Here is a 114666-nt window from a genome sequence, read left to right as displayed (position 1 = left end):
TCGAGCGGAAATTCGATCCCGCGCGGCGCCGCGCGCGGCAGCAGCGCGAGCGCGTCGTCGCAGAAGCGGTCGCCGGGCGGAGGCGCGATCGCGAAGCGGCGCGCGCCCTCGCCGTCGACCGCCTTGCAATGGATGTATTCGACGTGCGCGGCGAGCGCGCGCGCGGCCGCAAGCGGCGCCTCGCCCGCCCATAGCCAGTTGCCGATGTCGAACGTCATGCCGACGAGCGCCGGGCGGCGCGCGTCGCGCAGCGCGGCGAACAGCGCCGTGAATTGCGCGAGCGCGCCGCCCCGCCGCAGTTGGCCGTTCTCGACCAGCACGCGGGCGCGCGCGCCGCGCGTCGCGTCGGCGAGCTCGGCCGCGTGCGGATCGGCGGCGAAGCCGCCCAACTGGAACTTGACGAAGCGCGCGCCGAGCGTGTCGGCTTGCGCGAGCGCTGCGGCGAGCGCGTCGCGGTTCAGGCCGCCGTCGTCCGCATAGAGCGTCGCGGGCGTCGAGTACACCGGCCACAGCCCGGCCGCGACGATCGCGCGGCCGAGTTCCGCCAGCGCGGGCGCGGACGCGTCGCCGCTCGACGCGAACAGCTCGCCGCGCACCTCGAAGCCGGCGGCGCCCGCGTCGGCCGCCGCGGCGACGAATGCGCGATGGCCCGCGCGGCGCACCGCATCCGCGCCGAACGCGCTCGCGACGATCACGATGTCGACCATGCTGGTTTGCCTCCTCCTCGGCCGGGGTTTCGTCGGAACACGGCAATGGAACCGGTTCCATTCGTTAATGGACGAATGGTGCGCCGAGCACCTGAAGCGAACCATAGAGGAAATCCCTAGGCACGGGCCGGCGAACCTTCGGCATCGACCGTGGGCAAACGGCGTGCCGCCGGCGCCCTCGCCGCGCTCCGCGCCGTTCGTCAGGCCGGCTCGGCCTGCGCGACGCACAGCTCGAGAAAGCGCGTCGCGACGCGCGACGGCGCCGCGCCGTGCGCAACGAGAATCGAGAAATGGCGCGTGAGCGGCTCGGGCGCGATCGACACCATCGCGAGCGCCGCGTCGTCGTGCCGCAGCGACATCGCGGACACGAAGCCGACGCCCATCCCCGCGCGCACCGCCTCCTTCACCGCCTCGACGCCCGCGATCTCGAACGCGACCGTCAGCGGCGTCGCCGCGCGCGCAAACGCGCGCTCGACGAGCTGGCGCACGCCCGAGCCCGCCTCGCGCAGCACGAGCGGATACGCGGCGAGCGCGGCGAGCGTCGCGCGCGCGCGGCCCGGCTCGCCGCGCGCGGCGAGCGGATGCGACGCCGGCACGATCGCGACGATCTCGTCCTCGCGCCATGCGTGCACCGTCGTGCCGGCCGGCAGCGCGTCGCCGGGCGGCCCTTCGATCAGCGCGATGTCGAGCGACGCGAGTGACGCAACGACGTCCGACGTGTTGCCGCTCATCGTCTGGATCGCGACGTCCGGCGCAAGCGGCTGGAACGCGGCGAGCAGATACGGCAGCAGATAGCTCGCGGGCGTCGTGCTCGCGCCGATCCGCAGCGTGCCGCGCTCGAGCCCGCGCACCGCGTCGCGGTACGCGCGCGCCTGCGCGAACGTGTCGCGCAGTTGCGTCGCATGGCGCGCGAGCGCCTCGCCGACCGGCGTGAGGCGCACGCCGCGCCCGTCGCGCTGGTATAGCGGCTCGCCGAATTCGTCCTGCAACTGGCGCAGTTGGCCGGACACCGCGGGCTGCGACAGATGCAGTGCGAGCGCCGCGCGGCTGATGTTCCGGTGCTCGGCGACTGCGGCGAACGTTATCAGTTGATCTGGGGTCATCGGCCTGAAATATCGGATTTCCGGATACTTTACACGATAAATGACGATTTTTCATATCGATATAACCAATTTAGGATTAGGCCCGTCACCACAAAAACGAACGAAGCCATGTCCACGCTTACCTCACCCCAGCTCAGCGCCGCCGCGCCGTCGATGCGCGGTCGGCTCAACGGCATCCTGTTCGTCGGCCTGTTCGCGCTCGCCGTCACGAGCGTCGCGCAACTGCCCGCCGTCGCGCATTTCGGCCTGAGCCCGCTCATCGTCGGGATCATCGCGGGCGCGCTCTACGGCAACCTGCTGCGCGACGGCATGCCCGCGAGCTGGGCGGCCGGCGTCGATTTCTCCGCGCGCAAGCTGCTGCGGATCGCCGTCGCGTTCTTCGGGCTGCGCGTGAGCCTGCAGGAAATCGCGCAGGTCGGCGTGCCGGGGCTCGCGGTGTCGGCGCTCGTCGTCGCGAGCACGCTCGCCGTCGGCACCTGGGCCGGCATCAAGCTGATGAAGCTCGACCGCGACACCGCGCTGCTGACCGCCGCCGGCAGCGCGATCTGCGGCGCGGCCGCGGTGCTCGCGTTCGAATCGACGCTGCGCTCGAAGCCGCATCAGAGCGCGATGGCGGTCGGCAGCGTCGTGCTGTTCGGCACGCTGTCGATGTTCGCGTACCCGCTCGCGTACCGCGCCGGCTGGCTGCACCTCGACGCCACGGGCCTGGGCCTCTTCTTCGGCGGCACGATCCACGAGGTCGCGCAGGTGGTGGGCGCGGCGAGCGACGTCGGCCCGGAAGTCGCGCGCGTCGCGACGATCGTCAAGATGACCCGCGTGATGCTGCTCGTGCCGGTGCTGCTCGTGCTCGGCGCGTGGCTCGCCCGCTCGGCGCGCCGCCAATCGGCGGCAACGGGCCACGGCGCGCCCCGCAGGCTCGCGGTGCCGTGGTTCGCGCTCGGCTTCCTCGGCTTCGTCGTCGTGAATTCGCTGCAGATGCTGCCCGCCGCCGCGATCGGCACGCTCAACGCGCTCGACACGTTCGCGCTGACAATGGCGATGACGGCGCTCGGCATCGAGACGCGGATGTCGCAGATCCGCGCGGCCGGGCCCCGCGCGCTGATGACGGGCTTCATCCTGTACGCGTGGCTGATCTTCGGCGGCTATGCGATCGTCGTCGCGACGGAGCGCTGGCTTGGCTGAGCCGCCGCGCGCCTCCTCGCGCCGCCGCGCCGCGTGCGCCGGGTCTGCCCCGCGCACGCGGCGCGATGCTATTCTTCCGCTCGATTTCATCCGCCGAGCCTCGTCCGTCGTGCTCTCGTTCCTGCTCAAGCTGCGCACCCGCGCGCAAACCCTGTTCCGACTTTCCGACGCGCATACGATGCTCGTGTGGTCGGTGATCGTCGGCATCGGCGGCGCGCTCGCGACGGTCGCGTTCCGCGAAGGCATCGAGCTGATCCAGCACGCGATCTCCGGCACGAGCGGCAGCTTCACCGAAATGGCGAAGCGCCTGCCGTGGCAGGTGCGGTTCTGGCTGCCCGCCGCCGGCGGCTTTCTCGCGGGCTGCGTGCTGCTCGTCGCGCAGCGCGGCGCGCGCAAGGAAAGCAAGACCGACTACATGGAAGCCGTCGCGCTCGGCGACGGCATCGTGCCGGTGCGGCAGAGCCTCTGGCGCAGCGCGTCGTCGCTGCTCACGATCGGCAGCGGCGGCTCGATCGGCCGCGAAGGCCCGATGGTGCAGCTCGCGGCGCTCGCCGCGTCGCTCGTCGGACGCTTCGCGCACTTCGATCCGCCGCGGCTGCGCCTGCTCGTCGCGTGCGGCGCGGCGGCCGGGATCACGTCCGCGTACAACGCGCCGATCGCGGGCGCGTTCTTCGTCTGCGAGATCGTGCTCGGCTCGATCGCGATGGAGAGCTTCGGGCCCGTCGTCGTCGCATCGGTGGTCGCGAACATCGTGATGCGCGAGTTCGCCGGCTACAAGCCGCCTTATCAAATGCCGGTGTTTCCGGCCGTCGCCGGCTGGGAAGTGCTGCTCTTCGTCGCGCTGGGCCTCTTGTGCGGCGCGGCCGCGCCGCAGTTCCTGCGCCTGCTCGATCTGTCGAAGACGCAGTTCAAGCGCCTGCCCGCGCCGCTGCCCGTGCGGCTCGCGGCGGGCGGCCTCGTCGTCGGCGTGATCTCGGTGTGGGTGCCCGACGTCTGGGGCAACGGCTACAGCGTCGTCAACGCGATCCTGCATGCGCCGTGGACCTGGCAGGCGCTCGTCGCGGTGCTCGTCTTCAAGCTGATCGCGACCGCCGCGACGGCGGGCTCCGGCGCGGTCGGCGGGATCTTCACGCCGACGCTCTTCGTCGGCGCGGTGGTCGGCTCGCTGTTCGGCATCGCGCTGCACGCGCTCATGCCCGGGCACGTATCCGCGTGGTACGCGTATGCGATGGTCGGCATGGGCGCGTTCCTCGCGGGCGCGACGCAGGCGCCGCTGATGGCGATCCTGATGATCTTCGAGATGACGCTGAGCTACCAGGTCGTGCTGCCGCTGATGATGTCGTGCGTCGTCGCGTACTTCGCGGCGCGCGCGCTCGGCAAGACCTCGATGTACGAGATCACGCTGCGCCGCCACCGCGACGACGAGGCGCGCACGCGCCTGCGCGCCGCGCAGATGCGTGACCTGATCCAGCCTGCCGCGACCGTCGTGCCGCTCACGGCGAGCGTGGCCGACATGACGCGCGTGTTTCTCGAATATCCGGTCAAGTACCTGTACGTGACGGATGACGCCGGGCGGTTTCGCGGCGCGGTCGCGCTGAAGGACATCACGTCCGATCTGCTCGAGAAGCGCGACACCACGCACAAGCGCGCGGCGAACTACCTGCATACGCCGTTTCCGCTCCTCACCCCCGACATGCCGATCGGCACCGCGCTCGAGCACTTCATGCAGTTCCAGGGCGAGCGGCTGCCCGTTGTCGAGCGCGTGGACGATCCGACGCTCGCGGGCGTCGTCTACAAGACGTCGCTCCTCGATGCGTATCGCCGGATGAACATGGATCTCGAACGCTGATCGATCTCGCCCGCGACAGGCGCGCCGGAAAAGCAAGCCGAACGCGGCGCGGCCGCCGTCAGTCCGGCGCGCGCCCGAGCACGACGCGCGCGAAGAAGCCGGCGAGCACCTGCTGCGTGGTATCGCCCGTCACGTGTCTCGGATCGGCCGCGTGGTACGACTGCACGCCGTCGCACAGGCTCATCAGCCCGAGCGCGAGCACGTCGGCGGGCAGCAGGAGCGGCGTGCCCACGCGGTCGGCGAACGTCAGGATGTAGTGCGTGAAGCGGTCGCGCTTTTCCTTCACGAACTCGTTGAAGCGCGCGCGGAACTTCGCGTCGCGCGTCGCCTGCAGCTTCGCTTCGCCCCACAACAGGAACGCCGGGCTGTTGCGGAAGAACTGGCTGTAATACTCGAGCGCGTGCGCCTCCATCTGCTCGCGCGTGCCGCCGCTCTCGAAGATCTTTTGCAGATCCGCTTCCGCCTCTTCGTGATCGCGCCTGAGCAGCTCGAGCAGCAGCTCGGCCTTGCCGCGAAAGTTCGAATAGAACGCGCCGCGCGTGTAGCCCGCCGCCGACGCGATGTCCTCGACGCTCGTCGCCACGTACCCCTTCTTCGTGAATGTGGCGTGCGCAGCGCTCAGCAGACGCTCGCGCGTCAAATCCTTGCTTTGTTCTCGAGTCAGGCGGATTGGCTTCATGGCCGGGAAGTCTAGCATCTTCTCGCGAATCAAAACATCTTTGCATTCAGATACAACCCCGTATTAGAATTCAGCCAAGTTTTTGTCAACAAGTCGGCAACGTGCGCGCCGATTGTTTTGCCTGTTTTGTTTTTGCCGCGCACGACGCCGGGCAAGCGCATCCGGCTTGCCGGTTTTTCCGTTTTCTCCTGTTCGAGGGGTCACCGTGAATCGTTCCGGTTCTCGCGCCGCGCTGCTGATCGGCGTCGCGCTCATCGTTGCCGCCTGTCACCGCAAGGAAGCCGCGCCGAGCGCGCCGCGCCCCGTCGTCGCGGTGCCGGCCCGGGCGGACGGCGCCGCCGCCGCCGTGTCGCTGCCCGGCGAGATCCAGCCGCGCTATGCGACGCCGCTGTCGTTCCGCATCGCCGGCAAGATCGTCGAGCGCAAGGTGCGCCTCGGCGACGCCGTGAAGCCAGGCCAGATCGTCGCACTGCTCGACACGTCCGACGTCGCGAAGAACGCGGCGAGCGCGCAGGCGCAGCTCGACGCCGCGACGCACGCGCTCACGTTCGCGCAGCAGCAGCTCGAGCGCGACCGCGCGCAGTCGCGCGAGAGCCTGATCGCGCCCGCCCAGCTCGAGCAGACCGAGAACGCCTACGCGTCCGCGCGCGCGCAGCGCGACCAGGCCGCGCAGCAGCTCGCGCTCGCGAAGAACCAGTTGCAGTACGCGACGCTCGTCGCCGATCACGCGGGCTACATCACCGCCGAGCAGGCCGACACCGGGCAGAACGTGTCCGCCGGCCAGCCGGTCTATCAGCTCGCGTGGTCGGGCGACGTCGACGTCGTCACCGACGCGCCGGAAAGCGAGCTGCCCCTCCTCACGCCGGGCCACGCGGCGCGCGTCACGCTGCCGGCGCTGCCCGGCCGCGCGTTCGACGCGCGCGTGCGCGAGATCGCGCCCGCCGCCGATCCGCAAAGCCGCACGTACCGCGTAAAGCTCACGCTCGCGCAGCCCGACGCCGCGGTGCGGCTCGGGATGACCGCGAACGTCGCGTTCTCGTCCGGCGCATCGGACAACGCGAGCGCGCAGACGCGCTTCACGCTGCCGTCCACGGCGCTCTTCCACGCGGGCAACGCGCCCGCGCTGTGGGTCGTGCGCAAGCAGGACGACACGCTCGAGCTGCGCCGCGTCGACATCGTCCGCTACAACGAGCGCACGGTGACTGTGTCGGGCGGAATCCAGCCGGGCGAGCGCGTCGTGCTGCAAGGCGTGCATACGGTGAGCGCGGGCGAGAAGGTGCGCGCGGTGCCGCCGCTGCACCCGGAGGATGTCGCGTCATGATGGCGGGCCGAGAAGAAGGCGGACGCTTCAACCTGTCCGCGTGGGCGCTGCGTCATCAGGCGCTCGTCATCTACCTGATCGCGCTCGCGACGATCGCGGGCATCCTCGCCTACTCGCGTCTCGCGCAATCGGAAGACCCGCCGTTCACGTTCCGCGTGATGGTGATCCGCACGTTCTGGCCCGGCGCGACCGCGCGCCAGGTGCAGGAGCAGGTCACCGACCGGATCGGCCGCAAGCTGCAGGAAATGCCCGCGATCGACTATCTGCGCAGCTACTCGCGGCCCGGCGAATCGCTGCTTTTCTTCGCGATGAAGGATTCGGCGCCCGTGAAGGACGTGCCGGAAACCTGGTACCAGGCGCGCAAGAAGGTGGGCGACATCTCGATGACGCTGCCGCCCGGCGTCCAGGGCCCGTTCTTCAACGACGAATTCGGCGACGTCTACACGAACATCTACACGCTCGAAGGCGACGGCTTCTCGCCCGCGCAACTGCACGACTACGCGGACCAGTTGCGCGTCGTGCTGCTGCGCGTGCCGGGCGTCGCGAAGGTCGACTACTTCGGCGACCCCGACCAGCGGATCTTCGTCGAGATCGACAACACGCGGCTTGCGCGGCTCGGGATCTCGCCGCAGCAGATCGCGCAGGCGATCAACGCGCAGAACGACGTGTCGTCGCCGGGCGTGCTCACGGCCACGCACGATCGCGTGTTCATCCGGCCGAGCGGCCAGTACGAGAGCGTCGACGCGATCGCCGACACGCTGATCCGCGTGAACGGCCGCACGTTCCGGTTGGGCGACCTCGCGACGATCAAGCGCGGCTACGACGACCCGCCCGTCACGCAGATGCGATCGAACGGCCGCGCGGTGCTCGGCATCGGCGTCACGATGCAGCCGGGCGGCGACGTGATCCGGCTCGGCAAGGCGCTCGACGCGAGCTCGAAGGCGCTGCAGGCGCAACTGCCGGCGGGCCTCAAGCTCACCGAAGTGTCGAGCATGCCGCACGCGGTGTCGCGCTCGGTCGACGACTTCCTCGAGGCGGTCGCCGAGGCGGTCGCGATCGTGCTGATCGTGAGCCTCGTGTCGCTCGGCCTGCGCACCGGGATGGTCGTCGTGATCTCGATCCCCGTCGTGCTCGCCGTCACCGCGCTCTTCATGTATCTGTTCGACATCGGGCTGCACAAGGTGTCGCTCGGCACGCTCGTGCTCGCGCTCGGCCTGCTCGTCGACGACGCGATCATCGCGGTCGAGATGATGGCCGTGAAGCTCGAACAGGGCTTCAGCCGCGCGCGCGCCGCCGCGTTCGCGTACACGAGCACCGCGTTTCCGATGCTCACGGGCACGCTCGTCACGGTGTCCGGCTTTCTGCCGATCGCGCTCGCGAAGTCGAGCACGGGCGAATACACGCGCTCGATCTTCGAGGTGTCGGCGATCGCGCTGATCGCGTCGTGGTTCGCGGCGGTCGTGCTGATCCCCCTCCTCGGCTACCACATGCTGCCCGAGCGCAAGCATCCGTCGAAACACGCCGCAGGCGGCGCGCCGCACGTGCCCGACGCCGCGCACGGCCACGAGCACGGCCACGACATCTACGACACGCGCTTCTACACGCGGCTGCGCGTGTGGATCAAGTGGTGCATCGAGCGGCGCTTCGTCGTGCTCGCGATCACGATCGCGCTGTTCGTCGTCGCGCTCGCGGGCTTCTCGCTCGTGCCGCAGCAGTTCTTCCCGAGCTCGGACCGCCCCGAGCTGCTCGTCGACCTGCGGCTGCCCGAAGGCGCGTCGTTCGACGCGACGCTCAAGCAGGCCGAGCGCTTCGAGAAGCTGATCGAGAAACGGCCGGAGATCGATCACGCGGTGAACTTCGTCGGCTCCGGCGCGCCGCGCTTCTACCTGCCGCTCGATCAGCAACTGCAATTGCCGAACTTCGCCCAGTTCGTGATCACCGCGAAATCGGTCGAGCAACGCGAGAAGCTCTCGGCCTGGCTCGCGAGCGTGCTGCGCGACCAGTTCCCGGCGGTGCGCACGCGGATCTCGCGGCTCGAGAACGGCCCGCCCGTCGGCTATCCGGTGCAGTTCCGCGTGAGCGGCGACAGCATCGCGAGCGTGCGCGCGATCTCGGAGAAGGTCGCGGCGACGATGCGCGCCGACGCGCGCGCGACCAACGTCCAGTTCGACTGGGACGAGCCCGCCGAGCGCTCGGTGCGCTTCGAGCTCGACCAGCACAAGGCGCGCGAGCTGAACGTGAGCTCGCAGGACGTCGCGAGCTTCCTCGCGATGACGCTGTCCGGCACGACGGTCACGCAATACCGCGAGCGCGACAAGCTGATCGCCGTCGATCTGCGCGCGCCGCGCGCGCAGCGCGTCGACCCGGCGAATCTCGCGAGCCTCGCGATGCCGACGCCGGGCGGCCCCGTGCCGCTCGGCTCGCTCGGGCGCTTCCACGACACGCTCGAGTACGGCGTCGTCTGGGAGCGCGACCGCCAGCCGACGATCACCGTGCAGTCCGACGTGACGGCGGGCGCGCAAGGGATCGACGTCACGCATGCGATCAACGCGAAGCTCGACGCGCTGCGCGCGCAGTTGCCCGTCGGCTACCGGATCGAGATCGGCGGCTCCGTCGAGGAAAGCGCGAAGGGCCAGACGTCGATCAACGCGCAGATGCCGCTGATGGTGATCGCCGTGCTGACGCTCCTGATGATCCAGTTGCAGAGCTTCTCGCGCGTGCTGATGGTCGTGTTGACCGCGCCGCTCGGGATGATCGGCGTCGTCGGCACGCTGCTCCTGTTCGGCAAGCCGTTCGGCTTCGTCGCGATGCTCGGCGTGATCGCGATGTTCGGGATCATCATGCGCAACTCGGTGATTCTCGTCGACCAGATCGAGCAGGACATCGCCTCCGGGCACGGCCGCTTCGACGCGATCGTCGGCGCGACCGTGCGGCGCTTCCGGCCGATCACGCTGACGGCCGCGGCCGCCGTGCTCGCGCTGATTCCGCTGTTGCGCTCGAACTTCTTCGGCCCGATGGCGACCGCGCTGATGGGCGGCATCACGAGCGCGACCGTGCTCACGCTCTTCTTCCTGCCGGCGCTCTATGCCGCGTGGTTCCGCGTGAAGCCGGACGAGCGCGATCCGGAGCCGCCCGCCACGCCTTCGGGAGCCTGACCATGCGCGTTTCGATTCCTTCGTTGCCGTCCCTGCTGCCGATCGCGGCCCGCGTCGCGCCGCGCGCGAGCGCCCTGACCGCCGCGCTCGCGCTGGCGGGCGCGACGGCCGGCTGCTCGCTGTTCGCGCCGAGCGACGCGCCGCCCGCGATGCCGTCGCCCGCGCATTACGGCGCAACGCCGCTGCCCGAGCGCACGGCCGCCGCACAAGGGGTCGCGCAGCGCTTCGACATCGGCGCGCAGCCGGTGCCCGACTGGTGGAAGCGCTACCGGTCGCCCGCGCTCGACGCACTCGTCGACGAGGGTCTGCGCAACAGCCCGACGCTCGCCGCCGCCGAAAAGAGCCTGAGCGCCGCGCGCGAGCAGTTGCGCGCGCAGATCGGCAGCTCGCTGCTGCCGTCGATCGACGCGGGCGGCCAGGCGACGCGCCAGCGCGCGCTCGGCGTGCCGACGTTCGGCCCGCAGACGGTGCTCTACAACGTGTTCGCGGGCCAGTTGCAGGCGAGCTACACGCTCGACCTGTTCGGCGCCGCGCGCTTCGCGAACCGCGCGCTGGCGAAGCGCGTCGACATGAACGCGTACCAGCTCGAATCCACGCGGCGCGCGCTCGCCGCGAACATCGTCACGGCCGCCGTCACGTCGGCCGCGCTCGCCGAGCAGGTCGCGACGACCGAGCGGCTCGTCACGCTCGCGCGCGAGCAGGCGAACGACGCGGCCGCGCGCCATCGGCTCGGCGCGGCGTCGCGCACCGACATGCTGAACGCGCAGCAGAGCGCGGCGGCGCTCGAGGCGAGCCTGCCCGCGCTGCGCCAGCAGTGGCAGACGACGCGCCACGCGCTCGCCGTGCTGCTCGGCCGCACGCCGGACGCGGCGCCCGCCGATCTCGCGCTCGCCGACATGCGGCTGCCGCAGGACGTGCCCGTCGTCGTGCCGTCGACGCTGCTGCAGACGCGGCCCGACATCCGCGCCGCCGAAGCCGGATTGCAGGCGGCCGCGGCCGAAGTCGGCGTCGCGACCGCGCAGATGTTCCCGCAACTGTCGCTGTCGGCGTCGATGGGGCACGCGGGCTTCAACTGGCCCGCGATGTTGTCGGGCGCGGGCGCGATCTGGAGCGTCGGCGCATCGCTCACGCAGCCGCTCTTCCACGGCGGCGCGCTGCTCGCGCAGCGCCGCGCGGCGCGCGCGACCTACGACGCGGCCGTCGACCAGTACAGGCAGACGGTGCTCGCCGCGTTCCAGGACGTCGCCGACAGGCTCGCCGCGCTCGACAACGACGCGGGCGCGCTCGACGCGTCGAACCGCTCGGCCGTCGCCGCGCGCGGCGCGTTCGACGACACCGCGGCGCGCGTGCGGCTCGGCGCGCTGCCGCCATCGGCCGCGCGCGCGAGCGAACAGCAGTACCGCAACGCGCGGCTCGACGAGATCCGCGCGACGGGCGCGCGGCTCGTCGATACCGCGCGGCTTTTTCAGGCGATGGGCACGCCGACCGACGACGGCAAGGACGCGAAGGACGCGGCGCGCGCGAGCGGGGCGAGCGCGCCCGGCAAGGTCGACGCGGTCGGCAAGATCCAGGCCTCGGAGACCGCCGGCGCAGCGCCGGCCATCGTCGACGCGCACGCGGCGGCGAGCGCCGAACGCGCGTTGCGCACGCAGGCCGCCGCGCGATAAGCGCGGCGGGCGCGCACCGCGTGGCCGGCCGGGCCAGGTCCGATGCACTCGCGGACTGGCGCGAAGCGCGCCCGGATGCGCGCTTCGCCATGTTTCGCGCTGCGCCGCACCGTCCCTCGTGAAATTCGCGCGCGCGCAAACGCCGCGCGCGGCGCAACCCGCGGCGCTCGCGTCGAACGGATCGAACGAATCGAACGATCAAGCGCGCCGCGCATCGCACGCGGCGGCCGCACGATTCGCCCCGCCTCCTCCGTCCACACGCTTCTTTCGCGCCGCTCCCGCGTCCGTTGCGTCCGTTGCGTCCGTTGCGCGGCCTCGGCCGCCGATTCCGCTTGACCCTCACGTAGCGTAAGGTTTCATCCTCCACGGTGCGCATGAAACGGAGGCCAAGGATGCTGCTCAAGATCGGAGAACTGGCGAAACACAGCGGACTGACGGTCCGCACGCTGCACCACTACGACGCGATCGGCCTGCTCAAACCTTCGGCGCGCGCCGACAACGGCTATCGGCTGTACGACCGCAGCGACATCGCCCGGCTCCACCAGATCCAGGCGCTGCGCCGTTTCGGCCTCGCGCTCGCCGACGTCGGCGCCTACCTGGCCCAGCCCGGCACGCCGCTCACGTCGATCGTCGCGCGGCAGATCGCGATGCTCGACCGGCAGATCGAGCAGGCGGCGCGGCTGCGCGAGCGCCTCGTGCAATTGCGGCGCGATCTCGTCGACGGTGCGCAGCCCGAGCTGGCCGACTGGCTCAACACCCTGGAGTTAATGACCGTGTACGACCATTATTTTTCCGAAGAGGAACTCGCGCGCCTGCCGATGTACCGCAACGGCCATGCACCGGCCCCGGAATGGACGGCCCTCGTCGACGACGCGCGCGCGCTGATGGACGCGGGCGTCGCGCCCGAGGACGAGCGCGTGCGCGCGCTGTCGATCCGCTGGATGACGATGCTCGTGCGCGACACGAACGGCGACCCGCGCTTCCTCGCGAAGCTGAATCTGATGCACGAGCGCGAGCCGTCGATGCAGGCGCACATCGGCATCTCGCCCGCGCTGCGCGATTACGTGCTGCGCGCGTTTGCGGAAACGAAGATGCGGATCTACGAGCGCCACCTGTCGCCCGACGAGGCCCGCTTCATGCGCGCGAACTACGGCAAGCACGCGATGGAGTGGCCGCAACTGATGGCCGACGTGCGCGATGCGATCGATGCGGGCGCGTCGCCCGCTTCGCCGGAGGGGCGCGCGCTCGCGCGGCGCTGGCGCGAGTTGTTCCGCAGCTACGCGGGCGACGATCCCGACACGCAGGCGAAGTTCATCCGGGCGCAGACGACCGACCCCGAGCTGCTGGCGGGCACATGGGCCGACGAGACGCTGCTCGACTTCATCCGCGACGCGATGCGCAATCTCGCGCAGGCGCGCTGACGGGCGGCAACAATGCGGCTTGCGGTTCCCTTCCCGCTCCTGCCGCCCCATCACACAATCATGCAAGAACGACAAATGCAAGAACGACAGGCATTCCCAAAACGGCGCATCGAACAACTGCGCCTCGTCTGGCTGCTCATTGTCGGCACCGGCTTCGTCGTGATGGCCCGCGCGATGAGCCTGCCGTTTCTCGCCATCTATCTGCACGAACGGATGAGGCTCGACGCGGCGACGATCGGCCTGCTGCTCGGCTCGGGCGCGCTCGTCGGCACGCTCGGCGGCTTCTTCGGCGGCCATCTGTCCGACGTGCTCGGCCGGCGCAAGGTGCTGACGGGCTGCCTGCTCGCATCAAGCGTGTCGTTCGCCGCGCTTCATTTCGCGGCCAATGCGTGGCAGGTCTTCGCCGTCAACCTCTTCATCAATCTCGCGAGCGCGTTCTACGAGCCGGTCTCGAAGGCGGCCCTCAGCGACAGTCTCCCGCCCGAACAGCGGCTGCGCGCGTTCGCGCGACGCTACGTGGCGATCAACGTCGGCTTCGCAATCGGGCCGCTCGCCGGCGCGTCGCTCGGCCTGCTCGACAAGTCGCCCGTGTTTCTCGTCACGGGCGCGGTCTACCTGCTGTTCTCGATCGCCATCCATGCCGCCACGGCCCGGCTCGCGCGTCGCCGTGCGCCGCACGAAGCAGCGGCGTCCGGCCTGCCGCTCGCCGTGAAGCTGCGCATCGTCGGGGCCGACCGGCGCCTCGTTCTCTTCACCGCGGGCAGCATGCTCGCGATCGCCGTGCACGGCGAAATGTCGGTCACGTTCTCGCAATACCTGATCGGCGCGTTCGACGACGGACTCGAGATGTTCGCCTGGCTGATGAGCACGAACGCGGTCACGGTCGTCGCGAGCCAGCCGCTGCTGAACCGCATCGGCGAGCGGCGCGGGCCGTTCGCGTCGCTCACGCTCGGCGCGATCCTGCTCGCGACCGGCGCGGCCGGCTTCGCGAATTCGCCGAACATGACCGCGCTCGTCGCATCGATGGTCGTCTTCACATGGGGCGAAGTGCTGCTCATTCCGTCGGAATACGCGGTCCTCGACAGCATCACGCCGGAGCCGATGCGCGGCATCTACTACGGCGCGCATTCGCTCAGCAACGTCGGCAACCTGCTCGGCCCCTGGCTAGGCGGCCTCGTGCTGCTGCATTACGGCGGCGGCGCGATGTTCTACGGCATGGGCTTCGTCGCGCTGCTCAGCCTGCTCATGTTCGTCGCCGGCGCGCGGATCGAGCCCGCGCCGCAGCGCCGGTTCGAAGTCCGGAGTCGCTGACGACGCTGACGATCCCGCCCGCCGGCTGCCCGTGTGCCGCGTCACCCCGCATCGGCGCCCGGCTCGCCTTCGAATGTCAGCAGATCGCCGGGCTGACAATCGAGATGCCGGCAGATCGCCTCGAGCGTCGCGAAACGGATGCCTTTGACCTTGCCCTGCTTGAGCAGCGACAGATTCTGCTCGGTGATGCCGACGGCCGCGGCAAGATCCTTCGAGCGGACCTTGCGGATCGCGAGCATCACGTCGAGCTTGACGATGATCGGCATGGCGCGCGCCTCAGACGAACTGCCGGTGCTCGGCGTCGAGCTCGCTCGCGTGCTGCAGGATGTGCGCGATGACCGCGATGCAGGCCGCGGTGAACAGCGCGACGACGTACGGCAGGCCGAAGCCCAGCGTGACGACGCGATGCCCGACGGGCTCGCGCATCGTCGCCCACACGCTCAGGAGCGGCTCGCACAGCACGCTCAGCACGACCCACGCGCCGACCGCGCGCCCCGTCTTGCCGAGATGGCGGGCGGCCTCGGCCGAGAAGTATTCGCGGCGCGCATACGTGCGAAACAGCTCGCGCAGATGACGCAGGCCGCTCGCGAGCGCGACGAGCGGCACGCTCGACAGCACGATGCCGCCCGCCTTCTGCCACCACGGAAACGCGGCGACGTCGGCGTTCAGGCCCGCGATCAGCGAATCGGTCAGGCCGAATCCGAGACCCGCGCCCGATTTCACCGCGTTCAGCGACGGAAACGCCCAGCACGCGGCGTTGAGCAGCATCATCGCGACGATGAAGCAGAGGGTGACGGCAGCCATCCGCTGGCTGAGACGGGCGACACGATCGGAGTGCATGGGAATTCCTCGACGATGGGGATCACGGCCCGGATTCTAGCGTTGTTTTTATCGTAAAACAATCATTAATGATTGTAGAAATTTTATTATTTGTCGCGATTCATGTATCGCATCGCAAGCGACGAGCGGCCCGGGCCGCTTTCACGCGTCCCGCGTCGCGATCCCGAGCGCGCGCAGCCGCCGGTACAGCGTGCGCTCGCTCATCCCGACGCGCTCGGCGAGCGCGCGCCGCGTGCCGCCGAACGCGCGCGCGATCCGCGCGAGCTCGTCGTCGGACAGCTTCGCCGGCGCGCCAGGCTCTGCGCCCGGCTCCGCGCACGCATCGCCCGCGCGCGCGACCTCGTCGGGCAGATGCTCGATGCGAATCACGCCGTCGTCCGCGAGCAGGCATGCGCGATCGAGCACGTTGCGCAGCTCGCGGATATTGCCCGGCCATGCATACGCTTCGAGCCGCGCGAGTGCGTCGGGCGCAACGGTGAAGCGCTGCCCGGCCACAGGCCCGAGCGCCGCGATCCGGCGCAGGATCGAATCGACGAGGAGCGGCATGTCGCCCGGCCGCTCGCGCACCGCGGGCAGCGGGATCGGATACGCGCTGATCCGGTAGTACAGGTCCGGCCGGAACCGGCCGTCGCCGATCATCGCCTTGAGCGGCTTGTGGGTCGCCGCGACGAGCCGGAAATCCGCGCGCAGCACCTCGACGCCGCCCACCCGCCGGAACGTCCCCGATTCGATGAGGCGCAGCAGCTTCACCTGCATCGACAGCGGCACGTCGCCGATTTCGTCGAGGAACAGCGTGCCGCCCTGCGCGGTCTCGACGAGGCCGGGCTTGCGCGCGGCCGCGCCGGTGAACGCACCCTTCTCGTAGCCGAACAGCTCGCTTTCGAACAGCGTCTCGGCGATCCCCGAACAATCGACGACGACGAACGGCCCCATCGCGCGCGAGCTCGCCTCGTGCAGCGCACGCGCGAACAGCTCCTTGCCCGTGCCCGATTCGCCGAGCAGCAGCACGGGCAGCATCGCCGGCGCGACCCGCTGCAGCGCGGACAGCGCCGCGTTGAACGCGTCCGAGCCGCCGACGAGCCCCTCGCCGCTCGGCTTCGCCGACGCGCTGCGCACGGTCGTCAGCCGCTCGACGTACGCGATCACCGCGCCGCGCGCATCGAAGATCGGCCGCAGCTCGACGTCGACGTGCTCGGGCCCGCGCGGCGTGTGATGGATGTGCAGCACGCGGTTCAGGCTGCGCGATTCGGCCGCCTGCTTCATCGGGCAGTGCTCGCCCGCCTGGTCGCACGGCACGTCGTAGCGATGCGACACCTGATAGCAGCGCCGCCCGACGTGCGCCTCGCCGGCGATCCCGAACTGCCGCTGATACGCGGCGTTCGCGGCGAGGACCCGGTACGACGGATCGAGCACGATCATCGGCTGCGGGTCCTGCTCGAGGTACGACACGAGCCCGCTCACGTCGGGCGGCGAGACAGGAACGATCGGGATGACGTCGTGCTGATCCATGCGTTGAGCTCCGGCTGCGCGGCCCGCGGCCACGCTGACTGCCAATTCTGCCATCGAACTGCCAATCATGGCAGCGAACCGGGACGAATACCGTCCGCGCGGCGGCGCGCAGTGCGCTGCATCGAAACAAAACACGATTTGAATCAAGTACCTGCGCCCGGCGATCGGCAATTCTGTCGGCTTGGCACGGTTCTTGTTCGAACGATCGCCATCTCGATGAATCGGCTCCAGGAGAAACCTCGTGACAACAGCGTCCACGATGACCGTCGAAGGCTTTTTCGATCCGGCGACGTGCACCATCAGCTATCTGCTGCTCGATTCCGGCAGCGGCGAATGTGCGCTGATCGACAGCGTGCTCGACTACGATCCGAAATCCGGCCGCACGCGCACCGCGAGCGCGGACCAACTGATCGCGCGCGTCGCGGCGCTCGGCGCGCGCGTGCGCTGGCTGCTCGAAACGCACGTGCATGCCGACCATCTGTCGGCCGCGCCATACCTGAAGGCGCAGATCGGCGGCGAGATCGCGATCGGGCGCCACGTGACGCGCGTGCAGGATGTGTTCGGCGCGCTGTTCAACGCGGGGCCCGCGTTCTCGCGCGACGGCCGCCAGTTCGATCGCCTGCTCGACGATGGCGACACGCTCGCGCTCGGCGCGCTCTCGATTCGCGCGATGCACACGCCGGGCCACACGCCCGCATGCATGACCTACGTCGTCGCCGAAGGGCGAGCGGCACGACATGACGCACCCCACGCGCACGAGGCGCACGAGGTGCACGAGGTGCACGAGATGGCCGCCTTCGTCGGCGACACGCTCTTCATGCCCGACTACGGCACCGCGCGCTGCGACTTCCCCGGCGGCGACGCGCGCACGCTGTACCGGTCGATCCGCAAGGTGCTGAGCCTGCCGCCCGAGGCGCGCCTGTACATGTGCCACGACTATCAGCCGAACGGCCGCGCGGTCCAGTACGCGAGCACCGTCGCCGACGAGCGGCGCGAGAACGTGCACATCCACGACGGCGTCACCGAGGACGATTTCGTCGCGATGCGCACCGTGCGCGATTCGACGCTCGACATGCCGGTGCTGATGCTGCCTTCGGTGCAGGTCAACATGCGCGCGGGACGCCTGCCCGAGCCCGAGGACAACGGCGTGCGCTACCTGAAGATCCCGCTCGACGCGATCTGAGCCTGCCCGCCCCAACGACGACACGACACATACGACACGCCAACCATGGAAATCCGCAAGCTGACCGACACGCTGTCGGTCTCTCCCCAGCTCGTCGCCGCCGATCTGCCCGCGATCGCGCAGGCCGGCTTTCTCTCGATCGTCTGCAACCGGCCGGACGGCGAAGGCCCCGACCAGCCGACCGTCGCCGAGATCGACGCGGCCGCGAAGCCGTTCGGCATCGCGGTCCACTATCTGCCCGTCGACTCGGGCAAAGTCACCGATTCGCAAGGCGAGCAGTTCGGCGCGCTGCTCGGCACGCTCGCCTCGCCCGCGCTCGCGTACTGCCGCACCGGCATGCGCTCGGCGACGCTGTGGGGGCTGTCGCAGGCGGGCCTGCGTCCGCTGAACGACATCGTCGCCACGGGCCGCGCGGCCGGCTACGACCTCGCCGCGCTCGGCCGCCGGATCATGCAGCGCAGCCAGAGCGCGGCGACGCAAACCGTCGAGGCAAGCCACGACATCGTGATCGTCGGCGCGGGCGCGGCGGGGATCGCGGTCGCGTCGAGCCTGCTCGCGCGCGAGCGCTCGCTCGACATCGCCGTCATCGATCCGGCCGACACCCATTACTACCAGCCCGGCTGGACGATGGTCGGCGCGGGCGTGTTCCAGCCGAAGACGACCGCGCGGCAGATGGCCGCCGTGCTGCCGCGCGGCGTGCACTGGATCAAGGCCGCTGTCGCCGCGTTCGAGCCCGATACGCACACGGTCGTGCTCGACGGCTGCCGGCTCGTGCGCTACCGGCAGCTCGTCGTCTGCCCGGGGCTGAAGCTCGACTGGCACGGCATCGAAGGCCTGCCCGAGACGCTCGGCAAGAACGGCGTCACGTCGAACTATCGCTACGATCTCGCGCCGTACACGTGGCAGCTCGTGCGCGCGTTCGCCGGCCGCCGCGCGCTGTTCACGCAGCCGCCGATGCCGATCAAGTGCGCGGGCGCGCCGCAAAAGGCGATGTATCTGTCGGCCGACCACTGGCGGCGCACGAAACGCCTCGACACCATCGACATCGAGTTCTTCAATGCGGGCGCGGCGCTCTTCGGCGTCGCCGATTACGTGCCGGCGCTGATGGAATACGTGAAGCGCTACGACATCGCGCTGAATTTCGGCCACAACCTGATCGCGATCGACGGCGAGCGCAAGCGCGCGACGTTCGCGCGCACGCTGCCGGAAGGCGGCGCCGAGACCGTCACGCGCGAATTCGACATGATCCACGTCGTGCCGCCGCAGAAGGCGCCCGATTTCGTGCGCGCGAGCCCGCTCGCCGACGCGGCCGGCTGGATCGACGTCGATCCGGCGACGCTGCGCCACCGGCGCCACGCGGACGTGTTCGCGCTCGGCGACGTGACGAACACGACGAACGCGAAGACCGCGGCCGCCGCGCGCAAGCAAGCGCCCGTCGTCGCGCACAACGTGCTCGCCGCGCTCGGCAAGGCCCACGGCGACGCGACCTACGACGGCTACGGCTCGTGCCCGCTGACCGTCGAGCGCGGCAAGATCGTGCTCGCCGAGTTCCTGTACGGCGGGAAGGTCGCGCCGACCTTCCCCGCATGGCTCATCGACGGCAAGCGCCCGTCACGGCTCGCGTGGCTGCTCAAGGAGCGGCTGCTGCCGCCGCTCTACTGGCAGGCGATGCTCAAGGGCCGCGAATGGCTCGCGAAGCCCGAGATCGCCGGCTGATCGCCGCCCTTCGATGACCCTCGTCCGGAACAACGAAGCATGCTGATTTCTCTGGTGCTGGGCAGCATCGTCGGCGCGGTGCTGGGATTGACGGGAGCGGGCGGCGGCATTCTCGCCGTGCCCGCGCTCGTCGTCGGAATGGGCTGGCCGATGCAGCAGGCGACGCCCGTCGCGCTCGTCGCGGTCGCGGGCAGCGCCGCGCTCGGCGCGCTCGAAGGCTTTCGGCGCGGGCTCGTGCGCTATCGCGCGGCGTTCCTGATGGCCGCGGCCGGCGTGCCGCTGACGGCGCTCGGCGTGCGCCTCGCGCACGTGCTCCCGCAGCGCGTGCTGCTCGCGCTCTTCGCGCTCGTGATGCTGATCGTCGCGGTGCGCCTGTTGCGCCACGCGCTCGCGCATGCCGCAGGCGAGCCGGCCCGCTCGCCGCTATGCGTCGGCCGCATCAACCCGGATACGGGGCGCCTCGTCTGGTCCTGGCCGGCCGGCATCGCGCTCGCGTCGACGGGCGCGCTCACGGGGCTGATGACGGGCCTGCTCGGCGTCGGCGGCGGCTTCGTGATCGTGCCGATGCTGCGCAAGTTCACGAACGTGACGATGCACGGCATCGTCGCGACGTCGCTGATGGTGATCGCGCTCGTCGGCACGGGCGGCGTGATCGCGACGATCGTGAGCGGCACGCCCGCGCCGCTCGACGTCACGTTGTGGTTCACCGTGACGACGGCGCTCGGCATGGCGGCCGGGCGCTGGGTGTCGCGCTTCGTGTCCGCGCGGCACGTGCAGATGGGCTTTGCGGCCGCGCTCGCGTGCGTCGCGGCCGGGCTGCTCGCGAAAGCGGCGCTCGGCTTCTGACGCCGCGCGCGGCGCACGCGGCGCGGCAAAAGCCGGAGCGTGCCGGCCGCGTCAGACGGCTTCGGCCATCCTCTTTCTTTCCTGACGCTGCATCACGTAGTTCGCCCCCACGACGCCGATCGTCACGGCGACGATGAAGAGCGTCGCGAGCGCGTTCATCTCCGGATTGAGGCCGAGGCGCACGCGCGAGAACACGACGAGCGGCAGCGTCGTCGAGCCGGGCCCGGACAGGAACGCGGACAGCACCAGATCGTCGATCGACAGCGTGAACGACAGCAGCCAGCCCGACACGAGCGCCTGCGAGATCAGCGGCAGCGTGATCGAGAAGAACACCCGGAACGGCGTCGCGCCGAGATCGAGCGCGGCCTCCTCGAGCGACGGGTTCAGCTCGCGCACGCGCGACTGCACGATGATCGCGACATACGAGATGCACAGCATCACATGGCCGAGCCAGATCGTGAACATCCCGCGGCCGGCGGGCCACCCGAACCACTTGCCGAGCTCGATGAACAGCAGCAGCAGCGAGATGCCCTGGATCACCTCGGGAATCACGAGCGGCGCGTTGATCATCCCGCTGTAGAGCGCGAAGCCGCGAAAGCGGCCCATCCGCGCGAGCACGAAGCCCGCCCACGTGCCGATGAACACCGACGCGAACGCGGTCATCACCGCGATCTTCAGCGAAAGCCACGCGGCCGCGATCAACTCGTCGTCCTCGACGAGCGCCGCATACCAGCGCGTCGAGAAGCCTGACCAGACGGTGACGAGCTTCGACTCGTTGAACGAATAGACGACGAGGCTCGCGATCGGGATATAGAGGAAAGCGAAGCCGATCGCGAGCATCAGCACCTGCAGATAGCGATTCGGCCTCATCGGCGGCGGCCCTCCTGCTCCTTCGCCTGGAAGTGCTGGAACATCGCCATCGGCACGAGGAGCAGCAGCACCATCGCGCAGGTCACGGCCGACGCCATCGGCCAGTCCGCGTTGTTGAAGAACTCGTTCCACATCACGCGGCCGATCATCAGCGTGTTCGCGCCGCCGAGCAGCTCCGGAATCACGTACTCGCCGACGGCCGGAATGAACACGAGCAGGCAGCCCGCGATGATCCCGTTCCTCGACAGCGGCAGCGTGATCTGCACGAACGCCTTCCACGGTTTCGCCCCGAGATCGTACGCGGCTTCGAGCAGGCGCAGGTCCATCTTCACGAGGTGTGCGTAGAGCGGCATCACGAGGAACGGCAGGTACGAATAGACCATGCCGATGTAGACGCCGACGTTCGTCCGGTACAGCTCGATCGGCGCGCTGATGAGCCCCGTCCACATCAGGAAGTTGTTCAGCAGCCCGTTGTTCTTCAGGATCCCGATCCATGCGTACACGCGGATCAGGAACGACGTCCAGAACGGCAGCATCACCGCCATCATCAGCAGGTTGCGCGTGCCCGGGTTCGAGCGCGCGATGTAGTACGCCATCGGATAGCCGATCAGCAGGCACAGCAGCGTCGTGACCGCCGCGACGACGACCGAGTTCACGTAGGTCGCGAAGTACAGGCTGTCGCTGAACAGGAACGCGTAGTGCTGCAGGTTCAGCTTGATGCCGAGCACGCCGTCGGCGAACGACGTGAGCTCCGTGTACGGCGGAATGCCGAGCTGCAGCTCGGCGAAGCTGATCTTGACGACGAGGATGAACGGCACGAGAAAGAACAGCACGAGCCAGAAGAACGGGCCCGCGATCACGGCCGTGCGGCCCGTCAGGCCGAACTTCCTGACCGGCCACGCAAAGAACGACGAAAGCGCGTTCATGACGTGAGCACCACGCCGGCGGCGGCGCTCCAGCGCACGTAGATTTCGTCGCCCCAGCCGGGCGAATCGAGATCGGCGATCGCGAGGCTCGACACGTTCGCGATCACCGTCTTCCCGGAATCGAGCTTGACGTGATACAGCGAATAGCCGCCCATGTACGCGACGTTCGTGACGACGCCGCGCCCCCAGTTGTACGCGCCGTCGGCGGGCTTGCGCGTGAGCGCGATGCGCTCCGGGCGCACCGACACCGCGACCGGCATCCCGAGCGGGCCCGTGATCCCGTGGTTCACGTACAGCCGGCACGACAGATCCGGCGATTCGATGAACACGTGATCCGGCTCGTCCTCGACGGTCACGCCCTCGAACAGGTTCGTCGAGCCGATGAACTCCGCGGAGAAGCGGCAGTTCGGATATTCGTAGACTTCGTGCGGCGTGCCGATCTGCACGATCTGGCCTTCGCTCATCACGGCGAGCCGGCCCGCCATCGTCATCGCCTCCTCCTGGTCGTGCGTGACCATGATGCAGGTGACGCCGACCTTCTCGAGGATGTTGACGAGCTCGATCTGCGTGCGCTGGCGGATCTGCTTGTCGAGCGCCGACATCGGCTCGTCGAGCAACAGCAGCTTCGGCCGCTTGACGAGCGAGCGCGCGAGCGCGACCCGCTGCTGCTGGCCGCCCGACAACTGATGCGGCTTGCGGCCCGCATAGCGGGCCATCTGCACGAGCTCGAGCGCGTCGCGCACGCGCTCCTTCAGCTCGGCCTTCGGCACGCCTTCCTGCTTGAGGCCGAATGCGACGTTCGCCTCGACCGTCATGTGCGGGAACAGCGCATACGACTGGAACATCATGTTCACGGGCCGCTTGTACGGCGGCATCTGCGCGAGGTCCTCGCCGTCGATCAGGATCTTGCCGGAGGTGATCGTCTCGAGGCCGGCGAGCATGCGCAGCAGCGTGGACTTCCCGCAGCCGGAGCTGCCGAGGAGCGCGAACAGCTCGCCCTTGCGCACGGTCAGGTCGACGTTGCGCACCGCGACGGTCTCGCCGAACTTCTTGACGACGTCGATGATCTGGACAAAGTTTTCGGCGCGCTCGTCGGCGCCCGCCTGAGGCCGATAGGACGGCGCGCCCGCCACTGCCACGCCCGACTGACTATTCATGATGTGCTGCCGTGCTCCTACGTTTGACGAACAAAGCCCCCGGGGGCACCAGGGGCTTCTCAGGTTTGCCGCGATGCTGCGCGCTTCGCGTCAGCGTCCCGATTTCAGCTCGGTCCAGAGACGCGTCTGCAGGCGCTGGATCTCGGGCGGCAGCGGCTTGAGCAGGAACAGCGTCTTCACGACGTCCGGATGCGGGTACACGGCCGGGTCGTTCGCGACGTCCGGGCGCACGTACTTGCGCGCTTGCGCGTTCGCACTCGGGTAGTAGACGGCGTTCGTGATCGCCGCGTGAACCTTCGGATCCTCGATGTAGTTGATCCACTGCAGCGCGGCGTCCTTGTTCTTCGCGTCCTTCGGGATCGCCATCACGTCGAACCACACGGGCGCGCCGCCCTTCGGCACATAGTACTCGACCCTGTACGGCTTCTTCGCCTCGAGCGCGCGGTGCTTCGCGATCACGACGTCGCCCGACCAGCCGAACGCGAAGCAGATGTCGCCGCCGACCATGTCGTTGATGTAGCCCGACGAATTGAACTGCGTGATGTACGGGCGGATCTTCTTGAGCACCTGCATCGCGGCCTGGTAGTCGGCCGGGTTCGTACTCATCGGGTCCTTGCCGATGTAGTGGAGCGTCGCCGCGAACATCTGGTCGGGCGCGTCGAGCACCGACACGCCGCACGCCTTCAGCTTCGAGATGTTCTCCGGCTTGAACAGGATGTCCCAGTTGTCGAGCGGCACCTTGCCGAGGATCTTCTGCGCCTTGTCGACGTTGTAGCCGAGGCCCGTCGTGCCGTATGCCCAGGGCACCACGTACTTGTTGCCCGGATCGGCGCCCGCGACGAGCGCCATCAGTTGCGCGTCGAGATATTTGAGGTTCGGAAGCTTCGATTTGTCGAGCGGCGCGAAGATGCCGGCCTGGATCTGCTTGCCCGCGTAGTTGCTCGTCGGCACGACGATGTCGTAGCCCGAGTTGCCGGTCAGCAGCTTCGCCTGCAGCGTGTCGTCGCTGTCGTAGTTGTCGTAGCGGACCTTGACGCCCGTCTGCTTCTCGAAGTTCGGGATCGTGTCCTTCGCAATGTAGTCCGACCAGTTATAGACGTTGAGCTGCGTATCCTTTGCCGCCGCCACCGTTGCGCCCGCGCAGAGCGCAAGTGCCGTCAACCGGCCCGCCACCTTTGCCTTCATCCCGTTCTCCCTGATCGAACCGATTCGATCGTCGTCAGCCTCGCCACTGCGGCGGCGCCTGTTTCCCGTTTCGCGCCGCCCCCTTGAAAACCCCGAAAGCTACCACTAATCCGGCCCCACCACAAAAATTTCCCGCCGTTGTCGCACAAACGGAACACATTTGCGCTTTTCAATTGCACAGCGCGGGGCCACCGCTACGCAGCGGGTGGGCGCAATTTTATCGGGTTATCGGCGCGTGTCCATCCGGGAAAAAGGCCCGCCCGGGCCGAACGGATCACCTACCCTAAATTCAGGCGGCGCCCGTTCGTCATTCCGGATAGGAGGACGCGCACCGGCCCGTCCGAACGCCGCGCCCGCCGCCCGGCCGTGCGCGGCGAACCGTTCGCCGAACCGCCATCATGAACAGTCGCCCGCTTGCCGCCCGCTGCACGCCGCCGCGCCGCCCGTCCGCCTCCGGCGGGCCGGGCGGCGGCCGCCGCTGGGCCGCGTTCGTCGGCGCGGGCGTGCTCGTCGCCGTCGGCTACATGGACCCCGGCAACTGGGCGACCGCGCTCGCGGGCGGCGCAGGCTACGGCTACGCGCTCCTCGGCATCGTGATCGCCGCGAGCCTGATGGCGATGCTGCTGCAATGGCTCGCCGCGCGGATCGGCGTCGTGTCCGGGCGCGACCTCGCGCAACTGTGCCGCGAGCGCTTCGACCCGCGCGTCACCGTGCTGCTGTGGATCGCCGCCGAGATCGCGATCATCGCGTGCGACGTCGCGGAGGTCGTCGGCGCGGCGGTCGCGCTGCAGATGCTCTTCGGCGTATCGCTGACGGCGGGCGTGCTCGTGTCGGCGGTCGGCACGCTCGCGATGCTCGCGCTCGAGCGGCGCGGCCGGCGCACGCTCGAAGCGGCGATCGCGTCACTCATCTTCTTCGTCGGCTTGTGCTTCGTGATCGAAGTCGCGCTCGCCCGTCCCGACTGGCACGCGGCGCTCGCGGGCGCCGCGCCGCCGCCGCGGCTGCTGCGCGAACCCGGCATGCTGTGGCTCTCGGCCGGCATCCTCGGCGCGACCGTGATGCCGCACAACCTTTACCTGCACTCGATGCTCGTCAAGCACCATGCGAGCGAGCGCGACGAGCAGTCGATCCGGCGCGCGCTGTTCGGCGTCAATCTCGATACGTTCGTGTCGCTCGGGTTCGCGTTCGTGATCAACGCGGCGCTTCTCATCGTCGCGGCGGCGGTGTTCCATGCGAGCGGCCACGACGACGTCACCGATCTTGCCGACGCGCACCGGCTCATCGCGCCGCTCGTCGGCAACCGCTGGGCAGGGCTGCTGTTCGCGGCCGCGCTGCTCGCGTGCGGGCTGTCGGCGACGGTGACGGGCACGCTCGCCGGCCAGGCGATCATGGAAGGCTTCCTGAAGCTCACGCTGCCGCGCTGGCAGCGCGCGCTCCTCACCCGCGCGCTCGCGATCGGCCCCGCGCTCGCCGCGGTCGGCCTGTTCGGGCAGCACGGATCGAATCAACTGCTCGTCGCGAGCCAGGTCGTGCTGAGCCTGCAATTGCCGCTCGCGATGGTTCCGCTCGTCGTATTCGCGTCGAGCCGCGCGCTGATGGGAAACTGGCGAGTCCGCGGCTTGCCGCTCGCGGCCGCGTGGGCGTGCGCCGCCGTGATCCTGCTGCTGAACGGGGCGCTCGTCTGGCAGGTCGTCGCGTCGGAGTGAGCGGAAGAAATTGGCGCACGGCTCGTGCGCCGGCAGCAGCGACGGCGGCGGCAATTTACCCAGCCATTCACCCGTTCGATTGAAAAACCGCAGCGACGCTCGCACGCATCATGCGCCTCGGCGCGCCACGCCTCCTCCTTCCGGGCCGCCCCGATCGACCGCGCCAGGCGTTTCGCGCGCATGCTTTAACATAACGGCTTGCCGCTCGCGCGGCGATCACCGAATTCCATGCTCCGATGACCTCGAATCTTCACGACAAACCCGACAGCCCCTGCATCGGCGTCTGCTCGACGCTCTTCGACGAAGTCTGCAAAGGCTGCGGTCGCACGGCGCTCGAAGTCGCGAACTGGGTGTTCATGACGGACGCCGAAAAGCAGGCGGTATGGGAGCGCATCACGCGCGAAGGCACCGCGATGCGCTTCCAGTACGACAAGCTGTAGTGCTGTCGACTCGCAACGCGCGGCGGTTGCAGAGTATGCGCATGCGCATTCGATCAGCATGCCGAAACGATCGGAGCAAAAAAAAAGGACGGCACGCATGAAGCCGTGCCGCCAACCCCAACACTTTTCGATTCCGCCGATTCCTAGAACTTCATCCCGACGCCGACGCCCACGATGAGCGGATCGATGTTCAGCCGGCCGAGCGGCTGGCCGCCGAGCGTCGCATCGGTGTGCATCCAGATCTTCTTCACGTCGACGTTGACGAACACTTTCTTCGTCACCTGCACGTCGACGCCGAACTGCAGCGCGGGACCGAAGCTGTGGTTGTTGATCCCGATCCCCTCGCCGCCCGCGTGCAGCCCGTTGTTGTAGAACAACGTATAGTTGATGCCCGCGCCGACATACGGACGCACCTTGCCGGCGTGATTGAAGTGGTACTGCAGCAGCAGCGTCGGCGGCAGCACGCCGACGCCGCCGAGATCGCCGAGCGACGACGTGATCTGATGCCGCGATGTGCCGAGGATCAGCTCGACGCCGAGGTAATCGCGAATCATGTACGTGAAGTCGAGCTCGGGGACGATCGCGTTGTTCACGCCGACGTTCAGCGCCGACAGCGTATTGCTCGTGCGCTCGTCCGGCATGATGCTGATCCCGCGAACGCGCGCGATGATGTCGCCTTGATTGATGCCCTCCCCGGGCGAAGCCGCATGCGATAGCGACGGAATCATCGCAAGACCGGCTGCGCAGGCGATAGCGGTGGTGCAAGTACGGATTGTTTGACAACGCATCATAAGGACCCCCTAAGAACAGGCTTCATTCTCCGGGGATGGTTCCCTACTTATATTGACCGACATCAAGCATCACGACAGCGAGAAAGTGGGACGGTTTGCCGCAGCCTCGGGCGCGGCGCCCGTGAGCAGCAGGTCGAGCAGATCGCGCACGCTGCGAATCGCCTGCCCGAACGGCAACGACTCGCGGCCGCGGAAGAACAGCCCGTTCGCGACGTCGCCGCGCAGCGCGGCGGCAAGACGCGTATCGATGCAGAAGTGACCGAAGCGCTCGATGCCGTCGCGCAAACCGCACACCGTCAGGCATTCGAGCGCGGACGGGCAGCGCTGCTTGAGTGCGCCGATCTTCGCGCGGATGCGCGCCTCGTGCCGCAGATAGCGCTCGAGCCACGGCGTCTTCACCGCACGCGCGGGCAGCCCCGTGACACTGACGAATTCGACGATGTCGTCCGGCTGCGCGTTCGCGAGCACGCGCTTGAAATTCGGATGCGCATCGCCCTCCTCCGTGACAGCGAACGGCGTGCCCACCTGCACGCCGTCCGCGCCTTCGGCGAGCGCCGCGCGCACCGTCTCGTGGCTGTTGATGCCGCCCGCGACGACGAGCGGAATGCGTTCGCGCTCGAGGCCGAGCGACACGAACGTCTGCCGGGTTTCGTCGATGACGCGCGCGAATTCGAAGCGCGGATCGTCCATGTCGTCGAGGCTCGTCACGCCGAGATGGCCGCCCGCATGCGCCGGATGCTCGATCACGATCGCATCGGGCACGCGCCCTTTCTTCATCCACTTCTTCAGCACGAGCGCGATGCCGCGGCTGTCCGACAGGATCGGGATCAGCGCGATATCGTGCCCCTGCGTCATGTCCGGCAGATCGAGCGGCAACCCTGCGCCCATCACGATCGCGTCCGCGCCGAATTCGCACGCGATGCGCACGTAGTCCGCGTGCGAGCGCACCGCCTTCATCACGTTGACCGCGATCATGCCGCGGCCCTCGCTCCACGTCTTCGCGCGCTGGATCTCGCGCGCGAGCGCCTCGAGATTCGCAGCCTCCATCGTCTCGCGATCGGGGTGCAGCCTGCAGCGCTCGATCAGGTCGGTATGGTGATGGCGCAAGTCGATGCTCGCGATCGTGCCGAGCGCGCCTTCGCGCGCGACGCTTCCGGCGAGCCGATGCGCGGAGATACCGACGCCCATCCCGCCCTGCACGACGGGCAACAGCGAGCGGCCGCGAATCCTGAGCAGCGGAAAGGGAATGGGACCGATCATCGCAACCTCTCGATACAGCAGAAAAAATTCGATGATCGGCGATTGCCGGCGAAACGCCTTGACCGTCATCAAGAAAAACGGCACGCGTGCGCATGGACGCGTGCCGTGTCGTCACAAAAAGAGGCGCGCTCGATGTGTGCTTATGCGTCCTTCGCGCGCGCTTCACGCGCTCGTTACGCGCCCTTCTTCGGCCGCAGTTGCATCGATTTGTATTCGAGATATTCGTCGAGCCCATACGTGCCGTTCTCGCGGCCGATCCCCGACTGCTTGAAACCGCCGAACGGCGCGGCCATGTTCCAGGCGCCGCCGTTGATGTCGACCTGCCCCGTGCGAATGCGGCGTGCGACGCGCATCGCGCGCTCGTCGCTGCCCGACCACACCGCGCCGCCGAGGCCGTACGGCGAATCGTTCGCGATCCGCACTGCATCGTCTTCGTCGCGATACGTGATGATCGACAGCACCGGGCCGAAGATTTCCTCCTGCGCGATCGTCGCGCCGGGCTCCACGCGCCCGAACACGGTCGGCTTCACGAAGAAGCCGCGCGCGATGCCTTCCGGCATGCCGAGGCCGCCCGTGACGAGCTCCGCGCCTTCGTCGATGCCGCGCCGGATATAATCCTGCACGCGCTTTTGCTGGACTGACGACGCCAGCGCGCCGAGCCGCGTCGCATCGTCGCGCGGATCGCCCGCGACATAGGTTTGCGCCGCGGCCTTCGCGAGGTCGCGCGCTTCTTCGTAGCGCGATTCCGGCACGAGCATCCGCGTGTGCGCGGAGCACGTCTGGCCTGCATTCAGATAGCACGCGGACACCGTGCCCTTCACCGCGGCCGCGAAGTCGGCGTCGTCGAGAATCACCGACGCCGACTTGCCGCCCAGCTCGAGCGCGACGCGCTTCACGCCGGCCGCGGCGAGCTCGGCGACGCGCTTGCCCGCGCGCGTCGAGCCGGTGAACGACACCATGTCGACATCGGGGTCGCTCGCGAGCGCCTCGCCGACGACGGGCCCGTAGCCGCACACGAGATTGAACACGCCGGCGGGCAGCCCCGCGTCGTGAATCGCTTCGGCGAGGATGAACGCATTGAGCGGCGCGACTTCGGACGGCTTCAGCGCGACCGTGCAGCCGGCCGCGAGCGCGGCGGCGACCTTCAGCGTGATCTGGTTGAGCGGGTAGTTCCACGGCGTGATAGCCGCGACGACGCCGACGGGCTCGCGCACGACGAGCGAATTGCCGACCTGTTCCTCGAACGCGAAGGTCTCGGCGAGCTTCGCATACGCACCCCAGTTGTAGATCGGGCCGCCGACCTGGATCGCGCGCGACAGCTTGATCGGCATGCCGACTTCGCCCGTGATCGATTGCGCGAGTTCCTCGCTGCGCGCCTTCAGGTTGTCGGTGATCCTGTGCAGATAGCGGGCGCGCTCGGCGGGCGGCGTCGCGGCCCAGTCGTCGAACGCCGCGCGCGCGGCGGCGACGGCCGCTTTCGCGTCTTCGGCGGCGCCTTCGGGAATGCGGCCGATCACGGCCTCGGTGCCGGAGTCGATCACGTCGATCGTGCCCTTGCCCGCGCTCGGGCGCCACGCGCCGCCGATGTAGAACTGTTCGCAGGTTTTCATCGCAGCCCTCTTGATCCCGGTGGAAATACGGTCATTCTACCCAGTCGAGCACATCGACCACTCGGCATCCCCCCATCGTTTCGGAGAAGGTCCAATGTGCCGGACAAACTACACTCGAAGAATTGCGTTTCGGCAGGAGACGTTTCTCGCTCCGCAACGGTTCGCAGACTCATGTCATCAAACCGATCGACGCCGCTACCGGCTTTCGGCGGCGTGCGCTGACCCGACTTCCCGCCCGCTCTGCAAATCGCCGTTTCATCGAAAGGACGTACGACCATGCCAAACTCACTCGAAACCCAGATTCGCCAGGCAATGAAAACAGGCGGCACCCTCACTATCGAATTCGATCAGGCTCTCAATCAGAAATCGCCGGGCACCTTGAATGTATTTCTTCACTCGACGAAAGGCGGCGTAAGGATAGATCTCGATTCGGGCAATCAAGGCGAACCGGCGAAAATACTGTGGCTACCGTGGAAGCAAGGCGAACTGCAAACGCTGCAACCCGGATCGATCTCGACCACGGGCATGCTGTTCTTCACCTACTACCTGACTGGTTGCAAAGTATTCGCCGCCAGCGGCGGCCCCGTCTGGCACATCGATGCGCCAGTCGAGGTCGAGCAGTTCTGGCCCAGAATGTCGAGCGACGAATGGATGGAGGATTGGGAGATCGGCACCGATCAAGCGGTTGCCTATCTTCATCGCGCGGGCCAACGCGACAACCTGTGGAATCTATCCAAGTATCTTGAAGGCCCCGCCCCGAGCACATACGGACGCGACAATCTGGGAGAGGCGGTGGTGGGTGGAATCGTCAGCGGCCCCCGGCAAATGGACCTGTACCAGTACGCCACGACATCTTCGGGCTCATCTCCCTGGAGCCGATTGGCGTACACCAATCAGCGACGCAAGCAATAGGCGGGAGCGGAGGCGGGGGGCGTTCGTCTTCGTCCGGACCGACGACGAGGCCACATCGCCGACCGAGGACGGGCCTCTTGTCGGCCCCTTCCCGCCCTGCGTCGCACGAAGCCGGATCGGATGATCGGGCGACCCGGTTTCGATCGGGCCGCCGTCACGATTTCGTTTACTGCAAACCCTTGCTCGCGAGGAAATCCTCGTAATTCCCGCCGAAGTCAGTCAGCTTGCCGTCCGTCGTCACTTCGATGATCCGGTTCGCGAGGCCGCTCACGAACTCGCGGTCGTGCGACAGCCCGACCCAATCTGATTTCCTGTAACTATATGGAGGTCAGAATGGCATCTATCGTTCAACGTGGGTACAAATGGCAGGCCAAAATCCGAGTCCAGGGCCAACCGATTCGCTCCAAAACTTTCGATACGAGAGAGGCTGCCGAGTCATGGGCGGCCGAACAAGAGGCAATCAAGCCAGTTCTCAAGCTGCCCCGCAAGGTTCGCGAGAAGCCCCCTACGCTCACCGTGGGAGACCTCTTTGCGCGGTACATCAAGGCACCTCTACCGGGCCGTCGCAATGTCGAATGGGAGAGAGGAATATGCCGCCGATTCATACGAAATGAAAAGAGGCTGTGCGCCATCCCGGCCATGAAGCTCGACAAGCCGCATTTGGTCGAATGGCGGGACCGGCGTATCGGAGAGGTTGCTCCTAGCACGGTAATCCGGGAGCTAGACGCCATTTCCGCCGTGTACCGCCTCGCAATTGACGAGTGGGCTGTGGGTCTGACGGTCAACCCAACCAAGGGACTACGCCGGCCCAAGCTCCCGCCTCCCCGTGACGTGCGGCTCGCCATAGGCGACGACGAAAAGCTGATCGCATCCGCTATCGACTACAACCGGGAGATTGCCCCAGCCATCGTTCTGGCAATTGAGACAGCCATGCGTCAGGGTGAGATAGCCAAGCTCCGCTGGGAGCACATCGACCTGGACGCCCGGACGGTTCTGCTACCTATGACCAAGAACGGGACACCCCGAAAGGTTCCTCTATCGAGCCGGGCAATCGAGGCTCTAACGTGGTGTCCTCCGCCGCATCGTGGTCGCGTGTTCAAGCTCACGCAGTCGGCCATGAAATACGCATTCAGTCGTGTACGCGAAGAGTGCGGCCTCGGGACAATCCATTTCCACGACCTACGACACGAAGCGACAAGCAGACTGTTCGAAAAGGGATTGAACGTCCTTGAGGTAGCGACAATAACCGGCCACAAGAACCTCAAGCACCTGCAGCGATACACGCACCTCCGAGCTGAAGACTTAGCGAAAAAGCTAGGCTAAATCGCCGCTTCCGTCAGGGCCCCGTACCGCTGGTTGGCAAGCGACCGGCAAGAAAAAACCCGCGTCAGCCTGAGCTGACGCGGGTTCTTGTCTGGTCGGGGCGAGAGGATTTGAACCTCTACGAACCCACGGTGGAACAAGGCTTTCTGGGTAGTGTGCCGGTCAACACCGCCATGAAAATTGACACAGTCGCACGAAGTCTAGCACGCCCCGCGTTACGGCTCTTGCCCCCGAATGAGGAGCAGTTGTCAAATCTGGTGTATCAGCAGTCGGCGGCATGATCAGGCGGCGAGCGGTTGCTGAGCCGGTGTGCTTTCGATCACCGGGGTACCATCCTTGAAGGGAATGCCCTTCATGAGCTGTTCGATCTTGTCCACGCCGCGGATACGGCGCCACGACTGTTCAGCCGATTCGATCAGCTTGAATGCCAGACCAAGGAAGGTCGCGCGCGACAGACAGTTGCGCGTACGCGTTGTGCGATGACGTACCGTCGCAAACGTCGATTCGATCGGGTTGGTCGTTCGCAGATGCTGCCAGTGTTCAGCTGGAAAGTCGTAGAACGCGAGCAACTCGTCGCGGTCCTTCGTGACCTTCTCAGCGGCCTTGGGATATTTGGCCGAATACGTCGCAACGAACTGGTTGAACGCGACGATGGCCTCGGCTCGCGTTGCCGCATTCCAGATTTCAGACAGGGCAGCCTTGGCGCGGCCGTGCTGCGATTTCGGCAGAGCGTTGAGCACGTTGCCGATCTTGTGGAACCAGCAGCGTTGTTGCCTGGTCTGCGGGAACACTTCTTCAAGCGCCGCCCACAGGCCCATCGCGCCGTCGCCAGTAGCCAGCAGCGGGCCGGCCTGCAGCCCGCGTGCCTTCAGGTCCAGCAACAGGTCACGCCACGAATCCTTCGATTCGCGATAGCCGTCGGCGAGCGCCACGCGCTCCTTGCTCCCGTCCGGCTTCACGCCGATGATCACCAGCAGGCACTGGCCATCGGAGTCTTCGCTGCGCGCGCCGGTGTGAATGCCATCAGCCCACCAGTAGACCCAGCGCGAGCCCGACAGGTCGCGTTTGTTCCATCGCTCGAACTCGTCGGCCCATTGCGCCTTCAGGCGCACCACGACATTGGGCGAGAGGCCTTTGGCTTGTTCGCCGAGCAGCACGCTGAACGCTTCGCTCATGTCGCCGGTGGAAACACCGCGCAGGTAAAGCCACGGCAGCGCCGCGCTCACCCGGGGCGACTTGCGCACGTAGGGCGGCACGATGTTCGAGTTGAACTTCACGCCCGAGCCCGAACGGTCACGCACCTTGGGCACCTGAACCGGCACGGGCCCGACTGCCGTGACGACCTCGCGTTCGGGCAGATAGCCGTTGCGCACGATCGCGCGCCGTCCGTCCAGCGTTTTCACGTTCGAATACTGCTCGAGCAATGCCGCCAATTCCGCCTCGATCGCCTGCTGGATAATCTGCCGCGCGCCCTGCTGGATCAGGTCGTCCAGACCGGGCAGGCCCTTCACTTCCGTTGCTGCTTGACTGCCGTTTGTTTCCTGCGTACGTTTCGCCATGGTGGTGGAGTTCGGTTGCTGGGTGTTACCGTGGAAAGCAACATTTTCAGCTAACCGCCACCGCCTTCTCATTTCCCGCCGACCACCCGCCGTACACCAAATTCGACATTAGCTCCCGAATGAGATTCTCCGCCATCTTCGTCGCAAGGAAGTCCGCCTGAAGCATGGGCTTGATCGCCCTTCCCCACGCTTTGCGTTCGTCCTCAGGCATCGCGATCGATGCACTGATTACGCGCCTTTTCTCCCACTCGTCGCATCGGTCAAACCACTCACGGATGGTCCGAAATTCCTCACGCGTCAGATGCCCACGCAACCCCTCCAGGGCGATCATCGACGGGTAGGTAACACTATCTTTCGCTGGCGCCTTAACGATATGGATGAGCGCAGCCTTTCGAAAATACCCTTCGCTAGAAAGAAGCTTCGCAAGTGTGGCCTGGTGCCATTCGAGTGCTCCAAAACCTGACGACAACACCAACTGAGAGTAGTGGCTGGTAATATTTTCTTTATTTTCCAGAGGAATAACGTCACTATTTTTTAGCAACATATCGACAAAATACTCCAATGAATACAAATACTCTCCACACAATATGGCAACTTTCTCCAAGAGATTAAATTTTTGCTGGACAAGACATGAGATAATTAATTTTTGGATACCCGAAAACTCCGGTATACCAGTAGCCTTGAGCACTTCAATCTCTTGCGGAATATCGATCTTCTCGAACGCATCGTACTTGTCACTGGCAGGCATAATAAATGTTCGAGCCACTCGATTGTATCCACCCGTAAGTTTTGTCACCTTCTTTATAATTGCCTCAGGAGTATCATCAGGCTGATTTACGGCGACCTCGTCGTCCTTACTGGCAAGATATAATTTTGTCTTCCCCGTATTTAGCATCAGGCCGTCTCTGAACAGACGCGTGGTAAGCAGGTTCATCCATCTTTGCGCCGTAATCAAATCAGGCGCAAAAATTCGGAAGTCATCCACGTATCGCACAAACTTTACGCCCTCATCAATCAGGTACCTATCAATATCAATGAGTGCCGCCTCAGCAACGATGCGACTGGCTGCGTTGCCGACCGGTATTCCGTAGCTGTCCTTTTTAGACCACAGTAATAGCAAGCCATTTAGCGCCGAGACGATTTGCTTATCAACACCGATACTAAGCAACGTCGATTCCACGCGATGTATATTTATCCTATCGTAAAAGGAAGCGATGTCGCATTGCACAACATACTTACAGGAGCTATCGTTAGCCAATTCCTTTACGCGTTCACGCCAATCTCCGTACCCAATATTTTTATCAAAAATCGCACCCTCATTTGGTGCAAATCGCGCCGAAAACACAATCCTTTCCGAAACCGGAATCCGCGCCCCCTCGATTTGCTTTGCAGCTTGAAGAACGATTGCGGTGTACTTCGCAAGACATAGCGGATCAATTATCGCCGCCTTCCGATAATCAAATACGTATCGATTTTTCGGCGTTAATATATACTGGACCGGCTTGAATCCCATGCCGTTTACATCACCACCCCGGACCTTTGCTCGAACCTCTGAAATTAGTTCGGCCTTATGGGCCAGGATAAGCGCGGTCTCCAAAGATTCACGCGTAATATCACTTGGACCATGTGCTGCCAAATGCTCGATACTGAGACTGCATGCGTCATCCAGGTTCATAACGTAGCGCGTATCTAGACTTATGTGGATATTCCGCGTACCGCTTGGAAGTACGGGCCTGAGGCAGCATACGGGATGCCTCCTCATTCAAGCAATAGATCGCGCCGCTTTTAACGACAAAAAAATGGCCCGCGCCAAGGCGGGCGTAATGTGAGCTTTCCGTTACGGATCAGTGCTTTAGCTGAAACCGTACAGGCGCGGCGGCTCCCGTAGCGGTGTCCACGACGGGCGAACGACACAAGGGGTATTGGTGACGCCCGCTGCGGGCAGGTATGCCCTCATCGAACAAACAGCGGCTTAGCATTGTGAGCCCTGACAGCCCAACGTTCCGCCTCTGATTCACGGAATGCCTTGGCTTTCTCCGCGCGAATCTCGGCGGCCTTGGCGTCATCGACCTGAAGACGAAACCCGTAGTGAAGCGTGTACTGGTTGTTGTTCCGGTCGTACACGGCGACCACTCCTGACGGCAGATTTTCCTGGAGTAGCTTCGCCGCCGCCTTCGGGTCCGAAGGGACTTGAACCTGCACGAGATCGCCCACGGCAGGCCCTTTCCCGACAGCGCCTGCACCGCCCGCGGCATCCGGGGCCGCCGCGTCGGTCGCGATGGGCCGCGGAGCAGTCCTGTTACGGATGGCCAAATTCTGCCCCCCGTGGATAATCAAGGGGCTGTCCATCGAGTCGTGAATCTCGGACAGGCCCGTGCGGTCCGGGCGCTTCAGCGCGAGGCCAGCAGAGTCCGGGACCAGGCCGGGAAGCGCCTTGCTGAGATTGCTCAGGTCGTCCTGCGCCGTCTTGAACGGGTCCTCCGACTGATTCGCCTTGTTCATCATCGGGAATGACGAGTAAATCGCCGTGTAGCCTTTGGTGATCGAGTACGGGTGATTGGGGTCCGCGTTGATTGGTGAGTCCGCAGCGCGGCCCTTACCTTTGAACGGGTCCGCAATGATCTTAACCGTGCCGTTCATGCCGATCGTCGCCATACGCGTGCCCTTAAACACCGTGGCCGCGTTCTCGACAGCGGTGTCCAGGTCGATCTTCCCATTGGCACGTTGAGCCATAAGCTGCTGGATAACGATGCCTTGGAACTGTTGGCGGAGGTCCGAGGACATCGAGGTCGCCGGATTCCAGATGAGGCCCTTGCGCCCCACGTCTTCCAGCATCGCCTTCCCCATCGCCTTGTTGACGGCCACATCCACGTCGGCCTGCTTCTTACCGGGAAGCAGCGGCTCCCAGTTGATGCTGCCGCCGTTACCGACCTTCTCCAGGACCTTCGAGTCCATGCCGCCATCGCGGATGGCCTTGTAGACCTGGGACACGTCGCCATTCGTCGGAGCGAGCGCCTTGACGCCCCAGTACATCCCAGATGCCTCGTCGTCCTTCCCGAGATACTGGCCGAACGCGTGATCGCCCACGATGTCGTGGATGCGGTCCATGACGCGCCAGGCCCGTGAGGCGCGGTCCGGGTCGCCCGACTTGATTGCCGATGTCAGGTCCTTCTGGATGCGCGGGGGCATCGTGCCGTCCGAGATGTCCCGGATGCCGGGGGCAGTCACCCACCCCACAAACTCCGAGCCAGCCTGGTCCGACGCGAGCGGGTCCGGGAGACCGGCATTGCCCTGCATCGACGCGGCGAGCGCCGGATACTGGCCGCTGCTTTGAAGCTTCTGGACCATGTATTTGTCGAAAGACTTCTTCACAGCCTCCGCCGGATCTACACCCCACAACGCTGCAACGGTATGGATGTTGTGTGAGCCGTTGTAGCCACGCTCGGCCAGCGACATGTAGTTGATCGTTGCCTGCTGCTTCGACGCCTCCAGCAGCCCTTGATATACGGCACCGAACTTGTCCATGCCGACGCCGTGATTGGCATCCACGCGATTCGCCTGATACACCAGGTGCGCCCAGTCTTCGGGCGTGGAGCTCGGGTTGGCCTTGAGTGCGATGGCCGCGAGGCGAACACCATCGACCTCCTGCGCAGCCTGAATCGACTTCACGGTCTGAATCTGCTGCACGGCGTCGTGGGACATCTTGTCGTAGGCAACCGGGTTACGGTCGGCCCACCCGGATTGCTCCAGGGCGTTGAGGAGTCCCAGTGCTTGCGTCTTGTTGCGGACGCTGCCCATGAAGCCGCCGATCATCTTGTCCGCGAGCGTCTGGTCCCCACGGGTCAGCGCCAACACGCGTTGCTCCAGTGTGGTAAAGCCCGCCTCGGAGAGGCCCTGCGGCGAGTTGATTTGCGCGTTCGCGCTGTTCTGAATCTCCAGCGCAGTGTTCTGCTCCTGCGTCTGCGCGACTTGCTCCGACACTTGCGCCACCATCGTCTGTGCGGCGGGCGCGAAGCGGCCAACGAGGGCGGAGTCGAAGTCTGCGTCCCCAGTGCCCGCGCCGTAGAAGTCCTTCCAGACTCCCTTGGCGACATCATCGGGCGACACGGAGCCGTCCTTGGGCATGTCGCGCAGGCGCTTACCCAGTTCCTGCTGCATCTCGAACGCCTGGTTCTGGGCGAACGATTGCTGGTACGCGTTCCAGTAGGACTCGCGATTGGCGTGTGCCTCATCGGGCGCACGGCCCGCTGCCTGGTCAGCCTGGGCCTTCTTTGCCAGCGCCTCGTTCTCGCGATGGATGTCGGCCGTGCGGGCGTGCTCCGTGGCCGCATTGACTCGCTGGAGGTCTCCCTGGAGATTCCCGAAGAAACCGCCGAAGGAGTTTGCGAGTGACTGGATCGCCGACACCTGGCCTGCCGCGTCTACGCGCGGGGTTGCTGCCTGCGCCCGTGTCGTGGTGACACTGGCGGCCGCCGAGGCATCGAGACCCGGTAGGTTGATGGGGCGAAACGATTGATTTTGCTGACCCGACATTTGGGTTCCTTGTCAGTGATCGGTGAGGAAGAATGGGAATAGAGTCGAGAGCGGATACAGCGCTCCAGACGGCCCTTTGCGGGCAGAGGATGCGAGCGGGGCTATTTTCGACGCGGCATCGGGGGACGCCCGAGTGGGCCTTAGGTGGAATCGGCGGAGGCGGCCTCGACCGTCCGTGCCTTCTTACGGCTGCGCGAGCGCGGAACCTGCCGGATGGTGTCGGGCATGAGGGAGCACGAATAGTCCATCTCGTAGCAGTCGCCTTGCTTCAGGCCCAGGAGCAATGCGCCAACGTCGTAGTCGTAGCCGTAGTAATGGTTCGCGATGCGGCGGGTGGTATCCAGCGGGGCGCGAATCTCCCCATGCTCGCCACGGGTCCACTTGCGACGGGAGATACCTTTGGCGTGGTGGAGCCAGTGCCAATCCAGGATTGCGACGCGAACGAATTGCTCGGAGTTCGCCAGCGGGACCTCCACATGGTCATCTCTGAACCGCAAGCGGCGGCCATGCGCTTCGCGCTTGATGAGGACCTCGGCCAGTGCCCCTTGCGGGGCTCCGGTTTGCGGGATGATCTCTACGCGGCGCGTGCGTCGCCTGAGCGTCTCCGGCTTCTCAGCAGCGGCCAGCGATGCCAGGGCTGCTGCCCTCTGGGCTCGTGTGAATGCAGGGCGCGGCTTATGCTTGCGCGCCTTCTTGATCGGTTGCGGGGCCATGCGCGGCTCGGCGCGGCTGATGGTCGCCAACGTCATGCAGGTACAGCGTCAGCCGGGAGCGTCGAGCCGACGACTACGGGAGAGTGGTGCCGGTAGGCGGTCTCGCCGGGTTGAGTCGAGCGCACGCCCATGTCGGCCTCGTCTACCAGCAGCATTGCAGTTACCGTGTTGGCGGCGTCGGCCAGAATGATGAAGGGATAGTCCATGTGTTCTATCGTTAGAGCGCCTTGCGACGCGGGTGGTGTTTGGATAGGCCCGTGGTATCGCGGGGCCGCTCGGGCCGTCGCGGGCGGTCCGTAGACGCGACCACGAACGGAGCTATCTCGGGCTTGGCGTCGGCAGGCAAGGCGGCCCACATGCGGCGGATGCGGTCCCGGAAGGCTCCGGGGTTGAGGTCGTAGGCTTCTTGGGTCAGACGGAACGCGTTCGAGCGCTCCGGGCCATCCGGGGATGTCATCAGGACGGCTTGGGCCAGCTTGTGCCGCTCGGCGGGTTCCTTCGGGTCCGACAGGAGCAGGTGCCGCACGGCGGCGGCGTAAGTGCTCATCGGAAGTAGCGCTCTGCCGTTTCGCGAGCTACGCGGGCCGCATACTCTGTATTGGCGGCATCATGGGCCTCCAGTTCCTCGGGTGTCATTGCCGCTCGCTTCAGGTAATAGTCCGCGCGACCACTCAGCTTGCTTTGGGTCGGCTTGGCGTCAGTCGGAGTCTGCCCACGGGCCAATGGGAAGGTAAGGTTGTGCGGGACGGTCAGCGGATCATTGACCGGGTTCCAGACAAGGGAGTCCCTAAAAGCGGCCCGCTTAAAGTCATCAATGCGCGTCGAGATAGTAAGGACGGCAACGTCGTCAAAGGGGTCTGCTTCAAGGCGCTTCGCAGCGAAGCGGATTTCCTCGGCGCGGCCCTCCAGTACAGGATTGGCGGACATCGCCTCAGCGACCTGCAGGAGCGCTGCTGCGGGGCGGGGTGAGCGTCGGGCGGCTTCGAGCTTCTCAGCGATCTCTGCTGCGCTCAGGGGCGCTTTGTTCGGCTTGTTCGTCATGGTGTCGTGTTCGGTGGGATCGATTACAGGGGAGCCGCGCTACCTTCGGGGGCCGCGACCTGATAGCCGTATTTGGCGGCAAGGTAGTCGCGAATGGCTGCGGTGTCCTCGGGACTCGGGGCGTTGTAACTGCCACTCTGGGTGCTGTTCTTCGGTTCGGCGTAGCGGATCGTCTGGACGGATTCGGCCCGCTCGGCATGGTTGAGGGACTCGGGGCCAGCGTATGCGACGCATTGGCCCTGGACGTTGCGAATAGGAACGCCTTGATGGTCGCACTCGACGTAATGGGCCAGACCCGCCTCGATGTCTGCTTGGGTCGCAGGTTGACCGGTGCGGTAGTTCAAGAAGCGGATAACGTTACTCATGGTTGATATTCCGTGTGGATGGTCGGGTTGAATGAATGGGTTGGTCGAACTAGGAGCGGTTACAGGAGTTCCTCGTTCGGGAGGTCTGGGGTGTCGTGAGTAGTCCCATGTATTGCCGGGGGCGTCATGGGAGGTCTGAGGTCGTCTCAGGTATACCGCTACTGGGAACACCAATAGAGCTATCCTTTGAGGGAGGCTCTGGGCTGCTGCATCAGTGACAACCGATGTAAGCATTACTGCCTCCACCCTCTTAGGTAATCATAGGCATGGCCCCGGCAGTCCTCACCATGTGCTGATTTATTCAGCCCCGCGACTGATACGCTGAACTGCTAAAACAGCGCGTGCATGTGATGTGCTCTGCTAGCCCCTACGAGGGCCGTGCGGGCATCTGTCTGCGCTTCTCTCGACGGATATAGATGTGAAGCATGAGATCGTGCGCCGCCATATCCTTCCCGGCTGCAAAGTCGCGATCGAATCGGGCCAGGAGGTCCGCAGGGCTCAGGTCGCTTTTGCGCACGTTGCAGACCCTGCACAAATAGGCCACGTTGCCGGGTTGATACGGCAGTGCAGTATCGACACGATCTAGATGGAGTCGCCGGAAGTCGGCGGGTGCAAATCCGCAGCAGGCGCATTGGCCGCTCTGGATCGCCTCCAGATACTCGGGGGTCAGTCCGACTACAGCACCTCGACTTCGGGCGTCGATAATGTCCCGCGCGGCCCAGTGCTTTCGTTGGTGGCGGCTGTTGTGCACTGATACACGCTCGGGATTCCTTGCCTTCCAGCGGGCAACCGATGCCCGATGCTTTTCCGGGTTGGCGGCACGATAGCGACTGTGACATCCCTTGCAACACGACCGCAATCCGTCGGGCTTCGACGCATCCCGATGAAACTCGGACCGCTCTTTAGTCAGGCCACACTTCGGACAACGTCTGGTGTCCGCCATTACTCACCGCCCCCGGCAAGACTGCGGGCTATCGCTTGCTCCCGGCGCTGCTCGGCGGCGTCGCGGACTTTTTTACGCTCCCGCTGTTCCTTGCGGAGCGCTGCGCCTGCCTGCGGGTTCGCCGCGTATCGCCTGCGCTTGTCGGTCGTCACGCACTCAATACAGCGAGCCGCGTAGCGTGAGCGGAGCTTGGGGCTAACGCTCTTGTCCTCGTAGAAGGCCGTGATCGGCAGGAGTCGCCTGCAACAGCGGCATACGCGTTGCGCAGGTGGGATGAAGTTGGTCGGTAGGTATCGCATAGTGGGTGTCGTTTCGGCAAAAATCAGAGGGCCTCAAATGCTCGCGCATGCGAGCAAACGCGCTGAAAAAGAAAAAACCCGCGCGGCGGCGGGCTTGATTGGCAGATTAGGGCCTCTACCATGTGCGGAGTTGATCGGTAACATGTGAAAAAGGCCCGCCGAAGCGAGCCTGGGGATGCGTGCGATTGGTGCGGGTTTAGGGTCTTCTACCCTGTGCTGATTTATTCCGTGAACCCGTATTGATGGGCCAGGTCCGGCGCAAACGGCGTGATCATTTCGACCACCAGCGCCTTATGGAGAATCTCATCAGAATCCGGCCGACTCGTGCGGCTCTCGATGCCCGCGAATTCCAGGATTGCCTCCTGTTGAACCACAAGGGCGGCCCCGTCGGCACGGAGGTTCCGCCGTCTCGCTTGGACGCCCTCGGCCTTCAACAGCCGCGTTGCGGTGTCCGCCGCTCGATTAAGAATGGGCACGATGTGGGCCGGGATAGCTCGTAGTGCGGCCTGACGCTTGGCACTCAATGCCGCCGCTGCGGGGCCTGCCGCATCAATCAGCTTCGCCTCCACGTCGGCGGGAATGCGGTAGGCGCGGATAGTTTGTTGCGCGTTCTCTTTCTGCATGGTCTCTGTGCCTTGTCGATAGTGGCGTTATTGCCGCTCGACGGCCGCCCCGCTCATAGCTGAATCCAGCGCGGCATACTGCGATTCCAGCGCGTCCAGTTCCTTAGCGAGGAGCAGTTGTCAAATCTGGTGTATCAGCAGTCGGCGGCATGATCAGGCGGCGAGCGGTTGCTGAGCCGGTGTGCTTTCGATCACCGGGGTACCATCCTTGAAGGGAATGCCCTTCATGAGCTGTTCGATCTTGTCCACGCCGCGGATACGGCGCCACGACTGTTCAGCCGATTCGATCAGCTTGAATGCCAGACCAAGGAAGGTCGCGCGCGACAGACAGTTGCGCGTACGCGTTGTGCGATGACGTACCGTCGCAAACGTCGATTCGATCGGGTTGGTCGTTCGCAGATGCTGCCAGTGTTCAGCTGGAAAGTCGTAGAACGCGAGCAACTCGTCGCGGTCCTTCGTGACCTTCTCAGCGGCCTTGGGATATTTGGCCGAATACGTCGCAACGAACTGGTTGAACGCGACGATGGCCTCGGCTCGCGTTGCCGCATTCCAGATTTCAGACAGGGCAGCCTTGGCGCGGCCGTGCTGCGATTTCGGCAGAGCGTTGAGCACGTTGCCGATCTTGTGGAACCAGCAGCGTTGTTGCCTGGTCTGCGGGAACACTTCTTCAAGCGCCGCCCACAGGCCCATCGCGCCGTCGCCAGTAGCCAGCAGCGGGCCGGCCTGCAGCCCGCGTGCCTTCAGGTCCAGCAACAGGTCACGCCACGAATCCTTCGATTCGCGATAGCCGTCGGCGAGCGCCACGCGCTCCTTGCTCCCGTCCGGCTTCACGCCGATGATCACCAGCAGGCACTGGCCATCGGAGTCTTCGCTGCGCGCGCCGGTGTGAATGCCATCAGCCCACCAGTAGACCCAGCGCGAGCCCGACAGGTCGCGTTTGTTCCATCGCTCGAACTCGTCGGCCCATTGCGCCTTCAGGCGCACCACGACATTGGGCGAGAGGCCTTTGGCTTGTTCGCCGAGCAGCACGCTGAACGCTTCGCTCATGTCGCCGGTGGAAACACCGCGCAGGTAAAGCCACGGCAGCGCCGCGCTCACCCGGGGCGACTTGCGCACGTAGGGCGGCACGATGTTCGAGTTGAACTTCACGCCCGAGCCCGAACGGTCACGCACCTTGGGCACCTGAACCGGCACGGGCCCGACTGCCGTGACGACCTCGCGTTCGGGCAGATAGCCGTTGCGCACGATCGCGCGCCGTCCGTCCAGCGTTTTCACGTTCGAATACTGCTCGAGCAATGCCGCCAATTCCGCCTCGATCGCCTGCTGGATAATCTGCCGCGCGCCCTGCTGGATCAGGTCGTCCAGACCGGGCAGGCCCTTCACTTCCGTTGCTGCTTGACTGCCGTTTGTTTCCTGCGTACGTTTCGCCATGGTGGTGGAGTTCGGTTGCTGGGTGTTACCGTGGAAAGCAACATTTTCAGCTAACCGCCACCGCCTTCTCATTTCCCGCCGACCACCCGCCGTACACCAAATTCGACATTAGCTCCTTAGCGAGCCTCAGCATCTGGTCTTCCAATGACGCGGCCCAATGCAGGGCAAGTTCTCCAGTTGGCATGGCTGCTATGCCACGGCGAGCGAGCGCAATGGGGGCGTCAGACACTGCCCGTTCGCTTTCGGGCTTCACGAGCCACGAATGATCGCCGTGCAATCCGGTGTGAGAAAACGCAATACGGGCGCGGATGAGTTGCGTATGCGGTCCGATCATTCGGCTGCCTCCTTGGAATTGGTGGTGCTTACGGAATTCAATGCGCGGGAAATGGTGGCAAGTCCTACGCCAAAGTGTTCCGCGAGAGATCGCACGGAGCCGCCGTGTTCCGCGTGATACGCCCGGACTTCAGCGTAATCCACGGCAGGCTTACGGCCCTTGTACTTCCCTTCAGCTTTGGCTACGGCGATCCCCCGCGCCTGCATCTCGCGCCGGTTCAGATAGTCCGCCGCGCCCTGCGCCGCCATGAACGCTAATAGCGCATCGCGAATCCCGAGCCGCAATGGGTCGGTCTCTTGCCCGTCGAACACCATATCGTTGAGCGTGCATTCAACCCGAACGCCCTTCTTCATAAGGCGCTGCATGGTCTCGGCTAGTTCGCCGTAATGCCGCGAGATGCGGTCGAGCCAGCGAACAACCAGGACCCCGCCCTTGCGAAGGTCGCGCTCCACGTGCTGCCACTGTTCGCGCTCGGCGGGCGGAACGTGATACCCACTCACCCCTTCATCTACAAACACGTCGTCTGCGGCTATGCCCTGGGCGGCTGCGTCTGCGTATTGGCTCGCGGCGGTCTGCCCGTCGAGCGTCGATACACGCCCGTAGTAGATACGTCTCATATGGTGCCTTAACTCGTTCCGTTGAAGTGGTGTTTCGAATTATCCACCGTTCCGAAAATCTGTCAACTTCAACGGAACGGAAGCGCATAGGCGTTGCGCGTTCGCTACAGGTATACCCAAACGGAACGCACCGAAACAGCGATAGAGAAAGGCCAAGGGCGTCCACGCCCTGCATCCTCACGATCCTCCTAGCCGCTCGTTGGTGACCACCAGCGCTCGGGCAAGGATTTGCATTGGGTCCTCAACGGCCTCCCGTGCGACCTCCTGCATCATGTACATCCCGTGCTTACGGATGGACGGCAGGACTTCCGACGTGACCCACTTGCGGAACTCCCGCGCTATCGGTTTGTTAGAACGCATCACGAGCGCGTAGAGGCCCGACTCGGAGATCACGGTCGTATTCTCCGGCCCCCCCCAAGGGTGTGCAAAAGTCGCACACCCTTTTCGTCAGAATCCAGCGTCCTAACTGCGCTTCCAAGATGCGCGATGCCCACGGCAATACACATGTCCTTCGCAGGGAACCACGGCTCCCCGTCGATCTCCACGACGCGGAGACTCATGTTCGGAGCCGCCCCGCACGCAGCAGGATTGCTGCATCGGGACCAGGAAGCGCCGGGGAGGGCATGGGGGGATTTTGGCTCGCGCGGCCGGGGACACCTTGTCACGCATTTCTGGGAAAAAAAACGAGGCTGCCGTCGGCGTCGGAGTACATTGCTAGTGCAACGATCCTAAAGCCGCATTACATAATGCCTACGAAGACAAGCCATAAGCGCTAAAAAATGCCAAACACGATAGAGATCAATAACTTAAAGCACATTCGCACGCTCGCTTTCGAAGTGCCCCCACCCGGCGTCCACTTGCTTTCCGGCTCGAATGGCGCAGGCAAAACATCGGTTCTAGCGTGCTTGCGAAGAATCGGTCATCCCAATGCTTTTGCGCAGCATTTCCGGCCGTCGCAGATTTCCGACGCACTCGATAGCTTTGACGGAGCGGAGATCGTTTATACGGTCAATGGCCGTCGCGTCACGTATGCTTACGCAGGCGAACGATGGGTGCCTCGTCCAAGGTCCGCTAACCGCCTGCTGCAAAATTTCGGATATCCCACGGTCATCTATGTCGGTGCAACGGCTGACCGCATCACTCCGCGACCAGAGGATTTTCGACCTGCTCGTATAAGGCCAGCCCCACAGGCGCTACGCGATGCCGCCAACGAGATACTTGAGACCGACAAATTTGACGCGCTAAAAGTCATCAATTTAACTCCCGGTGGAGGCAATCGTGCCTTTGTGCTTCAGACAAAGGCACCTCCTCAAGCTAAGTACGTATCTGAGCGAAACCTCAGCCTTGGCGAGCTTTGCGTCATGAAGCTAATCCGAAGTTTGCTGACATGCGCTAATAACTCCCTGATTCTGATCGATGAACTGGAGCTAGCTCTCCACCCGCGAGCCCAGATTGGACTTTTGCGGTATCTGCAAACGATCGCACAGGACAAGCAGTTGACAATTATTTTCTCGACACATTCGGTCAGTCTGTTGAAGCGGGTACCTCGCGACAGGATTATTTTCTTGGAAGCTGACGATGGCAACGTTTCTGCGATAAAGGGATGCTTCCCTACCTACGCTCTTGGCAATATTGCGTATGATGAAGAACGCGGCCCTGATCTCGTCATATATGTAGAAGACGAGGCGGCCTTGTATGCGACGGAAGCACTAACGCAACTCGCGATTGGCCACAGATTCAGGAACGACGAGTCTCTTTTCCCGACAGTACACGTCATTCCAATCGGCCCTTTCATGAGCGTTGTCCGCTTTCTCGATCGAAGCCGCGCCCTGCTGCCCATATCTTGTACCTCAGTTGCTCTCCTTGACCGAGATGTTAAGGACGAGACAATCGCGAATTGGGAGGCTGAACGAAATCATGTCGCGCTTGCAGAATTCCAGAGACACGAGCAAACGATCGACTATCTCCCGTGGACGCCAGAGGTAGCATTTGTTGATTTTTTGAGAAATCACAGACAAACGGCACTTAGATTAATACAACAACATTTCCATAATATTCACTTAAACTATGGCAATGCCGACATAGGCGATATTCCAGCCGCCGCAGGGAGCGAACAGCGCAATAGGTGCAAGACCGCTTTCCGGAACGTTGTTGCGCGGATTGCTGGTGCATTGCCGAATGACTCTGAGGCCGACGTTCGTAAGGCGTTGATTCGCTTGTTCGCGCAATGGTACTGGGACAATGAAAGGGCGGCGGTGCTACAGCTCATCGGACCTCACCTCGCTGCAGCGATGAGACGGCAGCAATAGGAAGATCGGCAGCCCGTCGGGAGCGAGTGAACGACTCAGTCGTTGACAGGAACAGACATTTGAACGTTCGACTGAGTAAGCGACCGATTGACGGCTCATGGCCGGACTGAGTCAGATGCCCTAACGCTGTCCGTTTGGCCTAATCTCGCCTTATACACGTCTCTTTATCGCGATGTTCACCTTGCCGATAAGCCGCGCAGCCTCGTCTAGTGCCGCTGCGCTGCGTCGAGCATCCCGCGCGGATTCTCGTAGCAACGCCGCAGCCTTTTGGAGCGCGGCGACATCAGCATCTGTTATTCGGTCGCCATGAGCACGTCCGGATGCTACAGCCGCTCGTTTGTTCGCCCATCGCCTTATGACCGTTGGACTCGCGATGTCGTCCGGTAGCTCCCCGAGCGTCTCCATGTTCGCAGCTAACCATATGGCGTCCTGCCGAATCTTGAACCCGATTTCGTCAAAACCGTGGCCCGTTACCCAAGCAGAAAAGGACTGATTCGATACGCACTTACGCTTTCCAGCCGCCAGCGCCTCACCGACTTGGACCCACCAGCGCCGGTGCGCGTCATGAGACCGCTCACGCCTTTCCCTGGCCTTGTCACCTGCTCCCCGCGATAGGGCGCGGCGTCGCGGAGCATCCTCCTTCAGGTACTCCCATGCCTCCTGCCCACGAGCGACAACGGGGTTATCCGATCTCTTTGGTTTCATCAGGATTGAACGGTCGAGCCGTTACAGCGCTGCGTACCATGCCCGTGCGAGCAATGCCCCGGCGACACTTAGAGCAGCGACCGCGAGCGGCACCCACCACGGCATGCGGGCGAGTCGCCGTGTTTCTGCGACCTGTCGTTCCGCTTCGTCCAATAGTTGCATGGTAAAAGCATCGGACCTCGCGGCGAATTCCTCAGCTTGGCGCGAGCGCATATGATTCCTCGGGCGTAATCACGTTGGTTGCGAATTCTAACGCCCTCCCGCTTCACCCGCCCCAAGTGTCTTGATCTCGTCAGCAGATATGCTGACATCCCGTGTGTCCCGGGCTTATGCTTGTGGGCACAACATCACACAACGTCACACGGGGATTACTACGATGGATATGCAGCAATTGACGGCAGCAGCGGCGTCGTTGAAAACGGCAATGGATTTCGGTAGGGCCGCACTCGAACTGAAGAGTTACAACGATATGGCTGCGAAGGTTTCTGACCTGAATAGCAAGATTCTCGACGCACAACAGTCACTGTTCGCGCACAACGTACAGTTATCGGAATTGCAAGAGGAACACAGGACGGCATTACGCGACCTCGAAGCAGCGAAGACCGCCCTAGCCGAGCGCGGCCGCTATTTACTGCACGCAGTAGCCCCGGGCCGCTTCGCATACCGAGCAGAGGCAACGGCAACCGAGCCGGAGCACTATATCTGCCAGCCGTGCTTCGACGGCCCAGATCGGCGCAAAGCTGTTTTACAGGACCACCCTCCCACGCAGCGGACGGCCGGTTATTTGTTGTGTCCGGTATGTACCGTTAATGTTCGATACGCCAACTCTACCGGTCAAGGTCAACGGTCTGTGGCTGGAGGACGGAATAGCTGGATGGCGCGGTGATCCTGGGCAAGTCGATGCGGTCGAGGGGCTAGCCTGGGTACAACAAAAAGCCCGCCGAGTACAACTTAGCGGGCCTCTTGGGTACAATTGGGTACATCAGATTGGGTACATTCGACGGTTTTACTCCTGCCCCTGGCTCGTCAGGAACTCCTCGTAATTGCCGCCGAAGTCGAACAGCGTGCCATCCGTGCGCACTTCGATGATCCGGTTCGCGAGGCCGCTCACGAATTCGCGGTCGTGCGACACGAAGATCAGCGTGCCCTCGAACTTCTCGAGCGCGATCTGCAGCGACTCGATCGACTCCATGTCCATGTGGTTGGTCGGCTCGTCCATCAGGAGCACGTTGTGGCGGCCGAGCATCAGCTTGCCCCAGATCATCCGGCCCTTCTCGCCGCCCGACAGCACCTTCACCGATTTCCTGATGTCGTCCGCCGAGAACAGCAGGCGGCCGAGCGTGCCGCGCACCATCGTTTCGTCGTCGCCGTCCTTGCGGTACTGGTCGATCCAGTCCATCAGCGTGACGTCGTTCGGGAACGCTTCGTAGGTGTCCTGCGGCATGTAGCCGACGTTCGCGTTCTCGGCCCACTTCACGGTGCCGTGCTCGAGCGCCAGGTTGCCGAGCAGCGAACGCAGCAGCGTCGTCTTGCCCGCGCCGTTCTCGCCGATGATCGCGATGCGCTCGCCCGGCTGCACCGACAGGTTGAAGTTCTCGAAGATCGTGCGCTCGTACTTCTTCGTGATCTCTTGCGCGACGACCGCGACGTTGTGCAGCTTCTTCTCGTACTCGAAGCGGATGAACGGGTTCTGGCGCGATGACGGCTTGAATTCCTCGATCTTGATCTTGTCGATCTGCTTCGCGCGGCTCGTCGCCTGGCGGGCCTTCGACTTGTTCGCCGAGAAGCGGCGCACGAAGTCCTGCAGCTCGGCGACGCGCTCCTTCGCGCGCGCGTTCGCGGCGGCCTGGCGCTCGCGCGCCTGCGCGGACGCGAGCATGTAGTCGTCGTAATTGCCCGGCCAGACCTTCAGCGTGCCGTAGTCCATGTCGGCCATGTGCGTGCACACCGAGTTCAGGAAGTGACGATCATGCGAGATGATGATCATCGTCGAATCGTAGTTGTTGAGCGTGTCCTCGAGCCAGCGGATCGAGTTGATGTCGAGGTTGTTGGTCGGCTCGTCGAGCAGCAGCACGTCCGGGTTCGAGAACAGCGCCTGCGCGAGCAGCACGCGCAGCTTCCAGCCCGGCGCGACGTCGCGCATCGGGCCATTGTGGAATTTCTCCTCGATGCCGATGCCGAGCAACAGCGCGCCCGCGCGCGCCTCGGCGTCGTAGCCGCCGTATTCGGCGAACTTCGCCTCGAGCTCGGCTGCGTGCATGTAGTCGTCGTCGGTCGCCTCCGGGTTCGCGTAGATCGCGTCGCGCTCGGTCATCGCGGCCCACATCTCGGTGTGGCCCATCATCACGACGTCGAGCACGCGCACGTCCTCGTATGCGAACTGATCCTGGCGCAGCTTGCCGAGACGAACGTTCGGCTCGAGCGCGACGTTGCCCGACGATGGCTCGAGATCGCCCCCCAGGATCTTCATGAAGGTCGACTTGCCGCAGCCGTTCGCTCCGATGAGGCCGTAGCGGTTGCCCTCCCCGAACTTGACCGAGATGTTCTCGAACAGGGGCTTGGGCCCGAATTGCATCGTGATGTTGGCGGTAGAAAGCACGGCAGATCCCGTTAAGAGATAGATCGACGGAAAACCGGGCATTTTAGCAGGAGTCGATGAATCGCTGCGCCGCATGCCCTTCGGGCCCCGAAAACGGGCGCGCCATTCGCCTGTCTTTTCATCCCGCGGCCGGCATAAATTGCCCGGCGCGCCGATCCGTCAAGCCCGCGCCCCCGTCACTTGCGCGCATTCGCCGCCTGCTGCGGCGCCTTCAATTGCGCGAACAGTTCCGGGCACGGCACGTCCTTGTTGTTGCTCGGCGCGATCAGCGGGATCAGCGCCGCGAGCGGATTCACGAGCCCGAGGCCGACCATCGCGCCCGCGCGCAACGCGAGCGCGCCCGCATCGACGCCGACGTCCGGATTCTTGAACGTCCCCTTCACGTATAGCGGCGAGCGCAGCGAGAACACGCGGAATCCCTTCGTATGCGGATGGACCTTCAGGTTCATCGACTCGTTGCGCAAGTCGATCGGGCCGTCGATGTTGATCAGCGCGTCGTCGGTATCGAACGCGAACAGCTTCGTGTCGAGCAAGCCGTTGGTCGCCACGAAATCGACGGCCGCGCAATTGATCTTCACGTCGTGGCCGCCGAACATCTTCTCGTAAAGGACGTTGGCGACGTTCAGGCCCGCCGCCTCCATCAGCAAGCGGCTGATCGCGCCGTTGGTCATCAGCATCTTCACTTCGCCGCTCGACGTCGCCGCGAGCGCGGCGGGCGAGTTGCCGGTCGCCGACAGCGCCGCATCGCCGTTGATCTCGCCGAACGCGGACTGCATGACCTTCTGCGTCGGGAACAGTTGCCTGAGCTTCAGATGCCGCGCGGCCACCGCGAAGCGCCCCTTGAGCGGCGCGGCGCCGCCGTCGAGATGCGCGGTCGTCGCGAGCGAGCCGCCCGCGACGCCGAACTTCAGCGGCTCGAGCGACAGCACGCCGTCCGTCATCACGATGTGCGTGTACAGATCGGTGATCGGCAGCGCGGCGCTCTTGATCAGCTTGCGGCCCGTGAACTTGACGTCGGCGTCGAGCGCGCGCCAGCGGTCGGTGCGGAACGTCTCGACAGGCAGCACGCGGCCGGGCGGCTGCTTCGTCGTGTCCCCGCGCTGCGCCTTGCTCGCGGCCGTGTCGGCGCCGACGATCGGCGCGAGATCGGAGAATTGCAGCAGATTCGACACGAGCTCGCCGGACAGCAGCGGCCGGGGTGCGCGCTGCTGGTACGTCAACGTGCCGCGCAGATCGCTGCCACCGACGCGGCCGTTGAAGTTCTCGTAGCGGAACGTGCTCGCGCCTCGCTTGAAATGGCCGATGAGCCGGCCTTCGGTCGCGTAGGGCGGCGTGTCGGGCAGCGTCACGCCCGTGAGCGGATACAGATGCGACATGCTCGTGCCCTGCAGCCACAGCCGCAGATCGATCGCGGCGAGATGGACCGGATCGGTGAGCGTGCCGACGATCGCGAGGCGCGTGTCGCCCGCCTTCACGTCGGCCTGCAGCGGGAACGGCCGCGATGCGTCGCGAAGCGACAGCACGCCGCCCATCTTGCCCGTGCCGGCGATCGGCACGCCCTTGTAGCGGCCCTTGACGGTCAGGCCGAATGCGTAGGTCGGACCGGCCGGCCGCTTCGCCGCGGCAGCCGCGCTTGCGCCGCTTGTGTCGTTTGTGCCGCTTGCGCTGCTTGTGCCAGGCCCGGCCGCGGTCGTCGATACAGCGGCGGCGGAGGCCGCTGCGGAAGCGGCCGCTCCGCCTGCATTCGACGCGGGCACCTTGCCGGCGGCAATCGCCGCGGCGCTGCCGCCTGACGACGACGCAGCAGTCTTCGGCGAGCCGCCCGCATTCGCCGAAACCCGATTGCCCGCCGCCTGCGCCGACGCCGCCTGGCTGCCCCCGGAAGCCTTGCCGGCCGGCGCCGCGCCATTCGCGCCATTCGCGCCATTCGCGCCATTCGCGCCGCTCGCCGCCGAAGCGCCGCCCGTTCCGGGCGCTTCGGCCGCCGACGCTGCCGACGCTGCCGACGCTGCCGACGCTGCCGACGCCTCGGACACAATCTGGGCCTTCGCCTTCGCGGTCAGTTGCGCCGCCCCCTTCTTGCCGACCCGCTGCGCCGACGCCGCTCGCGACGTTTCCTCCTGCTGCCGGAGCACGTCGCCGAGCGGGATCGGCTGGCCGAGCGTGTCGACCGCGACGCTCAGATCAGCTTTCGTGATCGCATCGCGATACGCGACCGTGCCCTTCGCGAAGCCGAAGTCGCGCAATTGCACCTTCCACGGCGACGGGCCGGAAGACTGCTTGAATTCGAAGGTCCAGTTGTTGCGGCCGTCGGCGAGGCGCTCGATGTCGAGCGCCGGATTGACGAGCTCGATCGTCGGGATCACGACCTCATGGGCGAGCAGCGGCAGCAGCGCGAGCTCGAAGCGCGCTTCGTCGAGCGTCGCGAAGTCGGGCGCCTTCGCCCAGGGCGGGTTGCCGATCACGACCTGGCGCGCCGAGAACATCGGCCACGGCACCCAGGCGCGCCAGCCGGTCTCGCCGTCGGGCCGCCGCCAGCCGACCTTGATGTCGCCGCGGATCTCGAATGGCCGGCCGATCGACGCGCTTGCCTGCTCGTTGATCCACGGTTTCGCGCGGCTCCAGTCGAACGTGAAGATGAACACGCCGACCGCCGCGGTCAAGACCGCGAAGATGCCGACGATCCACGCCGCCGTTTTGCCGAGGGTACGGGTGAGCGTCATGCCAGATTCCGTCGTTGTTCTTCCTGAACCGGCAGCGCCGCGCAGCGTGCGCGACGCTGCCACTGACAGTTATTATGGCGCACGATGCGGCGCCACCCGCCCCCATTTACCGTTTTTTGCGTTTTTTGCATTTATGACAGCCGATGCCCTGATCGAAGCCCGACAGATCACGCGACGCGACGCGGCGAGCGGCAAAACGCTCCTGGCCCCGACCGATTTCTCGCTCGCGGCGGGAGAGCGGATCGCGCTCACCGGCCCGTCGGGCTCCGGCAAGAGCGTGTTCCTGAGGGTTCTCGCGCGCCTCGATCCGATCGACGGCGGTCAATTGCTCTGGCACGGCAAGCGCGTGCCGCGCGCGGCCATCCCGCGCTACCGGCGCAGCGTCGCGTACGTTCGGCAGCGCCCCGCGACGGCCGACGGCACGGTCGAGGACCTGCTGCGCTACCCCTATTCGCTCGCGGTCTATCGCGATGCGCACTTCGACCGCGCGCGCGTCGCGCGCCTCGCCGCGCAAGCGGGCCGCGGCGACGATTTCCTGCGCAAGGCCGCGAGCGAGCTGTCGGGCGGCGAGGCGCAGATCGCCGCGCTGCTGCGCGTGCTGCAGCTCGCCCCCGACGTGCTGCTGCTCGACGAGCCGACGTCCGCCCTCGATCCCGATTCGACCCGCGCGATCGAGGCGCTCGTGGCCGCCTGGTTCGCCGCGGCGCCCGCCGCGCGCTCGTATCTGTGGATTTCGCACGACCCGGCGCAGGCGGCGCGCGTCGGCCGCCGGCGCCTGACGATGCGCGCCGGCGCGCTCGGCGATGCCGCGACGGAGAACATGCGATGAACACGCCGCTGCAAGACCTGAGCCTCGTCGACGTCGGGATCGCGGCGGCGCTCGTCGCGATCAACGGCGCGATTTCGGTCGCCCTGTCGCTCGGCCTCGGCCGCAAGCTCGCGTGGGCTGCCGCGCGCACCGTCGTGCAGTTGCTCGCGATCGGCTACGTGCTCGGCTGGGTGTTCGGCCATCCGCGCTGGTACGTCGTGCTGCCGCTCGTCGCGCTGATGACGCTGATCGCCGGCTTCGCGGGCGCCGCGCGCGGCAAGCGGGCCTACGCGGGGCAGCGCGCCGACAGCATCCTGTCGATCTGGGCGAGTAGCTGGTTCGTCGCGGCAATCGGGCTGTTCGTCGTGATCCGCATCCATCCGTGGTACGAGCCGCAATATGCGATCCCGATCCTCGGGATGATTCTCGGCAACACGCTGACAGGCGTGTCGCTCGGCATCGAGCGGATGATGGAGGAGCTGACCGCGCAGCGCGATCGCGTCGAGACGGCGCTCGCGCTCGGCGCGACGCGCTGGGAAGCGGCGCAGGACGCGGCGCGGCAGGCGGTGCGCGCCGGCATGCTGCCGACGCTCAACCAGATGGCCGTCGTCGGCGTCGTGAGCCTGCCCGGGATGATGACGGGCCAGGTGCTCGCCGGGCAGTCGCCGCTGCAGGCCGTCCGCTATCAGATCGTCATCATGTTCCTGATCGCGGCGGCGTCCGCGCTCGGCACCGTCGGCGCGGTGCTGTCGACTTATCGGCGGCTCTTCTCCGCCGAGCACCGGTTTCTGGCATCGCGGCTCGTCGAGCGGGAAAAAACCGCGAATCGCGGGTGAGACGCGCACGCCCGTGGAGTGGACCCGCTCGTCGGACGCTTGATGGTTCGTCGATTCGCGTGGGACGTAACGGCTTGGCGAGTCGGCGGACTGGCGATTGGCGCGAGCCTTGTCGCCGATCCGAGTGATCCGAGTGATTATCGAGTCGCGCGCCGACATCCGGCGTGTCATGCGGCGTGCGTGCCGCGCCGCCGCCATCCGCCACGCGAACGCCGCCGCGCCACCCCGTTACCGCTTGATCGACACCGTGATCTTCGTGCCGTCGCGCATCGCGATCGACTTCGAGCCGCCCGTCGGGACCGACAGCCATTTGACCTGGCTCACCGATACGACATTCGGGCATTGCAGCGTCTTGCCGTTCAACGTGACCTTCTTCGCGCCGTTCGGCGCGCTCGCCTGGAAGCTCAGTTGCACGTTCGCGACGCCCTTGCTGTCGACGGATGGCGCGAGCCGCACCTGCGCCTGCCGGACCATCGCGCCGTTCGCGTCGCGCGGCAGCGTGTCCGCATTCGGGCACGCGTCGGGCATCGGCACGGCGCCCGACGGCGGCACCGACTTCCAGTTGTAATCGTCGGTTTCGCCGGAGCGGATCTTGCGCGTCTCCTGCATCGTGCCGAACTGCTTCGAGTCGACCTTGACCGTGTATTGAAGCTGGCCGTCGTTGCCGCCCAGCACACTGCCCTTGATGGGCGGCGCCGCATGCGCGGCGAAAGCCGAGAGCAGCGCCGCGGCGGCGCACGACGCGACGAGCGGCGACAGAATGCGTTGACTCATGCTGACCTCTCCTTTTATGACGACGTGCTGCGCGAATCGCCGGGTTATCGATGCATGACGCAATGCCAGTCTAACGCGAAGCGGCACGCGTGGCGCCTGCCGCGCATCGGGTGTTACCCCTGCTTGCACGATCCGCGCCGAGCGTGCGTGGCGCGCGATCACGGGCTCGATACTCGCCTCGGGGCGCTCGCTTCGCGCGGCATCGCCCGGAATGGACGAGATGCATCGCGGATACGTCATGCTCGCTCGCATGCTGCCGGAACGTGAAGCCGTCGACGGCGAAGACGCCAAGCGCGCGCACGACAAATTTGATCCATCACAAATTTTCACGCCTTGTTGCTCGAACCATCGAATCGAGATGACGGCGACGTCCGGTATCAAACGCTGTCCGCACGAGAGCCGAGAGCCGGAAATCGCCAGTCGGGAATGCGCAGCGATCAGCCACGCCCCGCCCGCCACCGTCCGATCGGACACGCCCGAGTCCTCCCCCTACCGCCCGTCCGCTGGCGCTGCGTCGCAACCGGCTACAATAACGGGTTCGCCGCATCGCCTTGGTCGGCGCCGCCACCCGCTCCACCGTGACACTTCCATGACCACGAATCTCGTCGTTCAAAGCACTGCGCCGCTCTCCGACGCGCATCACAAGCCGCTCGCCGCACTCGCGCGCGGCGCGCGCGTCGTTCCGCTCGACGCGCAGTCGATCCGCATCGAGGGCGCCGACCCCGCGCAGCGCGCCGACATCGACGCATACTGCGGCGCGCACGCGCTCGACTACGCGTTCGTCGACGCGGCCCGCAAGCTTGCCGACTTCGGACTCGTCGCGATGGACATGGATTCGACGCTGATCACGATCGAGTGCATCGACGAGATCGCGGACTTCTGCGACCTGAAAGCCGAAGTCTCGGCGATCACCGAGGCGGCGATGCGCGGCGAGATCAAGGATTTCAACGAGAGCCTGACCCGCCGCGTCGCGCTGCTCGCGGGCCTCGACGCGAGCGCGCTCGAGCGCGTCTACGAAGAACGGCTACGGCTGTCGCCGGGCGCCGAGTCGATGCTTGCCGGCGTGAAAGCGGCGGGCCTGAAGACGCTGCTCGTATCGGGCGGCTTCACCTTCTTCACCGAGCGCCTGAAGGCGCGGCTCGGCCTCGACTTCGCGCACTCGAACACGCTCGAGATCGTCGACGGCAAGCTGACGGGCAGGGTCGTCGGCGAGATCGTCAACGCGGACGTGAAGGCGCGCGCGGTGCGCGATACGTGCGCGGCGCTCGGCATCGAGCCCGCACGCGCGATCGTCCTCGGCGACGGGTCGAACGATCTGAAGATGATGGCCGCCGGCGGCTTCTCGATCGCGTTTCGCGCGAAGCCGGTCGTGCGCAGCGCGGCGAGCGCCGCGTTCGATCACGTCGGCCTCGACGGATTGCTGCGGCTGTTCTGAGGCCGCGCTCAGGCTCGCCCGGCCCGCGCGCGGCGCGGCCGAAAGAACCGCCGCCGCTGTCGTCCGCCGCGGTCCGATGTCGCGCGTTACGCGAACGTTTCGGCGAATGCGCGCTCGATGTCCGCGCGCAAATCGGCTTCATCTTCGAGGCCGACATAGAAACGCACCAGCGTGCCGCGATGCGGCCACTTGCCCGTGCGCATCGACTGCACGTCGTACGGCATCGCGAGGCTGCATGCGCCGCCCCAGCTCCAGCCGATCGCGAACAGCGCGAGCGCCTCGACGAAGCGGTCGACCTGCGCGGCATCGTAGCGCTCGTCGAACACGACCGAGAACAGGCCGCCCGCGCCCGTGAAGTCCCGCATGAAGGCCTCGTGACCGGGGCAATCGGGCAGTTGCGGATGCAGCACCGCCGCGATCTCCGCACGCGTCTTCAGCCAGCGCGCAAGCGACAGCGCGCTGCGGCCGTGCGCCTCGAAACGCGCACGCATGCTCGGCAGGCCGCGCAGCACGAGCGAGCAGTCGTCGGCCGACACGCCGATGCCGAGCCGCATCCGCGCAAGCTTCAGCTTCGCGTGCAGTTCGTCGTCGGCGGTGATCGTCGCGCCCATCAGCACGTCGCTGCCGCCCGACTGATACTTCGTCAGCGCCTGCACCGAGATGTCGACGCCGTGCTCGAACGGCTTGAACGCAAGGCCCGCCGAATACGTGTTGTCGATCGCCGTGACGATCCCGCGCGAGCGCGCGACCGCCGTGATCGCCCGCACGTCGGGCACCTCCATCGTCACCGAGCCGGGCGCCTCAAGCCAGATGATGCGTGTGTTCGGCTGGATCAGATCGGCGATGCCCGCACCGATCATCGGATCGTAAAAGCGCGCAGTGATGCCGAAATCCTTCGCCAGCCATTTGCCGAAATCGCCGTTCGGCCCGTATGCGTTGTCCGGAATCAGCACGTCGTCACCTTCCTTGACGAGGCCGAAGTACACGTTCGTGATCGAGGAGAGCCCCGACGGCTGCAACAGCGCGTGCGTGCCGCCTTCGATCTCGGCGAGCCGCTGCGCGAGCGCGAGCGACGTCGGCGTGGCGTGCAACCCGTAGCGCCACTGGCCATCCTGGCGCCAGTCGAGGTTGCGCATCGTCGCGAGATCGGGGAACACGACCGTCGACGCTCGCGCGACCGGCACGACGAACGATTCGAAACCGGCGGGAATGCGATCGTCCGGCTGGACGACGCGCGTCTGGAGCGCGCGCTTGGGAATGGATGCGGTCATCACTGGGAGGGCTCGGCGCAAAACGAGCCGGAAAAGATTGGAAACCCGGCTAGCTTAGCCGGATTCCGCACGTTTGGCCCGGTACAGTCGGCGCGGCCGCGACCGTGCCGGCGAGAGGCGTCCGCGCCCGAGACCGATGCGGGAGCGGGGGCAACAGATGGGGCCGGTAAGGGGGACTGGCAAGAGGACCGGCAAGAGACCGCCGAGCCCCGGCCGCATCGCCCAAAACCGTTGAGCTACCCGGCCCGTTGAGCCGCCCGGCAAGCGCCGATCGGCGACCGGGAGACTCGGCCGCCGCGCCGACCCGCCGCGTTCGCTATTCGGCGGTCCGCAGATTGCTCACGCCGTCGATCGACTGCCCCCGGACGCCCGCCTGCGGCGCGCCTGCGGCGGCCGGCGCGGGCTGCGCGCCCGCCGCATGCGACGGCGCGGGCGCGCCGCCCGCCGGGCGCAGCGCGACGGGCAGCGGATCCGACTGATCGGCGTTCATCCGGTCGGCGGACAAGCCGCCTAACGCATCGAAGCGGCCGATCCACACGCCCGTGATGTTCGTGCCGTCGTCCGATTCTTCGATCTCGAGCGTGTCGCCGTCGCGATCGCCCGCGAGCAGGACGACCGCCCCCGTGTCGAGATACTGGCACTCGCCATGCACGCCCGGCTCGTCCGTCTTCGGCCCGAGACGCACGACGACCTGCCGGCCGCCGACCGTCCCTTCGTAGCGCGGCAGCCGCGCATACGCCGGATTCGGCTTGAGCGGCGCGGCGGGCGGCGGCGCGTCCGCCTGCGGCGCGGCGGCGGACGCCGCATCGGCCGCGCCCGCGGAAGCCGCCACGCCCTGAGAGGGAGACTGCGCGAACGCGAGCCCCGCCGCCGTCGCAAGTGCGGCGGCGAGCGCCGCGCCGCGGATTCCGGTGATCAGCTTCAACTGCGCGGCCCTCTCGTTACAGACGCTCGAACACCGCGGCGATGCCCTGCCCGCCGCCGATGCACATCGTGACGAGCGCGTAGCGCCCGCCGGTCCGTTGCAGCTCGTACAGCGCCTTCACGGTGATGAGCGCGCCCGTCGCGCCGATCGGATGGCCGAGCGAAATGCCCGAGCCGTTCGGGTTGACCTTCGCCGGATCGAAGCCGAGCTCGCTCGACACCGCGCACGCCTGCGCGGCGAACGCCTCGTTCGCCTCGATCACGTCGAGATCGGCGACCGTGATGCCCGCGCGCCCGAGCGCCTTCTTCGTCGCGGGCACGGGGCCGATGCCCATGTACGCCGGATCGACGCCCGCGTGCGCATACGAGACGAGGCGCGCGAGCGGCTTCGCGCCGCGCTGCTCGGCAACGCTGCGCTCCATCAGCACGACCGCGGCGGCAGCGTCGTTGATGCCCGATGCGTTGCCCGCCGTCACCGTGCCGTTCTCCTTGGCGAACACGGGCTTGAGCTTCGCGAAATCGTCGAGCGACGCGTCGTGGCGCACGTGCTCGTCGGCGTCGAACACGACCGTGCCTTTGCGCGATGCGATCTCGATCGGCAGGATCTGCTCCTTGAAGTAGCCGGACTTCGTCGCATGCGACGCGCGCCGATGCGATTCGACCGCGAGCGCGTCCTGCGCGTCGCGCGTGATCCCGTACTTCGCCGCGACGTTCTCGGCCGTCACGCCCATGTGAATCGACTGGAACGGATCGCTGAGCGCGCCGACCATCATGTCGACGAGCTTCGCGTCGCCCATCCGCTGGCCGAAGCGCGCGACCGGCACCGAGTACGGCGCGCGGCTCATGTTCTCCGCTCCGCCCGCGACCGCGATGTCCGCGTCGCCGAGCAGCACGCCCTGCGCGGCCGACACGATCGCCTGCAGGCCCGAGCCGCAGAGGCGGTTGAGCGTCAGCGCGGGCGCGTGCTGCGCGATGCCGCCGTTGATCGCCGCGACGCGCGCGAGATACATGTCCTTCGGCTCCGTGTGCACGACGTTGCCGAACACGACGTGGCCGACTTCGTCGCCCGACACCTGCGCGCGCGACAGCGCTTCGCGCACGACCCGCGCGCCGAGCTCGGTCGGCGCGAAGTCCTTCAGGCTGCCGCCGAAATCGCCGATCGCGGTGCGTACGCCGCTTACCACCACTACTTCGCGTTGCATCGTTGCCTCCCTCTCTTCTCTTGATGAAAACCGATCGAGCGCGCGACCGCGATCGTGCGCGTCATGCATTCGGATCAGCTCTGGATTCACGCATCGGATCACGCATCCAATAGCCGCTCGACCGCGTCACGCGACGGAATCGGCGCGACCGCGCCGAAGCCTTGCGTCGACAGCGCGGCCGCCGCGTTCGCGTAGCGCGCGGCCGAGAACGGATCGTCGCCTGCGGCGAGCCGCGCGACGAACGCGCCGCCGAAGCAGTCGCCCGCGCCTGTCGCGTCGAGCGCGTCGACGGCGAAGCCGGGCACGGCGCGCCGCTCGTCGGGCGTCGCGACATACGCGCCTTCGCGGCCGAGTTTCAGCGCGACGATGCTCGGCCCCAGGCCGAGCATCGCATCGACGATCGCGTCGCGCTCGACGAGCCCGGTGAGCGCCGTCACGTCATCCCAGCTCGGCAGGCAGACGTCCGTATGGCGCAGCGCCTCCGTCATCACCGCCCGCGCGCGCGGCAGCGGCCAAAGCTTGAGCCGCAGGTTCGTGTCGAAGCTCACGCGCGCGCCGTTCGCACGTGCGTGCCCGATCGCGGCGAACGCCGCATCGCACGCGCTCGTGCTGATCGCGAGGCTCACGCCCGACAGATGCACGAAGCGCGCGGCCGCGAGCGCGTCGAGCGGCAGATCGCGGATCGCGTAGCGGCTCGCGGCCGAGCCCGCGCGGAGATAATCGAACGCGTGGCCGTGCTCGCCGTGCGACACGAAATAGACGCCCGTCGGCGCGCTGCCGTCGATCCGCACGCACGACGTGTCAACGCGCTCGCGACGCCACAGATCGAGCAGCAACCGGCCGAAATGATCGTCGCCGACCGCGGACACGAAACCCGCGCGCGCACCCTGCCGCGCGGCGGCGATGCAGAAGTTCGACGTATCGCCGCCGAAGCCCTGCAGATAGTTCGGCTCGCCCGGCCGTGCCTGATTGAATTCGACCATCGCCTCGCCGAGCGCGAGCACGTCCAGAGACGTCGCCGGCATCGTCAGACCTCGCCCCAAAGATCGTGGCCGTCGGCGCCCGTGATCTTCACGGACACGAAATCGCCGACCTTGTACCGCTTCGACGCCTTCGTTGCCGGCTCGACGTAGACGACGCCGTCGATCTCGGGCGCGTCGGCCGCGGTGCGGCCGACGCCGCCCTCTTCGTTGACCTCGTCGATCAGCACCTTGAGCGTCTTGCCGACCTTGCGTTCGATGCGCGCGGCCGACACCTCCTCGGCGACTTCCATGAAGCGCGCGCGGCGCGCCTCGCGCATGTCGTCGGGCAGCGCGCCGTCGAGCTCGTTCGCGCTCGCACCCTCGACCGGAGAATACGCGAAGCAGCCGACGCGATCGAGCTCCGCCTCGCGAATGAAGTCGAGGAGTGTCTCGAATTGCGCTTCGGTCTCGCCCGGAAAGCCCGCGATGAACGTGCTGCGAATCGTCAGATCCGGACAGATCTCGCGCCACTTCTGCACGCGCTCGAGCACCCGCTCCGCGTTCGCCGGGCGCTTCATGCGCTTGAGCACGTCCGGGTGCGCGTGCTGGAACGGCACGTCGAGATACGGCAGCACGTGGTCCTTGAGCGGGCCTTGCGCCATCATCGGGATGATTTCGTCGACGTGCGGATACGGATACACGTAATGCAGACGCACCCACGCGCCGTACTGCGCGGCGAGCTCGCCGAGCGCGCCGACGAGCTCGGTCATCCGCGTCCTGAGCGGCCGTCCGTTCCAGAAGCCCGTGCGGTACTTGACGTCGACGCCGTACGCGCTCGTGTCCTGCGAGATCACGAGCAGTTCCTTCACGCCGGACTTGAACAGGTTCTCGGCTTCGAGCATCACCTCGGCGACGGGCCGCGACACGAGATCGCCGCGCATCGACGGAATGATGCAGAACGAGCAGCGGTGATTGCAGCCTTCGGAGATCTTCAGATACGCGTAGTGGCGCGGCGTGAGCTTGATGCCCGCGGCCGGCACGAGATCGACGAACGGATCGTGCGGCTTCGGCAGATGGCTGTGCACGACCTGCATCACTTCGCCGACCGCATGCGGGCCGGTGACGGCGAGCACCTTCGGGTGCACTTCCTCGATGAGGCCGGAGCCGCTCGCGCTCTTCTTCGCGCCGAGGCAGCCGGTGACGATCACCTTGCCGTTTTCCGCGAGCGCTTCGCCAATCGCGTCGAGGCTTTCCTGGACCGCTTCGTCGATGAAGCCGCAGGTGTTGACGACGACGAGATCCGCGCCGTCATAGGTGCCGGAGATTTCGTAGCCTTCGGCGCGCAGTTGCGTGATGATCTGCTCGGAGTCGACGAGCGCCTTTGGGCACCCGAGCGAAACCATGCCCACCTTGGGCGCGGCAAGCGGCTTACCGCGTGATTTCAATGAATTTTCCAACTATCGCTTCCATGCGTGAGGGGACGGCGTCCGGTGGCGGCACGCCTTGGGTTTGCCGGCATTTTACCCTCCGCGCGGCGACGTTTCCCCGAGGGAGCACACCGAGCGCGTCGCCCACCCGGACCGCATGCGTGACGCCGATTGCGAGCTGCTTGGTGACGAGCCTCATGAGCCGGATCGCCCCGACGTAGCACGCGCCCATCGCGCTCGTACACGGCAGACGCGCGAGGCCGGCCGACAGCTTCAGGAGACGAGTTCGCGAATGCGGCGCGTGCGTCGCAGACGAAACGGCCGCCTGCCCGTCTGCCGCGGCGGCATCACTCGGGCGCATCCCACCCCGAAAAGAAACGGCGCCTGCGCGGCGCCGTTTCCTGCATGCGATTGCGACATCCGCCCGATGACGCGCGGCAAGCCGCGGCCCCTCGGGCGATGCGCCCGCCGAGCGCAATCGATGCCGCCCCGCCGAGCCGCAAGCGGGTTCACGGAGCGACGACACATGCGGTATCGCAACGCAGCCGGGTCGCATTCCGGCCACGGTCCCGGCGAAAGACGTCGCACGACGTCGCGCGTTGCGTCTACTTTTTCTCCGGCTCGCTGCCCGGCGGCGTCGCCGGCTTGAACGGGAACGAGCTGAACATCGTCTTCGCCTGGTTCTGCATCTGCTCCTGCATCTGCACGAACATGTTCTTCGACTGCTCGATGTAGCTCGTCATCATCCCTTGCATCATCGGCGCCTGCATGTTCATGAACTGCGACCAGACTTCCGGATTCATCGCGTTGTTCTCGTACAGGTTCTTCGACTGGTCGGCAAGCTTGCTCTGGATGTCGATGAACGCCTGGATGTTCTTCTCCAGATACGCGCCCATCATCCCCTGCATCGCATGCCCGTAGAACCGGATGATCTGCGAGAGCATCGACGACGAGAACATCGGCACGCCGCCGCTCTCCTCTTCGAGAATGATCTGCAGCAGGATGCTGCGGGTCAGGTCCTCGTTGCTTTTCGCATCGATGACCTTGAAGTCCTCCTGCTCGAGCACGAGTTGCTTCACGTCGGTCAACGTAATGTAGGTGCTCGTCTCCGTATCGTACAAACGGCGGTTCGGATACTTCTTGATCAGCCGTTCGCCAGTTTTCTTTGTAGTAGTCATGTAACGCCTTTGAGCGCCTGATGCGCGCAGTGACGGCGCCCGGCGCCGCACGCGGGCGCGAGCCGCGCGCGGAACCGGGCGTTCCCGGAACATCCGACCCACACGGCCGGACGGCATGCGCCGCCCGGCCGAATGGCTCAGCCCATATGCAAGCCGCCGTTCAGCGAAAAATCGGCGCCCGTCGCGAAGCCGGACTCTTCCGACGCGAGCCACGCGACGATCGAGCCGATCTCGTCGGGCGAGCCGAGACGGCGCACCGGAATCGTCGCGACGATCTTCTCGAGCACGTCCGGACGGATCGCCTTCACCATGTCCGTGCCGATGTAGCCCGGCGACACCGTGTTGACCGTCACGCCCTTCGTCGCGACCTCCTGTGCGAGCGACATCGTGAAGCCGTGAATGCCCGCCTTCGCGGTCGAGTAGTTGGTCTGGCCGAACTGCCCTTTCTGGCCGTTCACCGACGAAATATTGATGATGCGCCCCCAGCCGCGCTCGACCATGCCGTCGATCACCTGCTTCGTGACGTTGAAGAGGCTCGTCAGGTTCGTGTCGATCACGGCCGTCCAGTCTTCGCGCGTCATCTTGCGGAACACGACGTCGCGCGTGATGCCCGCGTTGTTGACGAGCACGTCGATCTCGCCGATCTCGGCCTTCACCTTGTCGAACGCCTGCTTCGTCGAATCCCAGTCGCCGACGTTGCCTTCGGATGCGTAGAAATCGAAGCCGAGCGCCTTCTGGTTCTCGAGCCATTTCACGCGGCGCGGCGAATTCGGGCCGCAGCCCGCGACCACCCGGAAGCCGTCCTTGTGCAGGCGCTGGCAGATGCTCGTACCGATGCCGCCCATGCCGCCCGTTACGTAAGCAATTCGCTGAGACATAACCATCACTCCATTATCGTTTTGAGAAGCGCCGAGCGGCAACCTCTCCGTCGCCTGCATGCCGATCCGCCCGTTCGCCGGGCCGCGCGCCCGTCGGCGCGGCCGGCTCGGGTGCCTCCTGATTGGCGTTACGGGCGCTCGAGCGCGAGCGCGACGCCCATCCCGCCGCCGATGCAAAGCGACGCGAGGCCGCGTTTCGCATCGCGCTTGCGCATTTCGTGCAGCAGCGTGACGAGAATCCGGCAGCCCGACGCGCCGATCGGATGGCCGATCGCGATCGCGCCGCCGTTCACGTTGACCTTCGACGTGTCCCAGCCCATCTGCTTGTGGACCGCGAGCGCCTGCGCGGCGAACGCCTCGTTGATCTCCATCAGGTCGAGGTCGCCGACCGACCAGCCCGCGCGCTCGAGACAGCGGCGCGACGCCGGAACGGGGCCCATGCCCATCACGCTCGGATCGACGCCCGCGTTCGCGTAAGCCTTGATCCGCGCGAGCGGCTCGAGGCCGAGCGCCTCGGCCTTCTTCGCCGACATCACGAGCACCGCGGCCGCGCCGTCGTTGATGCCGGACGCGTTCGCGGCCGTCACCGTGCCGTCCTTCGCGAACGCGGGTTTCAGGCCCGCGAGCGCCTCGGCCGTCACGCCGTGACGCACGAACTCGTCGGTCGCGAAGCGAAGCGGCTCGCCCTTTCGCTGCGGGATCTCGATCGGCACGATCTCGTCGTCGAAGCGGCCCGCCTTCTGCGCGGCTTCCGCCTTGTTCTGCGACAGCGCCGCGAACTGGTCCTGCTCTTCGCGCGTGATCCCGTATTCCTTCGCGACGTTCTCCGCGGTGACACCCATGTGGTACTTGTTGTAGACGTCCCAAAGGCCGTCGACGATCATGCTGTCGACGAGCTTCGCGTCGCCCATCCGGAAGCCGTCGCGCGAGCCCGGCAGCACGTGCGGCGCGGCGCTCATGTTCTCCTGACCGCCCGCGACGACGATCTCCGCGTCGCCCGCGACGATCGCGTTCGCGGCGAGCATCACGGCCTTCAGGCCGGAGCCGCACACCTTGTTGATCGTCATGCCCGGCACGGCGTTCGGCAGCCCCGCCGCGATCAGCGCCTGACGTGCCGGGTTCTGGCCCGAGCCCGCCGTCAGCACCTGGCCCAGAATCACTTCGCTGATCTGCTCAGGCTTCACGCCCGCACGCGCGAGCACCGCGCGGATCACGGTCGCGCCGAGCTCGGGCGCGGCGACCTTCGCGAGCGAGCCGCCGAACTTGCCGACCGCGGTGCGCGCGGCCGATACGATCACTACGTCAGTCATTTCACTATCCTCCGAACGAACGCGGCACGGCGCGCCGCGAACCGCCCTGTTAAAAATCGGTGGCGACGCAAAGCGTGCTCCGCCTTCCGTCGTTCGTCAATCGCGTCGCATCACATACCGGCCGGGCGCGGGCTCGATCACCGGGAAGTGCGCGGAGCCGGGCTGCGTGCGCGGCTTCACCTTCTTGCCGCCGTACTGATCGAGCCACTCGATCCACACCGGCCACCAACTGCCCGGATGCTCGACGGCCGCGTCGAGCCAGTCGTTCGCCGATTCCGGCAGCGCCTTTGCATCCGCGTCGTAGCTCCAGTAGCTGCGCTTGTTCTTCGCGGGCGGGTTGATCACGCCCGCGATGTGGCCCGACGCGCCGAGCACGAACTTCAGCGGCCCCGTCAGCAGCGACGTCGATTCGTACGCGGTCTGCCACGGCACGATGTGATCCTCCCGCGAGCCGTAGATGAACGTCGGCACGTCGATCCGCGACAGATCGACGGGCTCGCCGCACACGGTGAGCGCATCCGGCTCGCGCAGCTTGTTCTCGAGATAGGTGTTCCGCAGATACCACGCGTACATCGGGCCCGGCAGGCTCGTCGAATCGCCGTTCCAGTACAGCAGATCGAACGGCGCGGGCGTGCGGCCCTTCAGGTAGTTGTCGACGACGTAGTTCCACACGAGATCGTTCGGACGCAGAAACGAAAACGTGTTCGCGAACTCGACGCCGCGCATCAAGCCCGCCGGCGCGCCGTTCTTGCCGCCGATGGTCTGCTCGCGCATCTGCACGTGCGCTTCGTCGACGAACACGTCGAGAATGCCCGTGTCGGAGAAGTCGAGCATCGCGGTGAGGAGCGTCATCGACGCGGCCGGGTGCTCGCCGCGCGCGGCGAGCACCGCGAGCGCCGTCGCAAGCATCGTGCCGCCGACGCAGAAGCCGAGCGTGTTGATCTGCTCGCGCCCGCTCACCTGCTGGACGACGTCGATCGCGGCGAGCAGGCCCTCGTCCATGTAGTCGTCCCATGTCTTGTGCGCGACCGATGCATCGGCATTGCGCCACGACACGAGGAACACCTGATGGCCGCACGACAGCGCGTGCGCGACGAGCGAGTTCTCGGGCTGCAGATCGAGGATGTAGAACTTGTTGATGCACGGCGGCACGATGAGCAGCGGCCGCTCGAAGACGGTCGGCGTCGTCGGCTTGTACTGGATCAACTGGATCAGATCGTTCTCGTAGACGACCGCGCCTTCCGACACCGCGAGATTCTCGCCGACGACGAACTGCGATTCGTCCGTCTGCGAGATCTTGCCGCGCTGCATGTCGGCGAGCAGGTTCATCATCCCGAGACGCAGGCTCTCGCCCTGCGTCTCGACGAGACTCTTCTGCGCCTCCGGATTGAGCGCGAGGAAGTTGCTCGGCGACGCGGCGGCCGTCCACTGCTGGACCGTGAAGCGGATTCGCTCGCGCGTCTTCGGATCGGTCTCGAGCGCGTCGGCGAGCTCCTGCAGATAGCGTGCGTTCAGCAGATACCAGGCGGCCGCGAATCCGTGCGCGGGCGAAGCCTTCCACGCATCCGAGCTGAAGCGCCGATCCTTCAGTTCAGGAACGGTCGGCGTCGCGACGTTCGCCTGCTGGATCAGCGCGATGCACTCGCGCGAGTAATCGGCCTGAAGCTTCTGCAGCCGCGCGGGCGGCACCGACGCGACGGGCGCGAGCCCGGCGGGCGACGCGGCCGCGCCGGACCAGTCCGGCATCGGCGGCATCTTCGGCATCGCGAACGAAAACGGCAGAGGCGTCTGGAACGCCGCGAACGGCGACTGCGCGGGTACGCCGCCCGCGGCCGCCCGGGCCGGTTCCGCGAAGCTGCGCCATGCGTCGAGCCAGGACTCGAACAACTGTTGCATGGGCTGGGCCGCCGATCCGGCTGTGTTGCGGCCCTGGGGAGTATCCGTGTGAGAGGACGTCGACGATTTTTTCGATGCTGTCATACCTGCCTTAACGGTGGTTCCTCGGTGTTTCCTCGGTATTGCCTGCGGGGTCCCTGGAAATCCTGCTCGAGCCGCATGAAGTCGACCACCCACTGCGCGCCCCGTCCGGCCGGGCGTCGTGTTCCGGAGCGCTTCTCCAGATTCTGCCGCAGTGCAGTAGTTTTATCATTATCGTTTTCCCCATGTGATCCGTCACCTCCGACAACACATGCTTCGACAACCGGAATGATTGTTGCGGGACGCGCCGCGCGACGCGCGGCGGGGATGTCCGGCCCCGTTCGGCCGGCGAGAGTCTAAGCGATCTCGATGACAACCATCGCACGGTGCGGCGCAGCAATCCGCGCGCCGCGGCGCGGCAGGAACAGCGCCGGCATGCCGTCGCGGCCGGTCGCCACGACGCCGCTCGCAACCGGCGGCCGTCAGTCGGCGAGCCAGATCATCGCGGCCATCCGGCCCGTCACGCGATCGCGGCGATACGAATAGAAGCGCTCGCGCTCGGTCACCGTGCACGCGGTGCCGCCGCTCACGCGCGCGACGCCGGCACGCGCGAGGCGCAGCCGCGCGAGCGCGTAGAGATCCGCCAGATACTTGCCGGGCGCGTCCGCGCGCGGCGCGAATGCGCGTTCCGTCGCCGCGTAATCGGCGAGCGGCGCCGCATCGAGAAAGGCCGAGCGCACGTCGGCGCCGACTTCGAACGCGGTCGGCCCGATCGCCGGGCCGAGGTACGCGTGCAGGCTGCCGGCGCCGGCGCCCGCCAGCGCCGCGACGCGCTCGGCCGTCTTCTCGACGATGCCCGCGACGAGGCCGCGCCAGCCCGCATGCGCGGCGCCGACCGCGCGGCCCGCTTCGTCGCACAGCAGCACCGGCAGGCAGTCGGCGACCATCACGACGCAGACGGCGCCCGGCGTCGCCGCGACGCTCGCATCCGCGCGCACGACGCCGCCCTCGCCCGCATCCGCCGCGCTTGCGGCGAGCACGTCCTCCGCGCGCACGACATCCGTGCCGTGGACCTGCTCGAGCCACGCGGCGCGCGGCTGGCCCGTCAACGCGAGCAGCCGCGCGCGATTCGCATCGACATGCGCAGGATCGTCGCCGGTGTGCCGGCCGAGGTTCATCCCGCCCGCGACCTCGCCGCCCTGACCGCCCCGGCCACCCCAGCCGCTCCACCCGCCATAAGGCGGCTCGCTCACGCCGCCGTTGCGCGTCGAGACGAGCGCGCGCACGCGCGGCGGCGCATGCCAGTCGGGTTGCACGCAATCGGCCAGCGTCAGGGGTCGCAACGTCGTCATCGGCAGTCAGTCCTCATCGTCGTCGGCATACGGGATGCCTTCATCGTAACCGTCGTCATAGACCGCGTCGTCGTCGCCGAATTCCGCATCGTCCGCGCCGAAGCCGAGTGCCTCGACGAGCGCCGCGAGATCGGCCGGCAGCGGCGCGCGCCATTGCATCGTCCGGCCGGTCGCCGGATGAACGAGGCCGAGCCGCCATGCGTGCAGCGCCTGCCGCGCAAAGCCGCCCGGCAGCGGCGTGACCGAGCGCTTGCCGCGCGCGCGGCCGTACACCGGATCGCCGAGCAGCGGATGCCCGACGTGCGCGCAGTGCACGCGGATCTGGTGCGTGCGCCCGGTTTCGAGATCGCAATGGATCGCCGACACCGGCTGACGCTCCCACAGCGTCGTGTCGACCGCGCGGAAATGCGTGCGCGCAGGCTTGCCCGCCGCGCCCGTGACGACCGCCATGCGCGTGCGTTCGCGCGGATCGCGGCCGATCGGCGCGTCGATCGTGCCCTTGTCGGGCATCTGCCCCCACACGAGCGCGAAATAGCGGCGCTTCACCGTGCGCGCCTGCAATTGACGGATCAGATCCGTCTGCGCGGCGAGCGTGCGGGCGACGACCATCAGGCCCGACGTCTCCTTGTCGAGCCGATGCACGATGCCCGCGCGCGGCAGGCCGGCCGCGTCGGCATAGCGGTGCAGCAGGCCGTTGAGCAGCGTGCCGCTCCAGTTGCCGGCCGCCGGGTGAACGACGAGGCCGGCCGGCTTGTCGACGACGACGATCGCTTCGTCCTCGTAGACGATCGAAAGCGGCACCGGCTCCGGCGTGAACGCGAGTTGCTCGGGCAACAGATCCGGCAGCAGTTCGATCGTCGCGCCGAGCGGCACGGGCTGCCGGATCTTCGCGGGCGCGCCGTCGACGCGCACGCGGTCCGACTCGATCCACTGCTGCAGACGGCTGCGCGAGAACTCGGGGAACAACTGCGCGAGCGCCTTGTCGAGGCGCTCGCCCGCGAGCGCGGGCGGCACGCCGACGACGCGCGGCGCATCGGCGCCGGCATCGGCGCCCGCCGGCGCGACGAGCGCGTCGCTCGTCAGATCGTCGTCGAGCGAATCGCCGGCAGAAGCGTCGGCGGGGCTGGCGCTTGGGCTATAATCGTCGCGGTTTGACTTGCCCGCACGGGCATTCAACGAACTTGAACGGGTCATTTAAACTGGGTCACTTGAGACTTGAAGCTAGGACAATGCGAGCCCTTTTCACCATGATGCATTCGACCAAACGCGTCGCAAAACCTGCGGCCGCCTGGGCCGCGCTGGCGGCGGCCGCGGTGCTCGTCGCGGGTTGCCACGGCTTGCCGCAGAAGAGCGACGAGACGGCAACCTGGTCGAACAACAAATTATACTCAGAGGCTCAGGATGCATTGACGGGCGGCGACTGGGGCAAGTGCGCGAAATATTTCGAGGCGCTGCAGGGGCGCGACCCGTTCGGCCACTTCGCGCAGCAGGCTCAGATCAACGTCGCCTACTGCAACTGGAAGGACAACGAAACGGCCTCCGCCGACCAGGCGGTCGACCGCTTCATCCAGCTCCACCCGGATCACCCGGATGTCGCGTACGCGTACTACCTGAAGGGGATGATCCACTTCAACGACGACCTCGGTCTCTTCGGCCGCTTCTCCGGCCAGGACATGAGCGAGCGCGATCCGCAGGCGCTGCGCGAATCGTATGACGCGTTCAAGGTCGTCGTCGACCGCTATCCGAAGAGCAAGTACGCGCCCGATGCGGCCGCGCGGATGCGCTACATCGTCAACGCGCTCGCGTCGCACGAAGTGCACGCGGCCGACTACTACTACCGGCGCGGCGCTTATGTCGCGGCGATCAACCGCGCGCAGCTCGCGATCAAGGAATACAAGAACGCGCCGGCGATCGAGGACGCGCTGCACATTATGACGCTGTCGTACGCGAAGCTGAATCAGCCGCAGCTCGCCGACGACACGAAACGCGTGCTCGCGTCGACGTTCCCGGACAGCCCGTACGTCACGGGCCATGCGCGGCCGGGTGCGAAGAAATCGTGGTGGCAGTTCTGAGTTGAGCATCGCGCGTCGCGCTTCGTGCGCGACCGGCGCATAAAAGAAAAACCCGGCCTGGTCGAGCCGGGTTTTTCTTTTTGCGCGCCTGCCCCTGCCGCGCAGGCTCAACGATTACCGCGCGCTCAAGCCTGCTCGGCTTCGCGCCGCTCGGCGAAGAACTCGCGCACGACGTCGATCTCGCGCGTTCGCTTGAAGGGCGGCAGGCTCTGCCAGATACGACGGCCATATGGCTTGTCGACGAGGCGCGTGTCGCAGATCATCAGCACGCCGCGGTCCGTCTCCGCGCGAATCAGCCGCCCCGCGCCCTGCTTCAGCGTGATGACGGCCTGCGGCAACTGATGGACGGCGAACGGGCTCAACCCCTTCTTCGTCAGCGCATCGAGCCGCGCGGCGAGCACCGGATCGTCGGGCGGCGCGAACGGCAGCTTGTCGATCACGACGAGCGACAGCGCGTCGCCGCGCACGTCGACGCCTTCCCAGAAGCTCTGGCTGCCGACGAGAATCGCATTGCCGTATGCGCGGAACCGGTCGAGCAGCTCAGTGCGGCTCGCATCGCCCTGCACGAGGAGCGGCGTGTTCCAGCCGCGCGCCTCGATCGTCTCGCGCAACTTCATGGCGATCCGGTCGACCGCGCGCAGCGTCGTGCACAGCACGAACACGCCGCCGCCCGACGCCTCGATCGCCGGCAGCGCGGCGTCGAACACCGCGTCGGTGAACGCGGGCGACGACGGCTGCGGCAGGTTCCGCGGCACGTACAGGAGCCCTTGCGTCTGATAGTCGAACGGGCTCGGCAGCGTCATCGAGCGGCGCGAATTGAGCCCCATCTGCGCCGCGTAGTGCGTGAAATCGCCGCGCACCGATAGCGTCGCCGACGTGAAGATCCACGCGCGCGGCACGCCCGCGCGCTGCTTCGCGAAGATCGGCGCGACGGACAACGGCGTTTCGTGCAACTGGACCGTGTGCGCGAACACCTCGACCCAGCGCACTTTCTCGTTCGGATCGTCGCGCTCGCCCGCTTCCGCAGCGGCCTTCGCATCGGCCGCATCGTCTTTCGCACCGGGCGCAACCCAGCCCGCGAGCAACTCCTGCAGCTCGCGCGCGCGGCGCTGGCAGGCGGCGATCGATTCGGCCCGCTCCGCCTGCCCCGCGAGCGCCGTCGACAGCGCGTCGAGCGCCGAATCGACCGCATCGAGCGCGCCGAAAAGCGGATGGCCGTCGCCCAGTTGCGCGAGCGACATCCGGACGATCCCGTCGTCGGCGAACGCGAGCCGCACGTCGCGCGCCGCACGCTCCAGCGCGCCGCCGAGCTTCACCCATTCGACCGCATCGCGCGCATGCGCGAGACCCTCGACCACCGCATCGCGCGCGAGCTCGAGCAGTTGCGTCGTCGACAGCGTCTCGCCGAAAAAGAGCGTCGCGGTCTCGGGCAACTGATGCGCCTCGTCGAAGACGATCGTGTTCGCGCTCGGCAGCAATTCGGCCATCCCGGTGTCGCGCAGCATGATGTCGGCGAAGAACAGGTGATGATTGACGACGACGATGTCCGCCTGCTGCGCCTCGCGGCGCGCCTGCATCACGAAGCAGTCCTTGTAATGCGGGCATTCCTGGCCGAGGCAGTTGTCGCGCGTCGACGTGACCATCGACCACACGGGCGACGTCTCCGGCACGCTCGCGAGCTCGGCCTTGTCGCCGCTCTTCGTGATCTTCGCGAAGCGGATGATGTCCTGCAGGTACGCGGTGTCCTGTCGCGACGGCAAGCGGCCGTTGTCGGCCGTGCGTTGCAGATAGTAATGACACAGGTAATTCGCGCGCCCCTTGAGCATCGCGACCGTCACGGGCACCGCGAGCGCGTTGCGCACCGTCGGGATGTCGCGCTGGAACAGTTGATCCTGCAGGTGCTTCGTGCCCGTCGACACGATCACCTTGCCTCCCCAGAGCATCGCCGGGACGAGGTACGCATATGTCTTGCCGGTGCCGGTGCCGGCTTCGACGATCAACGTGTTGTCGCCGTTGTCGGCGCCTTCGTCGCCGGACGACGTGGCGTGCGCATCGTCACGGCCGGCGGATGCGCCGTCTTGCAGGCGCCGCGCGGGGCGCTTGCGCGCCTCGAAGATCTCGGGCTCCGGCATCAGCTTGCCCGATGCTTCCATCGCGGCGGCAACGGCGCGCGCCATGTCGATCTGCGACGCGCGCGGGCGGTAGTTGTCGAGCGCGCGCGCGAACAGGCCGCCGTCGCCGAAGATGGCGTCGAGCTCGACGATGCGCTTCACGCTCGGCGTGTACGCGCCCGCGGCGGCAACGGCGCTGCCGCCGGACGTGCGGGAGCGCGCGGCGGACGAATCGTCGCGCCGCGCGTCGGGAGTGGCATCAAGCGGTGAATTCAAGGCAAGCGGTTCCTAATATCATCCGGCGCCTGCCGCGGCGCCGGCGCTTGCCAGGCCGCGCGTCAAGCGCGCTTATCCGGTTCGAGCTGCGATTGCAGCATGATGATCTTGTCTTTGGCCAGCAGCTTTTCCTTCTTCAGCCGGTGCAGCGCCAGGTCGTCGATGTCGGAGCGTCCCTCTTTCTGCTCGATCTCGCGGGCAAGCTGCTGGTGCAGCTCCTGCAAAGACACCAGTCGGTTGTACAGTTCCTGTTGCGTTTCCGCCGAACGGGTTTGCATACTTGCCTCCTCATTGAATCGGCATGCCGACCGAGCCGCCTGCATGCCCGAGATTGCCTTGCGAAACCACCACCCAACGCTGCCGCGTGTATCCCTGCTGCTAACCGTTACTGCTGCTGTTGCTTCTGCTTCGCCTTCTCGGCGGCCTGCCGCCGGCGTTCGTCGACGTCCGCCTTGTGCTGCGCCGCGTCACGCTGCTTCTGTTCGTAGCGCCCTGCGTTCTCCGCGCGCTGCTGCGCATCCTTCGCCGCCTGCGCGTGCGCCGCGTCGAGCTTGCGCTGGAACTCGGCCTGCTTCGCGTCATACGCCTGCTGGTTCGCCGCGCGTTGCGGCGCCTGCGCGTCGCGCTGCGCGCGCTTGAGCGCGTTTTCCTGCTGCTTGCCTTCGTACGCGGCCGCGTTCGCCTGTTCGTTCGCCGCGCGCTGCGGCGCCTGCGCCTGCCGCTCGGCTTCCTTCAGCGCGAGTTGCCGGTCCCGCTCCTGCGCGCGCACCGCCCGTTGCTCGTCGTCGAGCGCGAGCTGCTCCTGGCTGACGCTCGCGCGCTCGGCCCGCATCGTCTCGCGCGCCTTGTTCAGGCAGTGATTGACGAAAAACGTGCTGTAGCAATCGTGCTGGGCCACCGCATAACGATAATCGTTTTCCGACGCGCGTTGATTGAGCACTTTTTGACGCGCGTCGAAATTCGCCTGCGCGCCGAACGTGCCCGCATCGGATGCGGCGGCGGCAGGCGCCGCGACGGCGGATGCGGACGTCTGCGCGATGCCGGCGACGGGCGCGCAGAAGAGCGTCGCCGCAAGCGCAGCGGCGAACGCGAGAGCGGAAAATCGGGAGGTTGGCAACGTCGTAGGAAAGCTGCGGATCATGGGGCGAATTCTAACACCCGCGGCTAGACCCTTTCGCATTTATGGCAAAATGCCCCGCTCCATTCACCCGCCCGGGCCGACTCGAGGGCGCAGCCGGCCGGACCGGGCGATTTCTGCAGGCAGTAGACGCACATCACGACATGACGGAAACCGTAGCACTCAAGATCGTACAGCGCATCGCCGACGAACTGTCGGTCCAGCCCCGGCAAGTCGCCGCGGCAGTGCAACTCCTCGACGAAGGCTCCACCGTTCCGTTCATCGCCCGCTACCGGAAGGAAGTCACGGGCAACCTGGACGACACGCAGTTGCGCCAGCTCGAAGAGCGCCTGCTGTATCTGCGCGAGCTAGAGGAACGCCGCGCGACGATCATCGCGAGCATCGACGAGCAGGGCAAGCTGACGGACGAACTGCGCGCGGCGATCGACGCGGCCGACAGCAAGCAGACGCTCGAGGATCTGTACCTGCCGTACAAGCCGAAGCGCCGCACGCGCGCGCAGATCGCCCGGGAAGCCGGGCTCGAGCCGCTCGCGCAGGCGCTCCTCGCGAATCCGCTCCTCGATCCGCAAACGGAGGCCGCCGCCTACGTGAACGCGGACAAGGGCGTCGCCGACGTGAAGGCGGCGCTCGACGGCGCACGCGACATCCTGTCCGAGCAATTCGGCGAGACGGCCGAGCTGCTCGGCAAGCTGCGCGACTACCTGTTCGAGCGCGGCGTCGTGTCGTCGGCCGTCGTCGACGGCAAGGAAGGCGAGGAAGGCGAGAAATTCCGCGACTACTACGACTACTCGGAAACGCTCAAGACCGTGCCGTCGCACCGCGCGCTCGCGCTGTTCCGCGGCCGCAACGCCGGCGTGCTGACCGTGAAGCTCGGCCTCGGCGAGGAGCTCGACGCGCAGGTGCCGCATCCGGGCGAGGCGACGATCGCGCGCCATTTCGGGATCGCGAACCAGAACCGGCCCGCCGACAAGTGGCTGTCCGACGTATGCCGGTGGTGCTGGCGCGTGAAGGTGCAGCCGCACATCGAGACCGAGCTGCTCACGCACCTGCGCGAGACGGCCGAGCATGAAGCGATCCGCGTGTTCGCGCGCAACCTGAAGGACCTGCTGCTCGCCGCGCCCGCGGGCCCGAAGGCCGTGATCGGTCTCGACCCCGGCCTGCGCACGGGCGTGAAGGTTGCCGTCGTCGATCGCACGGGCAAGGTGCTCGCGACCGACACGATCTATCCGCACGAGCCGCGCCGCGACTGGGACGGCTCGATCGCAAAGCTCGCGCGCCTCGCCGCGCACACGCAGGCGGAGCTCGTCAGCATCGGCAACGGCACCGCGTCGCGCGAAACCGACAAGCTCGCGAGCGAGCTGATCGCACGGCATCCCGAGCTCAAGCTGCAGAAGATCGTCGTGTCGGAGGCGGGCGCGTCCGTCTACTCGGCGTCGGAGCTCGCCGCGAAGGAATTCCCCGAGCTCGACGTGTCGCTGCGCGGCGCCGTATCGATCGCGCGCCGGCTGCAGGACCCGCTCGCCGAACTCGTGAAGATCGAGCCGAAGGCGATCGGCGTCGGCCAGTATCAGCACGACGTGAACCAGCGCGAGCTCGCGCGGTCGCTCGACGCGGTCGTCGAGGACTGCGTGAACGCGGTCGGCGTCGACGCGAACACCGCATCGGCCGCCCTCCTCGCACGCGTGTCGGGCCTGAACCCGACGCTCGCGCGCAACATCGTCGACTACCGCGACGCAAACGGCCCGTTCCCGTCGCGCGAGCATCTGCGCCGCGTGCCGCGCCTCGGCGACAAGACGTTCGAGCAGGCGGCGGGCTTCCTGCGCATCAATGGCGGCGAAAATCCGCTCGACCGCTCGTCGGTGCACCCGGAGGCGTACCCCGTCGTCGAGCGGATGCTCGCGAAGATCAGCAAGCGCATTGACGACGTGCTCGGCAACCGCGACGCGCTCGCGGGCCTGTCGCCCGCCGAATTCGTCGACGAACGCTTCGGATTGCCGACCGTGCGCGACATCCTGTCCGAGCTCGAGAAGCCCGGCCGCGATCCGCGGCCCGAATTCAAGACCGCGACGTTCCGCGAAGGTGTCGAGAAAGTATCGGATCTCGCGCCGGGGATGGTGCTGGAAGGCGTGGTGACGAACGTTGCGGCGTTCGGCGCGTTCGTCGACATCGGCGTGCATCAGGACGGGCTCGTCCATGTGTCCGCGATGTCGACGAAATTCATCAAGGATCCTCACGAAGTCGTGAAGGCGGGCCAGGTCGTCAAGGTGAAGGTGCTCGACGTCGACGTGAAGCGCCAGCGGATTTCGCTGACGATGCGGCTCGACGACGACGCGGCGCCGAGCGCGGCCGGCAATCGCGGCGGCGCGGAGCGCGGCGGCGCGAGGCCGCAGCGCTCGCGCGAGCCGGAGCCGGCGGGCGCGATGGCCGCTGCGTTCGCGAAGCTCAAGCAGCCGCGTTGAGCGCGACGCGCCAGTCACAAAAAAGCCCGCTTCGAAGCGGGCTTTTTTGTGACTGGCGACGTCTGGATCGACGGGGGCGATTCGGCATCTCCGCCCGATAGCGCTGGCATCGATTCCTGTCGCGCGAAAGCGGTGGAACGCGCCGCACGTCGACAACGAACGGCGCGCGGCACTCGCCGCTCAGATCTCGATCTTCGTGCCGAGCTCGACGACGCGGTTCGCCGGGATCGCGAAGAAATCGGTCGGCTTCGCGGCGTTCTGATGCATCCACGCGAACACGCGCTCGCGCCAGATCGACATGCCCGGCAGATGGGTCGGCACGACGGTTTCGCGCGCGAGGAAGAACGACGTGTCCATCAGCTCGAACGTCATTCCGCGCTGACGCGCGACCTCCTCGAGCACCGCCTTCACGTCCGGCGTCTCGTTGAAGCCGTATTCCGCCTTGACGATGTAGAGCCCTTCACCCGCATCGTGAATCGTCACCCGTTCGTCGTCCTTCACATACGGGATGTCGCGCGTGACGAATGTCATGAAGATGGTCCGCTCGTGCAGCACCTTGTTGTGCTTCAGGTTGTGCAGAAGGCTCACAGGCACCAGCGTGTCGTTGCCCGTCAGATAGATCGCCGTGCCCGACACGCGGTGCGGCGGATGCGCGAGCAGCCCCTGAAGGAACGGTGCGAGCGGAATGCCGTCGGCGGCGGTGCGCTCCTTGACGATATGACGGCCCTTGTACCAGGTCATCAACAGGAAGAACAGCAGCGCGCCGATGCCGAGCGGCAGCCAGCCGCCCTGCTCGACCTTCAGCAGGTTCGCGCCGAAGAAGCCGAGGTCGACGACGAGGAACACGCCGATGATCACCGCGACGAGCAGCTTGTTCCAGTTCCAGACCTTCACCATCACGACCGCGGCGAGGATCGTCGTGATCACCATCGTCGCCGTCACCGCGATGCCGTACGCGGCCGCGAGGTTGTCGGAACTCTTGAAGCCGATCACGATGCAGAGGATCACGAACAGCAGCAGCCAGTTGACGACGGGCACGTAGATCTGCCCGATCGCGAGCTCGGACGTATGCAGGATCTTCATCCGCGGCACGTAGCCGAGCTGGATGGCCTGGCTCGTCAGCGAATACGCGCCCGAGATCACCGCCTGCGACGCGATGACGGTCGCGACCGTCGACAGCACGACGAGCGGCAGCGCCGCCCATTGCGGCGCGAGCAGGAAGAACGGATTCTCGATCGCCTTCGGATCGAGCAGCAGCAGCGCGCCCTGGCCGAAGTAATTGAGCACGAGCGACGGCATCACGAGCACGTATGCGGCGAGCCGGATCGGCTTCGCGCCGAAGTGCCCCATGTCCGCGTAGAGCGCTTCCGCGCCCGTCAACACGAGCACGACGGAGCCGAGCACCACGTACGCGAGCAGCACGTGCTCGGACATGAACGAGAACGCGTAGTACGGATTGATCGCCCGGACGATCATCGGCGCGCGCGCGATGTGATAGACGCCGAGCGCGGCGATCGTCACGAACCAGAGCACCATGATCGGGCCGAACAGCTTGCCGACCATCGCCGTGCCGTGCCGCTGAATCCAGAACAGCGCGATCAGGATCACGATCGTGATCGGCAGCACGAGGTGCGACAGTTGCGGCGTCGCAACCTCGAGGCCCTCGACCGCCGACATCACCGAGATCGCGGGCGTGATCACCGCGTCGCCATAGAACATGCACGCGCCGAAGATGCCGAGCGCCATCATCAGGCCGGTGATACGCGACTTCGGATTCAGCGGCCGCAGCGACAGCGCCATCAGCGCGAGCACGCCGCCCTCGCCGTTGTTGTCGGCGCGCATCACGAACAGCACGTACTTGATGCCGACGACGAGAATGATCGCCCAGAACAGGAGCGAGATCACGCCGAGGATCGAGCTCGGCGTGAGAGGAATGCCGTGTGCCGGACTGAACGCTTCCTTGAGCGAGTACAGCGGGCTCGTGCCGATGTCGCCGAAAACCACGCCGATTGCTGCAATCGCGAGCGATTGCAGCGAATGCTGGCGCATGGACGAGTGATTCGTGTCGGTCATAAAAGCGGTATAAATCCGTGCTGGGGTCGGAAAAACGAGCGCTACTCTAACTGGGCACGCAAAAATGCCGCCCACTGGCGTTGTCGGCACACCACTTGCTGCGGCGCGCCAAGTGTAGCATGGGGGCGCGATGCCTCCTGCCGCGATGGGGCGTCATGATAGCCGTGCGCGGGCGCCGCGCCTACCCTCGTCGCGCGATTCTTCGGATACCGTAAAGAAGACGTAAAAGATCGAACGCACCCCCTAAAAAAAGGTTCATCGCAGGAAACCGTGGAGGGTTTGATGGCGATTGCGTAACCTGACGCCTGACTTTAAGGAGGTCAGGAGGCAGAATTGCTCGATCGCAAGGCACTTCAAGCACTGGGTTGCTGGACCGGCTATCGGTTAGAGGGGGTGGAATGGCCGGAAGGAGAAGGCCGTACGCTGTCGCTGTATTTGAAGCCGGTCAGCAAGGTCATGTACTGCGAACAGTGCGGTGCACGCTGCCAGCAGATTCATGAGACGACGGTTCGCCGGGTGCGCGATCTGCCACTGTTCGAGTACCGGGTGGTACTGCACGTCCCCCGCCGCCGAGTCTGGTGCGAACGCTGCGGCGGTCCGCGACTGGAGAAACTGGCGTGGCTGGGCCGTTACCAGCGAGTGACGGAGCGATTTGCCAAGGCCTGCGAGAAACTGCTGCAGGCGGCCAGCGTGCAGGCGGTCGCCGCCTTCTACGATTTGGGCTGGCACACGGTCAAATCGATCGACAAGATGCGCTTGCGAGCGCGTGTGGCTGATCCTGACTGGTCGACGATCCGCTATCTGGCGATGGACGAGTTCGCGCTCCATAAAGGTCATCGCTACGCCACGGTGGTGGTCGATCCGATTGGTCGGCAAGTGCTCTGGATTGGAGCGGGACGCTCGCGCGAGACGGCCAGAGCCTTCTTCGAACAGCTTCCCCAGGGTGTTGCCGAGCGCATCGAAGCAGTGGCCATCGACATGACCACGGCCTACGAGTTGGAGATCAAAGCGCAGTGTCCGCAGGCTGAGGTCGTCTACGACCTGTTCCACGTCGTGGCCAAGTACGGGCGTGAGGTGATCGATCGGGTACGGGTCGATCAGGCCAATCAGTTGCGCCATGACCGGCCGGCCCGGAAGGTCCTGAAGTCCAGCCGCTGGTTGCTGCTGCGCAACCGCCACAACCTGAAGCCCGAGCAGTCCGTGCATCTGAAGGAACTGCTGGCCGCCAATCAGCCATTGTTGTGCGTCTACGTGCTACGTGACGAACTCAAGCGGCTCTGGTTCTACCGCAAGCCTGCCTGGGCGGAAAAGGCCTGGGAACAATGGATCGAGCAAGCCCGGCAAAGCGGAATTGCCGCGCTGCAACTGTTTGCGCAGCGCCTGCAGGGTTACTGGCACGGAATCGTGGCCCGCTGCCGACATCCGCTTAATACCAGCATCGTCGAAGGCATCAACAACACCATCAAGGTCATCAAGCGTCGGGCTTACGGGTACCGCGACGAGGAATACTTCTTTCTCAAGATCCGCGCCGCGTTCCCCGGTAATCCGCGATGAACCTAAAAAAAACGGCGCCATCGAGGCGCCGTTTCCGGTGCGACATCCCGCGCGCTTATGCGGCGGACGCGTCGTCGCGCTGCGCGTTGCCGCGCTTGATCCACGCCGCGAGATTGTGCGGACGCACGGTATCCCATTCTTCGAATGGCTGATGAATCCACGGATTCGTCGGCAGATACTGGACGTGATAATCGGGCTTCACCGTCGAGCAGCCCTTGTACCAGAGCACGGCCGAGCGCACGGCTGTCACGGCCGGATAGCGCTCCTTCAGATGCTGCTGGACGCGCGCGAGCGTCACGCCCGAATCGACGAGATCGTCGACGAGCAGCACGTTGCCCGTCAGTTCGCCGCGCGTCATCGTGATGTACTGCGCGATATCGAGATCGCCCTGCTGCGTGCCCGCCGCCTCGCGATACGAGCTCGTCGCGAGAATCGCGAGCGGCAGATCGTAGATGCGCGAGAGCTGATCGCCGACGCGCAGCCCGCCGCGCGCGAGGCACAGGATCTTGTCGAACTTCCACCCGGAATCGTGCACGGCGAGCGCGAGCATCTCGATCAGCCGGTGGTATTCGTCCCAGCCGACCCAGAGATTCTTGTCGTCGTTGCGCGGATCGGACATCTTGAGCGCGGTCATGAGGTTCTGCGTCATCGGCGATTTACACCTTGAACGGATGACGCAGCAGGATCGTCTCGTCGCGATCCGGGCCCGTGGACACCATGTCGATCGGCACGCCGGCCACTTCCTGCACGCGCGCGAGGTACGCGCGCGCGTTCTCGGGCAGCGCGTCCCACGAGCTGATGCCGACCGTGCTTTCCTTCCAGCCGCCGAACGTCTCGTAGACAGGCTCGCAGCGAGCGACTTCGGCCGCGCCGCGCGGCAGCAGATCAGCGTCTTCGCCGTCGATCTTGTAGCCGACGCACAGCTTCACTTCGTCAAGGCCGTCGAGCACGTCGAGCTTCGTCATGCACAGGCCCGACACGCCGTTGATCTGGATCGAGCGGCGCAGCGCGGCCGCGTCGAGCCAGCCGGTGCGGCGCGGACGGCCCGTGACGGAGCCGAATTCCTTGCCGACATTCGCGAGCGTGATCCCGATCTGATCCTGGCGGCTCGGATTGTCCGCGTCGTACAGTTCGCTCGGGAACGGGCCCGAGCCGACGCGCGTGCAATACGCCTTCGTGATGCCGAGGATGTAGTTGAGCTTCTGCGGGCCGACGCCCGCGCCCGCCGCCGCCGCGCCCGCGACGCAGTTGCTCGACGTGACGAACGGATAGGTGCCGTGATCGATGTCGAGCAGCGTGCCCTGCGCGCCTTCGAACAGCAGGTTGCGGCCCGCGTGGTTTTCTTCGTACAGGCGGCGCGACACGTCCGCGACCATCGGCTTCAGGCGATCCGCGTAGCCGAGCATCGTATCGAGCGTCGCCTGGAAATCGACGGCCGCGCCGCCGAGATACTGCGTCAGCACGAAATTGTGGAAGTCGAGATTCTCGCGCAGGCGATCGGCGAACGTTCTCGCGTCGAACAGGTCTTGCACGCGCAGCGCGCGGCGGCCGACCTTGTCCTCGTACGCAGGGCCGATGCCGCGGCCCGTCGTGCCGATCTTGCCCGCGCCGCGGCGCGCTTCGCGCGCCTGGTCGATCGCGATGTGATACGGAAGGATCAGCGTCGCCGCCTCGGAAATGAACAGGCGCTCGCGAACGGAAAGACCGGCCTCTTCCAGCTCGCCGATTTCCTTGAACAGTGCCTCGGGGGACAGGACGACGCCGTTGCCGATGTAGCAGGCAACGCCTTCGCGCATGATGCCCGACGGGATGAGGCGCAAGATGGTTTTCTTGCCGCCGATGATGAGGGTGTGGCCGGCGTTGTGGCCGCCCTGGAAACGCACGACGCCCTGAGCGTGGTCCGTCAGCCAGTCGACGATCTTGCCTTTGCCTTCATCACCCCATTGAGTCCCCACGACGACGACGTTGCGCCCGGGAGTCACGTTCACTGCGCTGGCAGACATGTTGATTCGTTAGCTGGTTAAAAACGTATTCTACCTAGGTTCGCCGCCGGCTCCGAATTTTTCCGTTTCGCTTCAACAACATTGCACGCTGGACGCGCATCGGAAGCCCGGTGGCGCAACACGTTCAGCGGGGCTCGACCACCCACGCGCCGTCGCGCTCGACGAGCGCGCGATCGCATGCGAATTCGTCGAGCACGTGATCGTGCCCCGGCAGCGCCTGTATCACCACCTCGCCCGCGTCGCGCAGCGCGCCCACCGCCGCGCGCAGCGCGTCGTCCTGCTTCCACGGCGCGAGAATCGCGGAGCCGCGCGCCTCGACCGGCGAGATCCGCGCGATTTCGCGCAGGTCGAGCGAAAAGCCCGTCGCCGGACGCGCACGGCCGTAAGCCTGGCCGACGTGGTCGTAGCGGCCGCCGTGCGCGACCGCGTTCGGCACGCCGTCGACGTACGCGGCGAACATCGCGCCGCTGTGATACGCGTAGCCGCGCAGATCGGCGAGATCGATCGCGACCTCGGCATCCTTCACCTGCGCGACGAGATGCGCGAGATCGTCGAGCGCGCGGGCGATCTCCGGCAGCGCCGGCAACTGGCGGCGCGCCTCGTCGAGCACTGACGCGTCGCCGTACAGGCGCGGCAGCGCACGCAGCGCGGCGCGCGTATCGGCGCCGAGGTCGTCGGTCAGCTCGGTGAGGCGCGGCACGTCCTTGCCGGCGAGCGCGTCGTAGAGCGCCTCGCCGCGCTCGGCCGCAACCGCGTCGCGCGCGAAGAGCGCGGCCAGCACGCCCGCGTGACAGAGGTCGAGCCGGATTTTCTTCAGGCCGGTCAGGTGCAGCGCATCGAGCATCAGTTGCTGGATCTCCTGATCGGCCTCAAGGCCCGCATGCCCATAGATTTCCGCGCCGATCTGCAACTGCTCGCGGCTCGCGTGCAGCCCGCGCGGACGCGTGTGCAGCACGGGGCCCGCATAGCAGAGGCGCGTCACGCCCTGGCGGTTCAGCAGGTGCGCGTCGATCCGCGCGACCTGCGGCGTCATGTCGGCGCGCAAGCCGAGCGTGCGGCCCGACACCTGATCGACGAGCTTGAACGTGCGCAGGCGCAGCTCGTTGCCGCCGCTCGTCAGCAGCGACTCCAGATACTCGAGGAGCGGCGGCATGACCATCTCGTAGCCGTACGAACGAAAGCGGTCGAGCAGCCTGCGACGCAGCTCCTCGATCTTGCGCGCCTCCGACGGCAGCACGTCGGCAATATTCTCGGGAAGTAACCAGGTCGACATCGTGGCGGTCCTACGACAGGAAACACGGCGCGCGCGTCGCGCGCCTCGGATTGGAATCGGGTCGGCGCCCGGCGCCTCGGCGGATGGCCGGGCGGCGCCGAACGGGCGCAAGCGGCCGGATCAGGTGACGAGCAGAAGCAGCGCGAGCCCGAGCGCCATCACGATGAACCCGCCGATCCGGATATGGTGCGGGGGCCGCTCCGCTATTCTACGGAACGTGTCGCGCCACGCGCTCGGAAACACGAACGGAAAGGCGCCCTCGATGATGAGCATCAGCGCGAGAGCGAGCAGTAACGAGCCAGCGAGATCCATGCAGACGACGACGCCCCTTGCACATCAACGGTTGCGGGGCGCGGCAGCCGGCGCCGCGGCGCCGCCCGTCGGGCTGCGCATGAAGCGGAAGAACTCGCTGTCCGGATCGACGACGATCACGTCGTTCGGCTTGAAGCTGTTCCGATACGCCTGCAGGCTCGCGTAGAACTGGTAGAACTGCGGATCGCGGCCGAACGCGTCGGCGGCGATCGACGCGGCCTTCGCGTCGCCCTCGCCCTTGATCGACTGCGCGGATTTGTAGCCTTCCGCGAGAATCGTCTGCTGCTGCCGGGCCGCGTCCGCCTTGATCTCTTCCGCCTGCGCCGCACCTTCCGCGCGCTCGCGCTCGGCCTCGCGCTGCAGCTCGGCCGTCATCCGCTGATACGCGCCGTCCGCCTGCGCGGCGGGCAGGTCGACGCGCGTCAGTTGCACGTCGACGACGTCGATGCCGAGCGGCGCCGCGTCGGCCTGCAGCGCGCGCTTCGCATCGTCGGCGATCGCACGCTGGCTGCCGAGCGCGTCGTCGAGATCGCGCTTCGCGAACGCGGCGCCGAGCGCGCCCCTGGCCGCCGCCGTCAGGCGATCGACCTCGCCGCGCGGCGCGCCGCCCGTCTCCCTGTAGTACTTGAGCACGTCGGCGATCCGGTATTTGACGACGGGGCTCACGAGCACGTCGCTCTTGTCCTTCGTCGCGAGGCTCAGCGGATCGGCCGAGTCGAGCGTCTGCACGCGGACGTCGACGAGCGTCGCCGTCTGCAACGGCTGCGGCAGCTTGAAATGCAGGCCGGGGCCGGCGAGCGCCGGCGTGTCGCCGTCGCGCGACGACAGCACGGCCGTATGGCGCGGATCGACGACGAGCACCGTCGACGAAGCCACCAGCGCGACGATGACGATCGCTACGACGAGCGCGATGATTCGGTTCATGTAAAGCGCTCCTCGTTACTGCAGATCGTCGGTGCGCGAACGGCTGCGGAACGCCTCGCGCGAGCGCAGCGAATCGCTGCCGGACGCCGGGCTCGCCGCGGCGGGCGCCGACGCGCGCGGCGCGCTCGCGGCAGCCGCGGCCGATGCCGGCGCGGAAAACGCGGGCGTGGGCGCTTGCGCGCCGCTCGCAGGCGTCGCGGCGGCGGCGCTCGCCGCCTCGGCCGCGCGCTGGCGCCCCGCCTCGACGATCTTGTCGAGCGGCAGATACAGCACGCTGTTGCCCGCCTTGTTGCCGACGTACACCTTCGTCGTGTTCGAATAGATCTCCTGCATCGTCTCGAGGTACATCCGCTCGCGAATCACCGCGGGCGCCTTCGAGTACTGCGCGTAGACCTGCTTGAAGCGCTCCGCGTCGCCCTCGGCCTGCGCGGCGACGCGCTCGGCGTAAGACTTCGCGTCGTCGACCATCTTCGCCGCGTCGCCCTGCGCGCGCGGCAGCAATTCGCTCGCATACGCCTGCGCGGCGTTCTTCGCGGCCTCGCTGTCCTGGCGCGCCTTCGCGATGTCGTCGACGGCCGCCTGCACCTGCTCGGGGGGCGCCACGCTCTGCACGGTCACGCCGGTCACGACGAGGCCCGTGCGATAGCGGTCGAGGTCGCGCTGGATCGCCTTCGCGAGCGCATCGCGCAGCGCGTCGCGATCCTGCGCGAGCACGTCTTCAGCACGCTTCGCGCCGACAATCTCGCGCACCGCCGCCTGTGCGGCCTGCGACACGCTGCGCTCGGGGTCGACGGCGCGAAACAGGTAATCGGTCGGGGATCCGACCCGATATTGAACGGCGAAACGCACGTCGACGATGTCGGCATCGCGCGTGAGCATCGACGCGTCCTTCACGTTCGCGAGCCGCACAACGTTGTTGCGACCGATCTCGATCGAGCGCACCTGCGCGGTGTCGACGATCTCGTGCGATTCGAACGGATACGGCAGGCGCCAGTGAACGCCGTCGCCGACCGAGCCTGTGTATTCGCCGAAGCGCAGCACGACGCCCGTCTGGCCATCCTGAACGATGAAGATGCCGCTGCCGAGATAGATCGCGATCAGCACGCCCGTGACAATGCCGACGCCGACGCGCGCGGCACGCCCGTTGTCGGGACGAAAGCCGTTGTTGCCGCCGCCCTTGCCGCCGAACCAGCCGCTCAGGCGACGGTTGAAGTTCCGCCACATTTCGTCGAGATCCGGGGGGCCGTCGTCGCGCCCGTTCGGGCGTTTCGATTCGTTCGCGCGCGGCTTGTCGCCGTTGCCGCCGCGTCCCCAGCGGGGATCGTTGATCGACAGCAAGGCGCGCATTCGCCGCCAGGTACTCCGCTCGTTGTAATCGTTCACCTGTATTTGTTCACCAGATTGGAGCAACTCGATCGGCCGCAGCCGTCAGCGCCCGTGTTCGGAAACCGGGTGGTCTTCGTGTGGTTGCGCCGGCGCGCCGCCGAGCGGCACGGCGCCGACAAGATGTTCCGCGGTAGCGATCTCGGCGATGGCGGCACGCAGCGAATCCAGACCCTGGCCCGTGCGCGCGCTCAAAAAGACGCGCGAAATATTACCATACTCGTCCCGTTCGACCGCGCCGCCGCGGGCCGCGAGCTCGGGCACCGCATCGATCTTGTTGAACACGAGAACCTGGCGGATCGAGTCCGCCCCGATTTCGCGCAGCACGTCGTTGACCTGCTCGATCTGCTCGAGCCGCACCGCGCTCGACGCGTCGACGACGTGCAGCAGCAGATCCGCGTGGATCGTCTCCTCGAGCGTCGCGCGAAACGCCGCGACGAGTTGGTGCGGCAGTTCGCGAATGAAGCCGACGGTATCGGACACGACGATCTGCCCGACCTCGTCGCCGAGATACACGCGCCGCGACGTCGTGTCGAGCGTCGCGAACAACTGGTCGGCCGCGTAGGCCTGCGCTTTCGTCAGCGCATTGAAGAGCGTCGATTTGCCCGCGTTCGTATAGCCGACGAGCGACACCGACATCGCGCCGCTGCGCGCGCGCTGCCGGCGCTGCGTGTGATGCTGGCGGCGCAGCCTGTCGAGCCGCGACTTCAGCATCTTGATGCGCTCGCCGATCAGCCGGCGGTCGGTTTCGAGCTGCGTTTCGCCGGGGCCGCGCAGGCCGATGCCACCCTTTTGCCGCTCGAGGTGGGTCCAGGCCCGAATCAGCCGGGTCGCGAGATACTGCAGTTGCGCGAGCTCGACCTGCAACTTGCCTTCGTGGCTGCGCGCGCGTTGCGCGAAGATGTCGAGAATGAGGCTCGTGCGGTCGACGACGCGCCGATTAAGCATTCGCTCCAGATTGCGTTGCTGGGCGGGTGCGAGCGCGTGATTGAAGATGACAATTTCTACGTCGTTCGCTTCGCAGGCAAGCCGCAGTTCCTCGGCTTTGCCGCTGCCAACGAACATCGCGGCGTCGGGACTCGCGCGGCGGCCCGTCAGCGTGACGGCGGGATGGGCGCCCGCGCTGGAGGCGAGCAGGCTGAGTTCTTCGAGACTGGCTTCGAAATCGGTCTTGCCGAAATCGATGCCCACTAACGCTGCGTTGATCAAATTATCGGACGTCAAGATAAGGCGGCTGGCATCGGCTGCCGGCGGCGACGCAAGCCAGCCGCGGCATGGGTTAGGACGCTGCTTCCGCATCCGGGTGGAAGTTCACCGGACGCGCCGGCACGACCGTCGAAATGGCGTGCTTGTAAACCATCTGGGTAACTGTGTTCCGGAGCAACACGACGTACTGGTCGAACGATTCAATGTTCCCTTGGAGCTTGATGCCGTTGACGAGATAGATCGAAACCGGCACGTGCTCTTTACGCAGTGCGTTCAAAAACGGGTCTTGTAACAATTGCCCTTTGTTGCTCATGGCGTACTCCATCTTTTTTGCAGGTTGAACTAGATTGGGGCGAAGAAAAAGAGAGCCGCCGCCAATCGCTACACTATAGCCGATTTTGTCCGCCCCGCCCGGCTCTGCCGACCGGCCGACGCGGCGCGCGCCGCTCAGTCCTTGTCGGCGTACGGGTTCGTCGACGAGCGGAACTCTATGCGCAATGGAGTGCCCGTCAGCGAGAAAGTTTCTCGGAAACGATTCTCGAGATAGCGCTTGTACGTTTCCGTCACGGCGTCGAGCGCGTTGCCGTGGATCACGATGATGGGCGGGTTCTGTCCGCCCTGGTGCGCATAGCGCAGCTTCGGCCGCACCGGGCCGCGGCGGCGCGGCTGCTGGAACTCGACCGCCTCGATCAGCGCGCGCGTGAGCTTCGGCGTCGGCAGTTTCTTCATCGCGGCCGCGTACGCGTCGTCGACCGAGCGCATCAGCGCGCCGATGCCCGTCTTCTCCGCCGCCGAGATGAAGTGGAACTTCGCGAAATCGAGGAATTTCAGCTTGCGCGCGAGATCCGCCTTCGTGCGCTCGCGCACGTGCGGGTCGAGCCCGTCCCACTTGTTCACGCCGACGACGAGCGCGCGCCCCTGCTCGACGACGAAGCCCGCGATGTGCGCGTCCTGGTCGGAGATGTCCTGCTGCGCATCGAGCAGCAGAATGACGACGTTCGCGTCGGAGATCGACTGCAGCGTCTTCACGACCGAGAATTTCTCGATCGCCTCGAACACCTTGCCGCGGCGGCGCAGGCCCGCCGTGTCGATCAGCGTGTACTGCTTGCCGTTGCGCTCGAAATCGACGTAGATCGAATCGCGCGTCGTGCCCGGCATGTCGAATGCGATCACGCGGTCTTCGCCGATCAGCGTGTTGACGAGCGTCGATTTGCCGACGTTCGGCCGGCCGACGATCGCGATCTTGGTGCCGCGCGCGGCGGCGTCCTCTTCGCTCTCTTCCGGCTGGCCCGCGTACGCGACTTCGAGCGCCTCGTTGATCATGTCGGTCACGCCGTCGCCATGCGCGGCCGAGATCGCGCGCGGGTCGCCCAGGCCGAGCTCGTAGAAATCCGACGCGACCGCCGTGTATTTCATCCCCTCGGCCTTGTTGACGACGAGGAAGATCGGCCGGCCGGTCTTGCGCAGGTAATCGGCGATCGACTTGTCCTGCGGCGCGAGGCCGTTGCGTCCGTCGACGATGAACACGACGACGTCCGCCTCCTCGACCGCCTGACGCGTCTGCCGCGCCATCTCGTGCAGGATGCCGTCCTTCGCGACGGGCTCGAAGCCGCCCGTGTCGACGACGAGGTACGGCCGCGCGCCGACCCGCCCCTCGCCGTAATGGCGATCGCGCGTCAAGCCGGGCAGATCGGCGACCAGCGCATCGCGCGAGCGCGTGAGCCGGTTGAACAGCGTGGATTTCCCCACATTGGGGCGCCCAACGAGGGCAATGACCGGTTTCATCTGATGATGTCGTCTACGTGAAACGCAGCGGCGGTGAGCCCGCATGCCGCAGGCGGCTGCGCTTGATGGAAATTAGCACGAATTCGCGCCGCGTCGGCGCGCAGGCGGCGGCATACGTGTCGCGCCGCTCATTTTTTTCGATTCGCTCCCGGCTGCCCGCCGATCGCGCGATGCCGCGCCGCCGGGCCGCGCCCGCCCGGCCAACGCCGAGCGCGCGCGCAAAAAATGCGACGCGCGGCCGGCGAAGCGCACGGCCGCGCGAAAAACGTCGCGCGCTTAGCGCGGACGGAAACCGTATACGCCGCCGTCCTGCGTCAGGACGACGAGCGTGTTGCCGGCGAGCACGGGCGCCGCGGCGATCGCGCTGCCGTCCGTCTTCATCCGGGCGACGAACGTGCCGTCGTCGCGCGACAGGAAGTGCACGAAGCCCTTGTAATCGCCGAGCACGACCGCGCGGCCGAGCAGGTACGGCACGCCGACGTCGCGGCTCTTCAGCTTGTCGTTGCGCCAGAGCTCCTTGCCCGTCGCGACGTCGTAAGCCGACACGACCGACCAGTCGTCGCCGCCCGCGACGGCCGTATCGTCCTGCGCGACGCCGCTGCGGCTCGAAAACGCCTTTTCCCACAGCGGGCGGCCCGAGTTCGCATCGAAGCAGCCGAGCTGGCCCTGGAACGTCACCGCGCACGTCTCGGCGCCGACGAGCGTCGGCGCGCCCGTCACGTCATTGATCCGCTCGACTTCGGTCACGCCCTTCGGAAACGACACGGGCGTCTGCCAGAACGGCTCGCCCGTCTGCAGGTTCAACGCGACGAGGCCGCCGCCCGGGAAGCCCGCGAGCACCGCGGCGTCGCCCGCGAACGTCATGCCAGCCGACACGCGCAGGTTGAGCGGCACCGCGCGGTTGCGGTAAGTCCACTTCTGCTCGCCCGTCTGCGCGGCGAATGCGATCACCTGGCCGTCGATCGTGCGCACGATCACGAGACCGTTGCCGACGAGCGGCGGCGAGAAGATCTCGCCCTGCACGGTGCTCTTCCACAACTGCTTGCCGTCCGGGCCGAGCACGAACACGCCGCCCTTCAGCGCGCCGACCGCGGTCAGGTTGCCGTCGCTGCCGACGCCCGCCGACAGGTCGGAGCCGATCTTCGCGCGCCAGACTTCCTGGCCCGTCTTCGCGTCGATCTTCTCGACCGAACCGTTCGCGCCGGCGACATACACCGCATCGCCCACCGCGACGGGCGAGAACGAATAGCGGCCGCCCTTGCCGACGCTCGCCTTCCACACCTGCTGCACGTCGAGCACGGGTTTGAACTCGGTGAGCGGCGTCGGCACGCGGCGCGCGTCCTTCGTTGACGAACAGGCCGCGAGAACCAGGACGGCCGCCGCGCAGGCAACGGGTGCAGCGTAACGTTTCAGCAGATTCATCGATAGCGAAGCAAAGTTAAGTTGTAAAACGAAAGCGTGGGCGCTCAGCCGCCGAGCGCGTCCAGCTTGAACTGCACGAGTTGACGAGCGGATGCGTCGTCCTTCGGCAGCGCGTCGAGCGCGAGCTTGTACGCCGCCTTCGCATCGTCGCTCTTGCCTTGCGCGGCGAGCAGATCGCCGCGGCGATCGGCGACGGCGCCCTTGAACGCGTCCGAAGGCGTGCCCGACAGCAGCGCGAGGCCCGCATCGTACGCCTTCTCGTCGAGCAGCAGCGACGCGAGGCGAAGCTTCGCGATCTGCTTGTACTCGTCGTCCTTCGCGTGATCGGCGGCCCACTGCAGTTGCGCCTTCGCGCCTGCCGCATCGCCCGCGCCGTACAGCGCCTTCGCCGCCTCGAGCGCCGTCATCTGCGCATAGGCGGTGCCGCCGAACTTGTCTTCCATGTCGGACGCGACGCGCGAGACCTTCGCCTTGTCGTTCGACTGGACGGCCTGCTGCACCTGCTCATAGAGCACGGCCGCCTGAGACGCCTGACGGCGCTGCCAGTAGTTCCAGCCGTTCCAGGCGGCCGCGGCGGCAAGAACGGCGATCGCGATCCAGGTCGTCAGATCGCCCCACCGGGCCCACCACGCCTTCAGGTTTTCAATCGATTCTTGTTCGTCGTGATAACTCATCGCCTAGCGATTCCTTCCTGTACACGCTTTTTGTCGAGCGGATGCGCCGCGATCAGTCGTCGCCGTCTTCGGCGGTTGCAACCATCGCATTGATTAGAAATTCGGTCAAGCTTTCGACCGGCACGGACTGCTGAACGTTCTTCTCGCCGTCGGCGCCCGCGCCGCGCAGCGGCTTCACGCTCGCCGCGCCGTTCGCGACCTCGTCTTCGCCGAAGATCACCGCGAACGCCGCGCCGCTCGCGTCCGCGCGCTTCATCTGCGACTTGAAGCTCGCGCCCGCGCCGTCCGCGCTGCAATGCAGGATCACGTCGAGGCCCGTGTCGCGCAGGCGCTCGGCGGCGATGAACGCCTGCTCGCGCGCGGCGTCGCCCTGGTGGACGACGTACACGTCGACGCCTTCCTGCTCCGGCATGAGGTTCTCTTCCTTCAGGAGCTCGAGGATACGCTCGACGCCCATCGCCCAGCCGCACGCGGCGGTCGGCTTGCCGCCCAGTTGCTCGATCAGCGGATCGTAGCGGCCGCCCGCGGCGACCGTGCCCTGCGCGCCGAGCTTGTCGGTCACCCACTCGAACACGGTCAGGTTGTAGTAGTCGAGCCCGCGCACGAGGCGCGGATTGATCGTGAACGGCAGGTTGTTCGCCTTCAGCAGCCGTTGCAGGCCCTCGAAGTGCGCGCGCGACGCGTCGCCGAGGAAATCGATCAGCTTCGGCGCGTTCTGCACGATCTCCTGCAGCGCCGGATTCTTCGTGTCGAGCACGCGCAGCGGGTTCGTGTAGAGGCGGCGCTGCGCGTCGTCGTCGAGCGACTCGGCATGCTGCTCGAGATACTTGATCAGCTCGACGCGGTGCGCGGCGCGCTCCTCGGCGAGGCCGAGCGAGTTGATCTCGAGCTTGATGCCGGCGAGGCCGAGATCGTCCCACAGGCGCTGGCACATCATGATGATTTCCGCGTCCGCGTCCGGGCCCGCGAAGCCGAGCGCCTCGACGCCGACCTGATGGAACTGGCGATAGCGGCCGCGCTGCGGACGCTCGTGGCGGAACATCGGCCCGAGGTACCACAGCCGCTTCGGACCGTCGTACAGCATGTTGTGCTCGATCGCCGCGCGCACGACGGCCGCAGTGTTCTCGGGACGCAGCGTCAGGTGCTCGCCGTTGAGCGAGTCGACGAAGCTGTACATCTCCTTTTCGACGATGTCGGTCACTTCGCCGATGCCGCGCGTGAAGAGCTGCGTGTGCTCGACGATCGGCGTTCGGATGTTCTGATAGCCGTACGCGCGCAGCAGCGACTTCACCGTCGCTTCGAAGAATTCCCACAAGCCGGCATCCTGCGGGAGGATGTCGTTCATGCCCTTCACGCCCGTCAGCTTCTCGAGCTTTCGCTTTTGTTCTGTCATCTGAAATACGGTGGACGAATTAATTCTGGACCGCGGCGCGGCCGTAGGTGCGCGCGACGTAGTCGCTCACGATCTGCTGGAACTCTTCCGCGATGCGCTCGCCGCGCAGCGTCTTCACTTTCTCGCCATCGACGAACACGGGCGCGGCCGGATTCTCGCCCGAGCCCGGCAGGCTGATGCCGATGTTCGCGTGCTTCGACTCGCCCGGGCCGTTGACGATGCAGCCCATCACCGCGACGTTCATCTTCTCGACGCCCGGATATTCGTCGCGCCACACCGGCATCTGCTCGCGCAGGTATGTCTGGATCTGCAGCGCGAGCTCCTGGAACAGCGTGCTCGTCGTGCGCCCGCAGCCCGGACACGCGACGACCATCGGCGCGAACGAGCGCAGCCCCATCGTCTGCAGGATTTCCTGGCCGACCACCACTTCGCCCGTGCGCGCCGCGCCCGGCTCCGGCGTGAGCGAAATGCGGATCGTGTCGCCGATGCCTTCCTGCAGCAGCACGCCGATCGCGGCCGTCGACGCGACGATGCCCTTCGAGCCCATGCCCGCCTCGGTCAGGCCGAGGTGCAGCGCGAAGCCGCAGCGGCGCGACAGCTCGCGGTACACGGCGATCAGGTCCTGCACGCCGCTCACCTTGCACGACAGCACGATCTTGTCGCGGCCGAGGCCCAGCTCGACCGCGCGCTCGGCGGAGCCGATCGCCGACTGGATCAGCGCCTCGACCATCACGCTCTGCGCTTCCCACGGCTTCGCGCGCGCGCCGTTCTCGTCCATCATCCGCGCGAGCAGATCCTGATCGAGACTGCCCCAGTTCACGCCGATTCGCACCGGCTTGTCGTACTTGATCGCGGCTTCGATCATCTGCGCGAACTGCGAATCGCGCTTCGCGCCCTGGCCGACGTTGCCCGGGTTGATCCGGTACTTCGACAGCGCCTCCGCGCAGCCCGGATAACCACGCAGCAGCAGGTGGCCGTTGTAGTGGAAATCGCCGACGAGCGGCACCGACACGCCCATCCGGTCGAGCTGCTCGCGGATCGCCGGCACGGCGGCGGCGGCCTCCGGCGTGTTCACGGTGATGCGCACGAGCTCGGAGCCCGCGTTCGCGAGCTCCTTCACCTGGATCGCGGTGCCGATCGCGTCGGCCGTGTCGGTGTTCGTCATCGACTGCACGCGCACGGGCGCCGTGCCGCCGATCGTCACGAGCGTGCCGCCCCAGCGGACGTCGACCGCATGCGACACGCGCCGCGGCGCATGTCCGCCGAACACCGGCTCGGTTGAACAAATCTGACTGCTGCGTGGGGATTGAGCTTCGGATTGCATCGATAGATCCAATTTACGCCAAGCGCGCCGCCTGCCCGGCTGCGCGCGAAAGGGAAAAGCGCCGCGACCGGGCCGGCCGCGGGGCGCTTGCCGTCAGGGCAATGCGAAACGCGCGACGTTGCCCCGAGCCGTCGAGTATTTTGCCGGATCGACAGGCTTGCCGTCGAAAGCGACCGATTCGAGCCCGGCCTTGTTGCCGATCGTGACCTTGAGCGGCGCGGCGCCCGCGACCTGCTTCGTCTCGCCGGCGCGCACGAGCGCCGAGAACAGCTCCTTGCCATTCTTGTCGCGCACGCTGAACCAGCAGTCCTGCGCGACCTTCAGCGCGACGACCGACTGGCCGGTCGCGACCACGACGGCTGCGTTCGCGCCGTCGGCCGCCGGCGCGGCCGGCTGCTGCGTCACTTGCGCCGGCTGCGCGGGTTGCGCTGGTTGCGCGACGGCAACCGGCGTCGAAGCGGGCGGCACGACCACCGTGCTCGCGACGACGGGCGCCGAGCCCGCGGCCGGCACGCTCGCCGATGCGCCGCCGATCGGCTGCGTCGCGGGCGCCGCGATCGCACCCGCCTGCGTCACCGTGCCCGACACCGCCGCACTCGCCGGCAGATCGGACGCGGTGCCTTCCTGCTGCGCGTGCGCGCCCGACGCGGCCTCGCCCGCGCCGCTCGACTTGAAGCGCGCGAGCCAGTTCGACGATTCGCCGCCCGTGCGCCACATCGCCGCCGCGACGAGCGCGACGACGACCGCCGCAACCGCCCACAGCCACGGCCGGCCGCGCGACGAGCCGCCGAGCGGGATCGACACCCGGCCGCGCGGCAGATCGGTGCCGGCCGAAGCGGGCATCGACAGATCGACCTCGGGCACGCCCTTCTCGCGGCGCAGCGCCTGCGCGAACGGCTCCGGATCGACGCCGAGCATCTTCGCGTAGCTGCGCACGAGGCCGAGCGCAAACGTCGTGCCCGGCAACCGGCTCGTATCGCCCGCCTCGAGCGCCTGCAGCTTCGGCACCGCGACCTTCAGCCGCGCGGACACGTCGTCAACCGACCATCCCTTCGACTCACGCAAGGCCGCGAGCCGTGCGCCCACCGCCGCGACCGACGCAATGCCGCCGCCGGCCGCCGCCGGTTTCTCGCCTGCGTTCGTCTCTGGGCCCTTTGACGGCTGCGGTTCGCTCATCCTCATCCTCGCGTCGATTCTTCTTGCCTGCACGCCCGCGCCAGCTCCGGCCGGGCCCGCAACACCACCGTTGTCACACACTGCGCGGCGCCGCGCGCCGCCCCCGATCGCTTTACGCGCATTTCACTACCGGCCCGGACATCCCCATCAAACCGCCCGGACCTCGATAACCTTCGTCGTCCCCGTCCGCTCGGCAAGGCGCGTGCGATCCCTGACCGCGCCCGCCAGTTGCCCGCAGGCGGCGTCGATGTCGTCGCCGCGCGTCTTGCGGATCGTCGTCACGATGCCGGCGTCGATCAGAACCTGCGCGAAGCGCTTGATCTGCTCTGTCTTCGAGCGCACGAGCCCCGATTCCGGGAACGGATTGAATGGAATCAGATTGAATTTGCACGGCACGTCGCGCGTCAGCGCGAGCAACTCGCGCGCATGCGCTTGCGTATCGTTGACGCCGTCGAGCATGCAGTATTCGAACGTGATGAAATCGCGCGGCGCGACCTTCAGATAGCGCTGGCACGCGGCCATCAGTTCGCGCAGCGGATGCTTCCTGTTGAGCGGCACGAGCTCGTCGCGCAGCGCGTCGTTCGGCGCGTGCAGCGACACCGCGAGCGCGACGGGCAGCTCCGCGCCGAGCCGGTCCATCATCGGCACGACGCCCGACGTCGACAGCGTCACGCGCCGACGCGACAGGCCGTACGCGTTATCGTCGAGCATGAGGCGCATCGCGGGCACGACCGCCGAATAATTGAGAAGCGGCTCGCCCATGCCCATCATCACGACGTTCGTGACCACCCGCTCGGCCTTTCCGTTCGGGCCGGGCGCGCGGCCGAGCGACGCGCGCAGCGCGAATTCCGCCATCCGCAACTGCCCGACGATCTCGCCCGTCGACAGATTGCGGGAAAAACCCTGCTTGCCGGTCGAGCAGAAGCGGCAATTGACCGCACACCCCGCCTGCGACGACACGCACAGCGTGCCGCGCGTCTCCTCGGGGATGAACACCGTCTCGACCGCATTGCCGTTGCCGACGTTGATGAGCCACTTGCGCGTGCCGTCGGCCGACACGTGATCGCTCAGGATGTCGGGCGTGCCGATCACGGCGCGCCCCTTCAACTTCTCGCGCAGCGATTTCGCGAGATCGGTCATCCCGTCGAAATCGGCCGCGTTGTATTGGTGGATCCAGCGCTGCAGTTGCTTAGCGCGAAACGCCTTCTCGCCGAGGCTGCCGCAATACGCGACGAGCCCCTCGGCGTCGAGGTCGAGTAGATTGACGATGGTTTCGCCCGCCATGATTGCCCTGCCTTGCCGCCGAACGCGCCGGACCCCGACCCGCTTAGCGCGAGTAGACGTTCATTTCCGGGAAGAAGAACGCGATCTCGACGCGCGCCGTTTCCGGCGCGTCCGAGCCGTGCACGGCGTTCGCGTCGATGCTGTCCGCGAAATCGGCGCGGATCGTGCCCTTTTCCGCCTTCTTCGGATCCGTCGCGCCCATCAGGTCGCGATTCTTCAGGATCGCGTCCTCGCCTTCCAGCACCTGGATCATCACCGGGCCCGAGATCATGAAATCGACGAGATCCTTGAAGAACGGACGCTCGGCGTGCACGGCGTAGAACTTCTCCGCATCGGCGCGCGACAGGTGCGCCATGCGCGCCGCCACGATCTTCAGGCCGGCGTTTTCGAAACGGCTGTAGATCTGGCCGATCACGTTCTTCGCCACCGCATCCGGCTTGATGATCGACAGGGTGCGCTCGAGTGCCATAAAAACTCCAAGAAATTAAGAGGTTACAGTTCCAAATGAATCCGTTATTGTAACACGATCCCGTGTATCATTGCGATTGAACCCTTACACGGCAGAAAGGTTCTAATACTTCGTGTTTCGCAGGCGCCAAGGCGTTGAAACCTCCGCCGTCGAAACCCATCATAGGGGTAGCGGCTTCACGGTTTTTTGCGGCGCAACAGGCGCGTCGCCCGCCGGCGGTGCCGCCACGTTCCATGCTAGGAGAAACCATGAACGATTATCCGTACAACTTCGGCCGCGGCGGCGCGATCAGCACCGCCGAGACCCGCAACCGCGTGCTGCGCAATACCTACTGGCTCCTCGCGCTGTCGATGGTGCCGACCGTGCTCGGCGCGTGGGTCGGCGTCGCGACGGGTTTCTCGCGGTTCGCCGCGACGAGCCCGATAATGAGCCTCCTCGCATTCTTCGCGATCGCGTTCGGCTTCATGTTCGCGATCGAGCGCACGAAGAACAGCTCGGCCGGCGTGTTCGTGCTCCTCGGCTTCACGTTCTTCATGGGCCTGATGCTGTCGCGCCTGTTGAGCTTCATCCTCGGTTTTTCGAACGGCCCTTCGCTCATCATGCTCGCGTTCGGCGGCACCGGCGTGATCTTCGCCGCGATGGCGACGGTCGCAACCGTCAGCAAGCGCGACTTCTCCGGCCTCGGCAAATGGCTCTTCGTCGGCGTGATCGTGCTGCTGCTCGCGATGGTCGCGAACATGTTCCTGCAGTTGCCGGCGCTGATGCTGACCGTGTCGGTGCTCGCGATCGTAATCTTCTCGGCGTACATGCTGTTCGATGTCCAGCGCGTCGTGAACGGCGGCGAGACCAACTACATCAGCGCGACGCTCGCGATCTACCTCGATCTGTACAACGTGTTCACGAACCTGCTCGCGCTGCTCGGCATCTTCGGCGGCAACCGGAACTGAAGCTCGGCGACACGTCGCCGCGCGTCACGAAAAACCGGCCTCGGGCCGGTTTTTTCATGCGCGCGCCGCCCGCATTCCACGTCAGCCGCGCTCGAAGAGCGCGATCGATTCGACGTGCGACGTGTGCGGGAACATGTTGACGACACCCGCGCCCTTGAGCCGATAACCCGCCTCGTGCACGAGGAGACCCGCGTCTCGCGCGAGCGTCGACGGATTGCACGACACGTAGACGATCCGCGCGGGCAGCGGCCCTTCACCGCTCTGCGCGATCTCGGCGAGCGCCTTCGACACCGCGAGCGCGCCTTCGCGCGGCGGATCGATCAGGAACTTGTCGAATGCGCCGAGCGCGCGCAGATCGTCCGCCGTCACCTCGAACAGGTTGCGGCACGCGAACGACGTATGACCGTCGACGCCGTTTTCCTTCGCGTTCGCGAGCGCGCGCGACGTCAGCGTCTCGCTGCCCTCGATCCCGACCACCTCGCCCTCGCGCGCGAGCCGGGCGAGCGGCAGCGTGAAATTGCCGATTCCGCAGAACAGGTCGAGCACGCGGTCGCCGCGCTCGGGCGCGAGCAGGCGCAGCGCCCGGCCGACGAGCACGCGGTTGATCTGGTGATTGACCTGCGTGAAATCGGTCGGCTTGAACGGCATCCGGATCCCGAATTCGGGCAGCGTGTAGTCGAGCTGCACGTCGAGCGGATAGAACGGCGCAGCCGTATCCGGCCCTTTCGGCTGCAGCCAGAACTGCACGCGGTGCGCGTCCGCGAATTCGCGCAGGAGCGCCTCGTCGGCCGCGTCGATCGGCTCGAGCACGCGCAGCACGAGCGCCGTCACCTGCGAGCCGACCGCGAGCTCGATCTGCGGCATGCGATCGCGGATCGACAATTGCTCGACGAGCCGGCGCAGCGGCACGAGCATCGCCGACACGTGCGGCGGCAGCACTTCGCAGCTCGTCATGTCGGCGACGTAGCTGCTTTTCTTCTCGTGGAAGCCGACGAGCACGCCGCCCTTCTTCGCGACGTGGCGCACGGTGAGGCGCGCACGATAGCGGTAGCCCCACGACGGGCCGTGAATCGGCGCGAACATCGCCTCGGCGCGCAGCTTCGCGAGATGCCACAGATTGTCTTCGAGCACGCGCTGCTTGATCGCGACCTGCGCGCGCATGTCGAGATGCTGCATCGAGCAGCCGCCGCAGGTGCCGAAAAACGCGCATTTTGGCTGCGTGCGCATCACGCTCGGGCGCAGAATATCGACGACCTGCGCCTGCTCGTAGGTCGGCTTGCGGCGAAAGCTCGAATAGGTGACGCGCTCGCCGGGCAGCGCGCCCTCGACGAAAATCACCTTGCCGGGCTCGCCGTTTTCGTCGACGACGCGGCCGACGCCGCGCGCTTCCATGTCGAGCGAATCGATATCGAGAACCGGGGCGCGATCAGGCGCGGCGCCCGCATGGGACGCGCGGCGCGTGGAGAGAGGGACGGCTTCTGACACCAGCTTTTCCTGACGAACGATTGTGGGGAAAGGCGAGATTGTAGACGAACGGCCGTCATGCAACGGAGATTCGACGATGCGACTCATCAGTTGGAACATCCAATGGGGACGGGACGCGAACGGCACGGTCGACCTCGCGCGCACCGTCGACGCCGCGCGCGGCCTCGGCGATTTCGACGTGCTGTGCGTGCAGGAAGTCACGCGCGGCTTTCACGCGCTGCCAGGCGGGCCGTCCGGCGATCAGTATGCCGAACTGGGCGCGCTATTGCCAGCTTACGTGGTGTTCGACGCGCTCGGCGTCGATCTGCCGCCGCTCGAGCCGGGCGCGCCGCGCCGGCAATTCGGCAACGCGCTCGCGACGCGGCTGCCTGTCGAGCGCGCGATGCGCCACGCGCTGCCGTGGCCCGCGAGCGCCGCTGCGCCGTCGATGCCGCGCTGCGCGCTCGAAGTCACGCTGCGCGCGCCGTTCGGGCCGCTGCGCGTCGTCGTCACGCATCTCGAGTACTACTCGGCGCGGCAGCGGCTCGCGCAGGTCGATGCGCTGCGGCGCCTGCATCGCGAGGCGGCCGCGCACGCACGCGAGAGCGCGCCGCCGGAAACGCCGACGGGCCCTTTCGCGCCGTCCGCGCGCGCGGCCGACGCGATCGTCTGCGGCGACTTCAACAGCGCGTACCGCAGTGACGCGTACCGGCGCTTTCTCGCGCCGTTTCCAGACGCGCCGCGCTTCGTCGACGCATGGCTCGCGCGCCATCCGGGCAAGACGCCGCCGATGACGGCGGGCGTCTACGACACCGCGCAATGGCACGAAGGGCCGATGACCTGCGATTTCGTGTTCGTCACCGATACGCTCGCGCACCGCATATCACGCTGCGAGATCGACGGCGCGGTGCGCGCGTCGGATCATCAGCCGATCGTGCTCGAATTGAGCGACGCGTAGCCGGGCGATGCGCAAGCGGATCGAGATGAACGGAAAGCGCGACGTCCCCGTCACGCGTTGCGCATCGCGCGCCGCGTCACGCGCCGAACGCGGCGAGGTATTCGGCCCAGTGCGGCGCCGGCTCCTGCACGAGCGCGCTCTTCACGAGCACGATCTCCTCCGCGTATTCGGCGGGCGACAGGCCGCCACGCATCTGCTGGAACCGGCAATACAGCAAGTACGTGTTCACGACGTCGGTCTCGCAGTAATTGCGAATCTCTTCGATTCGCCCTTCCTGGAATGCCGTCCACACCTGGCTGCCGTCCATCCCGAGCTTGCCCGGGAAGCCGCATAGCTTCGCGAGCGCGTCGAGCGGCGCGCTCGCGCGCGGCTGGTAGAGCGCGAGCAGATCCATCAGGTCCAGATGCCGCGTGTGGTAACGCGACAGATAATTGTTCCACTTGAAGTCGCGATCGTCCTCGCCCATGTCCCAGTAGCGCGGCGCCGCGACGCCGTGCACGAGCGCGCGGTAATGCAGCACCGGCAGATCGAAGCCGCCGCCGTTCCAGGACACGAGCTGCGGCGTGTACTTCTCGATCACCCGGAAGAACGACTGGACCAGCGTCGCTTCCGGGTCGCCCGGCGTGCCGAGCGAGCGCACGCGAAAGCCGTTGCTGTCGCGGAACACGCACGAGATCGCCGCGATCCGTTGCAGATGGTGCGGCAGGAAATCGCTGCCCGTCTTCTCGCGGCGCGCGGCGAACGCGTGCTCGGCCACTTCGGCGTCGGCGAGGTCGGCGGGCAGATCTTCGAGACGGCGAATGCCGTCGACATCGGGAATCGTCTCGATGTCAAAAACCAGAATCGGTGTCATCGATGAATTACAGAACGGCGTCCTTGCGCACGCCGTTGGAGGCAAAAAACCGCTTGAGCCGCACGAGCGCTTCCTGCTGGATCTGGCGGACCCGTTCGCGGGTCAGCCCCATCTCGTCGGCAAGCTCCTCGAGCGTCGCGGGTTCGATATGGTTGAGGCCGAAGCGCCGCTCGATCACGTGGCGATGCTTGTCGGACAGGCGCGACAGCCACGCGCGCGTCAGCGTCTCCAGTTCGCGGTGCTGAACCTCAGCGTCGGGCGACTGGCTCTGGTCGTCGGGCAGCAGATCGAGCAGGCTGCTCGCCGGATCGAGATCGAGCGGCGCGTCGAGCGACGCGGTGTGCTCGTTCAGCGCGAGGATGTCGGTGACTTCCTCGGCCGTCTTGCCGGTCAGATACGCGATGTCGTCGATGCTCGCCTCGCGGCGCTCGGCCGCCGCGCCCGTCGACAGCGAGTTCTTCTCCAGATGTCGCTTCGCGCGCAGCACCTGGTTCAGCTCGCGGATCACGTGCACCGGCAGCCGCACGGTGCGCGCCTGATTCATGATCGCGCGCTCGATGCTCTGGCGGATCCACCAGGTCGCATATGTCGAGAAGCGAAAGCCGCGCGTCGGATCGAATTTCTCGATCGCGTGCATGAGCCCGAGGTTGCCCTCTTCGATCAGATCGAGGAGCGGCACGCCGCGATTCAGATAGCCTTTCGCGATGCTGACGACGAGCCGCAGGTTGCGCTCGATCATCACCTGCCGCGCCTCGAATTCGCCCGCCTTCGCGAGCCGCGAATAGCGCTGCTCTTCCTCGACCGTCAGCAGCGGCTTCACGCTGATGCGGTTCAGGTAGTGCTGGATCGTGTCGGCGGTGAGCTCCGCCTGCAGAAGCGCCCGGAAGTCGTCCAGATCAGGCGACGCGTCGGCCGCGTCGCTGCGCCCTTCGCCCGAATCGTCCGAATCCGCGTCGCGCGGCTCGTAGTCGCGTTCGCTGTCGGCAGCGTCTTCGTCCTCGTCCGTCGAAGCGCCAGCTCGCTCCGCCGATGCTTGCGTGGCTCGACTGATCTTCTCAGACTCGGCTTGCGGATCGTGGCGCTTCGATTTCGGCATGGTCGTCTCGTTTATTGAGGCGGCAAATACTTCAGCGGATCGACAGGTTTACCCTGCCGGCGAACCTCGAAATGCAGCATCACGCGGTCGGAATCGCTGTTGCCCATCTCTGCGATCTTCTGGCCTTTCGTCACCGCGTCCCCCTCTTTTACCATCAAAGCGCGATTGTGTGCATACGCCGTGAGATAAGTTGCGTCGTGCTTGATGATAATGAGGTTGCCATAGCCTCGCAGCCCGTTGCCCGCGTATACCACGCGGCCATCCGCGGCGGCCTTCACGGCCTCGCCGGCCGGGCCGCCGATGTTGATCCCCTTGTTCTTCGAATCGTCGAACGTGTTGAGCAGCGCGCCGCGCACCGGCCACGCAAACGACACGTTGCTGCTCGCGGCGAGCGCGCCCGTTTCGGTCGACGCGGTCGCGGCCGGCGCAGTCGGCGCGGCGCTCGCGCTGGAACCGGAGCCATAGATCGGCGGCACCGCGGCGGAGCCGCTCGACGGACCGCTCGACAGCGGCGGCGTGACCGCGGCGCCCGCGACCGGTGCGGCCGCCGTCGCGCCGCCCGCGGTCGGCGACACGCGCAGCAGTTGATCGACTTCGATCTGGTTCGGGTTCGTCAGGTTGTTCCACGCGGCGATGTCGCGATAGTTCTGGCCGTTCTCGAGCGCGATCCGATAAAGCGTGTCGCCCGGCTTCACCCGGTAGTAACCCGGAGGCGCAGGCGGCAGCGGCGCGGGCGGCTGCGCGGCGGCGGTCGTGCCGAGCGAGCCGGAACGGTCGACGACGGGCGCCTGGTCGAGCCGCGTCGCGCACGCGGCGAGCAGCGTGAACGCCGCCATGCAAATCGCGCGCTGAGCGAGCGAGAGCGGAACCTTCGAACGATTGTTTTGCATCGCGCGCAGCATACTCATCGGTATCAAATCACTCCGGATTTTAAAGGGACAAAGAAAACGCGATCAAGCCGCGACTCGCGCCACTGCGCGGGTGCGACACGCTCCACGAGCGTCAGCACCTGCTCGCCCGCCTGCTCTCCGACAGGCGCGACTAGCCTGCCGCCGATCGCCAATTGTTCCAACAGCGCCCGCGGCACGTCGAGCCCCGCCGCCGCGATCACGATCGCGTCGAACGGCGCCGCGGCGGGCAGGCCCACGCGTCCGTCGCCGTAGTGCAGGCGGATGTTCGGCACGCGCAGCGGCCGCAAATTCAGTTTCGCGCGCTCGTAGAGCGGCTTCACGCGTTCGATCGAATACACGTCGCGCGCGACGCGGCTCAGCACCGCGGCCTGATAGCCGCAGCCGGTGCCGATTTCGAGCACGCGCTCGAGCGTGCGGCCCGCCGCCGCGAGCTCGATCATTCGTGCGACGACCGACGGCTTCGAGATCGTCTGCTGATGGCCGATCGGCAGCGCGGCATCCTCGTACGCCTGGGCCGCGAGCCCGGGATCGACGAACATGTGGCGCGGCACGGCCGACATCGCTGCAAGCACGCGCGGATCGCTCACGCCGTTTGCCAGCAGCCGTTCGACCATGCGCTCGCGCACCCGTTCCGAAGTCAGCGAGAGCGCGCTGCTCAACGCGACGTTCGGCGCAGCGCCCTTGTCGCCGTTCTTCGTGCCGGCGGACAACGCGCCCTTCGCGACGCCGGGCATCGCGGGCGCATGCTGCTTCGCGCGCACGGATTTCGAAACGGACCCGCCGCTACCCGACGCGCCGGCCGCGCGTGGCGCGCGGCGCCCGGACACGATCGGGGAAGCGGCTGCGGGCGCGGCTGCCGCCGCCGCGGTGAGGCGCTGGCGGGCGGCGTCGCCAGCCGCCTGGCGCTCGGCCGCGCGCCCCTCGGGCTTGCGCGGCTCGCGCTTCAGGTCCTCGAGCGCGAGCGGAAACCGCTTCGCGCGCTCGCCGCTCATGAAGCGCCGCTCCCGGCACGCGCCCAATCGCGCGTGGCTGCGAGCATCTGCGTGTGCGTGAGATCGAGCTGCAGCGGCGTGATCGACACGTAGCCCGACGCGGCCGCGTGAAAATCGGTGCCCTCGCTCGCATCGAGCGCGTCGCCCGTCGCACCGATCCAGTAGATCGGCTCGCCGCGCGGATTGGTTTGGCGAATCACCGGCTGCGACGGATGGCGCTTGCCGAGCCGCGTCACGCGCCAGCCCTTCAGCTCGTCGTATGGCAGGTTCGGAATATTGACGTTCAGGAGCGGCGGGCCGGGCAGCGGATGGTCGAGGTAATGACGCACGATCTCCGCCGCGACGCGCGCCGCGTCGTCGAGGTGCGCCCATTCCTTGTGAACGAGCGAGAACGCGATCGCCGGCACGCCGAACATGATGCCTTCCGTCGCGGCGGCGACCGTGCCGGAATACAGCGTGTCGTCGCCCATGTTCTGGCCGTTGTTGATCCCCGACACGACGAGGTCCGGCTTCGCGTCGAGCATGCCCGTCAGCGCGACGTGCACCGAATCGGTCGGCGTGCCGTTCACGTAGTAGAAACCCGTGGCCGCCGAGCGCGACACCGAGAGCGGACGCGACAGCGTGAGCGAGTTCGACGCGCCGCTGCAATTCTGCTCGGGCGCCATCACGACGATCTCGGCGAGCGGGCACAGCGCTTCGTACAGCGCGGCGAGGCCGGGCGCGAGATATCCGTCGTCGTTGCTGAGTAGTATTCGCATCCGGCGATTGTAACCGAGGAAAGATTGCGCGAGAGCGACAGCCAGGGCCGCGCGGCGCGCCGCGCGCGACGGCGCGCAAACGCACGCCGCGCGGCCCTCGGCGCTCAGATCGCGCGCTTCTCGCGCAGCGCGGCGATCGCCTGCGCGTCGTAGCCGAGCGCGCCGAGCACCTCGTCCGTATGCTCGCCGAGCGCCGGGCCGAGCCAGCGCGTTTCGCCCGGCGTGTCGGACAGCTTCGGCGTCACGCTCGGCAGCGGGATCTCCGCGCCGTCGGCGAGTTTGAAACGCTGGATCATCTGGCGCGCGACGAATTGAGGATCGGCGAACATGTCGGCGACGCTGTAGATGCGCGACGCCGGCACGTCAGCCGCGTTCAGCACCGCGAGCGCGTCGTCGATCGTGCGCCCGGCGAGCCATTCGGCGAGCGCCGCGTCGATCTCCTGCGTGCGCGGCACACGGCCGTCGTTGTGCGCGAGCGCCGGGTCGTCGGCGAGATCGTCGCGCCCGATCGCCTTCATCAGGCGCTTGAAGATCGGATCGCTGTTGCCGCCGATCACGACGCTGCCATCGCGGCACGGATACGTGTTCGACGGCACGATGCCCGGCAGCGACGCGCCCGTGCGCTCGCGCACGAGCCCGTAGACGCCGTACTCGGGCACGACGCTTTCCATCATGTTGAAGACGGCCTCGTACAGCGCGACGTCGACAACCTGTCCCGCGCCGCCGTTCACGTTGCGATGATGCAGCGCCATCAGCGCGCCGATCACGCCGTGCAGCGCCGCGATCGAATCGCCGATCGAAATGCCGATGCGCGGCGGCGGCAGCTCGGGGTAGCCCGTGATGTGGCGCAGCCCGCCCATCGATTCGGCGATCGCGCCGAAGCCGGGACGGTCGCGGTACGGGCCCGTCTGCCCGTAGCCGGACAGGCGCACCATCACGAGGCCCGGATTGCCGGCCGACAGCACGTCGTAGCCGAGGCCGAGTTTCTCGAGCAAGCCGGGGCGGAAGTTCTCGACGACGATGTCGGCGTCGCGCGCCAAGCGGCGCACGATCTCCTTGCCCTCGTCGGACTTCAGGTTGATCGTCACCGATTTCTTGTTGCGCGCCTGCACCGCCCACCACAGCGACGTGCCGCCCGCCTCCGGATACAGCTTGCGCCACTTGCGCAGCGGATCGCCGCCGTTCGGATCTTCGATCTTGATGACTTGCGCGCCGAACTCGGCGAGCAGGCGCGCGGCGAACGGGCCGGCGATCAGCGTGCCGAGTTCGAGCACCTTGACGCCCGCGAGCGGGCCGGGGGTTGCGCTCATGTCGCTTCCTTGGATCGTTGAACGAAACGCGCGGCGCCAGCGGGCCGCGCGGCCGGCTAGAGCGTGCGCCGATCGAGCATCGCGCGGGCGATCGTGCCGGCGTCGACGTATTCGAGCTCGCCGCCCACCGGCACGCCGCGCGCGAGCCGCGTGACGGCAAGGCCACGTGCCTTCAGCGTCTGGCCGAGATAGTGCGCGGTCGCCTCGCCTTCGTTCGTGAAGTTCGTCGCGAGCACGACCTCCTTCACGACGCCGTCGGACGCGCGGCGCACGAGCCGGTCGAAATGGATCTCCTTCGGCCCGATGCCGTCGAGCGGGCTCAGGCGCCCCATCAGCACGAAGTACAGCCCGCGATAGGTCATCGTCTGCTCGAGCATGATCTGGTCGGCGGGCGTCTCGACGACGCAGAGCAGCGCCGGATCGCGCTCGGGATCGCTGCAGACCTCGCAGATCGGCGCTTGCGTGAACGTGTTGCACTTCTCGCAATGCCGCAGATGCTCGGTCGCGAACAGCAGCGACCGCCCGAGGCGCTCGGCCCCCTCCCGATCGTGCTGCATCAGGTGGTACGCGATGCGCTGCGCGGATTTCGGCCCGACGCCCGGCAGCGCGCGCAGCGCCTCGACGAGCTCGGACAGCGCGGACGGCGGCTTGATGCTCATGCGCTTGCGGCGTCGGCCGGACGGTTCATCGTCAGAACGGCAGCTTGAAGCCGGGCGGCAGCGGCAGGCCCGCCGTCATCCCGCTCATCTTCTCCTGCGACGTCGCCTCGGCCTTGCGCACGGCGTCGTTGAACGCCGCGGCGACGAGGTCCTCGAGCATGTCCTTGTCGTCGGCGAGCAAGCTCGGATCGATCGACACGCGGCGCACCTCGTTGCGGCAGGTCATCGTCACCTTGACGAGCCCCGCGCCCGACTGGCCTTCCACTTCGATGAGGGCCAGTTGCTCCTGCATCTTCTTCATGTTTTCCTGCATCTGCTGGGCCTGCTTCATCAGCCCGGCGAGTTGGCCTTTCATCATGGACTTGCTCCTTCGTAATCGATTGCGAACGGGCGCGATCTTAGCGCCCGCGCGTGAATAGGGAAACCGGACGCGCGCGGCGCCCGGCTCGCGTCAATGCAGCGTCGGCGCGGCGCCGTCCGCGGCGCCCGTTTCCGGGCCGACGGGCCGAATCGAGCCTTCGACGATGCTCGCGCCGAATTCGCGCAGCAACTGCTGGACGAACGGATCGGCGCTCATCTCCTGCTCGGCCTCGCGCTGCCGCTTCGCGCGCTCGGCGGCAGCGATCGCCGCCGCGGTGCGGCGCGCCGGCCCGACCTCGACCGTGACGTCGACCGGCTTGCCGAGCGCATCCGCAAGCGCCGCCTTCAGCTTCGCGACCTGCGCGGCGTCCGCGTATTGCGGCACCGGCACGGCAAGCTTGAGCGCGCCGCCGCCGGCCGACGTCAGTTCGCTGTTGAACGCGAGCTGGTAAGCAACGCCCTTGAGCGGCAGGCTCGCCGCGAGCGTCGGCCATTCGCCGTCGTAGCCGATTGCGTCGAGCGGAATCGGCTCCGGCAGCGGACGCGCGTCGACGGGCGGCGCGGGTGCCGGCTTCGGCGCGACGCGGACGTCGTCGGGGCCGCCGTCGAACACCGGGACGAAACCGTCGTCGGGCGGGATGAACCCGTCGTCCATCGACAACGGCACGTAATCGTCGGGCGGTATGTCCTCCCACGGCGGCGGCGCGTTGCGAGACCCGGATCTCGCTTCGGCGCGCGCGGTGCCGTCCGGCGGCGCATCGCCGGCCGACGCGCGGGCGCGCGGCGTCGGCACGGGCACCTGCACGCGCGGCGCGGACTTCGCGGCGGACGCCGTGGCCGGCGCGGCCGGGCGCGCGGCGTCTGCGCCGCGGCCACGATCGGACGACACGCGCATGCCCGCATTGCGCAGCACGTCGAGCGCGGCGGCCGCGCCAGTCGCGCGCGGCGCGGGTGCGCCGGCAGCGGATGCGGGTGCCGGCGCTCGGGATTCGGCCGCGACGGGCGCGGGCGCCGCGGCGACTTCCTCAGTCGAGGCCTCGGTCGCTGCCTCAGTCGATGACGCGGCGACCGGCGTGGCCGACTCGGGTACGGCGGGCGCTGCGGACACGGCAGCGGGCGTCGATTCGGACGACTCGGCCGCGCGCGGCGCGGATTCGGACGCAGCGTCCGACTGCGTGCCCGATGATGCGCTCAAGTCGGCGCGCGGCGCGCCGGCATGCGGCCGCGCGTCGCGCTCGTGCTCGCCGGGGCGTGCGTCGGCCGGCACGCGCGCGTTCGCGGACGCGTCTCCGCCCCGCTCGGCCGTCGCCGGCGCCGCTTGCGCGGGCGACGGCGTCTCGGCGCGCGTTGCCGCACGCGCGCCGGCCGCCCTTGGCGTTTGCGCCGCCGCAGCAACTGCGGGCGCCGCCGCGCCGACGGCAGCAGTCGCGCGCGCGCCCGACTTCGGCGCGGCGCCGGCCGCCTGAGCGGGCAACCCGCCGCCCGTCGCGCCGCCGCCCGTCGTCGCCGGCTCGAACGCCAGCATTCGCAGCAGCGTCATCGTGAAGCCCGCGTATTCGTCGGGCGCGAGGCCGAGCTCGCCGCGCCCGAGCGTCGCGATCTGATAATAGAGCTGCACCTGCTCCGGGCTCAGCAGCTCGGAGAAGCGGCGCAGATCGGCCGCTTCCGGCCATTCGTCGAGCACCGACGCGGGTGCGAACTGCGCCCACGCGATCCGGTGCAGCAGGCTCGCGAGATCCTGCAGCGCGGCCGAGAACGACAGGCTGCGCAGCGCCATCTCGTCGGCGACGGCGAGAATCTGCGGACCGTCGGCGGCGGCGAGCGCGTCGAGTAGCCGCACCATGTAGGTCTGGTCGAGCGTGCCGAGCATGCCGGATACAGCGGTTTCGGTCACTTCGTTCGCCGAATACGCGATCGCCTGATCGGTCAGCGACAGCGCATCGCGCATGCTGCCCTGCGCCGCGCGCGCGAGAAGACGCAGCGCCTGCGGCTCGAACGCGATCCGCTCCTCGCCGAGAATCCGCTCGAGGTGCGACACGATGTGCCCGGCCGGCATCTGCTTCAGATTGAACTGCAGGCAGCGCGACAGCACGGTGACGGGAATCTTTTGCGGGTCGGTCGTCGCGAGGATGAACTTGACGTGCGGCGGCGGCTCTTCGAGCGTTTTCAGCATCGCGTTGAACGCGTGGTTCGTCAGCATGTGCACTTCGTCGATCATGTAGACCTTGAAGCGCGCATCGACGGGCGCGTACACCGCGCGCTCGAGCAGCGCGGCCATTTCGTCGACGCCGCGATTGCTCGCCGCGTCCATTTCGACGTAGTCGACGAAGCGCCCTTCATCGATCTCGCGACACGCGCGGCACACGCCGCACGGCTGCGACGTGACGCCCGTCTCGCAATTGAGCGCCTTCGCGAAGATGCGCGACAGCGTCGTCTTGCCGACGCCGCGCGTGCCCGTGAATAAATAGGCGTGATGCAAACGCCCGCCGTCGAGCGCGTGCGTGAGCGCCCTGACGACGTGCTCCTGGCCGACGAGCGAAGCGAAATCCTTCGGACGCCACTTGCGTGCGAGAACTTGATAGGTCATCGGGAAATTGTATCAGCAACGCTGCGCCGCGCCGACAGGTTGAATGCCGCGAAGCACGCGCATATCGAGCCGATCAGGGAAGCGAAGAAAAAGGGTGAGAAAACGGAAGAACGCGAGCAGCGGAATGCGGGTGAAGCAAGTGGAAGGTGACGAGCCCGACCCTCGGCACTGGCGGAAAACGGCTGTGGCTGCTTCGTTCCCGACCTGACCAGGTTGACCGCCCCACCATGCGAGGAGGCCCGTCACGGCGCATTCTAGCATCGCTTGGCGCGCCGCGCGACCGTTATTCGCATACGAGACGACAAATCGCGCGGCGTCGCGCGCCCGATTCCGCCCATCCGCGCGCGCCGGCGCCGCGCATCGCCCGCCCCTTGCAATTCACGACGCCGCTCCCATTTGACACACACGCGGGACACACTCGGGCGGCAAGCCCGAAACCGCATCACATCCCTGTTCGCATGACGACTACTATCGCCATCAACAGCGGATAGCGATTTAGGCTAATATGACGCCCGAATGACCCGCGAGCCGCGGTACGCAGCGCTCACGCCCTTCTTTTCGCAAGAGCGGAGCTTCCTGCCCCGGCGACCGGCAAGGCCCATGGGCGGCCGGCGCAGGCAGTCCCCGAACCGAAAGAGGTATTGACCCAATGAGCGAACAGATCAAACACATCAGCGACGCATCGTTCGAGCAGGACGTCGTCAAGTCCGACAAGCCGGTCCTGCTGGACTTCTGGGCCGAGTGGTGCGGTCCGTGCAAGATGATCGCCCCGATCCTCGACGAAGTCGCGAAGGACTACGGCGACAGGCTGCAGATCGCGAAGATCAACGTCGACGACCACCAGGCGACGCCCGCGAAGTTCGGTGTGCGCGGCATCCCGACGCTGATCCTCTTCAAGAACGGCGCGGTCGCCGCGCAGAAGGTCGGCGCGCTTTCAAAGTCGCAGCTCACCGCGTTCCTGGACAGCCATCTCTAAATAGATGCGCCGCGGCGCACGTGTTGTCAGCCGGCAACACGTGCGCCGTTAAATCCGCCGATCGGTCGCTCAAGCCCGAATCGGCCTATGCTAGAATCAAAAACGTCGATAAGACGCATTTAAGTCTCTGAGCGCTTCCGCTCGCCCTCCTCCCTATATCTTTCGTCGCATCTCCTCCCTGGCGGGATCTCCGTATGCATTTATCCGAGCTCAAGTCTCTGCACGTCTCCGAATTGATCGAAATGGCCAATGGCCTCGAGATCGAAAACGCGAACCGCCTGCGCAAGCAGGAGTTGATGTTCGCCATTCTCAAAAAGCGCGCCAAGACGGGAGAAACGATCTTCGGCGACGGCACGCTCGAAGTGCTGCCCGACGGCTTCGGCTTCCTGCGCTCGCCTGAAATGTCGTACCTCGCGAGCACGGATGACATCTATATCAGCCCGTCGCAGATCCGCCGCTTCAACCTGCACACCGGCGACACGATCGAAGGCGAAGTCCGCACGCCGAAGGACGGCGAGCGCTACTTCGCGCTCGTGAAGGTCGACAAAGTCAACGGGCAGCCGCCCGAGGCCTCGAAACACAAGATCATGTTCGAGAACCTCACGCCGCTGCACCCGAACAAGCCGCTGTGGCTCGAGCGCGAGATGCGCGGCGAGGAGAACGTGACGGGCCGCATCATCGACATGATCGCGCCGATCGGCAAGGGCCAGCGCGGCCTGCTCGTCGCGTCGCCGAAGTCCGGCAAGACCGTGATGCTCCAGCACATCGCGCACGCGATCAAGCAGAACCACCCGGACGTGATCCTGTTCGTGCTGCTGATCGACGAGCGCCCCGAAGAAGTGACCGAAATGCAGCGCTCGGTGGCGGGCGAAGTGATCGCGTCGACGTTCGACGAACCGGCCACGCGCCACGTGCAGGTCGCCGAAATGGTGATCGAAAAGGCCAAGCGCCTCGTCGAGATGAAGCACGACGTCGTGATCCTGCTCGATTCGATCACCCGCCTCGCGCGCGCGTACAACACCGTGATCCCGGCGTCGGGCAAGGTGCTGACGGGCGGCGTCGACGCGAACGCGCTGCAGCGCCCGAAGCGCTTCTTCGGCGCGGCGCGCAACATCGAGGAAGGCGGCTCGCTCACGATCATCGGCACCGCGCTGATCGAAACCGGCAGCCGCATGGACGACGTGATCTACGAAGAGTTCAAGGGCACGGGCAACATGGAGGTGCACCTCGAGCGCCGTCTCGCGGAAAAGCGCGTGTATCCGTCGATCAACCTGAACAAGTCGGGCACGCGCCGCGAGGAAATGCTGATCAAGCCCGAGATCCTTCAGAAGATCTGGGTGCTGCGCAAGTTCATCCATGACATGGACGAAGTCGAGGCGATGGAATTCCTGCTCGACAAGATCCGCCAGACGAAGAACAACGCCGAGTTCTTCGATCTGATGCGCCGCGGCGGCTGATTCCCGGCCGCACGCCCCGCAGCGCGAAAAACCGCCCGATTCCCCGGGCGGTTTTTTTATCGGCAAACTTGTACGTGAACGTACACGTTGATCTATAATCGCGGACATCGATCCTTCGTCATCCGGAGAATTCCGCGCCATGAGCGACGCCCCGCCCACCCTGCTTCTGACCGTGCGCGACGCCGCCGAGCGGCTCGGCGTGACGCCGCGCACGCTCAAGTACTACGAGGAGCGCGGGCTCGTCACGCCGTCGCGCAGCGAAGGCCGCTATCGGCTGTACGACGCCGCGGACCTCGAGCGCTTCGAGCGCATCCTGCGGCTGCGCGCGATCGGGTTCTCGCTGCACGGCATCACCGAGATGCTCAAGCGCCCGCTCGAGCCGGCGGGCGACGGACGGCGGCGCTATTCGGACGCGTCGCTGCGCGATATCCACGCGGATCTGTCGCAGCAGATCGCGACGCTCGATGCGCGCATCGCCGCCGCGCAGCGCGAACTGAAGGAAGTGCGCGCGCTGAAGAAGGAGTTGCAGCACGATATCGACTACGTCGAGCGCCGGCTCGCCGGCGAAAACCCCGACGAGCTGATCGCGCAGCGCCGCGCCGCCGCGCGCGGCGGCAAGACCCGCAAGACCCGCGAGATCCGCAAGACCGGCGGGCCCGGCGCATGAACGCGACGCCTGGCCGGCCGCCGCTATGGAACGCCGCCAATCTGCGCGGCGATTTCTTTCCGTGGGTGCTCGCGATCGTCACCGGCCTCGACTACTTCGACAACGCGACGTTCTCGTTCTTCGCAAGCTATATCGCGGGCGGCATCAACGCGTCGCCGGACGAGCTCGTGTGGGCGTCGAGCGCGTACGCGGTGACGGCCGTGCTCGGCATCCTGCAGCAGCAATGGTGGGTCGACCGGCTCGGGCACCGGCGCTACGTCGCCGGCTGCATGCTGATGTTCTCGCTCGGCGCGGCCGCCGCGGCGCTCGCCGACACGTCGCTGCAACTCGCGTTCGCGCGCGGCTTCCAGGGCTACTTCATCGGCCCGATGATGGGCGCGTGCCGGATCCTGATCCAGGTCAGCTTCGCGCCGAAGGATCGCCCGCCCGCGACGCGCGCATTCCTCATCATGCTGCTGCTCGGCAGCGCGCTCGCGCCGATCGCGGGCGGCCTGCTCGTCGCGCATTTCACGTGGCGCGCGCTGTTCGCGTGCACGGTGCCGACGGGCATCCTGTTCGCAGCGCTCGCGTTCGTCGCGCTGCCCGATTCCGGCCACACGCCGCCCGACGAGCGCGGCGGCGCG

The 114666-nt window shown here is 66.6% G+C and carries 99 protein-coding genes, 1 tRNA gene and 1 other RNA gene (2 of these 101 running past the window's edge); 29 read left to right on the top strand and 72 right to left on the bottom strand.

Annotated elements, in window-relative coordinates; all coding sequences use genetic code 11:
* On the bottom strand, nt 1–707 hold the 5' portion of the coding sequence (locus AQ610_RS08880; protein ID WP_006026899.1) for an IolE/MocC family protein. 58 nt of this gene lie to the left of the window's left edge; 707 of the gene's 765 nt are visible here — the first part of the coding sequence; it begins with the start codon at nt 705–707; the stop codon falls past the left edge of the window.
* Nucleotides 708–907: 200 nt separating this feature from the next.
* Complete coding sequence (locus AQ610_RS08875; protein WP_006026900.1) at nt 908–1810, bottom strand: LysR family transcriptional regulator; 903 nt, start codon at nt 1808–1810, stop codon at nt 908–910.
* A gap of 108 nt (nt 1811–1918) precedes the next feature.
* Between AQ610_RS08875 and AQ610_RS08870 the strand changes: the two genes are divergently transcribed.
* Together AQ610_RS08870 and AQ610_RS08865 are read left to right on the top strand one after the other, a co-directional pair.
* The gene (locus AQ610_RS08870; RefSeq protein WP_009912194.1) at nt 1919–2992 is read left to right on the top strand and encodes a YeiH family protein; all 1074 of its coding nucleotides are present in this window, start codon (nt 1919–1921) and stop codon (nt 2990–2992) included.
* 109 nt (nt 2993–3101) lie between these two features.
* Nucleotides 3102–4841, top strand: coding sequence for a ClcB-like voltage-gated chloride channel protein (locus AQ610_RS08865; RefSeq protein ID WP_006026902.1), 1740 nt, complete (start codon nt 3102–3104; stop codon nt 4839–4841).
* Nucleotides 4842–4899: 58 nt separating this feature from the next.
* On the opposite strand, the gene AQ610_RS08860 is transcribed toward AQ610_RS08865, so the two are convergent.
* Nucleotides 4900–5520 carry a TetR/AcrR family transcriptional regulator gene (locus AQ610_RS08860; RefSeq protein ID WP_015600284.1) on the bottom strand — a complete coding sequence of 207 codons (621 nt, stop codon included), beginning with the start codon at nt 5518–5520 and terminating at the stop codon, nt 4900–4902.
* Between the two features lie 205 nt (nt 5521–5725).
* Here AQ610_RS08860 and AQ610_RS08855 point away from each other — a divergent pair, with 205 nt between their 5' ends.
* The 5 genes from AQ610_RS08855 to AQ610_RS08835 all read left to right on the top strand — a co-directional run bounded on the left by AQ610_RS08855 (nt 5726) and on the right by AQ610_RS08835 (nt 14395).
* Nucleotides 5726–6841 (top strand): efflux RND transporter periplasmic adaptor subunit, encoded by a 1116-nt coding sequence (locus AQ610_RS08855; protein ID WP_006026904.1) that lies wholly within the window; start codon nt 5726–5728, stop codon nt 6839–6841.
* On the top strand, nt 6838–9996 hold the full coding sequence (locus AQ610_RS08850) for an efflux RND transporter permease subunit (protein WP_006026905.1): 3159 nt from the start codon (nt 6838–6840) through the stop codon (nt 9994–9996). The genes AQ610_RS08855 and AQ610_RS08850 overlap by 4 nt, the downstream gene beginning before the upstream one ends.
* 2 nt (nt 9997–9998) lie before the next feature.
* Entirely contained in the window at nt 9999–11663 is a 1665-nt protein-coding gene (locus tag AQ610_RS08845; protein ID WP_006026906.1) for an efflux transporter outer membrane subunit, read from the top strand.
* A 392-nt stretch (nt 11664–12055) separates the two neighbouring features.
* Complete coding sequence (locus AQ610_RS08840) at nt 12056–13084, top strand: MerR family transcriptional regulator (RefSeq protein ID WP_006026907.1); 1029 nt, start codon at nt 12056–12058, stop codon at nt 13082–13084.
* 75 nt (nt 13085–13159) lie between these two features.
* Complete coding sequence (locus AQ610_RS08835; protein ID WP_009912187.1) at nt 13160–14395, top strand: MDR family MFS transporter; 1236 nt, start codon at nt 13160–13162, stop codon at nt 14393–14395.
* A gap of 41 nt (nt 14396–14436) precedes the next feature.
* Here the strand turns inward: AQ610_RS08835 and AQ610_RS08830 are convergent, their stop codons facing one another.
* The 3 genes from AQ610_RS08830 to AQ610_RS08820 all read right to left on the bottom strand — a co-directional run bounded on the left by AQ610_RS08830 (nt 14437) and on the right by AQ610_RS08820 (nt 16744).
* Nucleotides 14437–14661: a helix-turn-helix domain-containing protein gene (locus tag AQ610_RS08830; protein WP_006026909.1), complete on the bottom strand. Its 225-nt coding sequence runs from the start codon at nt 14659–14661 to the stop codon at nt 14437–14439.
* Nucleotides 14662–14671: 10 nt separating this feature from the next.
* Nucleotides 14672–15235 carry a DUF2975 domain-containing protein gene (locus AQ610_RS08825; RefSeq protein ID WP_006026910.1) on the bottom strand — a complete coding sequence of 188 codons (564 nt, stop codon included), beginning with the start codon at nt 15233–15235 and terminating at the stop codon, nt 14672–14674.
* A gap of 141 nt (nt 15236–15376) precedes the next feature.
* The gene (locus tag AQ610_RS08820) at nt 15377–16744 is read right to left on the bottom strand and encodes a sigma-54 interaction domain-containing protein (RefSeq protein WP_006026911.1); all 1368 of its coding nucleotides are present in this window, start codon (nt 16742–16744) and stop codon (nt 15377–15379) included.
* Between the two features lie 259 nt (nt 16745–17003).
* On the opposite strand from AQ610_RS08820, the gene AQ610_RS08815 reads away from it, so the two are divergent.
* From AQ610_RS08815 to AQ610_RS08805, 3 genes are read left to right on the top strand one after another with little or no spacing between them, the layout of a single operon-like run.
* Nucleotides 17004–17927, top strand: coding sequence for an MBL fold metallo-hydrolase (locus AQ610_RS08815; RefSeq protein ID WP_006026912.1), 924 nt, complete (start codon nt 17004–17006; stop codon nt 17925–17927).
* Nucleotides 17928–17972: 45 nt separating this feature from the next.
* Nucleotides 17973–19643, top strand: a complete 1671-nt coding sequence (locus AQ610_RS08810) for a bifunctional protein tyrosine phosphatase family protein/NAD(P)/FAD-dependent oxidoreductase (protein ID WP_006026913.1) — start codon at nt 17973–17975, stop codon at nt 19641–19643.
* A 39-nt stretch (nt 19644–19682) separates the two neighbouring features.
* Nucleotides 19683–20489: a sulfite exporter TauE/SafE family protein gene (locus tag AQ610_RS08805; protein WP_006026914.1), complete on the top strand. Its 807-nt coding sequence runs from the start codon at nt 19683–19685 to the stop codon at nt 20487–20489.
* A gap of 51 nt (nt 20490–20540) precedes the next feature.
* Here the strand turns inward: AQ610_RS08805 and AQ610_RS08800 are convergent, their stop codons facing one another.
* From AQ610_RS08800 to AQ610_RS08785, 4 genes are all read right to left on the bottom strand, one after another.
* Nucleotides 20541–21359, bottom strand: a complete 819-nt coding sequence (locus AQ610_RS08800; RefSeq protein WP_006026915.1) for an ABC transporter permease subunit — start codon at nt 21357–21359, stop codon at nt 20541–20543.
* Nucleotides 21356–22285 (bottom strand): ABC transporter permease subunit, encoded by a 930-nt coding sequence (locus AQ610_RS08795; RefSeq protein ID WP_006026916.1) that lies wholly within the window; start codon nt 22283–22285, stop codon nt 21356–21358. Before AQ610_RS08795 ends, AQ610_RS08800 begins: the two co-directional genes overlap by 4 nt.
* Entirely contained in the window at nt 22282–23442 is a 1161-nt protein-coding gene (locus AQ610_RS08790) for an ABC transporter ATP-binding protein (protein ID WP_009912180.1), read from the bottom strand. The genes AQ610_RS08795 and AQ610_RS08790 overlap by 4 nt, the downstream gene beginning before the upstream one ends.
* A 90-nt stretch (nt 23443–23532) precedes the next feature.
* Nucleotides 23533–24627: a polyamine ABC transporter substrate-binding protein gene (locus AQ610_RS08785; RefSeq protein ID WP_009912179.1), complete on the bottom strand. Its 1095-nt coding sequence runs from the start codon at nt 24625–24627 to the stop codon at nt 23533–23535.
* Between the two features lie 398 nt (nt 24628–25025).
* On the opposite strand from AQ610_RS08785, the gene AQ610_RS08780 reads away from it, so the two are divergent.
* Together AQ610_RS08780 and AQ610_RS08775 are read left to right on the top strand one after the other, a co-directional pair.
* Entirely contained in the window at nt 25026–26333 is a 1308-nt protein-coding gene (locus AQ610_RS08780) for an Nramp family divalent metal transporter (protein ID WP_006026919.1), read from the top strand.
* A gap of 236 nt (nt 26334–26569) precedes the next feature.
* Nucleotides 26570–26773: a DUF1289 domain-containing protein gene (locus AQ610_RS08775; protein ID WP_004191494.1), complete on the top strand. Its 204-nt coding sequence runs from the start codon at nt 26570–26572 to the stop codon at nt 26771–26773.
* A gap of 143 nt (nt 26774–26916) precedes the next feature.
* Here the strand turns inward: AQ610_RS08775 and AQ610_RS08770 are convergent, their stop codons facing one another.
* From AQ610_RS08770 to AQ610_RS08760, 3 genes are all read right to left on the bottom strand, one after another.
* Nucleotides 26917–27561, bottom strand: a complete 645-nt coding sequence (locus AQ610_RS08770) for an OmpW/AlkL family protein (RefSeq protein ID WP_009912175.1) — start codon at nt 27559–27561, stop codon at nt 26917–26919.
* 72 nt (nt 27562–27633) lie between these two features.
* Nucleotides 27634–28824, bottom strand: coding sequence for an NAD(P)H-dependent flavin oxidoreductase (locus AQ610_RS08765; protein WP_009912174.1), 1191 nt, complete (start codon nt 28822–28824; stop codon nt 27634–27636).
* A 173-nt stretch (nt 28825–28997) separates the two neighbouring features.
* Entirely contained in the window at nt 28998–30434 is a 1437-nt protein-coding gene (locus AQ610_RS08760) for an aldehyde dehydrogenase family protein (RefSeq protein ID WP_006026922.1), read from the bottom strand.
* A gap of 276 nt (nt 30435–30710) precedes the next feature.
* Here AQ610_RS08760 and AQ610_RS08755 point away from each other — a divergent pair, with 276 nt between their 5' ends.
* Entirely contained in the window at nt 30711–31346 is a 636-nt protein-coding gene (locus tag AQ610_RS08755) for an eIF4A-inactivating lethal factor BLF1 (protein WP_009912173.1), read from the top strand.
* Nucleotides 31347–31679: 333 nt separating this feature from the next.
* On the top strand, nt 31680–32669 hold the full coding sequence (locus tag AQ610_RS08745; protein ID WP_043282702.1) for an integrase: 990 nt from the start codon (nt 31680–31682) through the stop codon (nt 32667–32669).
* A gap of 92 nt (nt 32670–32761) precedes the next feature.
* Here AQ610_RS08745 and AQ610_RS35885 read toward each other — a convergent pair.
* The 14 genes from AQ610_RS35885 to AQ610_RS08680 all read right to left on the bottom strand — a co-directional run bounded on the left by AQ610_RS35885 (nt 32762) and on the right by AQ610_RS08680 (nt 45520).
* Nucleotides 32762–32882: transfer RNA gene (locus tag AQ610_RS35885), tRNA-OTHER, on the bottom strand.
* A 68-nt stretch (nt 32883–32950) separates the two neighbouring features.
* Nucleotides 32951–34228 carry an IS256 family transposase gene (locus AQ610_RS08740; protein WP_006026243.1) on the bottom strand — a complete coding sequence of 426 codons (1278 nt, stop codon included), beginning with the start codon at nt 34226–34228 and terminating at the stop codon, nt 32951–32953.
* Nucleotides 34229–34274: 46 nt separating this feature from the next.
* Complete coding sequence (locus tag AQ610_RS08735; protein WP_157225885.1) at nt 34275–35903, bottom strand: RNA-directed DNA polymerase; 1629 nt, start codon at nt 35901–35903, stop codon at nt 34275–34277.
* A gap of 278 nt (nt 35904–36181) precedes the next feature.
* On the bottom strand, nt 36182–38761 hold the full coding sequence (locus AQ610_RS08730; RefSeq protein ID WP_006026925.1) for a hypothetical protein: 2580 nt from the start codon (nt 38759–38761) through the stop codon (nt 36182–36184).
* A 140-nt stretch (nt 38762–38901) separates the two neighbouring features.
* Entirely contained in the window at nt 38902–39510 is a 609-nt protein-coding gene (locus tag AQ610_RS08725) for a hypothetical protein (protein ID WP_009917240.1), read from the bottom strand.
* The gene (locus AQ610_RS35880) at nt 39507–39680 is read right to left on the bottom strand and encodes a hypothetical protein (RefSeq protein ID WP_009917239.1); all 174 of its coding nucleotides are present in this window, start codon (nt 39678–39680) and stop codon (nt 39507–39509) included. The genes AQ610_RS08725 and AQ610_RS35880 overlap by 4 nt, the downstream gene beginning before the upstream one ends.
* A gap of 11 nt (nt 39681–39691) precedes the next feature.
* On the bottom strand, nt 39692–40021 hold the full coding sequence (locus AQ610_RS08720; RefSeq protein ID WP_009917237.1) for a hypothetical protein: 330 nt from the start codon (nt 40019–40021) through the stop codon (nt 39692–39694).
* A complete protein-coding gene (locus tag AQ610_RS08715; RefSeq protein ID WP_043282632.1) occupies nt 40018–40515 on the bottom strand; it encodes a hypothetical protein in 498 nt (165 codons plus the stop codon). Before AQ610_RS08715 ends, AQ610_RS08720 begins: the two co-directional genes overlap by 4 nt.
* Nucleotides 40516–40538: 23 nt before the next feature.
* Complete coding sequence (locus AQ610_RS08710; protein ID WP_009917234.1) at nt 40539–40880, bottom strand: hypothetical protein; 342 nt, start codon at nt 40878–40880, stop codon at nt 40539–40541.
* A gap of 1463 nt (nt 40881–42343) precedes the next feature.
* Entirely contained in the window at nt 42344–42745 is a 402-nt protein-coding gene (locus tag AQ610_RS08700; protein WP_009917232.1) for a hypothetical protein, read from the bottom strand.
* 153 nt (nt 42746–42898) lie between these two features.
* Nucleotides 42899–44176 carry an IS256 family transposase gene (locus AQ610_RS08695; RefSeq protein WP_006026243.1) on the bottom strand — a complete coding sequence of 426 codons (1278 nt, stop codon included), beginning with the start codon at nt 44174–44176 and terminating at the stop codon, nt 42899–42901.
* 46 nt (nt 44177–44222) lie between these two features.
* Nucleotides 44223–44510 carry a Cas5 family CRISPR-associated protein gene (locus AQ610_RS08690; RefSeq protein WP_043282635.1) on the bottom strand — a complete coding sequence of 96 codons (288 nt, stop codon included), beginning with the start codon at nt 44508–44510 and terminating at the stop codon, nt 44223–44225.
* Nucleotides 44507–45127, bottom strand: a complete 621-nt coding sequence (locus AQ610_RS08685; RefSeq protein WP_009912169.1) for a recombinase family protein — start codon at nt 45125–45127, stop codon at nt 44507–44509. Before AQ610_RS08685 ends, AQ610_RS08690 begins: the two co-directional genes overlap by 4 nt.
* A 177-nt stretch (nt 45128–45304) precedes the next feature.
* Nucleotides 45305–45520 carry a BRO-N domain-containing protein gene (locus AQ610_RS08680; RefSeq protein ID WP_009912168.1) on the bottom strand — a complete coding sequence of 72 codons (216 nt, stop codon included), beginning with the start codon at nt 45518–45520 and terminating at the stop codon, nt 45305–45307.
* A gap of 386 nt (nt 45521–45906) precedes the next feature.
* On the opposite strand from AQ610_RS08680, the gene AQ610_RS33060 reads away from it, so the two are divergent.
* Entirely contained in the window at nt 45907–47436 is a 1530-nt protein-coding gene (locus tag AQ610_RS33060) for an ATP-dependent nuclease (RefSeq protein WP_006026928.1), read from the top strand.
* Between the two features lie 1081 nt (nt 47437–48517).
* The gene (locus tag AQ610_RS35875) at nt 48518–49027 is read left to right on the top strand and encodes a hypothetical protein (RefSeq protein ID WP_144411933.1); all 510 of its coding nucleotides are present in this window, start codon (nt 48518–48520) and stop codon (nt 49025–49027) included.
* Between the two features lie 120 nt (nt 49028–49147).
* Here AQ610_RS35875 and AQ610_RS08675 read toward each other — a convergent pair whose 3' ends face one another.
* Nucleotides 49148–50740: an ABC-F family ATPase gene (locus AQ610_RS08675; protein WP_009912166.1), complete on the bottom strand. Its 1593-nt coding sequence runs from the start codon at nt 50738–50740 to the stop codon at nt 49148–49150.
* A 176-nt stretch (nt 50741–50916) separates the two neighbouring features.
* Nucleotides 50917–53463, bottom strand: coding sequence for an AsmA family protein (locus tag AQ610_RS08670; protein WP_006026930.1), 2547 nt, complete (start codon nt 53461–53463; stop codon nt 50917–50919).
* A 133-nt stretch (nt 53464–53596) separates the two neighbouring features.
* Here AQ610_RS08670 and AQ610_RS08665 point away from each other — a divergent pair, with 133 nt between their 5' ends.
* Both AQ610_RS08665 and AQ610_RS08660 read left to right on the top strand, forming a co-directional pair.
* Nucleotides 53597–54292 (top strand): ABC transporter ATP-binding protein, encoded by a 696-nt coding sequence (locus AQ610_RS08665; protein ID WP_006026931.1) that lies wholly within the window; start codon nt 53597–53599, stop codon nt 54290–54292.
* Nucleotides 54289–55107 (top strand): ABC transporter permease, encoded by an 819-nt coding sequence (locus AQ610_RS08660; protein WP_006026932.1) that lies wholly within the window; start codon nt 54289–54291, stop codon nt 55105–55107. The genes AQ610_RS08665 and AQ610_RS08660 overlap by 4 nt, the downstream gene beginning before the upstream one ends.
* 228 nt (nt 55108–55335) lie before the next feature.
* Here AQ610_RS08660 and AQ610_RS08655 read toward each other — a convergent pair whose 3' ends face one another.
* Nucleotides 55336–55881: a DUF6013 family protein gene (locus AQ610_RS08655; RefSeq protein ID WP_009912164.1), complete on the bottom strand. Its 546-nt coding sequence runs from the start codon at nt 55879–55881 to the stop codon at nt 55336–55338.
* A gap of 589 nt (nt 55882–56470) precedes the next feature.
* Here AQ610_RS08655 and serB point away from each other — a divergent pair.
* The gene (serB, locus tag AQ610_RS08650) at nt 56471–57316 is read left to right on the top strand and encodes a phosphoserine phosphatase SerB (RefSeq protein ID WP_006026934.1); all 846 of its coding nucleotides are present in this window, start codon (nt 56471–56473) and stop codon (nt 57314–57316) included.
* Between the two features lie 86 nt (nt 57317–57402).
* Here the strand turns inward: serB and AQ610_RS08645 are convergent, their stop codons facing one another.
* The 11 genes from AQ610_RS08645 to AQ610_RS08590 form a co-directional block, all read right to left on the bottom strand.
* Nucleotides 57403–58587 (bottom strand): cystathionine beta-lyase, encoded by a 1185-nt coding sequence (locus AQ610_RS08645; RefSeq protein ID WP_009912163.1) that lies wholly within the window; start codon nt 58585–58587, stop codon nt 57403–57405.
* Between the two features lie 316 nt (nt 58588–58903).
* Nucleotides 58904–59512, bottom strand: a complete 609-nt coding sequence (locus AQ610_RS08640) for a hypothetical protein (protein ID WP_006026936.1) — start codon at nt 59510–59512, stop codon at nt 58904–58906.
* Nucleotides 59513–59528: 16 nt separating this feature from the next.
* Nucleotides 59529–60713, bottom strand: coding sequence for a beta-ketothiolase BktB (gene bktB / locus AQ610_RS08635; RefSeq protein WP_009912157.1), 1185 nt, complete (start codon nt 60711–60713; stop codon nt 59529–59531).
* Nucleotides 60714–60811: 98 nt separating this feature from the next.
* Nucleotides 60812–61738 (bottom strand): sugar kinase, encoded by a 927-nt coding sequence (locus AQ610_RS08630; protein ID WP_006026938.1) that lies wholly within the window; start codon nt 61736–61738, stop codon nt 60812–60814.
* A gap of 2 nt (nt 61739–61740) precedes the next feature.
* Complete coding sequence (gene rimO / locus AQ610_RS08625) at nt 61741–63132, bottom strand: 30S ribosomal protein S12 methylthiotransferase RimO (RefSeq protein ID WP_009912156.1); 1392 nt, start codon at nt 63130–63132, stop codon at nt 61741–61743.
* Nucleotides 63133–63707: 575 nt separating this feature from the next.
* Nucleotides 63708–64280, bottom strand: a complete 573-nt coding sequence (phaR, locus tag AQ610_RS08615; RefSeq protein ID WP_006026940.1) for a polyhydroxyalkanoate synthesis repressor PhaR — start codon at nt 64278–64280, stop codon at nt 63708–63710.
* Between the two features lie 137 nt (nt 64281–64417).
* Entirely contained in the window at nt 64418–65158 is a 741-nt protein-coding gene (locus AQ610_RS08610) for a 3-ketoacyl-ACP reductase (RefSeq protein ID WP_009912154.1), read from the bottom strand.
* A 128-nt stretch (nt 65159–65286) separates the two neighbouring features.
* The gene (locus tag AQ610_RS08605; protein ID WP_006026942.1) at nt 65287–66468 is read right to left on the bottom strand and encodes an acetyl-CoA C-acetyltransferase; all 1182 of its coding nucleotides are present in this window, start codon (nt 66466–66468) and stop codon (nt 65287–65289) included.
* A gap of 96 nt (nt 66469–66564) precedes the next feature.
* Nucleotides 66565–68364 (bottom strand): class I poly(R)-hydroxyalkanoic acid synthase, encoded by a 1800-nt coding sequence (gene phaC / locus AQ610_RS08600; RefSeq protein WP_006026943.1) that lies wholly within the window; start codon nt 68362–68364, stop codon nt 66565–66567.
* 503 nt (nt 68365–68867) lie between these two features.
* Nucleotides 68868–69737, bottom strand: coding sequence for a peptidoglycan editing factor PgeF (pgeF, locus tag AQ610_RS08595; RefSeq protein ID WP_043282637.1), 870 nt, complete (start codon nt 69735–69737; stop codon nt 68868–68870).
* A gap of 6 nt (nt 69738–69743) precedes the next feature.
* Nucleotides 69744–70931, bottom strand: coding sequence for an RluA family pseudouridine synthase (locus AQ610_RS08590; protein ID WP_043282638.1), 1188 nt, complete (start codon nt 70929–70931; stop codon nt 69744–69746).
* 53 nt (nt 70932–70984) lie between these two features.
* Between AQ610_RS08590 and AQ610_RS08585 the strand changes: the two genes are divergently transcribed.
* Nucleotides 70985–71809: an outer membrane protein assembly factor BamD gene (locus tag AQ610_RS08585; RefSeq protein WP_006026946.1), complete on the top strand. Its 825-nt coding sequence runs from the start codon at nt 70985–70987 to the stop codon at nt 71807–71809.
* Nucleotides 71810–71934: 125 nt separating this feature from the next.
* Here AQ610_RS08585 and yoaA read toward each other — a convergent pair whose 3' ends face one another.
* The 3 genes from yoaA to AQ610_RS08570 form a co-directional block, all read right to left on the bottom strand.
* The gene (yoaA, locus tag AQ610_RS08580; protein ID WP_006026947.1) at nt 71935–74196 is read right to left on the bottom strand and encodes a DNA repair helicase YoaA; all 2262 of its coding nucleotides are present in this window, start codon (nt 74194–74196) and stop codon (nt 71935–71937) included.
* A gap of 62 nt (nt 74197–74258) precedes the next feature.
* Nucleotides 74259–74474, bottom strand: coding sequence for an HP1242/YdcH family protein (locus AQ610_RS08575; protein ID WP_006026948.1), 216 nt, complete (start codon nt 74472–74474; stop codon nt 74259–74261).
* Nucleotides 74475–74581: 107 nt separating this feature from the next.
* Nucleotides 74582–75337 carry a hypothetical protein gene (locus AQ610_RS08570; RefSeq protein WP_006026949.1) on the bottom strand — a complete coding sequence of 252 codons (756 nt, stop codon included), beginning with the start codon at nt 75335–75337 and terminating at the stop codon, nt 74582–74584.
* A gap of 140 nt (nt 75338–75477) precedes the next feature.
* Here AQ610_RS08570 and AQ610_RS08565 point away from each other — a divergent pair, with 140 nt between their 5' ends.
* Nucleotides 75478–77793 (top strand): Tex family protein, encoded by a 2316-nt coding sequence (locus tag AQ610_RS08565; protein ID WP_006026950.1) that lies wholly within the window; start codon nt 75478–75480, stop codon nt 77791–77793.
* Nucleotides 77794–77973: 180 nt separating this feature from the next.
* Here AQ610_RS08565 and AQ610_RS08560 read toward each other — a convergent pair whose 3' ends face one another.
* Nucleotides 77974–79866: a potassium transporter Kup gene (locus tag AQ610_RS08560; protein WP_009912138.1), complete on the bottom strand. Its 1893-nt coding sequence runs from the start codon at nt 79864–79866 to the stop codon at nt 77974–77976.
* Between AQ610_RS08560 and AQ610_RS33050 the strand changes: the two genes are divergently transcribed.
* Together AQ610_RS33050 and AQ610_RS08555 are read left to right on the top strand one after the other, a co-directional pair.
* Nucleotides 79831–80025, top strand: a complete 195-nt coding sequence (locus AQ610_RS33050; protein WP_009912137.1) for a hypothetical protein — start codon at nt 79831–79833, stop codon at nt 80023–80025. The genes AQ610_RS08560 and AQ610_RS33050 overlap by 36 nt on opposite strands.
* Nucleotides 80026–80199: 174 nt before the next feature.
* Nucleotides 80200–81420, top strand: coding sequence for an ISL3 family transposase (locus AQ610_RS08555; protein WP_045554821.1), 1221 nt, complete (start codon nt 80200–80202; stop codon nt 81418–81420).
* Between the two features lie 55 nt (nt 81421–81475).
* Here the strand turns inward: AQ610_RS08555 and AQ610_RS08550 are convergent, their stop codons facing one another.
* The 16 genes from AQ610_RS08550 to ndk all read right to left on the bottom strand — a co-directional run bounded on the left by AQ610_RS08550 (nt 81476) and on the right by ndk (nt 98048).
* Complete coding sequence (locus AQ610_RS08550; RefSeq protein WP_006026953.1) at nt 81476–82069, bottom strand: phosphoribosyltransferase; 594 nt, start codon at nt 82067–82069, stop codon at nt 81476–81478.
* Between the two features lie 7 nt (nt 82070–82076).
* Nucleotides 82077–83423: an adenylosuccinate synthase gene (locus AQ610_RS08545; protein ID WP_015601246.1), complete on the bottom strand. Its 1347-nt coding sequence runs from the start codon at nt 83421–83423 to the stop codon at nt 82077–82079.
* Between the two features lie 124 nt (nt 83424–83547).
* Nucleotides 83548–84696: an ATP phosphoribosyltransferase regulatory subunit gene (locus tag AQ610_RS08540; RefSeq protein WP_006026955.1), complete on the bottom strand. Its 1149-nt coding sequence runs from the start codon at nt 84694–84696 to the stop codon at nt 83548–83550.
* A gap of 120 nt (nt 84697–84816) precedes the next feature.
* A complete protein-coding gene (locus AQ610_RS08535) occupies nt 84817–85008 on the bottom strand; it encodes a DUF2065 domain-containing protein (protein ID WP_006026956.1) in 192 nt (63 codons plus the stop codon).
* A 24-nt stretch (nt 85009–85032) separates the two neighbouring features.
* Nucleotides 85033–85932 (bottom strand): protease modulator HflC, encoded by a 900-nt coding sequence (hflC, locus tag AQ610_RS08530; RefSeq protein WP_006026957.1) that lies wholly within the window; start codon nt 85930–85932, stop codon nt 85033–85035.
* A 15-nt stretch (nt 85933–85947) separates the two neighbouring features.
* Nucleotides 85948–87279: an FtsH protease activity modulator HflK gene (gene hflK, locus AQ610_RS08525; RefSeq protein ID WP_045554838.1), complete on the bottom strand. Its 1332-nt coding sequence runs from the start codon at nt 87277–87279 to the stop codon at nt 85948–85950.
* An 81-nt stretch (nt 87280–87360) separates the two neighbouring features.
* On the bottom strand, nt 87361–88524 hold the full coding sequence (gene hflX / locus AQ610_RS08520; protein ID WP_170963104.1) for a GTPase HflX: 1164 nt from the start codon (nt 88522–88524) through the stop codon (nt 87361–87363).
* A 70-nt stretch (nt 88525–88594) separates the two neighbouring features.
* Nucleotides 88595–88834 (bottom strand): RNA chaperone Hfq, encoded by a 240-nt coding sequence (gene hfq, locus AQ610_RS08515; protein ID WP_004192796.1) that lies wholly within the window; start codon nt 88832–88834, stop codon nt 88595–88597.
* 134 nt (nt 88835–88968) lie between these two features.
* Nucleotides 88969–90306: a ribosome biogenesis GTPase Der gene (der, locus tag AQ610_RS08510; RefSeq protein ID WP_009912127.1), complete on the bottom strand. Its 1338-nt coding sequence runs from the start codon at nt 90304–90306 to the stop codon at nt 88969–88971.
* Between the two features lie 276 nt (nt 90307–90582).
* Complete coding sequence (gene bamB / locus AQ610_RS08500; RefSeq protein ID WP_006026962.1) at nt 90583–91728, bottom strand: outer membrane protein assembly factor BamB; 1146 nt, start codon at nt 91726–91728, stop codon at nt 90583–90585.
* Between the two features lie 44 nt (nt 91729–91772).
* Complete coding sequence (locus tag AQ610_RS08495; RefSeq protein ID WP_006026963.1) at nt 91773–92402, bottom strand: tetratricopeptide repeat protein; 630 nt, start codon at nt 92400–92402, stop codon at nt 91773–91775.
* A gap of 52 nt (nt 92403–92454) precedes the next feature.
* Complete coding sequence (gene hisS, locus AQ610_RS08490; protein ID WP_006026964.1) at nt 92455–93795, bottom strand: histidine--tRNA ligase; 1341 nt, start codon at nt 93793–93795, stop codon at nt 92455–92457.
* A gap of 19 nt (nt 93796–93814) precedes the next feature.
* Entirely contained in the window at nt 93815–95119 is a 1305-nt protein-coding gene (gene ispG / locus AQ610_RS08485) for a flavodoxin-dependent (E)-4-hydroxy-3-methylbut-2-enyl-diphosphate synthase (protein WP_043282706.1), read from the bottom strand.
* 93 nt (nt 95120–95212) lie between these two features.
* Nucleotides 95213–96295, bottom strand: coding sequence for a RodZ domain-containing protein (locus tag AQ610_RS08480; protein ID WP_043282642.1), 1083 nt, complete (start codon nt 96293–96295; stop codon nt 95213–95215).
* Nucleotides 96296–96442: 147 nt separating this feature from the next.
* On the bottom strand, nt 96443–97579 hold the full coding sequence (gene rlmN, locus AQ610_RS08475) for a dual-specificity RNA methyltransferase RlmN (protein ID WP_006026967.1): 1137 nt from the start codon (nt 97577–97579) through the stop codon (nt 96443–96445).
* A gap of 43 nt (nt 97580–97622) precedes the next feature.
* Nucleotides 97623–98048 (bottom strand): nucleoside-diphosphate kinase, encoded by a 426-nt coding sequence (gene ndk, locus AQ610_RS08470; RefSeq protein ID WP_006026968.1) that lies wholly within the window; start codon nt 98046–98048, stop codon nt 97623–97625.
* Nucleotides 98049–98296: 248 nt separating this feature from the next.
* Between ndk and AQ610_RS08465 the strand changes: the two genes are divergently transcribed.
* On the top strand, nt 98297–98995 hold the full coding sequence (locus AQ610_RS08465; RefSeq protein ID WP_006026969.1) for a Bax inhibitor-1/YccA family protein: 699 nt from the start codon (nt 98297–98299) through the stop codon (nt 98993–98995).
* Between the two features lie 81 nt (nt 98996–99076).
* Here the strand turns inward: AQ610_RS08465 and rlmD are convergent, their stop codons facing one another.
* Nucleotides 99077–100480 (bottom strand): 23S rRNA (uracil(1939)-C(5))-methyltransferase RlmD, encoded by a 1404-nt coding sequence (gene rlmD, locus AQ610_RS08460; RefSeq protein ID WP_006026970.1) that lies wholly within the window; start codon nt 100478–100480, stop codon nt 99077–99079.
* A gap of 76 nt (nt 100481–100556) precedes the next feature.
* On the opposite strand from rlmD, the gene AQ610_RS08455 reads away from it, so the two are divergent.
* Nucleotides 100557–101417, top strand: a complete 861-nt coding sequence (locus AQ610_RS08455) for an endonuclease/exonuclease/phosphatase family protein (RefSeq protein ID WP_006026971.1) — start codon at nt 100557–100559, stop codon at nt 101415–101417.
* 76 nt (nt 101418–101493) lie between these two features.
* On the opposite strand, the gene AQ610_RS08450 is transcribed toward AQ610_RS08455, so the two are convergent.
* From AQ610_RS08450 to ffs, 10 genes are all read right to left on the bottom strand, one after another.
* A complete protein-coding gene (locus AQ610_RS08450) occupies nt 101494–102270 on the bottom strand; it encodes a 3'-5' exonuclease (RefSeq protein ID WP_006026972.1) in 777 nt (258 codons plus the stop codon).
* Nucleotides 102271–102277: 7 nt separating this feature from the next.
* Entirely contained in the window at nt 102278–103366 is a 1089-nt protein-coding gene (gene rpoS, locus AQ610_RS08445) for an RNA polymerase sigma factor RpoS (protein ID WP_006026973.1), read from the bottom strand.
* A gap of 11 nt (nt 103367–103377) precedes the next feature.
* Nucleotides 103378–104268: a peptidoglycan DD-metalloendopeptidase family protein gene (locus tag AQ610_RS08440; RefSeq protein WP_006026974.1), complete on the bottom strand. Its 891-nt coding sequence runs from the start codon at nt 104266–104268 to the stop codon at nt 103378–103380.
* Nucleotides 104269–104279: 11 nt separating this feature from the next.
* Entirely contained in the window at nt 104280–105269 is a 990-nt protein-coding gene (locus AQ610_RS08435; protein WP_043282643.1) for a protein-L-isoaspartate(D-aspartate) O-methyltransferase, read from the bottom strand.
* Complete coding sequence (surE, locus tag AQ610_RS08430) at nt 105266–106027, bottom strand: 5'/3'-nucleotidase SurE (protein WP_006026976.1); 762 nt, start codon at nt 106025–106027, stop codon at nt 105266–105268. Before surE ends, AQ610_RS08435 begins: the two co-directional genes overlap by 4 nt.
* A 104-nt stretch (nt 106028–106131) precedes the next feature.
* Nucleotides 106132–107337, bottom strand: coding sequence for a CaiB/BaiF CoA transferase family protein (locus AQ610_RS08425; RefSeq protein ID WP_006026977.1), 1206 nt, complete (start codon nt 107335–107337; stop codon nt 106132–106134).
* Between the two features lie 56 nt (nt 107338–107393).
* Entirely contained in the window at nt 107394–107996 is a 603-nt protein-coding gene (gene recR / locus AQ610_RS08420) for a recombination mediator RecR (protein WP_006026978.1), read from the bottom strand.
* Between the two features lie 31 nt (nt 107997–108027).
* Entirely contained in the window at nt 108028–108354 is a 327-nt protein-coding gene (locus AQ610_RS08415) for a YbaB/EbfC family nucleoid-associated protein (RefSeq protein ID WP_006026979.1), read from the bottom strand.
* 93 nt (nt 108355–108447) lie between these two features.
* Nucleotides 108448–110943, bottom strand: coding sequence for a DNA polymerase III subunit gamma/tau (locus AQ610_RS08410; RefSeq protein ID WP_006026980.1), 2496 nt, complete (start codon nt 110941–110943; stop codon nt 108448–108450).
* Nucleotides 110944–111088: 145 nt separating this feature from the next.
* An RNA gene (gene ffs, locus AQ610_RS08405) (signal recognition particle sRNA small type) lies at nt 111089–111187 on the bottom strand.
* A 405-nt stretch (nt 111188–111592) separates the two neighbouring features.
* Between ffs and trxA the strand changes: the two genes are divergently transcribed.
* From trxA to AQ610_RS08385, 4 genes are all read left to right on the top strand, one after another.
* The gene (gene trxA, locus AQ610_RS08400) at nt 111593–111919 is read left to right on the top strand and encodes a thioredoxin TrxA (protein ID WP_006026981.1); all 327 of its coding nucleotides are present in this window, start codon (nt 111593–111595) and stop codon (nt 111917–111919) included.
* A 194-nt stretch (nt 111920–112113) separates the two neighbouring features.
* Complete coding sequence (rho, locus tag AQ610_RS08395) at nt 112114–113376, top strand: transcription termination factor Rho (protein WP_009890788.1); 1263 nt, start codon at nt 112114–112116, stop codon at nt 113374–113376.
* A gap of 139 nt (nt 113377–113515) precedes the next feature.
* Entirely contained in the window at nt 113516–114043 is a 528-nt protein-coding gene (locus AQ610_RS08390; protein WP_006026983.1) for a MerR family transcriptional regulator, read from the top strand.
* Nucleotides 114040–114666, top strand: the 5' end (the start) of a protein-coding gene (locus tag AQ610_RS08385; protein WP_006026984.1) for an MFS transporter. It continues 930 nt past the right edge of the window; 627 of the gene's 1557 nt are visible here — the first part of the coding sequence; it begins with the start codon at nt 114040–114042; its stop codon lies off the right edge, out of view. The genes AQ610_RS08390 and AQ610_RS08385 overlap by 4 nt, the downstream gene beginning before the upstream one ends.

The organism is Burkholderia humptydooensis, assembly GCF_001513745.1.
In the GTDB taxonomy this organism is placed as follows: Bacteria; Pseudomonadota; Gammaproteobacteria; order Burkholderiales; family Burkholderiaceae; genus Burkholderia; species Burkholderia humptydooensis.
Note: the sequence above shows the minus strand (reverse complement) of the source record. Positions and strands in the feature narration are given on the sequence as shown.

Excerpts from the sequence above, each read along its gene's own strand:
- AQ610_RS08655 (WP_009912164.1), bottom strand. The coding sequence starts at position 55,881 with ATGAGTCAACGCATTCTGTCGCCGCTCGTCGCGTCGTGCGCCGCCGCG.
- rho (WP_009890788.1), top strand. The coding sequence starts at position 112,114 with ATGCATTTATCCGAGCTCAAGTCTCTGCACGTCTCCGAATTGATCGAA.
- AQ610_RS08740 (WP_006026243.1), bottom strand. The coding sequence starts at position 34,228 with ATGGCGAAACGTACGCAGGAAACAAACGGCAGTCAAGCAGCAACGGAA.
- AQ610_RS08755 (WP_009912173.1), top strand. The coding sequence starts at position 30,711 with ATGCCAAACTCACTCGAAACCCAGATTCGCCAGGCAATGAAAACAGGC.
- AQ610_RS35880 (WP_009917239.1), bottom strand. The coding sequence starts at position 39,680 with ATGGACTATCCCTTCATCATTCTGGCCGACGCCGCCAACACGGTAACT.
- AQ610_RS08850 (WP_006026905.1), top strand. The coding sequence starts at position 6,838 with ATGATGGCGGGCCGAGAAGAAGGCGGACGCTTCAACCTGTCCGCGTGG.
- AQ610_RS08815 (WP_006026912.1), top strand. The coding sequence starts at position 17,004 with ATGACCGTCGAAGGCTTTTTCGATCCGGCGACGTGCACCATCAGCTAT.
- bktB (WP_009912157.1), bottom strand. The coding sequence starts at position 60,713 with ATGCAACGCGAAGTAGTGGTGGTAAGCGGCGTACGCACCGCGATCGGC.
- AQ610_RS08665 (WP_006026931.1), top strand. The coding sequence starts at position 53,597 with ATGACAGCCGATGCCCTGATCGAAGCCCGACAGATCACGCGACGCGAC.
- AQ610_RS08425 (WP_006026977.1), bottom strand. The coding sequence starts at position 107,337 with ATGAGCGCAACCCCCGGCCCGCTCGCGGGCGTCAAGGTGCTCGAACTC.
- AQ610_RS08695 (WP_006026243.1), bottom strand. The coding sequence starts at position 44,176 with ATGGCGAAACGTACGCAGGAAACAAACGGCAGTCAAGCAGCAACGGAA.
- ispG (WP_043282706.1), bottom strand. The coding sequence starts at position 95,119 with ATGCAATCCGAAGCTCAATCCCCACGCAGCAGTCAGATTTGTTCAACC.
- AQ610_RS08735 (WP_157225885.1), bottom strand. The coding sequence starts at position 35,903 with ATGAACCTGGATGACGCATGCAGTCTCAGTATCGAGCATTTGGCAGCA.
- hisS (WP_006026964.1), bottom strand. The coding sequence starts at position 93,795 with ATGACAGAACAAAAGCGAAAGCTCGAGAAGCTGACGGGCGTGAAGGGC.
- AQ610_RS08875 (WP_006026900.1), bottom strand. The coding sequence starts at position 1,810 with ATGACCCCAGATCAACTGATAACGTTCGCCGCAGTCGCCGAGCACCGG.
- AQ610_RS08810 (WP_006026913.1), top strand. The coding sequence starts at position 17,973 with ATGGAAATCCGCAAGCTGACCGACACGCTGTCGGTCTCTCCCCAGCTC.
- AQ610_RS08605 (WP_006026942.1), bottom strand. The coding sequence starts at position 66,468 with ATGACTGACGTAGTGATCGTATCGGCCGCGCGCACCGCGGTCGGCAAG.
- AQ610_RS08480 (WP_043282642.1), bottom strand. The coding sequence starts at position 96,295 with ATGAGCGAACCGCAGCCGTCAAAGGGCCCAGAGACGAACGCAGGCGAG.
- AQ610_RS08590 (WP_043282638.1), bottom strand. The coding sequence starts at position 70,931 with ATGACCCGTTCAAGTTCGTTGAATGCCCGTGCGGGCAAGTCAAACCGC.
- AQ610_RS08630 (WP_006026938.1), bottom strand. The coding sequence starts at position 61,738 with ATGCCGGCGACGTCTCTGGACGTGCTCGCGCTCGGCGAGGCGATGGTC.
- AQ610_RS08495 (WP_006026963.1), bottom strand. The coding sequence starts at position 92,402 with ATGAGTTATCACGACGAACAAGAATCGATTGAAAACCTGAAGGCGTGG.
- trxA (WP_006026981.1), top strand. The coding sequence starts at position 111,593 with ATGAGCGAACAGATCAAACACATCAGCGACGCATCGTTCGAGCAGGAC.
- AQ610_RS08860 (WP_015600284.1), bottom strand. The coding sequence starts at position 5,520 with ATGAAGCCAATCCGCCTGACTCGAGAACAAAGCAAGGATTTGACGCGC.
- AQ610_RS08450 (WP_006026972.1), bottom strand. The coding sequence starts at position 102,270 with ATGACACCGATTCTGGTTTTTGACATCGAGACGATTCCCGATGTCGAC.
- AQ610_RS08805 (WP_006026914.1), top strand. The coding sequence starts at position 19,683 with ATGCTGATTTCTCTGGTGCTGGGCAGCATCGTCGGCGCGGTGCTGGGA.
- AQ610_RS08725 (WP_009917240.1), bottom strand. The coding sequence starts at position 39,510 with ATGACGTTGGCGACCATCAGCCGCGCCGAGCCGCGCATGGCCCCGCAA.
- surE (WP_006026976.1), bottom strand. The coding sequence starts at position 106,027 with ATGCGAATACTACTCAGCAACGACGACGGATATCTCGCGCCCGGCCTC.
- AQ610_RS08710 (WP_009917234.1), bottom strand. The coding sequence starts at position 40,880 with ATGAGTAACGTTATCCGCTTCTTGAACTACCGCACCGGTCAACCTGCG.
- AQ610_RS08730 (WP_006026925.1), bottom strand. The coding sequence starts at position 38,761 with ATGTCGGGTCAGCAAAATCAATCGTTTCGCCCCATCAACCTACCGGGT.
- AQ610_RS08465 (WP_006026969.1), top strand. The coding sequence starts at position 98,297 with ATGAACGATTATCCGTACAACTTCGGCCGCGGCGGCGCGATCAGCACC.
- AQ610_RS08760 (WP_006026922.1), bottom strand. The coding sequence starts at position 30,434 with ATGAAAACCTGCGAACAGTTCTACATCGGCGGCGCGTGGCGCCCGAGC.
- AQ610_RS08770 (WP_009912175.1), bottom strand. The coding sequence starts at position 27,561 with ATGCGTTGTCAAACAATCCGTACTTGCACCACCGCTATCGCCTGCGCA.
- AQ610_RS08610 (WP_009912154.1), bottom strand. The coding sequence starts at position 65,158 with ATGTCTCAGCGAATTGCTTACGTAACGGGCGGCATGGGCGGCATCGGT.
- AQ610_RS08435 (WP_043282643.1), bottom strand. The coding sequence starts at position 105,269 with ATGAGCGGCGAGCGCGCGAAGCGGTTTCCGCTCGCGCTCGAGGACCTG.
- AQ610_RS08585 (WP_006026946.1), top strand. The coding sequence starts at position 70,985 with ATGATGCATTCGACCAAACGCGTCGCAAAACCTGCGGCCGCCTGGGCC.
- rlmN (WP_006026967.1), bottom strand. The coding sequence starts at position 97,579 with ATGGCGGGCGAAACCATCGTCAATCTACTCGACCTCGACGCCGAGGGG.
- AQ610_RS08415 (WP_006026979.1), bottom strand. The coding sequence starts at position 108,354 with ATGATGAAAGGCCAACTCGCCGGGCTGATGAAGCAGGCCCAGCAGATG.
- AQ610_RS08785 (WP_009912179.1), bottom strand. The coding sequence starts at position 24,627 with ATGAAGGCAAAGGTGGCGGGCCGGTTGACGGCACTTGCGCTCTGCGCG.
- AQ610_RS08790 (WP_009912180.1), bottom strand. The coding sequence starts at position 23,442 with ATGAATAGTCAGTCGGGCGTGGCAGTGGCGGGCGCGCCGTCCTATCGG.
- AQ610_RS08690 (WP_043282635.1), bottom strand. The coding sequence starts at position 44,510 with ATGATCGGACCGCATACGCAACTCATCCGCGCCCGTATTGCGTTTTCT.
- der (WP_009912127.1), bottom strand. The coding sequence starts at position 90,306 with ATGAAACCGGTCATTGCCCTCGTTGGGCGCCCCAATGTGGGGAAATCC.
- bamB (WP_006026962.1), bottom strand. The coding sequence starts at position 91,728 with ATGAATCTGCTGAAACGTTACGCTGCACCCGTTGCCTGCGCGGCGGCC.
- AQ610_RS08715 (WP_043282632.1), bottom strand. The coding sequence starts at position 40,515 with ATGACGAACAAGCCGAACAAAGCGCCCCTGAGCGCAGCAGAGATCGCT.
- AQ610_RS08455 (WP_006026971.1), top strand. The coding sequence starts at position 100,557 with ATGCGACTCATCAGTTGGAACATCCAATGGGGACGGGACGCGAACGGC.
- AQ610_RS08775 (WP_004191494.1), top strand. The coding sequence starts at position 26,570 with ATGACCTCGAATCTTCACGACAAACCCGACAGCCCCTGCATCGGCGTC.
- AQ610_RS08765 (WP_009912174.1), bottom strand. The coding sequence starts at position 28,824 with ATGATCGGTCCCATTCCCTTTCCGCTGCTCAGGATTCGCGGCCGCTCG.
- AQ610_RS33050 (WP_009912137.1), top strand. The coding sequence starts at position 79,831 with ATGCTGGCGCATGGACGAGTGATTCGTGTCGGTCATAAAAGCGGTATA.
- AQ610_RS08645 (WP_009912163.1), bottom strand. The coding sequence starts at position 58,587 with ATGACCGCATCCATTCCCAAGCGCGCGCTCCAGACGCGCGTCGTCCAG.
- phaC (WP_006026943.1), bottom strand. The coding sequence starts at position 68,364 with ATGCAACAGTTGTTCGAGTCCTGGCTCGACGCATGGCGCAGCTTCGCG.
- AQ610_RS08825 (WP_006026910.1), bottom strand. The coding sequence starts at position 15,235 with ATGCACTCCGATCGTGTCGCCCGTCTCAGCCAGCGGATGGCTGCCGTC.
- AQ610_RS08660 (WP_006026932.1), top strand. The coding sequence starts at position 54,289 with ATGAACACGCCGCTGCAAGACCTGAGCCTCGTCGACGTCGGGATCGCG.
- AQ610_RS08540 (WP_006026955.1), bottom strand. The coding sequence starts at position 84,696 with ATGTCGACCTGGTTACTTCCCGAGAATATTGCCGACGTGCTGCCGTCG.
- AQ610_RS33060 (WP_006026928.1), top strand. The coding sequence starts at position 45,907 with ATGCCAAACACGATAGAGATCAATAACTTAAAGCACATTCGCACGCTC.
- hflC (WP_006026957.1), bottom strand. The coding sequence starts at position 85,932 with ATGAACCGAATCATCGCGCTCGTCGTAGCGATCGTCATCGTCGCGCTG.
- AQ610_RS08830 (WP_006026909.1), bottom strand. The coding sequence starts at position 14,661 with ATGCCGATCATCGTCAAGCTCGACGTGATGCTCGCGATCCGCAAGGTC.
- pgeF (WP_043282637.1), bottom strand. The coding sequence starts at position 69,737 with ATGACGACGTTGCGACCCCTGACGCTGGCCGATTGCGTGCAACCCGAC.
- AQ610_RS08410 (WP_006026980.1), bottom strand. The coding sequence starts at position 110,943 with ATGACCTATCAAGTTCTCGCACGCAAGTGGCGTCCGAAGGATTTCGCT.
- ndk (WP_006026968.1), bottom strand. The coding sequence starts at position 98,048 with ATGGCACTCGAGCGCACCCTGTCGATCATCAAGCCGGATGCGGTGGCG.
- hflK (WP_045554838.1), bottom strand. The coding sequence starts at position 87,279 with ATGCGCGCCTTGCTGTCGATCAACGATCCCCGCTGGGGACGCGGCGGC.
- AQ610_RS08800 (WP_006026915.1), bottom strand. The coding sequence starts at position 21,359 with ATGAGGCCGAATCGCTATCTGCAGGTGCTGATGCTCGCGATCGGCTTC.
- AQ610_RS08845 (WP_006026906.1), top strand. The coding sequence starts at position 9,999 with ATGCGCGTTTCGATTCCTTCGTTGCCGTCCCTGCTGCCGATCGCGGCC.
- AQ610_RS08390 (WP_006026983.1), top strand. The coding sequence starts at position 113,516 with ATGAGCGACGCCCCGCCCACCCTGCTTCTGACCGTGCGCGACGCCGCC.
- AQ610_RS08550 (WP_006026953.1), bottom strand. The coding sequence starts at position 82,069 with ATGACGCAGAACCTCATGACCGCGCTCAAGATGTCCGATCCGCGCAAC.
- AQ610_RS08840 (WP_006026907.1), top strand. The coding sequence starts at position 12,056 with ATGCTGCTCAAGATCGGAGAACTGGCGAAACACAGCGGACTGACGGTC.
- AQ610_RS08745 (WP_043282702.1), top strand. The coding sequence starts at position 31,680 with ATGGCATCTATCGTTCAACGTGGGTACAAATGGCAGGCCAAAATCCGA.
- AQ610_RS08870 (WP_009912194.1), top strand. The coding sequence starts at position 1,919 with ATGTCCACGCTTACCTCACCCCAGCTCAGCGCCGCCGCGCCGTCGATG.
- serB (WP_006026934.1), top strand. The coding sequence starts at position 56,471 with ATGACCACGAATCTCGTCGTTCAAAGCACTGCGCCGCTCTCCGACGCG.
- hfq (WP_004192796.1), bottom strand. The coding sequence starts at position 88,834 with ATGAGCAACAAAGGGCAATTGTTACAAGACCCGTTTTTGAACGCACTG.
- recR (WP_006026978.1), bottom strand. The coding sequence starts at position 107,996 with ATGAGCATCAAGCCGCCGTCCGCGCTGTCCGAGCTCGTCGAGGCGCTG.
- AQ610_RS08700 (WP_009917232.1), bottom strand. The coding sequence starts at position 42,745 with ATGCAGAAAGAGAACGCGCAACAAACTATCCGCGCCTACCGCATTCCC.
- AQ610_RS08440 (WP_006026974.1), bottom strand. The coding sequence starts at position 104,268 with ATGCTGCGCGCGATGCAAAACAATCGTTCGAAGGTTCCGCTCTCGCTC.
- AQ610_RS08545 (WP_015601246.1), bottom strand. The coding sequence starts at position 83,423 with ATGTCTGCCAGCGCAGTGAACGTGACTCCCGGGCGCAACGTCGTCGTC.
- phaR (WP_006026940.1), bottom strand. The coding sequence starts at position 64,280 with ATGACTACTACAAAGAAAACTGGCGAACGGCTGATCAAGAAGTATCCG.
- AQ610_RS08535 (WP_006026956.1), bottom strand. The coding sequence starts at position 85,008 with ATGGATCTCGCTGGCTCGTTACTGCTCGCTCTCGCGCTGATGCTCATC.
- AQ610_RS08820 (WP_006026911.1), bottom strand. The coding sequence starts at position 16,744 with ATGGATCAGCACGACGTCATCCCGATCGTTCCTGTCTCGCCGCCCGAC.
- AQ610_RS08670 (WP_006026930.1), bottom strand. The coding sequence starts at position 53,463 with ATGACGCTCACCCGTACCCTCGGCAAAACGGCGGCGTGGATCGTCGGC.
- AQ610_RS08835 (WP_009912187.1), top strand. The coding sequence starts at position 13,160 with ATGCAAGAACGACAGGCATTCCCAAAACGGCGCATCGAACAACTGCGC.
- AQ610_RS08720 (WP_009917237.1), bottom strand. The coding sequence starts at position 40,021 with ATGAGCACTTACGCCGCCGCCGTGCGGCACCTGCTCCTGTCGGACCCG.
- AQ610_RS35875 (WP_144411933.1), top strand. The coding sequence starts at position 48,518 with ATGGATATGCAGCAATTGACGGCAGCAGCGGCGTCGTTGAAAACGGCA.
- rpoS (WP_006026973.1), bottom strand. The coding sequence starts at position 103,366 with ATGCCGAAATCGAAGCGCCACGATCCGCAAGCCGAGTCTGAGAAGATC.
- AQ610_RS08560 (WP_009912138.1), bottom strand. The coding sequence starts at position 79,866 with ATGACCGACACGAATCACTCGTCCATGCGCCAGCATTCGCTGCAATCG.
- AQ610_RS08570 (WP_006026949.1), bottom strand. The coding sequence starts at position 75,337 with ATGATCCGCAGCTTTCCTACGACGTTGCCAACCTCCCGATTTTCCGCT.
- AQ610_RS08565 (WP_006026950.1), top strand. The coding sequence starts at position 75,478 with ATGACGGAAACCGTAGCACTCAAGATCGTACAGCGCATCGCCGACGAA.
- AQ610_RS08685 (WP_009912169.1), bottom strand. The coding sequence starts at position 45,127 with ATGAGACGTATCTACTACGGGCGTGTATCGACGCTCGACGGGCAGACC.
- AQ610_RS08795 (WP_006026916.1), bottom strand. The coding sequence starts at position 22,285 with ATGAACGCGCTTTCGTCGTTCTTTGCGTGGCCGGTCAGGAAGTTCGGC.
- AQ610_RS08575 (WP_006026948.1), bottom strand. The coding sequence starts at position 74,474 with ATGCAAACCCGTTCGGCGGAAACGCAACAGGAACTGTACAACCGACTG.
- AQ610_RS08780 (WP_006026919.1), top strand. The coding sequence starts at position 25,026 with ATGAACAGTCGCCCGCTTGCCGCCCGCTGCACGCCGCCGCGCCGCCCG.